General features: G+C 72.5%; 103 protein-coding genes, 3 tRNA genes and 1 rRNA gene (1 of these 107 running past the window's edge). 62 read left to right on the plus strand and 45 right to left on the minus strand.

Annotation, left to right across the window (positions count from 1 at the left end; all coding sequences use genetic code 11):
- The 5 genes from rrf to ACIPN7_RS18895 form a co-directional block, all read left to right on the plus strand.
- Positions 1-86 (plus strand): 5S ribosomal RNA (gene rrf, locus ACIPN7_RS18875); the annotation flags it as partial.
- 141 nt (positions 87-227) lie between these two features.
- Positions 228-524 carry an Asp-tRNA(Asn)/Glu-tRNA(Gln) amidotransferase subunit GatC gene (gene gatC, locus ACIPN7_RS18880; protein WP_020013625.1) on the plus strand — a complete coding sequence of 99 codons (297 nt, stop codon included), beginning with the start codon at positions 228-230 and terminating at the stop codon, positions 522-524.
- 1 nt (position 525) lies between these two features.
- Positions 526-2,067, plus strand: coding sequence for an Asp-tRNA(Asn)/Glu-tRNA(Gln) amidotransferase subunit GatA (gene gatA / locus ACIPN7_RS18885; RefSeq protein ID WP_400545573.1), 1,542 nt, complete (start codon positions 526-528; stop codon positions 2,065-2,067).
- Positions 2,064-3,584: an Asp-tRNA(Asn)/Glu-tRNA(Gln) amidotransferase subunit GatB gene (gene gatB / locus ACIPN7_RS18890; protein ID WP_400545576.1), complete on the plus strand. Its 1,521-nt coding sequence runs from the start codon at positions 2,064-2,066 to the stop codon at positions 3,582-3,584. The genes gatA and gatB overlap by 4 nt, the downstream gene beginning before the upstream one ends.
- A gap of 43 nt (positions 3,585-3,627) precedes the next feature.
- Entirely contained in the window at positions 3,628-4,212 is a 585-nt protein-coding gene (locus ACIPN7_RS18895; RefSeq protein ID WP_285107091.1) for a GNAT family N-acetyltransferase, read from the plus strand.
- Between the two features lie 56 nt (positions 4,213-4,268).
- On the opposite strand, the gene ACIPN7_RS18900 is transcribed toward ACIPN7_RS18895, so the two are convergent.
- Entirely contained in the window at positions 4,269-4,703 is a 435-nt protein-coding gene (locus tag ACIPN7_RS18900) for a CBS domain-containing protein (protein WP_400545579.1), read from the minus strand.
- Positions 4,704-4,909: 206 nt separating this feature from the next.
- Between ACIPN7_RS18900 and ilvD the strand changes: the two genes are divergently transcribed.
- The 5 genes from ilvD to ACIPN7_RS18925 all read left to right on the plus strand — a co-directional run bounded on the left by ilvD (position 4,910) and on the right by ACIPN7_RS18925 (position 10,296).
- Entirely contained in the window at positions 4,910-6,772 is a 1,863-nt protein-coding gene (ilvD, locus tag ACIPN7_RS18905; RefSeq protein ID WP_400545582.1) for a dihydroxy-acid dehydratase, read from the plus strand.
- Between the two features lie 161 nt (positions 6,773-6,933).
- A complete protein-coding gene (locus tag ACIPN7_RS18910; RefSeq protein WP_400545585.1) occupies positions 6,934-7,605 on the plus strand; it encodes a VOC family protein in 672 nt (223 codons plus the stop codon).
- 90 nt (positions 7,606-7,695) lie between these two features.
- The gene (locus ACIPN7_RS18915; RefSeq protein ID WP_400545588.1) at positions 7,696-8,514 is read left to right on the plus strand and encodes an ABC transporter permease; all 819 of its coding nucleotides are present in this window, start codon (positions 7,696-7,698) and stop codon (positions 8,512-8,514) included.
- Positions 8,507-9,334 (plus strand): ABC transporter permease, encoded by an 828-nt coding sequence (locus ACIPN7_RS18920; protein ID WP_400545591.1) that lies wholly within the window; start codon positions 8,507-8,509, stop codon positions 9,332-9,334. Before ACIPN7_RS18915 ends, ACIPN7_RS18920 begins: the two co-directional genes overlap by 8 nt.
- Positions 9,331-10,296, plus strand: a complete 966-nt coding sequence (locus ACIPN7_RS18925; RefSeq protein ID WP_400545594.1) for an ATP-binding cassette domain-containing protein — start codon at positions 9,331-9,333, stop codon at positions 10,294-10,296. The genes ACIPN7_RS18920 and ACIPN7_RS18925 overlap by 4 nt, the downstream gene beginning before the upstream one ends.
- A 51-nt stretch (positions 10,297-10,347) precedes the next feature.
- On the opposite strand, the gene ACIPN7_RS18930 is transcribed toward ACIPN7_RS18925, so the two are convergent.
- On the minus strand, positions 10,348-10,917 hold the full coding sequence (locus tag ACIPN7_RS18930; RefSeq protein ID WP_400545597.1) for a Uma2 family endonuclease: 570 nt from the start codon (positions 10,915-10,917) through the stop codon (positions 10,348-10,350).
- A gap of 125 nt (positions 10,918-11,042) precedes the next feature.
- Here ACIPN7_RS18930 and ACIPN7_RS18935 point away from each other — a divergent pair, with 125 nt between their 5' ends.
- From ACIPN7_RS18935 to ilvC, 10 genes are all read left to right on the plus strand, one after another.
- A complete protein-coding gene (locus tag ACIPN7_RS18935) occupies positions 11,043-12,206 on the plus strand; it encodes a 3-oxoacyl-ACP synthase III family protein (RefSeq protein ID WP_400545600.1) in 1,164 nt (387 codons plus the stop codon).
- Entirely contained in the window at positions 12,200-12,994 is a 795-nt protein-coding gene (locus ACIPN7_RS18940; RefSeq protein ID WP_400545603.1) for a glycosyltransferase, read from the plus strand. Before ACIPN7_RS18935 ends, ACIPN7_RS18940 begins: the two co-directional genes overlap by 7 nt.
- The gene (locus ACIPN7_RS18945) at positions 12,991-14,199 is read left to right on the plus strand and encodes a cytochrome P450 (RefSeq protein ID WP_400545606.1); all 1,209 of its coding nucleotides are present in this window, start codon (positions 12,991-12,993) and stop codon (positions 14,197-14,199) included. The genes ACIPN7_RS18940 and ACIPN7_RS18945 overlap by 4 nt, the downstream gene beginning before the upstream one ends.
- The gene (locus tag ACIPN7_RS18950; RefSeq protein ID WP_400545609.1) at positions 14,196-15,911 is read left to right on the plus strand and encodes a class I adenylate-forming enzyme family protein; all 1,716 of its coding nucleotides are present in this window, start codon (positions 14,196-14,198) and stop codon (positions 15,909-15,911) included. Before ACIPN7_RS18945 ends, ACIPN7_RS18950 begins: the two co-directional genes overlap by 4 nt.
- Complete coding sequence (locus tag ACIPN7_RS18955) at positions 15,908-16,882, plus strand: NAD-dependent epimerase/dehydratase family protein (RefSeq protein ID WP_400545612.1); 975 nt, start codon at positions 15,908-15,910, stop codon at positions 16,880-16,882. Before ACIPN7_RS18950 ends, ACIPN7_RS18955 begins: the two co-directional genes overlap by 4 nt.
- Before the next feature lie 43 nt (positions 16,883-16,925).
- Positions 16,926-19,343 (plus strand): ATP-binding cassette domain-containing protein, encoded by a 2,418-nt coding sequence (locus ACIPN7_RS18960; RefSeq protein ID WP_400545615.1) that lies wholly within the window; start codon positions 16,926-16,928, stop codon positions 19,341-19,343.
- The gene (locus ACIPN7_RS18965) at positions 19,340-20,104 is read left to right on the plus strand and encodes a hypothetical protein (protein ID WP_400545618.1); all 765 of its coding nucleotides are present in this window, start codon (positions 19,340-19,342) and stop codon (positions 20,102-20,104) included. The genes ACIPN7_RS18960 and ACIPN7_RS18965 overlap by 4 nt, the downstream gene beginning before the upstream one ends.
- Before the next feature lie 293 nt (positions 20,105-20,397).
- A complete protein-coding gene (locus ACIPN7_RS18970) occupies positions 20,398-22,275 on the plus strand; it encodes an acetolactate synthase large subunit (RefSeq protein ID WP_400545621.1) in 1,878 nt (625 codons plus the stop codon).
- A 5-nt stretch (positions 22,276-22,280) separates the two neighbouring features.
- Positions 22,281-22,805 (plus strand): acetolactate synthase small subunit, encoded by a 525-nt coding sequence (ilvN, locus tag ACIPN7_RS18975; protein ID WP_020013644.1) that lies wholly within the window; start codon positions 22,281-22,283, stop codon positions 22,803-22,805.
- A 56-nt stretch (positions 22,806-22,861) separates the two neighbouring features.
- On the plus strand, positions 22,862-23,890 hold the full coding sequence (gene ilvC, locus ACIPN7_RS18980; protein WP_285107123.1) for a ketol-acid reductoisomerase: 1,029 nt from the start codon (positions 22,862-22,864) through the stop codon (positions 23,888-23,890).
- Between the two features lie 123 nt (positions 23,891-24,013).
- Here the strand turns inward: ilvC and ACIPN7_RS18985 are convergent, their stop codons facing one another.
- From ACIPN7_RS18985 to ACIPN7_RS18995, 3 genes are all read right to left on the minus strand, one after another.
- Entirely contained in the window at positions 24,014-24,907 is an 894-nt protein-coding gene (locus tag ACIPN7_RS18985) for a glycine betaine ABC transporter substrate-binding protein (protein ID WP_400545626.1), read from the minus strand.
- Between the two features lie 76 nt (positions 24,908-24,983).
- The gene (locus ACIPN7_RS18990) at positions 24,984-25,925 is read right to left on the minus strand and encodes an ABC transporter permease (protein WP_400545629.1); all 942 of its coding nucleotides are present in this window, start codon (positions 25,923-25,925) and stop codon (positions 24,984-24,986) included.
- A complete protein-coding gene (locus tag ACIPN7_RS18995; protein ID WP_400545632.1) occupies positions 25,918-27,156 on the minus strand; it encodes a glycine betaine/L-proline ABC transporter ATP-binding protein in 1,239 nt (412 codons plus the stop codon). Before ACIPN7_RS18995 ends, ACIPN7_RS18990 begins: the two co-directional genes overlap by 8 nt.
- Before the next feature lie 186 nt (positions 27,157-27,342).
- Between ACIPN7_RS18995 and ACIPN7_RS19000 the strand changes: the two genes are divergently transcribed.
- Complete coding sequence (locus tag ACIPN7_RS19000; RefSeq protein ID WP_400545635.1) at positions 27,343-27,933, plus strand: ASCH domain-containing protein; 591 nt, start codon at positions 27,343-27,345, stop codon at positions 27,931-27,933.
- Positions 27,934-27,940: 7 nt separating this feature from the next.
- On the opposite strand, the gene ACIPN7_RS19005 is transcribed toward ACIPN7_RS19000, so the two are convergent.
- Positions 27,941-28,447: a pyridoxamine 5'-phosphate oxidase family protein gene (locus ACIPN7_RS19005; protein ID WP_400545637.1), complete on the minus strand. Its 507-nt coding sequence runs from the start codon at positions 28,445-28,447 to the stop codon at positions 27,941-27,943.
- 89 nt (positions 28,448-28,536) lie between these two features.
- Between ACIPN7_RS19005 and ACIPN7_RS19010 the strand changes: the two genes are divergently transcribed.
- The 4 genes from ACIPN7_RS19010 (at position 28,537) to ACIPN7_RS19025 (ending at position 31,959) form a co-directional block, all read left to right on the plus strand.
- Positions 28,537-28,935: a VOC family protein gene (locus tag ACIPN7_RS19010; protein ID WP_400545639.1), complete on the plus strand. Its 399-nt coding sequence runs from the start codon at positions 28,537-28,539 to the stop codon at positions 28,933-28,935.
- 57 nt (positions 28,936-28,992) lie between these two features.
- Positions 28,993-29,526: a pyridoxamine 5'-phosphate oxidase family protein gene (locus ACIPN7_RS19015; RefSeq protein WP_400545642.1), complete on the plus strand. Its 534-nt coding sequence runs from the start codon at positions 28,993-28,995 to the stop codon at positions 29,524-29,526.
- Positions 29,527-29,612: 86 nt separating this feature from the next.
- Positions 29,613-30,671, plus strand: a complete 1,059-nt coding sequence (locus ACIPN7_RS19020; protein ID WP_400545645.1) for a 3-isopropylmalate dehydrogenase — start codon at positions 29,613-29,615, stop codon at positions 30,669-30,671.
- Positions 30,672-30,828: 157 nt separating this feature from the next.
- Entirely contained in the window at positions 30,829-31,959 is a 1,131-nt protein-coding gene (locus ACIPN7_RS19025; protein ID WP_400545648.1) for a branched-chain amino acid aminotransferase, read from the plus strand.
- A 112-nt stretch (positions 31,960-32,071) separates the two neighbouring features.
- Here ACIPN7_RS19025 and ACIPN7_RS19030 read toward each other — a convergent pair whose 3' ends face one another.
- Positions 32,072-32,890, minus strand: a complete 819-nt coding sequence (locus ACIPN7_RS19030; protein WP_400545651.1) for a GAP family protein — start codon at positions 32,888-32,890, stop codon at positions 32,072-32,074.
- 108 nt (positions 32,891-32,998) lie between these two features.
- On the opposite strand from ACIPN7_RS19030, the gene ACIPN7_RS19035 reads away from it, so the two are divergent.
- Complete coding sequence (locus ACIPN7_RS19035) at positions 32,999-34,477, plus strand: sensor histidine kinase (RefSeq protein WP_400545654.1); 1,479 nt, start codon at positions 32,999-33,001, stop codon at positions 34,475-34,477.
- Positions 34,474-35,133 carry a response regulator gene (locus ACIPN7_RS19040; RefSeq protein WP_400545657.1) on the plus strand — a complete coding sequence of 220 codons (660 nt, stop codon included), beginning with the start codon at positions 34,474-34,476 and terminating at the stop codon, positions 35,131-35,133. The genes ACIPN7_RS19035 and ACIPN7_RS19040 overlap by 4 nt, the downstream gene beginning before the upstream one ends.
- Positions 35,134-35,190: 57 nt before the next feature.
- Here the strand turns inward: ACIPN7_RS19040 and ACIPN7_RS19045 are convergent, their stop codons facing one another.
- The 6 genes from ACIPN7_RS19045 to ACIPN7_RS19070 form a co-directional block, all read right to left on the minus strand.
- Positions 35,191-37,917 (minus strand): FtsX-like permease family protein, encoded by a 2,727-nt coding sequence (locus ACIPN7_RS19045; RefSeq protein WP_400545660.1) that lies wholly within the window; start codon positions 37,915-37,917, stop codon positions 35,191-35,193.
- On the minus strand, positions 37,914-38,651 hold the full coding sequence (locus ACIPN7_RS19050; RefSeq protein ID WP_400545663.1) for an ABC transporter ATP-binding protein: 738 nt from the start codon (positions 38,649-38,651) through the stop codon (positions 37,914-37,916). The genes ACIPN7_RS19045 and ACIPN7_RS19050 overlap by 4 nt, the downstream gene beginning before the upstream one ends.
- Positions 38,648-39,229, minus strand: a complete 582-nt coding sequence (locus tag ACIPN7_RS19055; protein WP_400545666.1) for a PadR family transcriptional regulator — start codon at positions 39,227-39,229, stop codon at positions 38,648-38,650. The genes ACIPN7_RS19050 and ACIPN7_RS19055 overlap by 4 nt, the downstream gene beginning before the upstream one ends.
- Positions 39,230-39,378: 149 nt before the next feature.
- On the minus strand, positions 39,379-39,963 hold the full coding sequence (locus ACIPN7_RS19060; protein ID WP_400545669.1) for a hypothetical protein: 585 nt from the start codon (positions 39,961-39,963) through the stop codon (positions 39,379-39,381).
- Positions 39,964-40,152: 189 nt separating this feature from the next.
- Positions 40,153-41,181 carry a sensor histidine kinase gene (locus ACIPN7_RS19065; protein ID WP_400545672.1) on the minus strand — a complete coding sequence of 343 codons (1,029 nt, stop codon included), beginning with the start codon at positions 41,179-41,181 and terminating at the stop codon, positions 40,153-40,155.
- 140 nt (positions 41,182-41,321) lie between these two features.
- A complete protein-coding gene (locus tag ACIPN7_RS19070) occupies positions 41,322-41,978 on the minus strand; it encodes a response regulator transcription factor (RefSeq protein ID WP_400545675.1) in 657 nt (218 codons plus the stop codon).
- 180 nt (positions 41,979-42,158) lie between these two features.
- Between ACIPN7_RS19070 and ACIPN7_RS19075 the strand changes: the two genes are divergently transcribed.
- The 4 genes from ACIPN7_RS19075 to ACIPN7_RS19090 are packed head-to-tail and all read left to right on the plus strand — an operon-like array spanning position 42,159 to position 45,750.
- Complete coding sequence (locus ACIPN7_RS19075; protein ID WP_400545678.1) at positions 42,159-42,719, plus strand: hypothetical protein; 561 nt, start codon at positions 42,159-42,161, stop codon at positions 42,717-42,719.
- Positions 42,719-43,813 carry a peptidoglycan-binding protein gene (locus ACIPN7_RS19080; protein WP_400545681.1) on the plus strand — a complete coding sequence of 365 codons (1,095 nt, stop codon included), beginning with the start codon at positions 42,719-42,721 and terminating at the stop codon, positions 43,811-43,813. The genes ACIPN7_RS19075 and ACIPN7_RS19080 overlap by 1 nt, the downstream gene beginning before the upstream one ends.
- Entirely contained in the window at positions 43,810-44,517 is a 708-nt protein-coding gene (locus tag ACIPN7_RS19085) for an ABC transporter ATP-binding protein (protein ID WP_400545684.1), read from the plus strand. Before ACIPN7_RS19080 ends, ACIPN7_RS19085 begins: the two co-directional genes overlap by 4 nt.
- A 9-nt stretch (positions 44,518-44,526) precedes the next feature.
- The gene (locus ACIPN7_RS19090; RefSeq protein WP_400546430.1) at positions 44,527-45,750 is read left to right on the plus strand and encodes an ABC transporter permease; all 1,224 of its coding nucleotides are present in this window, start codon (positions 44,527-44,529) and stop codon (positions 45,748-45,750) included.
- A 53-nt stretch (positions 45,751-45,803) separates the two neighbouring features.
- On the opposite strand, the gene ACIPN7_RS19095 is transcribed toward ACIPN7_RS19090, so the two are convergent.
- From ACIPN7_RS19095 to ACIPN7_RS19125, 7 genes are read right to left on the minus strand one after another with little or no spacing between them, the layout of a single operon-like run.
- Entirely contained in the window at positions 45,804-47,204 is a 1,401-nt protein-coding gene (locus tag ACIPN7_RS19095) for an alkaline phosphatase family protein (RefSeq protein ID WP_400545687.1), read from the minus strand.
- A complete protein-coding gene (gene eboE, locus ACIPN7_RS19100) occupies positions 47,201-48,421 on the minus strand; it encodes a metabolite traffic protein EboE (protein WP_400545690.1) in 1,221 nt (406 codons plus the stop codon). The genes ACIPN7_RS19095 and eboE overlap by 4 nt, the downstream gene beginning before the upstream one ends.
- A gap of 12 nt (positions 48,422-48,433) precedes the next feature.
- The gene (locus ACIPN7_RS19105; protein WP_400545693.1) at positions 48,434-49,318 is read right to left on the minus strand and encodes a TatD family hydrolase; all 885 of its coding nucleotides are present in this window, start codon (positions 49,316-49,318) and stop codon (positions 48,434-48,436) included.
- Positions 49,315-50,055 carry an EboA domain-containing protein gene (locus ACIPN7_RS19110; protein ID WP_400545696.1) on the minus strand — a complete coding sequence of 247 codons (741 nt, stop codon included), beginning with the start codon at positions 50,053-50,055 and terminating at the stop codon, positions 49,315-49,317. Before ACIPN7_RS19110 ends, ACIPN7_RS19105 begins: the two co-directional genes overlap by 4 nt.
- Positions 50,052-50,978: a sugar phosphate isomerase/epimerase family protein gene (locus ACIPN7_RS19115; RefSeq protein WP_400545699.1), complete on the minus strand. Its 927-nt coding sequence runs from the start codon at positions 50,976-50,978 to the stop codon at positions 50,052-50,054. The genes ACIPN7_RS19110 and ACIPN7_RS19115 overlap by 4 nt, the downstream gene beginning before the upstream one ends.
- Entirely contained in the window at positions 50,975-51,922 is a 948-nt protein-coding gene (locus ACIPN7_RS19120) for an SCO3242 family prenyltransferase (RefSeq protein WP_400545702.1), read from the minus strand. The genes ACIPN7_RS19115 and ACIPN7_RS19120 overlap by 4 nt, the downstream gene beginning before the upstream one ends.
- Positions 51,919-53,190 (minus strand): inositol-3-phosphate synthase, encoded by a 1,272-nt coding sequence (locus ACIPN7_RS19125; RefSeq protein ID WP_400545705.1) that lies wholly within the window; start codon positions 53,188-53,190, stop codon positions 51,919-51,921. The genes ACIPN7_RS19120 and ACIPN7_RS19125 overlap by 4 nt, the downstream gene beginning before the upstream one ends.
- A 408-nt stretch (positions 53,191-53,598) precedes the next feature.
- Here ACIPN7_RS19125 and cimA point away from each other — a divergent pair, with 408 nt between their 5' ends.
- Positions 53,599-55,230, plus strand: coding sequence for a citramalate synthase (gene cimA / locus ACIPN7_RS19130; protein ID WP_400545708.1), 1,632 nt, complete (start codon positions 53,599-53,601; stop codon positions 55,228-55,230).
- 90 nt (positions 55,231-55,320) lie between these two features.
- Here the strand turns inward: cimA and ACIPN7_RS19135 are convergent, their stop codons facing one another.
- Positions 55,321-56,238: a MurR/RpiR family transcriptional regulator gene (locus ACIPN7_RS19135; protein ID WP_285107166.1), complete on the minus strand. Its 918-nt coding sequence runs from the start codon at positions 56,236-56,238 to the stop codon at positions 55,321-55,323.
- Positions 56,239-56,347: 109 nt separating this feature from the next.
- Entirely contained in the window at positions 56,348-57,487 is a 1,140-nt protein-coding gene (locus ACIPN7_RS19140) for an N-acetylglucosamine kinase (protein ID WP_400545711.1), read from the minus strand.
- A 177-nt stretch (positions 57,488-57,664) separates the two neighbouring features.
- On the opposite strand from ACIPN7_RS19140, the gene ACIPN7_RS19145 reads away from it, so the two are divergent.
- The 6 genes from ACIPN7_RS19145 to murQ all read left to right on the plus strand — a co-directional run bounded on the left by ACIPN7_RS19145 (position 57,665) and on the right by murQ (position 64,972).
- Positions 57,665-58,726, plus strand: a complete 1,062-nt coding sequence (locus ACIPN7_RS19145) for a biotin/lipoate A/B protein ligase family protein (protein WP_400545714.1) — start codon at positions 57,665-57,667, stop codon at positions 58,724-58,726.
- A gap of 180 nt (positions 58,727-58,906) precedes the next feature.
- Positions 58,907-60,199, plus strand: coding sequence for a sugar ABC transporter substrate-binding protein (locus ACIPN7_RS19150; protein ID WP_400545716.1), 1,293 nt, complete (start codon positions 58,907-58,909; stop codon positions 60,197-60,199).
- Positions 60,200-60,214: 15 nt separating this feature from the next.
- Complete coding sequence (locus ACIPN7_RS19155) at positions 60,215-61,138, plus strand: carbohydrate ABC transporter permease (protein WP_400546433.1); 924 nt, start codon at positions 60,215-60,217, stop codon at positions 61,136-61,138.
- Entirely contained in the window at positions 61,135-62,034 is a 900-nt protein-coding gene (locus tag ACIPN7_RS19160) for a carbohydrate ABC transporter permease (protein ID WP_400545719.1), read from the plus strand. The genes ACIPN7_RS19155 and ACIPN7_RS19160 overlap by 4 nt, the downstream gene beginning before the upstream one ends.
- Entirely contained in the window at positions 62,031-64,016 is a 1,986-nt protein-coding gene (locus tag ACIPN7_RS19165) for a glycoside hydrolase family 3 N-terminal domain-containing protein (RefSeq protein WP_400545722.1), read from the plus strand. Before ACIPN7_RS19160 ends, ACIPN7_RS19165 begins: the two co-directional genes overlap by 4 nt.
- Positions 64,013-64,972, plus strand: a complete 960-nt coding sequence (gene murQ / locus ACIPN7_RS19170) for an N-acetylmuramic acid 6-phosphate etherase (RefSeq protein ID WP_400545725.1) — start codon at positions 64,013-64,015, stop codon at positions 64,970-64,972. The genes ACIPN7_RS19165 and murQ overlap by 4 nt, the downstream gene beginning before the upstream one ends.
- A gap of 15 nt (positions 64,973-64,987) precedes the next feature.
- Here murQ and ACIPN7_RS19175 read toward each other — a convergent pair whose 3' ends face one another.
- On the minus strand, positions 64,988-65,527 hold the full coding sequence (locus ACIPN7_RS19175; protein WP_400545728.1) for a GNAT family N-acetyltransferase: 540 nt from the start codon (positions 65,525-65,527) through the stop codon (positions 64,988-64,990).
- Positions 65,528-65,662: 135 nt separating this feature from the next.
- Complete coding sequence (locus ACIPN7_RS19180) at positions 65,663-66,463, minus strand: YggS family pyridoxal phosphate-dependent enzyme (RefSeq protein ID WP_400545731.1); 801 nt, start codon at positions 66,461-66,463, stop codon at positions 65,663-65,665.
- A gap of 163 nt (positions 66,464-66,626) precedes the next feature.
- Between ACIPN7_RS19180 and ACIPN7_RS19185 the strand changes: the two genes are divergently transcribed.
- Positions 66,627-67,040, plus strand: a complete 414-nt coding sequence (locus ACIPN7_RS19185) for a YccF domain-containing protein (RefSeq protein ID WP_400545734.1) — start codon at positions 66,627-66,629, stop codon at positions 67,038-67,040.
- Between the two features lie 37 nt (positions 67,041-67,077).
- On the opposite strand, the gene ybaK is transcribed toward ACIPN7_RS19185, so the two are convergent.
- Positions 67,078-67,584: a Cys-tRNA(Pro) deacylase gene (ybaK, locus tag ACIPN7_RS19190; RefSeq protein ID WP_400545737.1), complete on the minus strand. Its 507-nt coding sequence runs from the start codon at positions 67,582-67,584 to the stop codon at positions 67,078-67,080.
- A 127-nt stretch (positions 67,585-67,711) separates the two neighbouring features.
- Between ybaK and ACIPN7_RS19195 the strand changes: the two genes are divergently transcribed.
- Positions 67,712-68,464: a TSUP family transporter gene (locus ACIPN7_RS19195; RefSeq protein WP_400545740.1), complete on the plus strand. Its 753-nt coding sequence runs from the start codon at positions 67,712-67,714 to the stop codon at positions 68,462-68,464.
- A 4-nt stretch (positions 68,465-68,468) separates the two neighbouring features.
- Here the strand turns inward: ACIPN7_RS19195 and ACIPN7_RS19200 are convergent, their stop codons facing one another.
- Complete coding sequence (locus ACIPN7_RS19200; protein WP_400545743.1) at positions 68,469-69,569, minus strand: hypothetical protein; 1,101 nt, start codon at positions 69,567-69,569, stop codon at positions 68,469-68,471.
- Positions 69,570-69,959: 390 nt separating this feature from the next.
- Complete coding sequence (locus tag ACIPN7_RS19205; protein WP_400545746.1) at positions 69,960-72,791, minus strand: DEAD/DEAH box helicase; 2,832 nt, start codon at positions 72,789-72,791, stop codon at positions 69,960-69,962.
- Here ACIPN7_RS19205 and ACIPN7_RS19210 point away from each other — a divergent pair.
- Positions 72,790-74,667: a DUF222 domain-containing protein gene (locus ACIPN7_RS19210; RefSeq protein WP_400545749.1), complete on the plus strand. Its 1,878-nt coding sequence runs from the start codon at positions 72,790-72,792 to the stop codon at positions 74,665-74,667. The genes ACIPN7_RS19205 and ACIPN7_RS19210 overlap by 2 nt on opposite strands.
- A gap of 94 nt (positions 74,668-74,761) precedes the next feature.
- Here ACIPN7_RS19210 and ACIPN7_RS19215 read toward each other — a convergent pair whose 3' ends face one another.
- Positions 74,762-75,715, minus strand: a complete 954-nt coding sequence (locus ACIPN7_RS19215) for an EamA family transporter (protein WP_400545752.1) — start codon at positions 75,713-75,715, stop codon at positions 74,762-74,764.
- Between the two features lie 222 nt (positions 75,716-75,937).
- Between ACIPN7_RS19215 and ACIPN7_RS19220 the strand changes: the two genes are divergently transcribed.
- Complete coding sequence (locus tag ACIPN7_RS19220) at positions 75,938-76,486, plus strand: CGNR zinc finger domain-containing protein (protein WP_400545755.1); 549 nt, start codon at positions 75,938-75,940, stop codon at positions 76,484-76,486.
- Here the strand turns inward: ACIPN7_RS19220 and ACIPN7_RS19225 are convergent.
- Both ACIPN7_RS19225 and ACIPN7_RS19230 read right to left on the minus strand, forming a co-directional pair.
- Entirely contained in the window at positions 76,468-77,169 is a 702-nt protein-coding gene (locus tag ACIPN7_RS19225; protein WP_400545758.1) for an AAA family ATPase, read from the minus strand. The genes ACIPN7_RS19220 and ACIPN7_RS19225 overlap by 19 nt on opposite strands.
- Entirely contained in the window at positions 77,166-77,984 is an 819-nt protein-coding gene (locus ACIPN7_RS19230; protein ID WP_400545760.1) for a phosphotransferase, read from the minus strand. Before ACIPN7_RS19230 ends, ACIPN7_RS19225 begins: the two co-directional genes overlap by 4 nt.
- A gap of 190 nt (positions 77,985-78,174) precedes the next feature.
- Between ACIPN7_RS19230 and ACIPN7_RS19235 the strand changes: the two genes are divergently transcribed.
- The gene (locus tag ACIPN7_RS19235; RefSeq protein WP_400545763.1) at positions 78,175-79,464 is read left to right on the plus strand and encodes a DUF418 domain-containing protein; all 1,290 of its coding nucleotides are present in this window, start codon (positions 78,175-78,177) and stop codon (positions 79,462-79,464) included.
- On the opposite strand, the gene ACIPN7_RS19240 is transcribed toward ACIPN7_RS19235, so the two are convergent.
- The 4 genes from ACIPN7_RS19240 to ACIPN7_RS19255 all read right to left on the minus strand — a co-directional run bounded on the left by ACIPN7_RS19240 (position 79,443) and on the right by ACIPN7_RS19255 (position 83,229).
- Complete coding sequence (locus tag ACIPN7_RS19240) at positions 79,443-80,333, minus strand: phosphotransferase (protein WP_400545766.1); 891 nt, start codon at positions 80,331-80,333, stop codon at positions 79,443-79,445. The two genes, ACIPN7_RS19235 and ACIPN7_RS19240, sit on opposite strands and share 22 nt — an antisense overlap.
- A gap of 135 nt (positions 80,334-80,468) precedes the next feature.
- Entirely contained in the window at positions 80,469-81,095 is a 627-nt protein-coding gene (locus ACIPN7_RS19245) for a lytic polysaccharide monooxygenase auxiliary activity family 9 protein (protein ID WP_400545769.1), read from the minus strand.
- Positions 81,096-81,508: 413 nt separating this feature from the next.
- Positions 81,509-82,117, minus strand: coding sequence for a lytic polysaccharide monooxygenase auxiliary activity family 9 protein (locus tag ACIPN7_RS19250; RefSeq protein WP_400545772.1), 609 nt, complete (start codon positions 82,115-82,117; stop codon positions 81,509-81,511).
- A gap of 167 nt (positions 82,118-82,284) precedes the next feature.
- Positions 82,285-83,229 carry a 3-methyladenine DNA glycosylase gene (locus ACIPN7_RS19255; RefSeq protein ID WP_400545775.1) on the minus strand — a complete coding sequence of 315 codons (945 nt, stop codon included), beginning with the start codon at positions 83,227-83,229 and terminating at the stop codon, positions 82,285-82,287.
- Between the two features lie 81 nt (positions 83,230-83,310).
- Here ACIPN7_RS19255 and ACIPN7_RS19260 point away from each other — a divergent pair, with 81 nt between their 5' ends.
- Together ACIPN7_RS19260 and ACIPN7_RS19265 are read left to right on the plus strand one after the other, a co-directional pair.
- On the plus strand, positions 83,311-84,285 hold the full coding sequence (locus ACIPN7_RS19260; protein ID WP_400545778.1) for an aldo/keto reductase: 975 nt from the start codon (positions 83,311-83,313) through the stop codon (positions 84,283-84,285).
- 43 nt (positions 84,286-84,328) lie between these two features.
- Complete coding sequence (locus ACIPN7_RS19265) at positions 84,329-85,204, plus strand: PhzF family phenazine biosynthesis protein (protein WP_400545781.1); 876 nt, start codon at positions 84,329-84,331, stop codon at positions 85,202-85,204.
- Here the strand turns inward: ACIPN7_RS19265 and ACIPN7_RS19270 are convergent.
- Positions 85,173-86,561: a heparan-alpha-glucosaminide N-acetyltransferase domain-containing protein gene (locus ACIPN7_RS19270; protein WP_400545784.1), complete on the minus strand. Its 1,389-nt coding sequence runs from the start codon at positions 86,559-86,561 to the stop codon at positions 85,173-85,175. The genes ACIPN7_RS19265 and ACIPN7_RS19270 overlap by 32 nt on opposite strands.
- 382 nt (positions 86,562-86,943) lie before the next feature.
- Here ACIPN7_RS19270 and ACIPN7_RS19275 point away from each other — a divergent pair, with 382 nt between their 5' ends.
- Entirely contained in the window at positions 86,944-87,759 is an 816-nt protein-coding gene (locus ACIPN7_RS19275) for a class I SAM-dependent methyltransferase (protein WP_377219323.1), read from the plus strand.
- A gap of 3 nt (positions 87,760-87,762) precedes the next feature.
- Here the strand turns inward: ACIPN7_RS19275 and ACIPN7_RS19280 are convergent, their stop codons facing one another.
- A complete protein-coding gene (locus ACIPN7_RS19280) occupies positions 87,763-89,391 on the minus strand; it encodes a serine hydrolase domain-containing protein (protein ID WP_400545787.1) in 1,629 nt (542 codons plus the stop codon).
- A 172-nt stretch (positions 89,392-89,563) separates the two neighbouring features.
- Here ACIPN7_RS19280 and ACIPN7_RS19285 point away from each other — a divergent pair, with 172 nt between their 5' ends.
- From ACIPN7_RS19285 to ACIPN7_RS19330, 10 genes are all read left to right on the plus strand, one after another.
- Entirely contained in the window at positions 89,564-90,346 is a 783-nt protein-coding gene (locus ACIPN7_RS19285) for a fumarylacetoacetate hydrolase family protein (protein ID WP_400545790.1), read from the plus strand.
- Position 90,347: 1 nt separating this feature from the next.
- Positions 90,348-90,965 (plus strand): NUDIX domain-containing protein, encoded by a 618-nt coding sequence (locus ACIPN7_RS19290; RefSeq protein ID WP_400545793.1) that lies wholly within the window; start codon positions 90,348-90,350, stop codon positions 90,963-90,965.
- Positions 90,966-90,972: 7 nt separating this feature from the next.
- A complete protein-coding gene (locus tag ACIPN7_RS19295; protein ID WP_400545796.1) occupies positions 90,973-91,884 on the plus strand; it encodes a GNAT family N-acetyltransferase in 912 nt (303 codons plus the stop codon).
- Positions 91,885-91,941: 57 nt separating this feature from the next.
- Positions 91,942-92,394 carry a hypothetical protein gene (locus tag ACIPN7_RS19300; RefSeq protein ID WP_400545799.1) on the plus strand — a complete coding sequence of 151 codons (453 nt, stop codon included), beginning with the start codon at positions 91,942-91,944 and terminating at the stop codon, positions 92,392-92,394.
- Positions 92,391-93,863 (plus strand): glutamate--tRNA ligase, encoded by a 1,473-nt coding sequence (gltX, locus tag ACIPN7_RS19305; protein WP_400545802.1) that lies wholly within the window; start codon positions 92,391-92,393, stop codon positions 93,861-93,863. The genes ACIPN7_RS19300 and gltX overlap by 4 nt, the downstream gene beginning before the upstream one ends.
- Before the next feature lie 119 nt (positions 93,864-93,982).
- Positions 93,983-95,218 carry a lysostaphin resistance A-like protein gene (locus ACIPN7_RS19310; protein ID WP_400545805.1) on the plus strand — a complete coding sequence of 412 codons (1,236 nt, stop codon included), beginning with the start codon at positions 93,983-93,985 and terminating at the stop codon, positions 95,216-95,218.
- Positions 95,215-96,003 carry an HAD family hydrolase gene (locus ACIPN7_RS19315; protein ID WP_400545808.1) on the plus strand — a complete coding sequence of 263 codons (789 nt, stop codon included), beginning with the start codon at positions 95,215-95,217 and terminating at the stop codon, positions 96,001-96,003. Before ACIPN7_RS19310 ends, ACIPN7_RS19315 begins: the two co-directional genes overlap by 4 nt.
- A gap of 193 nt (positions 96,004-96,196) precedes the next feature.
- Positions 96,197-96,268: transfer RNA gene (locus ACIPN7_RS19320), tRNA-Gln, on the plus strand.
- An 89-nt stretch (positions 96,269-96,357) separates the two neighbouring features.
- A tRNA-Glu gene (locus ACIPN7_RS19325) sits at positions 96,358-96,430 on the plus strand.
- Between the two features lie 37 nt (positions 96,431-96,467).
- Positions 96,468-96,540, plus strand: a tRNA-Glu gene (locus tag ACIPN7_RS19330).
- 131 nt (positions 96,541-96,671) lie between these two features.
- On the opposite strand, the gene ACIPN7_RS19335 is transcribed toward ACIPN7_RS19330, so the two are convergent.
- The 3 genes from ACIPN7_RS19335 to ACIPN7_RS19345 all read right to left on the minus strand — a co-directional run bounded on the left by ACIPN7_RS19335 (position 96,672) and on the right by ACIPN7_RS19345 (position 98,961).
- Positions 96,672-97,784 (minus strand): PH domain-containing protein, encoded by a 1,113-nt coding sequence (locus ACIPN7_RS19335; protein ID WP_400545811.1) that lies wholly within the window; start codon positions 97,782-97,784, stop codon positions 96,672-96,674.
- Between the two features lie 57 nt (positions 97,785-97,841).
- On the minus strand, positions 97,842-98,012 hold the full coding sequence (locus ACIPN7_RS19340) for a hypothetical protein (RefSeq protein WP_020013705.1): 171 nt from the start codon (positions 98,010-98,012) through the stop codon (positions 97,842-97,844).
- A gap of 229 nt (positions 98,013-98,241) precedes the next feature.
- On the minus strand, positions 98,242-98,961 hold the full coding sequence (locus ACIPN7_RS19345) for an IclR family transcriptional regulator (RefSeq protein WP_026365378.1): 720 nt from the start codon (positions 98,959-98,961) through the stop codon (positions 98,242-98,244).
- A gap of 92 nt (positions 98,962-99,053) precedes the next feature.
- Here ACIPN7_RS19345 and leuC point away from each other — a divergent pair, with 92 nt between their 5' ends.
- Together leuC and leuD are read left to right on the plus strand one after the other, a co-directional pair.
- The gene (gene leuC / locus ACIPN7_RS19350) at positions 99,054-100,580 is read left to right on the plus strand and encodes a 3-isopropylmalate dehydratase large subunit (RefSeq protein ID WP_400545816.1); all 1,527 of its coding nucleotides are present in this window, start codon (positions 99,054-99,056) and stop codon (positions 100,578-100,580) included.
- Between the two features lie 14 nt (positions 100,581-100,594).
- Positions 100,595-101,230: a 3-isopropylmalate dehydratase small subunit gene (leuD, locus tag ACIPN7_RS19355; protein ID WP_377232467.1), complete on the plus strand. Its 636-nt coding sequence runs from the start codon at positions 100,595-100,597 to the stop codon at positions 101,228-101,230.
- Positions 101,231-101,275: 45 nt separating this feature from the next.
- On the opposite strand, the gene ACIPN7_RS19360 is transcribed toward leuD, so the two are convergent.
- Positions 101,276-103,384, minus strand: coding sequence for an acyltransferase family protein (locus ACIPN7_RS19360; RefSeq protein ID WP_400545819.1), 2,109 nt, complete (start codon positions 103,382-103,384; stop codon positions 101,276-101,278).
- 108 nt (positions 103,385-103,492) lie between these two features.
- Positions 103,493-104,377 carry an LLM class flavin-dependent oxidoreductase gene (locus ACIPN7_RS19365; protein WP_400545822.1) on the minus strand — a complete coding sequence of 295 codons (885 nt, stop codon included), beginning with the start codon at positions 104,375-104,377 and terminating at the stop codon, positions 103,493-103,495.
- Between the two features lie 136 nt (positions 104,378-104,513).
- Here ACIPN7_RS19365 and rnhA point away from each other — a divergent pair, with 136 nt between their 5' ends.
- The 3 genes from rnhA (at position 104,514) to ACIPN7_RS19380 (ending at position 107,727) form a co-directional block, all read left to right on the plus strand.
- Positions 104,514-104,969 (plus strand): ribonuclease HI, encoded by a 456-nt coding sequence (gene rnhA, locus ACIPN7_RS19370; RefSeq protein ID WP_377232260.1) that lies wholly within the window; start codon positions 104,514-104,516, stop codon positions 104,967-104,969.
- 88 nt (positions 104,970-105,057) lie between these two features.
- Positions 105,058-106,461: a dihydrolipoyl dehydrogenase gene (gene lpdA / locus ACIPN7_RS19375; protein ID WP_400545825.1), complete on the plus strand. Its 1,404-nt coding sequence runs from the start codon at positions 105,058-105,060 to the stop codon at positions 106,459-106,461.
- A gap of 312 nt (positions 106,462-106,773) precedes the next feature.
- Positions 106,774-107,727 (plus strand): phosphotransferase family protein, encoded by a 954-nt coding sequence (locus ACIPN7_RS19380; protein ID WP_400545828.1) that lies wholly within the window; start codon positions 106,774-106,776, stop codon positions 107,725-107,727.
- A gap of 78 nt (positions 107,728-107,805) precedes the next feature.
- Here the strand turns inward: ACIPN7_RS19380 and ACIPN7_RS19385 are convergent, their stop codons facing one another.
- The 3 genes from ACIPN7_RS19385 to ACIPN7_RS19395 form a co-directional block, all read right to left on the minus strand.
- Positions 107,806-110,040, minus strand: coding sequence for an alpha/beta hydrolase-fold protein (locus ACIPN7_RS19385; protein WP_400545831.1), 2,235 nt, complete (start codon positions 110,038-110,040; stop codon positions 107,806-107,808).
- Between the two features lie 195 nt (positions 110,041-110,235).
- Positions 110,236-110,379 (minus strand): hypothetical protein, encoded by a 144-nt coding sequence (locus ACIPN7_RS19390; RefSeq protein WP_400545834.1) that lies wholly within the window; start codon positions 110,377-110,379, stop codon positions 110,236-110,238.
- A 324-nt stretch (positions 110,380-110,703) separates the two neighbouring features.
- On the minus strand, positions 110,704-111,651 hold the full coding sequence (locus tag ACIPN7_RS19395) for an HNH endonuclease (RefSeq protein ID WP_400545837.1): 948 nt from the start codon (positions 111,649-111,651) through the stop codon (positions 110,704-110,706).
- A gap of 266 nt (positions 111,652-111,917) precedes the next feature.
- Between ACIPN7_RS19395 and ACIPN7_RS19400 the strand changes: the two genes are divergently transcribed.
- Positions 111,918-112,421: an HAD domain-containing protein gene (locus ACIPN7_RS19400; RefSeq protein ID WP_400545840.1), complete on the plus strand. Its 504-nt coding sequence runs from the start codon at positions 111,918-111,920 to the stop codon at positions 112,419-112,421.
- A gap of 229 nt (positions 112,422-112,650) precedes the next feature.
- Here ACIPN7_RS19400 and ACIPN7_RS19405 read toward each other — a convergent pair whose 3' ends face one another.
- Positions 112,651-113,225: the 3' portion of a hypothetical protein gene (locus ACIPN7_RS19405; RefSeq protein WP_400545843.1), read on the minus strand. 310 nt of this gene lie beyond the right edge of the window; 575 of the gene's 885 nt are visible here — the last part of the coding sequence; the start codon falls outside the window, past its right edge; the stop codon is at positions 112,651-112,653.

Genomic DNA, 113,225 nt, shown 5'->3' on the forward strand with positions numbered 1-113,225 from the left:
GTCCCATTCCGAACCCGGAAGCTTAGCCCCACAGCGCCGATGGTACTGCCCTGGTGACGGGGTGGGAGAGTAGGACGCCGCCGGACAACCATTCCTGGAAGGGGGTGGGAGCAGGGTCGCAACAGCGACCCGCTCCCACCCCCTTCCTGCATTTCCGGGGAAGATTTCACACGCGACGGGCGGGGATCCGGGCGAGCCGAGGCCGTCCGGCGACTAGACTGGCGGCCATGTCCACCATCTCCCGCGACGAGGTCGCGCGCGTGGCTGCGCTGGCACGGATCGATCTGCGACCGGACGAGGTCGACCGCCTTGCCGGTGAGCTCGACGTGATCGTCGAGTCCGTCGCTCGCATCAGCGAGGTCGCCACCGCAGACGTGCCCGCGACGAGCCACCCGCTCCCGCTGACGAACGTGTTCCGAGACGACGTGCCCGAGGCCCCTCTGCCGGTCGAGGACGTCCTGGCCGGAGCCCCGCAGCAGGAGAACGGCCGGTTCGCCGTCCCGCAGATCCTTGGCGAAGAGTGAGATGGGTACCAGCGACATGACGAACGACATCACCCGGCTCAGCGCGTCCGACCTCGCGTCCGCGCTGACCAGCAAGGACCTCACCAGCGTCGAGGCCACGCAGGCCCACCTGGACCGCATCGCCGCCGTCGACGGCGACCTGCACGCGTTCCTGCACGTCTCCTCCGCGGAGGCACTGGCCACGGCCGCCGAGATCGACGCGAAGCGCGCCGCCGGCGAGGAGCTGCACCCGCTCGCGGGCGTGCCCATCGCGGTCAAGGACGTCGTGGTGACCAAGGGGCTGCCCACCACCGCGGGGTCGAAGATCCTCGAGGGCTGGGTCCCGCCGTACGACGCGACCCTCGTGGAGCGCATCAAGGCCGCGGGCCTGCCGATCCTCGGCAAGACCAACATGGACGAGTTCGCCATGGGCTCCTCGACGGAGCACTCGGCGTTCGGCAACACGAAGAACCCCTGGGACCTCGACCGGATCCCCGGCGGGTCCGGCGGTGGCTCCGCCGCAGCGGTGGCCGGCTTCGAGGCCCCCCTGGCGATCGGCACCGACACCGGCGGTTCCATCCGCCAGCCCGGTGCCGTCACCGGCACCGTCGGCGTGAAGCCCACCTACGGTGGCGTCTCCCGCTACGGCCTGATCGCCATGGCGTCGTCGCTCGACCAGGCCGGCCCCGTGACCCGTACCGTGCTCGACGCCGCGCTGCTGCACGAGCTGATCGGCGGGTACGACCACCACGACTCGACGTCGATCAACGAGCCGGTCCCCGGCGTCGTCGCCGCTGCCCAGCAGGGTGCGAAGGGCGACCTGAAGGGTCTGCGCGTCGGCGTCGTCAAGGAGCTCGCGGGCGAGGGCTACCAGGCCGGCGTCTCCGCGCGGTTCGAGGAGTCGCTCGACCAGTTGCGCGCGCTCGGCGCCGAGATCGTCGAGGTCTCGTGCCCCAGCTTCACCCACGCACTCGACGCGTACTACCTGATCATGCCCGCCGAGGCGTCCAGCAACCTGGCCAAGTTCGACGGCATGCGATTCGGCCTGCGCGTCGAACCGGCCGAGGGCCCGGTCACCGCGGAGCGCGTCATGGGCGCCACGCGCGGCGCCGGCTTCGGCGACGAGGTCAAGCGCCGCGTGATCCTCGGCACGTACGCCCTGTCCGCGGGCTACTACGACGCCTACTACGGCAGCGCGCAGAAGGTCCGCACGCTGATCCAGCGCGACTTCGCGGCCGCGTTCGAGCAGGCCGACGTGCTGGTCTCGCCCACGGCGCCGACCACGGCGTTCAAGTTCGGCGAGAAGCTCGACGACCCCCTGGCGATGTACCTGAACGACGTCGCGACCATCCCGGCCAACCTTGCGGGCGTGCCCGGCATGTCGCTGCCCAACGGGCTGTCCGACGACGGTCTGCCGGTCGGTTTCCAGATCCTGGCCCCGGCCAAGGCGGACGACCGGCTGTACCGCGTGGGCGCCGCCCTCGAGGCAGCTCTCGAAAGCGCCTGGGGCGGCCCCCTCCTGAACAAGGCACCCGAACTCAAGACCACGGAGCTCGCCCGATGACCGCACCGTCGACCGCCACGGCCACCAGCCTGGTCGCCTACGAGGACGCCGTCCGCCGCTACGACCCGGTGCTGGGCATCGAGGTGCACGTGGAGCTCGGCACGCTGACCAAGATGTTCTGCGCGGCCGAGGTCGAGTACGGCGGCGAGCCCAACACCCAGGTGACCCCGGTCAGCCTCGGGCTCCCGGGCGCGCTGCCGGTGGTCAACGGCAAGGCCGTCGAGTACGCGATCCGCATCGGCCTCGCGCTCAACTGCAGCATCGCCGAGAGCTGCCGGTTCGCCCGCAAGAACTACTTCTACCCGGACGTGCCGAAGAACTTCCAGACGTCGCAGTACGACGAGCCGATCGCCTACGACGGCTGGATCGACGTCGAGCTGGAGGACGGCGCCGTGTTCCGCGTCGAGATCGAGCGCGCGCACATGGAGGAGGACGCCGGCAAGAACACCCACGTGGGTGGCTCGACCGGCCGCATCCAGGGTGCCGAGTACTCGCTGGTGGACTACAACCGCGCCGGCATCCCGCTCGTGGAGATCGTGACGCGGCCCATCGAGGGCGTCGGCGACCGGGCACCCGAGGTAGCCCGAGCCTACGTGCAGACGCTGCGCGACATCTTCCGCTCGCTGGGGGTCTCCGAGGCCCGCATGGAGCGGGGCAACGTCCGCGCGGACGTGAACCTGTCGCTGCGGGCGACGCCCGAGTCGCCCCTGGGCACGCGCACCGAGACCAAGAACGTGAACTCGTTCCGCTCGGTCGAGCGCGCCGTCCGCTACGAGGTGTCCCGCCAGGCGGGTGTGCTCGACGCCGGCCTGCCGGTGATCCAGGAGACGCGCCACTTCCACGAGGAGGACGGCACCACGTCGTCGGGCCGCGTGAAGTCGGACGCCGAGGACTACCGCTACTTCCCCGAGCCCGACCTGGTGCCCGTGGCACCGAGCCGCGAGTGGGTCGAGGAGATCCGGGCGACGCTCCCGGAGATGCCGGTCGCCCGCCGCCGTCGGCTCCAGACGGAGTGGGGGTACGCCGACGCCGAGATGCGCGACGTCGTCAACGCGGGCGCCATCGACCTCATCGAGGCGACGGTCGCCGCGGGCACGAACGCCGCGGGCGCCCGCAAGTGGTGGATGGGCGAGCTTGCCCGCCGGGCCAAGCAGGACGAGGTCTCGCTCGAGGACCTGTCCGTCACCCCGGCGCAGATCGCGCAGCTCCAGCAGCTCGTGGAGTCCGGCCGCATCAACGACAAGATCGCCCGCCAGGTGCTCGACGGCGTGCTCGCCGGCGAGGGCGACCCCGAGGCTGTCGTCGCGGCACGTGGCCTCGAGGTCGTATCGGACGACGGCGCCCTGCTCACCGCGATCGACGAGGCGCTGGCGGCTCAGCCCGACATCGTCGAGAAGGTCCGTGGTGGCAACCAGGGGCCGGTCGGCGCGATCATCGGCGCCGTCATGAAGGCGACCAAGGGCCAGGCCGACGCCAAGCGGGTGCGGGAGCTGGTGCTGGATCGGATCGGGCTGTGACGTCACGAGCCGCGGTGACGTCCCGGGCTGCGAGGCCGGGCCGGTGACCCGCGGACCCCACCTGCACGGCGACATGGTGCGGTTGCGGCCGATCGAGGCCCGCGACTCGGAGCGCCTGTGGGAGGCAGTCCAGGACCCGGAGGGCACCCGCCTGACGGGTACTACCGCCGTCTTCACGCGCGACCAGATCGACGAGTGGGCGCGCACCGTCAGCGACCGGCCCGGCCGGTACGACTGGGCGATCTGCCCGGCGGCGATGCGGGACGGCAAGCCGATCAGCGACGACATGATCGGCGAGATCGTGCTGAACGACCTCGACGAGACCGTCGGTTCGGCAAACCTGCGGCTCCAGCTCCTGCCGAACTACCGGGGGCGCGGGTACGGCCGCGAAGCCATCCAGGAGGTGCTGCACTTCGCGTTCGACGGCGTCGAGGACGCACCAGGCCCGCGACTGCACCGGGTGAGCCTGGACGTGCTCAGCATCAACCCGCGCGCCCAGACTCTCTACGAATCGCTCGGCTTCCGCGAGGAGGGCCGCCTGCGCGACATCTATCGTGACGGCGACACGTGGGCGGACGCCATCGTGATGAGCATCCTCGAGGACGAGTACCGGGCGCTGCACGACTGAGTCGCCCGGGGCCGGATTCCCGGACGGCGCCCCGGCGGCCCCTGACCGCTCGACGGTCAGGGGCCGCCGGTGATGTAGGCGGTGAGCTGGTCCCGCTCGGCCTGCACCTCGGCGATCCGGTGCTTGACCACGTCGCCGATGCTCACGATCCCCGTGAGCCGCGCGTCCACGAGCACGGGTACGTGCCGCACCCGGTGCTCGGTCATCACGGGCATGAGCTCGTCGAGCGTGGCGTCGGGGCCGCAGGTGTGCACGGCGACCGTCATGATCGCCTCGACGGTGCCGTCCAGGATCTCGTCCCCGTCGGAGTGCAGGCGGCGCACGACGTCGCGCTCGCTGACGATGCCGTCGACGGTGACGCCGTCGTCGGACACCACGACCGCGCCGATACGGTGCTCGGCGAGGACGGCGAGCAGCTCGCGCACGCTCCGGTCCTTGGCGATGGTGACCACGGAGCCGCCCTTGCGGCGCAGTGCCTCTGTCACGCGCATCGGGATACCTCCATCGAGTGCACGGCGGAGACCGCGTCGTTGCGGCCTCCTGACTACGACGGTACGGCACCGGGCGAAATTTCCCCAGGGGTGAGGGGGTCACCCTGTGGACGCCGCCTGCCGGTCCCGCCGGACCGGAGGTAGCGTGACGAGGCCGTTCGCCCGCATCGCGCACGGCCACCCAGCATCGAAGGAGCTGAACAGTCATGAGTCGTCCCCTGCGCTCCCGGACGTCCACCCACGGCCGCAACATGGCCGGAGCCCGCGCGCTCTGGCGCGCCACCGGCATGGGTTCCGAGGACTTCGGGAAGCCGATCATCGCGATCGCGAACTCGTACACGCAGTTCGTACCGGGGCACGTACACCTCAAGGACATGGGCGACCTCGTGGCCTCGGCGATCCGTGAGGCCGGCGGCGTCGCCAAGGAGTTCAACACCATCGCCGTCGACGACGGCATCGCGATGGGCCACGCCGGCATGCTCTACTCCCTGCCGAGCCGCGACCTGATCGCGGACTCCGTGGAGTACATGGTCCAGGCGCACACCGCGGACGCCCTCGTCTGCATCTCCAACTGCGACAAGATCACGCCGGGCATGCTCAACGCCGCGCTGCGGCTGAACATCCCGGTGATCTTCGTGTCGGGCGGCCCCATGGAGGCCGGCAAGGCAGTGGTGGCGAACGGCGTCGCGAAGACGCCGCTGAACCTGATCAACGCGATCAACTACTCGGCGGACGAGAACGTGGACGACGCCGCGCTCGGCCTGGTCGAGGAGAACGCGTGCCCCACGTGCGGCTCGTGCTCCGGCATGTTCACCGCGAACTCGATGAACTGCCTCACCGAGGCCCTGGGCCTGTCGCTGCCCGGCAACGGCTCGACGCTGGCGACGCACGCCGCCCGCAAGGAGCTGTTCCTGGAGGCCGGCCGCACCATCGTGGACCTGGCCCGCCGGTACTACGAGGACGAGGACGACTCCGCGGCGCCCCGCGGGATCGCCACCAAGGCGGCGTTCGCGAACGCGATGGCGCTCGACGTGGCCATGGGCGGTTCCACCAACACGGTGCTGCACGTCCTCGCCGCCGCCCAGGAGGCGGAGGTGGACTTCACGCTCGCCGACATCGAGGACATCAGCCGCCGGGTGCCGTGCCTGTCCAAGGTGGCGCCCAACCACCCGGACTACCACATGGAGGACGTGCACCGGGCGGGTGGCATCCCCGCCCTGCTGGGCGAGCTCGACCGCGGCGGCCTGCTGGACCACGACGTCACCTCGGTGCACACGCCCACGCTGCGCGCGTGGCTCGACGACTGGGACGTCCGCGGTGGCAAGGCCACCGACCGGGCGCTCGGCCTGTTCCACGCGGCCCCGGGCGGCGTGCGCACCACCAAGGCGTTCTCCACGAACAACCAGTGGGAGACGCTCGACACCGACGGCGCGGGCGGCTGCATCCGCGACATCGAGCACGCGTACACCGTCGAGGGCGGGCTGGCCGTGCTGCGCGGCAACCTCGCCGAGGACGGCGCCGTGTTCAAGACGGCGGGCGTCGACCCGGACGTCTTCCACTTCGTGGGCAAGGCGCTCGTCTGCGAGTCGCAGGACGAGGCCGTCGAGAAGATCCTGACCAAGCAGGTCGAGCCGGGCCACGTCGTCGTCGTGCGCTACGAGGGCCCGTCCGGCGGGCCGGGCATGCAGGAGATGCTCTACCCGACCTCGTACATCAAGGGCCGCGGGCTGGGCAAGGTCGTCGCGCTCATCACGGACGGCCGGTTCTCCGGCGGGTCCAGCGGCATCTCCGTGGGGCACGTCTCCCCGGAGGCCGCGGCGGGCGGCACCATCGGGCTGGTCGAGGACGGCGACGAGATCGAGATCGACGTCGACACCCGGATGATCCGGATCAACGTGCCGGACGAGGTGCTCGCCGAGCGGCGCGCCAAGATGGAGTCCTCCGAGCGGCCGTGGCAGCCCGTCGCCCGCGACCGGTACGTGTCGCCGGCGCTGCAGGCCTACGCGGCCCTGGCGACGTCGGCCGACCGCGGGGCCGTGCGCGACGTCTCGCGGCTGCGTCGCGGCTGACCGGAGGAGCGCGACGTGTCGTCCGACGGCGGGCCCGGGACCGGGTCCGTCGTCGGACGACGCACCGACGAGCGGTGACGTCCGGGGCCTGTCGGGTGTCGGAGTCTCGTGCCATGGTGGTGGGACCCGGACGACTGGACGTACGAGGGAAGGCGCGACCCATGAGCGACGCGATCACCGCTGCCGAGTTCACCGCGGCGGAAGGCACGGACGACTGGCGGGTGCTCCACGACGCTGCGCTCGCGCGCTTCACCACCGGTTCGTTCGCCACCGGGCTGGTGCTGGTCGCCCGCATCGGTGAGCTCGCCGAGTCCGCGAACCACCATCCCGACGTCGATCTGCGCTACGGGACGGTGACGGTGCGGACCTGGTCGCACGACATCGGCGGGCTGTCCGAGCGGGACCTCGCGCTGGCGCGGGCGATCTCGGCCGCGGCCCGCAACGTCGGCGTCGCGGCGGACGTGTCCGGGCTGCGCGAGGTGGCGATCGCGATCGACGCCGTGGTCGGGCCTGCCGTCCAGGCCTTCTGGCAGGCGGTGCTGGGTCACGAGGCGCAGCCGTACCGCGGTGGGAACACCGCGGCCGGCCGGCTCCTCGACGGGGAGGGACGCCAGCCGATGTTCTGGTTCCAGCAGACCGACGAGCACCGGGAGCAGCGCAACCGCATCCACGTGGACGTCTGGGTGCCGCACGACCTGGCCGAGGCGCGGGTGGCGGAGGCGGTCGCGGCCGGCGGGCGGCTCGTCACGGACAAGTACGCCCCGTCGTGGTGGGTGCTGGCCGACGCCGAGGGCAACGAGGCCTGCGTCTGCACCTGGCAGGGCGACTTCTGACGCGGTCCGCCGCGCGGGAGACAGGCCCGGGGCACACGCCCGGAAAAAGAGGATGAACTCGGGCCCAGGAACGGGTAGTGTCTCGCGCTTGTGCGCCCGCTCACCCCACCCGCCCGGAACCCGTACTGGCGGCTCCTCCTGGCGGGCTTCCGCGGGCAGTCGGCCTACCCGCTCGCGACCCTCGCGGGTCTGGTCGCGAACGCGACGTTCGGTGTGCTCAAGGGCTCGATCATGGGGGCCGCGGTCGAGAGCTCGGGCGGCGAGCTGGCCGGGTACACGGCGGGCAGCATGGCCGCGTTCGTCTGGCTGGGGCAGGGGCTGCTCGGGTCGGTGAACCTGTGGGGCGGCAGCGACCTGCAGACCCGCATCAAGTCCGGCGACGTCGCCGTCGACTTCCTGCGGCCCGTGAGCGTCCAGGCCTCCCACGTGCTGACGGACGTCGGCAAGGGGCTGTTCGGCCTGCTGCCGCGCGGGCTGCCGAGCGTGCTCATCGGGGTCGCGATCGGCGGCATGGTGCTGCCGTCCGACCCGAGCGCGTACGCGCTCGGCCTGATCAGCCTGCTGCTCGGCATCGCCGTCTCGCACGCCTGCGTCTATGCCGTGGCGACGTCGGGCTTCTGGCTCGTGGAGTCCCGCGGCGTCGCCGTGTTCTACATGTCGTTCTCCGGGCTGTTCGCCGGCCTCTACACGCCGATCTACCTCTTCCCGGACTGGTTGCTGACGCTCGCGCTGCTCACGCCGTTCCCGTCGATGATGCAGCTCCCGGTCGACGTGCTCTCCGGCCAGGTCACCGGGGCGGCGGCCTGGCAGCACCTCGGCGTGCAGGCGCTGTGGCTCGCGATCGTGCTCGCCGTCGGGCACCTGACCACGCGGGCCGGACGCCGCAGGCTGGAGGTGCAGGGTGGCTGAGGCGGAGGCGCAGCGCAAGGTGCGGGGCCTGCGCGCCTACCGGGCCGTCGTGGCCAGCCGCGCGCGCTCGCAGGCGAGCCACCGTGCGAGCTTTCGCATGGACCTCGTCGGCGCACTGCTCGTCGGCATCATCGAGTTCGGCGAGATCTGGGTGCTCTACTCGGCGACGGACCAGATCGGCGGGTTCACGCTCGCGCAGATCATGCTCGTGTTCGGCCTGTCCGACCTCGCCTTCTCCCTCGCCGACCTGGTGGCCGGGCACTGCGACAACCTGCCCCTGTACGTCCGGGCGGGCACGCTCGACGTGTTCTTCCTGCGCCCGCAGCCGGTGCTGGCCCAGCTCGTCACGAGCGACCTCAGCCTGCGCCGCATCGGGCGCTGCCTGGTGGGTGCGACGTCGCTCACGGTCGGCCTGGTGCTCAACGACATCGAGTGGAGCGCCGGCGCGGTCGGGCTGCTGGTCGTGGCGCTGGCCTCCGGGTTCGTCATCTTCACGGCGCAGTTCGTCACCGCGGCCGGGCTGCAGTTCTTCCTGGTCAACGGCGCCGAGATGACCAACGCGTTCGTGTACGGCGGCCGGTACGCGGCCACGCAGCCCACGAGCGTGTGGCCGCGCAGCCTGCTGGTGGTCTTCGGCGTCGTCTTCCCCGTGGCGTTCGCGGCCTTCCTGCCGGTCTCCACGCTGCTCGGCACGCCGGGCGTCGCGGGTCTGCCGGTCTGGCTGGGCTGGTGTGCGCCCGTCGCGGCGCTCTGGGCGGTCGTCGTCGCGGGGCTGTCCTGGCGCTGGGGCCTTCGTCACTACCGAGGAGCGGGCGGATGAACGTCATCGAGACCGAGGGCCTGACCCGGGTGTTCACCGGGCGGCCGGACCGGAAGAGCCGGCTGCGGCGCTCGCGGCACGTCGCCGTCGACGGCCTCGACCTCACCGTCGAGGCGGGCGAGTCCGTGGGCTACATCGGCGCGAACGGGGCCGGGAAGTCGACGACGATCAAGATGCTCGTCGGCATCCTGGTGCCCACCAGCGGCACCGTGACGACCATGGGGCTGCACCCCCTGAAGCAGCGGCGTGCGCTCGCCCGCCGGATCGGCGTGGTGTTCGGGCAGCGCTCGCAGCTCTGGTGGGACCTGCCGGTGCGGGAGTCGTTCTCGATCCTGTCCGCGATCCACTCCCTGTCCGCCGCCGACGAGCGCGCCCGGACCGCCGAGCTGGTCGACATGCTGGAGATGGGGGAGTTCCTGGCCACGCCCGTGCGGCAGCTCTCCCTGGGGCAGCGCATGCGGGCCGAGGTCGCGGCCGCGCTCCTGCACCGCCCGGACCTGGTGATCCTCGACGAGCCGACGATCGGCCTGGACGTGCTGTCCAAGCAGCGCCTGCGCGAGTTCCTCGTGGCGCAGCGGCGCGAGCACGGCACCACGCTCCTGCTCACGACGCACGACATGGGCGACGTCGAGCGGCTCTGCGACCGGATCCTGGTCGTGGACCACGGCCGCCTGGCGTTCGACGGCACGCTCGACGGGCTGGCGCGCACGGTCGGCGCGCGGCGGGAGCTGGTCGTCGACCTCGCGGTCGCGACCCCCGACCTCGCCGACGTGCCGGGCGCGGAGCATGTCCGCAGCGACTCGGACGGTCTGCGGCAGCGGCTCGCGTTCGATCCGCAGCGCACGACGGCGGCGCGGGTGCTCGCCGCGATCTCCGAGCGGGCCGAGGTGCTGGACCTGTCGATCGCCGAGCCCGACATCGAGGACGTGGTGCGCGAGATCTACCGCGCCACGCGGCGGTGAGCGGCCGGGTGTCGCCGGTCGGTCGGCGCGAGACTGCGTGCAGACTCCGGCTCAGCCGTACAGCGACTGGACGTCGAGCTCGATCGGGAACGGCAGGTCGACCTTGAGGGTCTCGCGGTAGATGCCGGTCGGCACGTAGGTCCTGGTGAGGTCGTCGAGCTCGTAGACATGGATCACGGTGACCGAGTCGACGTCCTCGACGCGCCAGAAGTGGCGGATGCCGGCCTCGGCGTACTTGTGGGGCTTGACGGCCTTGTCACGGTGCTCGGACTCGGGTGAGACCACCTCGATCGCCAGGACGATGTCCTTGGCCTCGTAGCACGTGGCGTCGCGGTCGATCGACACCGTCGACGCGACCACGTCGGGCTCGGGTCGGTTTCGTTCGTCCAGGCGGACGGTCATCTCGCTGTTGACCTCGATCTTGTCGGGCGCCTGAGCGGCGAGCCTGCGGTCAAGTGCGTTGATGACGCGGCGGTGCCAGTTGCGTTGTGGGGACATCATGAAGACGAGGGCTCCGTCGATCAGCTCGGTGTGGCGGGGAGCGTCCGGCAGATTGTCCAGGTCCTCGGCGAGCCAGCCCTCCGGGCGCGGCGGGCGCATCCAGTCGGGGAGCTGAGTCATGGGAACACGGTAACAACGGGCAGCCGTGGTGTCATGGCTCATCGCTGCTCCTGTCGATCGCATGCCTAGACGTTAATACGTCTAGCCCTCCTGGGTGCGAGATGGGTGCCGCTAACGTGTGCCGGGTGCTTCCCGAACCAGCCGCCGTGCTGAGCCCGGTTCCCGCCCGATCCGCCGAGCCCGCGCCGTCGACCCCGCGGTCGCCGCGGCCGGTGCCGCACCCCGTCGCCCGGATCGCCGACGTGGCGGTCCACCTGCCCGAACGCACCCGCGACGTGGCCGAGGCCGAGCGCGACCTGCACCGCAGGAACCCCAAGGTCGCGCCGCGCGTCCCGATGGTGTCGCGCCTGACCGGCGTGCGCCGGACCCACGTGGCCGACGCCGACCAGCAGGCCTCCGACCTCGCCGTCGCCGCCTCGCGTACCCTCCTGGACCGGGCGGGTCTGGGGCCGCAGGACGTGGACCTCCTGATCTTCGCCTCGGCCACCCAGGACATGATCGAGCCCGCCACCAGTCACATCACCGCGGCCAAGCTCGGTGTCCGGGCCCCGGTGATGGACGTCAAGAACGCCTGCAACTCCGTGCTCAACGGGATCGAGGTGGCCGAGGCCCTCATCGGGACCGGCAGGTACCGCCGGGTGCTGGTCGCGTCGGGCGAGATGCCGACGCGCGGCGTCCGGTGGGACGTGCCCGACCGGTCGACGTACGCCCTGTCCGCTGCCGGCTACACGATGTCCGACGCCGGGGCGGCGGTGCTCGTCGAGGCGACGGAGGCGCCGTCCGGCTTCGAGGACGAGCTGGCCGCAGAGCTCGCCGGCCTGGTCGAACCCGTGGTCCGGCCGTCCGGCATCCTCGGCTCGGCGTTCACCGCGGAGTCGCAGCACTGGGACGTGGGCATGCTGCCGGGCGGCGGCACGTTCAACCCGCGCGACCCCGAGCGCAGCTACTTCGAGATCGACGGGTCACGCCTGCGCGAGGCGTTCCTCGCCCTCGGGCCGGGCCCGGTCGACGAGGCGCTGGAGCGGGCCGGCGTGACGATGGACGACGTCGCGCTCGTCGCGGTGCACCAGGTCGCGGTCGGTTACCTCGCGGACGTGCACGCGGCGCTCGGTGTGCCGGCCGACCGCACGATCGTCACCGTGGCCGACCACGGCAACCTGGCCTCGGCGACCCTGCCGCTGCAGCTCGTGACGGCGCTCGATTCCGGCCGCCTGCACCGGGGCGACGTGGTGCTGCTCCTCGGGCTCGCGGGCGGGATCAGCATGGGGGCGATGGTGGTCCGGTGGTGACGCCCCGGTCGGATGGTTCGGACGGCAGAGCCCGCCTCGCCGTCGTCGTGCCCGCGTTGAACGAGGCGCACGAGCACGGGATCCTGCGTACCCTCGCGGCGCTGCACGCGCAGGAGGACGACGACTTCGACCTGGTCGTGGTGGACAACGGGTCCACCGACGGCACGCCGGACGTGGTGCGCAAGGCGATCGCGGAGTGGGGGCGGCTGCGCTGGCGGGTCGTCACGGAGTCCGAGAAGGGGACCGGGGCCGCGGCGGACACCGGGATGCGGACCGCCATCGCCCTCGGGGCGGAGCTGCTGGCCCGGACCGACGCCGACTGCCTGCCGCCGCCCGGCTGGACGCGGGCGGTGCGCCAGGCGTTCGCGTCGGGCGACGAGCTGGTCGCCGGGCGGCTGCTGCCGCGCACCGACGACCTGCCGGTCTCGCGGGTCCAGCAGGGCGTGCTGTCGTTCGCGCTGTGGGCGTCCAGCACGTTCGGCAAGATCCGCCCGGGCAACCGGGACGACGGGTACCTGGGGCCGTACGTGATGACGCCCGGCTGCAACATGGCGATCACGGCGTCCCTGTACGAGCGCGCCGGCGGGTTCCCGCGCACCCGGATCGAGGACGTGCACGAGGACCGCGCGCTGGTCAACGCCGTGCGCCGGCTGACCACCCGGTACGCGGAGCACCGCGAGGTGTGGGTGCGCGCCTCGACGCGCCGCGTGCACGCGTGGGGCCTGGTGCGCACGCTCGGCTGGTACGCCGACCATCGCTACCGGCCCGAGGTCGTGGACATCCGATGACGGCCGCCGCGCCCGAGGCGCTCTGGGAGGAGCGGGTGCAGCGGGCCGCGCACCCGCTCGCCTACCCGGCGCTCCGGTCCGCGCGGCACCGGCCCGTGGTGCGCGTCCCGCGCGTCGGCGTGGTGGTGAGCGACGCCGCGATCGCGCGTGAGGTGCTGCTCGACCTGGACCACTTCTCGAAGCTGGGCCCCGGGGCGCCGTCGGACCTGTGGACGCCGGTGCTCGGGCCGTCCGTGCTGCTCAACATGGAGGGCGCGGAGCACGCCGCGCTGCGGCGCGCGCTGGGGCCGCTGTTCGCGCCCCGGGCGGTGCGGGAGCTGGTGGCGGGGGGCGGATTCCCGGACGACGGCGGCGTGCTGCCGGACCTGACGCGGCGGCTGGCCGCGGGGGAGACGATCGACCTCGCCGCCGCCGTGACGGCGCAGGCCGGCGCGGTGATCTGCGGGATGGTGGGGCTGCCGCCGACGGACGACGCCGTGCGCTCCGCGATGTCCGCCGCCCGGACGATCACCGGGATGGTGCGGCTGCACCGGCACGGCCTCACGCGGTCCCAGGTCACGCGGGCGCGGGCGGTGCTGGAGCGGCTGACGGCGCCCGCCCGCGCCGCCTACGACGACGGCGACCCGGCGACGGTCCCCGGGCGGATGCGCGACCTGGGGCTGTCCGAGCGCGAGGCGATGGGCGCCGTCGGGGCGTTCGTGCTCACCGGCACGGAGACCGTCCAGTCGTTCGTGCCGCGGCTCGTCGCGATCGCCCACGACACCGGGTGGACCGGGCGGCTGCTGACCGGCGACGCCCCGACGCGGCGGCGCGCCGTCGAGGAGGGGCTCCGCGTCACGGTGCCGACGCCGGCGATGCTGCGCGCGGTGCGGGCCGACGCGGCGGTGGGCGAGGTGCCGGTCGCCGCCGGGGAGCGCGTGGTGATCGCCACGGTCAACTGCTGCCGGGCCGCCGGCGGCTTCGATCCTGGCCGGCCGGTCGACCCCGCCGTGCGGCACCTGTGGTTCGGCGCCGGGCCGCACTTCTGCCTCGGCATGCCGCTCGCGATCGCCCAGGTGGACGCCGTCCTGGACGCGCTCGCCGCCGCGTCGACCGACGGCCGGGTGCCCGTCGTGGGCCGGCGCCGGGCCGCACGCGGCGTGCTGGTCCCGGCGTACCGGTCGCTGGAGCTCCGGCTGGGACCGGACGCGGAGGAGACGAGATGACCCACTTCCTGGAGCGCCTGCCGGCCCTGGCGCGGGACACGCCCGACGCCGTGGCGCTGCGCTGGTTCGGGGGCCGTGGTGGCGCTCGCGTGCGCGAGGAGGTCACGTTCCGCGACCTCGCCGAGCGCGTCGGGCGGACGGCGTCCGGCCTGCGGGCGCAGGGCTTGCGGCCCGGTGACCGGGTGCTGTTCAGCGTCCGGCCCCGGCCCGAGGGCGTGGTCCTGTGCCTCGCGATCCTGCGCGCGGGCGGCTCCGTCGTCTTCGTGGACCCGGGTTCGACGCCGGAGCTGTTCGCCGCCCGGATCGCGGCCGCGGGGCCGCGGTGGGCCGCGACGGAGGCGCTGCTGTACGCGGCGTCGTCGGGGCCGCTGCGCGGGATCGCGCGCTCGCGCGGGCTGCTGCTCCCGGACTACGGCCGGCTGCCCGTGCGGCACCTGTACACGGGGCGGTGGCTGCCGGGGGTGCCGCGTGGGGCGCGGCGGGCGGCGGGGGTACGGGGACCGGTGCGAGAGCTGGAGACGACTCCGGGGTCGGAGCCGACGCCGGTGCCGGACCGGGCGCCGCGGCCCGGGTGGGTCGCGGACGATCCCGAGGCGCTGGTCGTCTTCACGTCCGGGACCACCGCCGAGCCCAAGGCCGTGGTGCACACCGCGGGCACGCTTGGCGGCATGCTGGGTCTGTTCGCCCAGGTGGGCGGGTTGCGGGCCGGTCAGCGAGCGCATACCGACCAGATGTTCCTGGGGCTCCCGGCGATGCTCGCGGGCGGCACGTGGGAGATCCCGGCGAGCACGCCCAAGGGCGACCCGGAGGCGTTCGCGCGGGGCGTCGCGGGCGCAGACTCGTCGTTCCTGGTGCCCGCCGACGTGACGGCGCTGCTCGACGTCCTGGAGGCACGCGGGGTCGACGGCGGCGCGGTGCCCGCCGTCGGCCCCGCGGTGCTGGCGGTCGGCGCGGCCCCGGTCACCGCCGCGCTCCTCGAGCGCGGCCGCCGGGTGCTGCCGGGCACGCGCTGGATCGCCGTGTACGGGGCCACCGAGATCCTGCCCGCCGCGATGACCGAGGCCGACGAGAAGATCGCGGCCGCCGGGGGTGCGCGGGGCGACCTCGTCGGCCGTCCGCTGAACGGGATCGGCGTGCGGATCGACACCGCCGTCGTCGGCCTGGACGACACCCGTGGTCCGTCCGGCGACGGGCCGGCGGTGGGCGAGCTGGTGCTGACCGGGCCGTCGCTGATGGCGGGCTACCTGTCCGACCTCGACGCCGGCAAGCCGCGGACGGCCGAGCACCGCACCGGCGACCTCGCCTACCGGGATGCCGACGGCCGGATCGTGCTGGTCGGCCGCAACCGGGACATGATCATCCGCGGCACGGTGAACATCTACCCGGGCCTGTTCGAGCCCCGGCTGCGGGACCTGCCAGGGGTGGCCGACGCCGTTCTGGTCGGCGTCCCGATGCCGGACGGCGACGAGCGGGTGGTCCTCGTGGTGACGCCCGAGGGTGCGGTGCCCGGCGTGGGCACGCCGCGGGTCCGGGCGGGTACCGAGCTGGCCCGGGCCGTCGCCGACCAGGTCGGGCGGGTCCTGGACCATGGTGCGCTGCCCGACCTGGTGGTCGAGGCGTCGCACGTGCCGCTCGCGGGCCGGTCCCGGAAACCGGACCGTCACGCCCTGGTCGACCTGGTTTCACCTCTCGCGGGTACAGTGCGCGCATGAGGGTGGCTGTGACCGGTTCGTCTGGGTTTGTTGGCGGGGCTGTGGTGCGGGACCTCGCGGCGCACGGGCACGAGGTGATCGCGTTCTCGCGTCGCGTCCCGCGCGTACCCGCCGAGCTGCTCGACAAGGTCGCCCACCAGTTCTGGGACCTGCGCGACGGTCCGCTGGCGAAGGAGGACCGGCCCGAGGACGTCGACGTCGTGGTGCACTGCGGCGCCTCCGTCGGGGACGGCGGCAGCCACGCCCGGGCCTGGGTGGTCAACGTCGAGGGCACCCGCGCGGTGCGGGAGACGTTCCCCGGCGCTCGGTTCGTCCACCTCTCGTCGGGCAGCGTGTACGACCCCCGGACGCCGAGCGTCGCGGCCACCGAGGCGGAGGCGCCCGCCCGCGGGTACGTGAATCCCTACGGCTCCACGAAGGCCGCCGCCGAGCGGTACCTTGCGGCGGACGCCGCACGTGAGGACCGCGGACCCGTCGTCGTGCTGCGGCCGCACGCGGTCTACGGGCCGGGCGACACCACGCTGCTGCCGCGGCTGGAGTCCGCGGCGATCGGCGCCTGGCTGCCGCTGCCGGGTGGCGGCAAGGTACGGCAGCACCTCACGCACGTCGACACGCTGGCCCGCACGGTGCGGGCCGCCCTGGACGTGGACGTCGAGCCCGAGATCGCCGCGGGGCGGCCGCTCGTGGCCAACGTCGCCGACGCGAGCCCGGTCGACCTCGACGAGACGGTCGAGCTGCTGATGTTCGCCCGGTTCCGGCCGGTCGAGGTGGTGGGGATCCCGCTGCGGCTGGCGCACGCCCTGGCTTGGGTGGGGGAGCGGCTGGCTCGGTGGACGGGTCGCGAGCCGCGCCTGTCGCGGTACGCCATCAGCCACCTCGCGATGGAGCGTACCTACGACCTCACGGTGCTGCGGGAACGCCTCGGCGTGGACCCGGCGCCGACGTCGCTGCACGGCGCCATGAGCTGGTAGCCCCTGCGTCCGAGTGCTGTCCGGAATGCCCTACCCTGTGCGGGTGATTCCAGGGAGCGACGTCGCGATCGAGACGCTCGGGCTGCGCAAGGCGTACCGCTCGGTGCGCGGCCGCGCCGTGGGCGTCGACGGGCTCGACCTGCGCGTACCGGCCGGCGGCGTGCATGCGCTCCTCGGGCTCGCGGGCTCGGGCAAGACCACCACGCTGCGCCTGCTCACCGGCCTCGCCCACGCGGACGGGGGCGCCATGAAGGTCTTCGGCACCCACGTCCCGGACGGCCTGCCCGACCTCGCCGGCCGCATCGGCGCCGTCGTCGGAGACCCCGGGTTCCACGGGCGGCTGAGCGGACGCCGCAACCTCGCCCTCCTCGCGAGCGCGGCCGGCGTGCCGCGCGCCCGCGTGGACGAGGTGCTCACCCGTGTGGTCCTCGCCGACCGCGCCAAGGCTGCCTACGCCACCTACTCGCCCGACGAGGAACGCCGGCTGGCGCTCGCGGCGGCGCTGCTGCGCGACCCCGACCTCGTCGTCGTCGACGACCCGAGCGCCGGGCTCGACGCCGTCGGCACGCGCGAGATCCGCCAGGCCCTGCGCCGGCTGGCCGACCAGGGCAAGACCGTGCTGATCGCGACCGGCGTGCTCACCGAGGCGCAGCAGATCTCGGACACGGTCACGGTGCTCGACGGCGGCCGCAGCCTCGCGCAGGGGAGCACCGCCGAGCTCCTGGGCGACGCCCGGGTCAGCGTCCGCGTGGGCGTCGACGAGCCGGGCAAGGCCGCCACGGCCCTGCGGGCCGCGGGATTCAAGGTCCGGGCCGACGGCGACACGCTCCACGTCGACGACGTCGCCGAGCCCGCCGAGATCTCGCGGGCACTCGCCAAGCAGAAGCTCTTCGCGGGCGAGCTGGTGCCGCAGCGGGAGGACCTGGCCGCCGTCGTCGGACGGCTGCGCCCCGTGGTGCCGCCGGCCCCTGTGCCGCCGAGCCGCGCCGAGGAACGGGCGGCGCGCAAGGCGGCCGAACGGAAGGCGGCGGAGCGGAAGAAGGCCGCCGACCAGCGCAAGGCGGACAAGGAGGCAGCCGCGAAGCAGGCGGCGGCGGAGGCGAGCGCGAGCGAGGAGGCCGCGGCGAAGCAGGCGGCGATCGACGCGCGGGCCGCGGCCAAGGAGGCCGCGCACGCGGAGCGAGCGGCCGCGAAGGAGAACCGGAGGTCGGCGGGACGGTCCGCCGGGCCGGGGGCGAACGGTGCCGGTGATCCGGGTGCGGGCGAGCGGGACGGCGCGGTGCAGGCGGTCGCGCAGGTGAGTGCCTCGACGTCGGGCGGCTCGGCGTCGGTCTCGGCACAGGCGGGCGCCTCGAAGACCGGCGCCTCGAAGACGAAAGCTCCCAGGCTGAGTGCCTCGAAGCCCGGTGTGTCGAAGCCCGCTGCGTCGAAGGCGGCCGGCTCGAAGGCAGCCGGCCCGGAGGTCGCCGTCCCGAAGCCGTCCAGTTCTCGGCCTGCTGCGTCGAAGCCGGCCGCTCCGGAGCCTCCCGCGCCGAAGCCGTCTGCTCCGAAGTCCTCCACCGCCAAGTCCTCCACCGCCAAGTCCTCCACCGCCAAGTCCTCCGCCACGCCAGGGACGGCCGCGGCCACCGGCGAGGCGCCGGCCGACGCCGACGCGCCGCACAAGCAGTCGAGGTTCGCCGAGCGGCGGGCGGAGTTCGACGCCAAGGTCGCCGAGAAGCAGGCGGCGGCCGAGGCGCGGATCGCGGAGCGCCAGGCGGCCGCCGACGCGAAGGCCGCGGAGAGGCAGGCGGCGGCGGAGGCCAGGGCGGCCGCGAAGCAGGACAAGGCCGATGCCAGGCAGGACAAGGCGGACGCGCGGCAGGCCAGGATCGACGACCGGGCCGCGCAGAAGCAGGCGGAGCTCGACGCCAAGGAGGCCGCGGCGCGGCAGAAGGTGGCCGAGAAGGCCGCGGCGGAGCAGGCACGCGCCGACGCGAAGCAGGCCGCCCTCGATGCCAAGCAGGTCGCCCTCGACGAGAAGGCCGCCCGGAAGCAGGAGGCCGCCGACGCCAGGACGGCCCGGCTCGCGAACCGCAAGGAGGGCGCCAAGGCGCTCCTGGGCCGGCGCGCGGCGGAAACGTCGGGCGGCCGGGACGGAGACCTTGAGCTTGACGACCGGGAGGCGGAGGATCGAGAACCGGACGACCTCGAGCTGAAGCGGCTCGAGGCGGAGGGGCTGGAGCTCGACGACCTCGAGCCGGACGACCTCGAACCGGACGCGGCCGCACCGGACGCCGCCGAGCCGGCTGAACCCGAACCGGACGACACCGAACCGGGCGGTTCCGAGACCGACGACCCCGGCCCGGACGACATCGCCGCACAGGAGCCGGGCCCGCGCACCGACGCGGGGACGGGGCGGCCCCGCCCCGGGCAGCAGGGATCAGGCCGGAACAAGAAGCGCTCGAAGGGAAGGCGATGATGGGCCTGCTGTGGGCCGAGCTGCGCAGGTTCGCCGTGCGGCCGGCGATCCGGTGGATCGCCGTGGCGATGCTCGCGCACGTGGCGCTCGCGGTCGCGGTGACGGCGTTCGAGCCGGAGGCGTTCACTCTCGCGGCGATGCTCGACCAGGGGCAGATCTCGTTCTACGCGATGACGTCGGTGTTCCTCGCCTACGTGGCGGGCGTGCTGCTGGTGACCGGGTCCGCGGCGCAGGGCGGGACGCGTGCGCTGCTGACCGTCGAGCCCCGCCGGGGCCGCGTCTACTGGAGCAAGCTGGCGGCGGCCGGGCTGGCCGTGGTGCCCGGCATCGCGGCGGCCTGCGCGCTGCTGGGGTTCGGCATGTACTGGGCGCACGCGCAGACCGGGGTGCTGGGCGGCCCGCCGTCCGACCTGGTGGAGGCGCTGACGTGGAGCGGTGTCCGCGTGGTCGCTCTCGCGGTGTCCGCGGCAGTCGGCGGCGCGGCGCTCGGGGTGCTCGTGCGGCGCTGGTGGGTGGCGGTCGGGCTCGCGGCGGTGTGGTTCGTGGCCGAGGAGCAGGTGGCGCTGAGCGCGTCGTCCGCCGTCCGGGACTGGCTGCCGTTCACCAACGCGGACTCGTGGGTCCGCGGTACGCGGACCGTGCTCGCCGGCGACGGGTTCCTGGCGGTCCCGTACGTGCACAGCGGGCTCCTGCTGTTCGGCATCACGGTGGTGCTGGCCGTGCTCGGCTCGGTGGTCTTCCGGCACCGGGACGTACGCTGAGCACGACGGGCCGGATCCGCGGGAGGCCCGGGATACCGCGGGCCGGCCGGCACCGTGTCTCGGATCGTGGGACCTTTGGCCCGCTGAGTGACACCGGCGACTTTTCGGCGTAACGTGCGTGACGTGCAGACGATCATTCTTGTAGTACTTCCTGAGCGCGCGGCCTAAGCCCCAGCACAGGCATCGTCCGCGCGCTCACCCTGGCAGTCCTTTCACCAAAGGACCCGGGGTTTTTTTGTTGTCACTAACGCTCGCTTTCGCCCCAGGACGGGGCGCGACGGCAGGAGAACCGCATGACCGGCACACCGACACCCGCACAGATCGCCGCGCGCGCCGAGGCGCGTGACCAGGTGCGCACCGAGCTTCGGTCCCGCGTAGGCGGCAAGGCCGAGCTCGAGAACGCCGCACCGCGCGTCGGGCCGGAGGAGGTGACGGGCGCGCAGTCGATCGTCCGCTCGCTCGAGGAGGTCGGGGCGGAGGTGGTCTTCGGCATTCCCGGCGGCGCGATCCTGCCCACCTACGACCCGCTCATGGACTCCGCCAAGCTCCGGCACATCCTCGTGCGGCACGAGCAGGGCGGTGGTCACGCGGCGTCCGGCTACGCCCACGCGACGGGCCGCGTCGGCGTCACCATGGCGACGTCGGGCCCCGGCGCCACCAACCTGGTGACGCCCATCGCGGACGCCAACATGGACTCGATCCCGCTCGTGGCGATCACCGGCCAGGTGGGCGCCTCCGCGATCGGGACCGACGCGTTCCAGGAGGCGGACATCGTCGGCATCACGATGCCGATCACCAAGCACTCCTACCTGGTCACGGACCCTGCCGAGATCCCGCGCACCATCGCGGAGGCGTTCCACATCGCCTCCACCGGGCGGCCGGGGCCGGTGCTCGTGGACATCGCGAAGTCGGCGATGCAGTCGCGCACCACGTTCTCGTGGCCGCAGGAGCTGAACCTGCCGGGCTACCACCCCGTGACCAAGCCGCACTCGAAGCAGATCCGCGAGGCCGCGAAGCTGCTGGCCACGGCCCGCCGGCCGGTCCTGTACGTCGGCGGCGGCGTGATCCGCGCCGGTGCCGCGGACCTGCTGCGCCAGCTCGTGGACCTGTCCGGCGCGCCCGTGGTGACGACGCTGATGGCCCGCGGCGCCGTGCCGGACAGTCACCCGCAGCACCTGGGCATGCCCGGCATGCACGGCACAGTGCCCGCCGTCGCGGCGCTGCAGAAGGCGGACCTCGTGTTCGCTCTCGGCGCCCGGTTCGACGACCGCGTGACCGGCAAGCTGTCGAGCTTCGCCCCGCTGGCCGCGATCATCCACGCGGACATCGACCCCGCCGAGATCGGCAAGAACCGCGAGGCGGACGTCCCGATCGTGGGCGACCTCCGCGAGGTCATCGGCGACCTGCTGCCCGAGCTGGCCAAGGAGCACGAGGCGCACGGCAAGCCCGACGTCGAGGGCTGGTGGCGTCAGCTCGACGAGTGGCGCCGCACCTACCCCCGCGGCTACTCCCAGCCGGAGGACGGCCACCTGTCGCCGCAGCACGTGATCCAGCGCCTGGGCGAGCTGACCGGGCCGGACGCGATCTACGTCGCGGGCGTGGGCCAGCACCAGATGTGGGCCGCGCAGTTCATCAGCTACGAGCGGCCCAACACCTGGATCAACTCCGGCGGCCTCGGGACGATGGGCTACTCCATCCCGGCCGCGATGGGCGCCAAGGTCGGCCAGCCGGACCGGACGGTCTGGGCCGTGGACGGCGACGGCTGCTTCCAGATGACCAACCAGGAGCTGGCCACCTGCACGATCAATGACATCCCCATCAAGGTGGCGCTGATCAACAACAGCTCGCTGGGCATGGTGCGGCAGTGGCAGACGCTCTTCTACGAGTCGCGCTACTCCAACACCGACCTGCACACCGGCCACGGCACCATGCGCGTGCCCGACTTCGTCAAGCTCGCCGACGCGTACGGCTGCGAGGGCATCCGCGTGGAGCACGCCTCCGACGTCGACGCCGCGATCAAGCGGGCCAACGAGATCGACGACCGGCCCGTGGTCGTGGACTTCACCGTCTCGCGGGACGCGATGGTGTGGCCCATGGTCGCCGCCGGTGTGAGCAACGACGACATCCAGTACGCACGCGGCATCTCGCCGGCGTGGGAGCGAGAGGACTGACCCCCATGTCGAGGCACACCCTGTCCGTGCTCGTGGAGAACAAGCCCGGCGTGCTCACGCGCGTCGCCGGCCTGTTCGCCCGTCGCGCGTTCAACATCCACTCCCTGGCCGTCGGCCCCACGGAGCACGAGGAGATCTCGCGCATCACCGTGGTGGTCGACGTCGAGGAACACCCCCTGGAACAGGTCACGAAGCAGCTCAACAAGCTCATCCACGTGATCAAGATCGTCGAGCTCGAACCCGAGTCGTCGGTGCACCGCGAGCTGCTGCTCGTCAAGGTGCGGGCCGACGCCGCCACCCGAACCGGGGTGCTGGAAGTCGTCGAGATGTTCCGGGCGCGCGTGGTCGACGTCGTGCCGGACTCCGTGGTCATCGAGGCCACGGGACCGGCGGCGAAGCTCGACTCGCTCCTCGCGGCGCTGGAACCGTACGGCGTCCGTGAGATCGTCAAGTCCGGCACACTGGCCATCGGCCGGGGCGCCCGGTCCATCACCGACCGCGCGTTCGAGCGCGCGGTCCGGTCCGCCTGAGCGCGGCCCACCCGATACTTTTCTTTCACCGAGCAATCAACTGAGGAGCAAGAACCGTGGCTGAGCTGTTCTACGACGACGACGCTGACCTGTCGATCATCCAGCAGAAGAAGGTTGCTGTGGTCGGTTACGGCAGCCAGGGCCACGCGCACGCCCTGAACCTGCGTGACTCCGGGGTGCAGGTGACCGTCGGCCTGCGTGAGGGTTCCGCCTCCCGGGCCAAGGCCGAGAACGAGGGCCTTGCTGTCGCGACCGTGCCGGACGCCGTGCGCGACGCCGACGTGGTCGTCATCCTCGCCCCCGACCAGGTGCAGCGGCACCTGTATGCCGAGGACATCGCGCCGAACCTCAAGGAGGGTGCCGCGCTCGTCTTCGGGCACGGCTTCAACATCCGTTACGGCTACATCAAGCCCGAGGCCGGTCACGACGTGCTCATGGTCGCTCCCAAGGGCCCGGGCCACATCGTGCGCCGCGAGTTCGCGGACGGTCGTGGCGTGCCCGTGATCGTCGCGGTGGAGCAGGACGCGTCCGGTTCCGCCTGGGGCCTGGCCCTGTCGTACGCCAAGGGCATCGGCGGCCTGCGCGCCGGCGGTATCAAGACGACGTTCACCGAGGAGACCGAGACCGACCTGTTCGGTGAGCAGGCCGTGCTGTGCGGCGGCGCCTCGCAGCTGGTCCAGTACGGGTTCGAGACGCTGACCGAGGCCGGATACCAGCCGGAGGTCGCGTACTTCGAGGTGCTGCACGAGCTGAAGCTGATCGTCGACCTCATGGTCGAGGGTGGCATCGCCAAGCAGCGCTGGTCCGTCTCGGACACCGCTGAGTACGGCGACTACGTCTCCGGTCCGCGTGTCATCGACCCGCGGGTCAAGGAGAACATGAAGGCCGTTCTCTCCGACATCCAGGACGGCACCTTCGCCGCGCGCTTCATCGCGGACCAGGACGCGGGCGCCCCCGAGTTCAAGGAGCTGCGCGCCAAGGGCGAGCAGCACCCGATCGAGGCCACGGGCCGCGAGCTGCGCAAGATGTTCTCGTGGATCAAGCCGGCCGACTCGGACTACGTCGAGGGTTCGGCCGCTCGCTGATCCGGTAGCCCCACGCCGGGCAGCTGCGCGCCGAGCGCACAGCCCGCGAGACAGAGCGGCGCCCCACCCTCCGCACGGAGGGTGGGGCGCCGCTCTTGTCACTCGTCGGACGGCGGTCGGGCGTCAGCCCTTGAGGGAGTCGACCCAGTCCGGGTTGTCCGCGAGCCAGGCCTCGACGCCGGCAGCCGGGTCGCCCTCGTGCTCGTTGACGACCTGGTCCTCCAGGCTGCCGTACTGCTCGTCGTCCAGCTTGGCCTTGCCCATCATCTCGGCGACCTCCGGGAACTCCTCGGCGAACCCGAGGGTCGCGATCTCGTGGAGGCCCTCCGCCTCGCCGAGCGCGCCCTTGGGGTCCTCGAGATCACGCACCGGGAAGGTGTTGTTGGCCCAGAAGGGGCGCCACAGCGTGACGACGATGTCCTCCTGCGCCTGGACAGCCTCGTCGAGGGCGTTCAGCATGGCCGGCGTCGACGACGTCTGCAGCTCCCAGCCGTCCTCGTCCAGGCCGTACTGCGGGATGACCTGCTCCTGCGTGGCCTTGGTCAGGCCCGCGCCCGCCTCGATGCCGACGATCTTGCCGTCGTAGTCGGCGCTCTTGCCCACGAGGTCCTCGATCGACTCCAGCTCGGAGTACTCGGGGACGGCCATCGTCAGCTTGGCGCCGTCGTAGTAGGTGCCGAGGTCCTCGAGGTCGTCGCCGTACTCGTCCATGTAGGCGGCGTGGGTGACCTCGGGCCACGCGGACGGGAAGACGTCGATGTCGCCTTCGGCGAGCCCGGTGTACAGCGGCGCGGCGTCGTTGATCTCCGTGATCTCGACCGTGTACCCGTCCTCCTCGAGGATGTTCTTCCACAGATAGGCGGTGCTCAGACCGTCCGTCCACGAGGGGATGATGCCGAGGGTGATGGTCTGGTCGCCGCTGCCGCCGTCCTCGCTCGAGCCGCATGCCGTGAGGCTGAGGCCCAGGCCGAGGGCCACTGCGGCCGCTCCGATCCGCTTGCCGGTCGTGCCGATCATCGGTGTCCTTCCGTTTCGTATCACTGGGGTTCGTTATGTATGGGTGAGGGGTACTACGTCTTTGAGGGGGGAGGCGTCAGGCCGCGCGTGCCGCGCCGGCGGCCGGGGCGCCGGCCGCCGGGGTCCGGGTGAACCGGTCGCGCAGCTCGCGCAGGCGGCCGTGGCCCGGACGGCGGGAGCCGATCGACGCCGTCAGGCGGTCCAGGAAGATCGCCAGGATCACCACGGAGATGCCGGCGTCGAAGCCGCGGGCGAGGTTGAGGGTCGAGATCGCGCCGACCACCTCGTTGCCCAGGCCGCCGCCGCCGACCAGGCCGGCGATCACGGCCATCGACAGCGCCAGCATGATCACCTGGTTGACGCCGGCCATGACGGTCGGCAGGGCCAGCGGGAGCTGGATGTCCTTGAGGATCTGCCGCGGACCCGCGCCGAAGGCCTGCCCGGCCTCGACGACCTCGCCGTCGACCTGGCGGATGCCGAGCTCGGTGAGCCGGACGGCAGGGGGCAGGGCGAAGATCACCGTGGCGACCAGGGCGCCGGCCACGCCGATGCTGAACAGCTTGAGCACGGGCAGCAGCCAGACCATGCCGGGCATGGTCTGCATGAAGTCCATGACGGGCTTCGCGATGCGGCTGACGACGGGCGAGCGGGCCGCGAGGATGCCCAGCGGGATGCCGAGGACCAGGGCGACGACGGTGGCCACCACCACGAGGGCGAGGGTCTCGACGGCGGGTTCCCACATGTCCATCCCGATGATCAGGACCAGGCCCACCAGGGTTCCGACGCCGAGCTTCCAGTTGCGCAGGAGCCAGCCGAGCAGCGCCAGGATGATCGCCAGGACCAGCGGGTCCAGGGCCAGGAGGGGGTCGGCGATCCCGTTGATGGCGCCGGTGATCAGGTCACCGATCACGTCGAAGAGCGCGTCGAAGGTCTGCTTGAACCAGGTGAACCCGGTCTCCAGCCAGGTGCCGACCGGGATGGACGGCACGATCGTCAGGGGGGCGGCGCTCTCAGGCACGGGCGGCCTCCTTGGTCTCGTCGTCGGCCGTCACGGGAGCGTCCGCGACGTCGGTCTCTGCGTGCGCGGCGAGCGCCGAGAGCAGCGTGATGCGCGGGACGACGCCGACGAGCCGTCCGGCGTCGTCGACCACGGCGATGGCCGGGGTCTCGGCCGCAGGGCCGAACAGGTCGGCGAGCGAGGTGTCGGGGGAGACGGCGGCGACGTCCGGCACGGGCCGCAGGAGGCCGGTGAGGTCCTTCTGCTCCAGGTGCCGGCCCACCTCGTCCTCGGTGACGTACCCCTTCAGGGTGCGGTCGCGTCCCGTGACGAACATCGCCGGGATCTGGTGCTCGCGCATCAGCTTGTGCGCGGCGCGCGGCCCCTGCTCCGCGCCGAGGACGGCGGCCGGCGGCTCCATGACGGACGACGCCGTCAGGACGCGGGTGCGGTCGACGTCGGCGACGAACTGCGCGACGTAGTCGTTGGCCGGGTCGGTGAGGATCTCCTCGGCGGTCCCGACCTGGACGATCCGCCCGTTGCGCATCATGGCGATCCGGTCGCCGATGCGCATGGCCTCGTTGAGGTCGTGGGTGATGAAGAGGATGGTCTTGCCGAGCTTCTGCTGCAGCTCGATGAGCTGGTCCTGCATGTCCCGCCGGATCAGGGGGTCGAGCGCGCTGAACGCCTCGTCCATGAGCAGGATGTCGGTGTCCGCGGCGAGCGCGCGGGCCAGGCCGACACGCTGCTGCATGCCGCCGGACAGCTCGCTGGGCAGGTGGTCGTCCCAGCCGGTCAGCCCGCACAGCTCCAGGGCCTCGTGGGCGCGGGCGCGGCGCTCCTCCTTGCCGACCCCCTGGGTCTCGAGGCCGTAGGCGGCGTTGTCGATGACCGTGCGGTGCGGGAACAGCGCGAAGTGCTGGAACACCATGCTGATCCGTTCGCGCCGCAGGCGGCGCAGGTCCTTGCCGGTCGCGGCGGTGATGTTCTCGCCGTAGAGCTCCACGTGACCGGACGTCGGTGGGTGGAGCCCGTTGATCATGCGGATCAGCGTCGACTTGCCGGACCCGGACAGGCCCATGACGACGAAGATCTCGCCCTCTTCCACGGTGAACGACGCGTCGATGACCGCCGGCGTCAGCCCCGCTCGTCTCAGCTCGTCGGTGTCCGCCCCGGCCTCGAGACGCCTGACGCCCTCGCGGCCTTTGCGACCGAACACCTTGTACAGATGGTTTGCCTCGATTGCTGGCACAAAGCCCCTTCTCTTGGCGCGAAAATTCTGGAAAAAGTACGTCAGAACGACGTGAACCGTCGTTTACCAGACCATGAGCGGTCGCAGGTATGCAAATTGGGTAAGGGTTCGTTATCGGATCGTTCAGTTTTTGTCATGTGTCGGAAGGGCCTCGTCGGGCACCTGCCGTTAGGGCAGGATGTCCCCGTGACCCACGACGTGAACCCGCAGGCCGCGGACGACGACGAGCCGACCTTCGACCCCTCGACCTTCGACCCCGAGTCGGTGCCCGTGGAGGACCAGGAGCTCGCCGCCGAGGTCCTCGACTTCTGGGCGGCCACCCGGCAGTACGCGGGCATGGCGAAGGCGAGCATCGTCGTCGGCCACACCGTGAGCGAGACCGTGCCGCCGCAGGCGTGGTCGTTCGGCGACGAGCCGGAGCTCGCGCAGACGCTTCTCGCGGCGGTCCTGGCGGGGGACAAGACGGCGACGTCGTCGGCCCTGTGGGACTACGACGACGAGGGCGTGCCGCTGCCCGTCGTCGGCGAACTCTCGATCCTGCTGGACGGCGAGCGTCACCCGCGCGCGCTGATCCGCACCACGGGCGTGGAGACCACCACGTTCGACGAGGTCGACGACGACTTCGCGGCCGCGGAGGGCGAGGACGACCGCACGCTGGAGTCGTGGCGGGCGGGTCACGAGGCGTACTTCCGCCGGACGCTGGGCGAGGGGCGGGAGTTCGCGGAGGACATGCCGATCGTGTGCGAGCGGTTCGAGCTGCTGTACCCGAAGCCCTGAGCGGCGGTCAGGCGTCCACGGTCAGCCGGCGGTCGATGCCGGTCCCGCGCTCCGGGTCGCTCCCGCGCACGTGGATCTCGGTGCTCGTGACCGTGGCGCGGTAGAGGCGCAGCCCGGCGTCGCCGCTGAGCTCGTCGACGCCGAAGGCCCGCACGCCGCTGCGCACCGACGAGAAGACGGCGGTCACGGCGGCGGGGAGCTCGGCGTCGGGCACCTGGGCTGCCGTGGCGCCGAGGTAGACGGCGGCGGTGTCGGGGCCCGGGTCTGCCTGGGAGTTGAAGATGACGATCTCGACGCGGGGCCGTGCGGCGACGTTGCGCGAGTGCTGCGCGTCGGGCGACGAGATCCAGTAGAGGTCGCGGTGGTCGGCGTGGTTGTAGAAGACGGGCGAGACGCGCGGTGTGCCGTCCGGCTGGGCCGTGCCGAGGACCATGAAGTGGTTGTCGTCGATGACGCGGTGCGCGATGTCGATGGGCTCCATGGCTGTTGGACGGGCCGCGGGCGGGAAAGTCATCGCGGGCGAACCCGTTCTCGACGGCGTCGGCGGAGTGTCAGTGGCTCGTCCTACGGTGTGGGCACAGGTCCTGACGAGAGGTGAGAGCGATGGCGCTGCGCTGGTACTCGACCGTGGTGGAGTCCACGGACCACAAGAAGCTGGCCCGCTGGTGGGCCGAGGCCCTGGGCTGGGAGGTCATCTTCGAGCTCGACTCCGAGTCGGTGCTCGTGCCGCCGTGGGCGCTCGAGCTGTCCGACAAGCTCGACTTCCACCAGGTGCCGCCGGGCATGGTGTTCGTCCCCGTCGAGCACCCGAAGACCGGGAAGAACCGCCTGCACTGGGACTTCGCGCCGCACACGAGCGACGACCGGGACGCCGAGATCGCGCGGCTGGTCGAGCTGGGCGCGACGGTGATCGACGTCGGGCAGCCGGCCGACGCGACCTGGACCGTCCTGGCGGACCCGGACGGCAACGAGTTCTGCGTGCTGTCGGCCAGGGACCAGTAGCTCGCGGGGCCGATGAGTTCGGGGTCCGGGCGCCGTCGGCCTTGTATGAGCACACACGTGAAGACCAAGAACCTCGCCGACCTCTACCAGCTCCAGTCGCTGGAGTGGGAGGCCGTCGCCGGGGCGCTCGCCGACGTCGGCGACCAGGCGCCGGGCGGGCAGGGGCCCGACCGCCACTCGCACTGGCTCACCACGGTCAATGCCGACGGCAGCCCGCACACCACCGGCGTCGGGGCGTTCTGGGACGACGGCAGGTTCTTCGTCGTGTCCGGGCGCGGCGTGCGCAAGGGCCGGAACATGGAGCGCGAGCCGCGGTGCACCATCGCCGTCGCGACGGACGACTACGACGTCGTGGTGGAGGGCGTGGCCGACCTCGTGACCGACCCCGCCGAGGTCGCGCGCATCGCGAAGATCGCGGCCGACGGTGGCTGGCCGGCGGAGCCGGACGAGTCCGGCACGGCGCTCACCGCCCCGTACAGCGCGCCGTCGGCCGGGCCCGCGCCGTGGCACGTGTACCGCGTGACGCCCACCAAGGCGAACGCCCTGTGGCTGCGTGGGCAGGGTGGGGCGACGGCCTTCGAGTTCGACTGAGCCGCGCCCGCCGCTCAGCCTCGTGTCTTCGTCCAAACCGTGAGACCCGCGTCTCAGCGGGGTGACGGCACGCGTAGGCTCCGGACATGGCACAGGTGGCTACTACAGACGGCATCAACCTCGCGGTGGTCGCGGGTGACGGCATCGGTACCGAGGTCGTGGAGCAAGGTCTCTCCGTCCTCGAGGCGGCACTGGCGCCGTCGGGTACCAAGCTTTCCACCACCGAGTTCGACCTCGGTGCGCGGCGCTGGCACGCGACGGGCGAGACCCTCACCGACGAGGACCTCGAGCGGATCAAGGGGCAGGACGCGATCCTGCTGGGCGCGATCGGCGACCCGTCGGTCCCGAGCGGCGTGCTGGAGCGCGGGCTGCTGCTCAAGCTCCGTTTCGCCCTGGACCACTACGTGAACCTGCGCCCGACCAAGCTCTACGAGGGCGTCTCCAGCCCGCTCGCCGACCCGGGCGAGATCGACTTCGTCGTGGTCCGCGAGGGCACCGAGGGCCCGTACGTCGGCAACGGCGGCGCGCTGCGTGTCGGCACGCCGCACGAGATCGCCACCGAGGTCAGCGTGAACACCGCGTTCGGGGTCGAGCGCGTGGTCCGGGACGCGTTCGCCCGCGCCGCCGCCCGCCCGCGCAAGCACCTCACGCTGGTGCACAAGCACAACGTGCTGGTGCACGCCGGCCACCTGTGGCGCCGTACGGTCGAGGCCGTGAACGCCGAGTTCCCCGACGTCACCACCGACTACGCGCACGTGGATGCCGCCACCATCTACCTCACGACGAACCCGAGCCGGTTCGACGTGATCGTCACGGACAACCTCTTCGGCGACATCCTCACCGACCAGGCCGCCGCGATCTCGGGCGGCATCGGGCTGGCCGCCTCGGCCAACATCAACCCGGACCGCACCGCGCCGTCGATGTTCGAGCCGGTGCACGGTTCCGCGCCCGACATCGCCGGCCAGGGCAAGGCCGACCCCACCGCGACGATCCTGTCCGTCGCCCTGCTGCTCGACCACCTGGGTTTCGCGGCCGAGTCCGCGCGCGTCCAGGACGCCGTAGCCGCCGACCTCGCGTCGCGCGGCGACGTAGTACGCACGACCGACCAGGTAGGCCGCGACATCGCGGCCCGCGTGATCGGGTAGCACGCTTCACGAAGGCGGCGCCCGGGTCTCGCAGACCGACCCCTGGGCGCCGCTCTCGTATGTCGGGAGCCGTCCGGGCAGACGTCCGGCTCGGATCGCTCCGCCGCCTTGCCGGGCGTGGAAGACTGACAGCAGCATTCCGGTGAAAGGCATCGACATGACAACTACGACGGACCCCATCCTCCCGACCAGGCTCGAAGACCTGGTGGCGCTCTTCGACGTGCGGCCCACCGACGCGCCGACGCCGGAGGAGGAGCGCGTCGAGGCGCTCCGCGCCCCGAAGTTCGGGACCAAGTTCTCCGACCACATGGCGCGCATCTCGTGGAGCAGCGCCGACGGCTGGAAGGACCGGCGGATCGAGCAGTACGGTCCGCTGCAGCTCGACCCCGCCACGGCGGTGCTGCACTACGCGCAGGAGATCTTCGAGGGGCTCAAGGCCTACAAGCACGCCGACGGCTCGGTCTGGACGTTCCGCCCCGACCAGAACGCCGCGCGCTTCGCCCGGTCGGCGCACCGCCTCGCCCTGCCTGCCCTGAGCGTGGACGACTTCATCGGGTCTCTGGCCGCGCTGGTCCGCACCGACATCGACTGGGTGCCCGGCGGCGAGGACTCGTCCCTCTACCTGCGGCCCTTCATGTACGCGTCGGAGGCGTTCCTCGGCGTGCGCCCGTCGCTCGAGGTCGAGTACCTGGTGATCGCCTCGCCCGTGGGTCCGTACTTCGCGGGCGGCGTGCGGCCCGTGTCGATCTACGTGTCCCAGGAGTACCACCGGGCCGGGCCGCCCGGAGGCACCGGCGACGCGAAGTTCGGCGGCAACTACGCCGCCAGCCTGCTGCCGCAGCTCGAGGCGCAGAAGGAGGGCTTCGACCAGGTGTGCTTCCTGGACGCCGCAACCAACACCTACCTCGAAGAGCTCGGCGGCATGAACGTCTTCCTCGTGATGGACGACGGCACACTGCACACCCCCGAGCTCGGCTCGATCCTGGAAGGGATCACGCGCAGCTCGGTGCTCCAGCTCGCGGCCGACCGCGGCTACGACGTGGTGGAGCGGCGTATCCCGCTCGCCGAGGTCGTGGCCGGGCTCGAGTCCGGTGCGGTCAAGGAGTTCTTCGCCTGCGGCACCGCGGCCGTGGTCACGCCCGTGGGGCGCCTCGCGGGCTCGACGTTCGACCACGAGGTCAACGGGGGCGAGCCGGGCGAGCTCACCATGTCGATCCGCCAGGAGCTCACCGACATCCAGTACGGCCGTGCCGAGGACCGGCACGGCTGGATGCGCCGGCTGGCCTGACCCGCTCTCTCGCCGAAGTAGAACCGCAGCAAAGTAGAACCGCAGCGCGAACTCCCTGGTCAGCAGGGCTCTCGTTGCGGTTCTACTTTGCTGCGGTTCTACTTCGGCCGGGTCAGCCCCAGAGGCGGCCGATCGCGTCGCGGGCCACGAGGAACCCGACGATGCCGACGACCCACGCCGTGGTGCTCGCCGCGTGCCGCGTCAGCCAGCCGTCCAGGCGGCCGAGCGGCCGCTCCACCAGCCGCGCGGCGAACACCCGCGCGGCGGTAAGCACGAGGGCCGGCAGGATCATGACCAGGCAGTACCCGAGGACCCAGAGACCCGACGCCGGCCACGCCGGACCCTGCGTCCCGATCAGGCCCAGCGCGGCCAGGTAGGGCAGCATCGTCGCGACCTCGACGAGCCCCGCCCCGACGGCCAGCCCGGCCAGGGCCGTCCTGCTGCCGGACTCGCTCCCGAGCACCCGTTCGCGCCACCGGCTCAGCCTGCCCGGGCGTGCCACCGGCTCGGCCGGTCCGTCCGTCGTCCCGGCCGCCGTGCCGGGCTGCGCTGCGGCGCCTGCCGGCGCGGCTGTGCCCGTCAAGGCGGGCGCGGGCTTGCGGCCCCCGACCGGCTCCAGCTTGAAGCTCCACGCGAACAGGCCGACGCCGACCAGGAGCTGCGCGATCAGGAACGGGCGCGCGCTCGACAGGGAGGCGAGCGTGTCGCTCAGCGCGCCGGCCCCGACCAAGATCGCCAGGCCCACCAGGGCGTAGAAGCCCGCGATCGAGCCGAGGTAGACGATCATCCGCCCCACGCGTACCCGGCCGGGCGACATGAGCAGCCACACGGGGATGAGCAGGGTGCCGAAGCTCGTCGAGTCGATGAGCGCGAGCACGGCCAGCGCGCCGATCAGCGCCGCACCCGTGAGCTCGCCCGAGATGAGGTCCATGCCGGCCAGCCTGGTGCCTGCCGCGCACGAGCACATCCGCCGAACCGCCGAGACCCGATACATCCTTCGGATGACCCCTCGCGTATTGCATCGTGCTGAGATGGACGCATGTCCCGCCTGTCCGAGCTGATCGCGCCCGTCGTCAAGGTCGTCACGGCCGAGGACCGGCGCGGTGACATGATCACGGCGGCCGGAATCCTCGTGACCGCGCTCGCGCTCGACGCGCTCGGCCTGATCCGGACGTCCTGGAGCGGCCTGCCGGACGTGCCGTCCTGGTGGTTCGCGATCCCGGCCGCGATCGGCTGCACCGCGCTGATCTGGCGGCGGGTCCACCCGCTGGCGGTGCTCGGCGTCGCCACCGTCGCGTTCGTCGTCGACGTGGTGCTCGGCGGCAGCGTCGGCCTCATCGTCGTCCTCTGGGAGGCGCTGTACGCCGTCCACCTGCACGGCAGCCGGGTCGCGCGGCGGGTCAGCATCGTCGGGGTCGCGGTGCTCACCGCGGCGCTGATGGTCGTCATCGCCGTCGTCACGGGCGGGCTCCGGCCGACGGTCCTCGTCGGGCTCCAGGCCCTCACCCTGCTGGTCATGCCGATGTGGTGGGGCACCAACGTGCGGCAGGGCCGCGAGCTCACCGCCGCCGCCCGCGAACGGGAACGGCTCGAACGCGAACGCGGCGCCGCGCTGCTCCGCCTCGCCGAGTCGGCACGTCACGACGCCGTCCGCGCCGAGCGCGCGACCGTCGCCCGCGACCTGCACGACGTCGTCGCCTCGCACCTCTCCGCCATCGCCATCACCTCCGGCGGGGCGCTCGCGGGCGCCGCCGAGCCGGAGCGGGACCGGGCCGCGCTGCGCAGCATCCGCGCGGAGAGCCTCGCCTCGCTGCAGGACATGCAGGCGATGATCCGCGTGCTGCGGACCGACACGGAGCCGCGCGGCGCGCGGCCGGACGGTGCCGGGCCGGACGGTGCAGGGCCGGACGGTGCAGGGCAGGGTGCCGCAGGGCAGGCCGGCGCCGGGCGCCGGGCCCCCGGTGAGAGCGGGGGCACGGACGACGCGGGCGGTGCGGGGCGCGGCACCGACCTCGTGGCGGCGTCGCGTGCCGCCCAGCTCGCCCCGGTGATCGAGCAGGCGCGGCTCGCCGGTCTGGACCTGGCCGTGTCCGACCCGGACGGCGTCCTGACGGGCGCGACGGCCGTGCCCGCCGCGGTGGACCATGCGGTGTACCGGGTGGTCCGGGAGGCGCTGACGAACGTCCACAAGCACGGCGGCGCCCGAGCCGACCTGAGCTTCGCCGCCGACGGTCCGCTCGAGATCGAGGTGCACGACGTGGGGGCGGTCCACGCCCGGGCGGCCCGCCCCCGGGCGGACGTCGGCGAGGGCACCGGGATCGGGCTGGTCTCGATGCGGGAGCGCGTCGAGTCCCTCGGCGGAGCGTTCTGGGCGGGGCCGGGGGACGCCGGGGCGCCGTCGGCCCGGCCCCGGTCCGAGCCGACGGGCTGGCTGGTCCGCGCCGTCCTGCCCCTGCCCGACCGGGCCGGCGCGGGCGTGGTCACCCCGCAGAGCCCGGCGCCGGGCGTCACCGCATGATCCGCGTCCTGCTCGCCGACGACCACGCGGCGATCCGCGCGGGTCTGCGCATGCTGCTCGCCACGGCCGGCGACATCGAGGTGGTCGGCGAGGCGGGCGACGGCGCGGTCGCGGTCACCAACGCCCGCGCCCTGCGCCCCGACGTGGTGCTGATGGACGTCCGCATGCCCGGCACCGACGGCGTGACGGCGACCCGGCAGATCGTCGACGAGGGGCTGTCCGAGGTGCTCGTGCTCACGACCTTCGACCTCGACGAGTACGTGTTCGGCGCGCTGCGCGCCGGGGCGGCCGGCTTCCTCCTGAAGACCGCGGAGGCGTCCGCCCTGGTGGACGCGGTTCGGCACGTCGCCGCCGGCGACGGCGTCGTGGCGCCGGAGGTGACCCGGCGGCTCATCGCGGAGCTGTCCGCGCCGGCCCGCAACGGCGTCGGCCACCGGGGTGGGACCGGGCTCGCGGCCCTGCCCGCCGACCTGACGCCGCGGGAGCGCGACGTGCTGGCGGGGCTGGGCTCCGGGCTGTCGAACGCCGAGCTCGCCGCCGAGCTGACCATCAGCGAGGCAACCGCCAAGACCCATGTGTCGCGCGTGCTCGCCAAGCTCGGCGTGACGTCCCGCGTCCAGGCGGCGATCGCGGCCCGCGACGCGGGCTTGGCGTGAGGTGGCGCCCCTGACCGGCGGGGACGCCACCCCGGCACCCGGGAGCAGGACGCTCGGCTAGCCGAGCCGTCGGGTCAGCAGGCGGCGTGGCCGCGCGGCCAGCCAGGCCGACGCGATCGCGAGGACCGGCAGCGTCACCGCCAGCCCGAGGAGCCACGGCCACGGGAACTCGACGGCCCAGGCCCCCGTGATCGGCGAGGCCACCCACGGCCGCTGGAGCTGGACGAGCGCCGCACCGAGCACTGCGCCCGCGCCGAGTCCGAGCATGGTGCCGACCGCGGAGATCGCCCCCGCGTGCGCCGCGACGATCACGCGGCGCGTCCGGGGCGCTGCCCCGACCGCGTCGAGCGTCGCCAGGTCCGGCCGGGACTCCACGGCGGCCAGCCCGGCCGCGAGCCAGGTGACGAGCAGCGCCACGAGCGCTGCCACCAGGGCGATGACCGGAGCACCGATCGCGTCGGGCGCGGGCTCGTAGCCGAGCTCGGTCCGGGCCGAGAGAAGTGTCCGGCTGTCCGCGGTCGATCCGGCACCGTCCGCGATCGGATCGACTCCCGGCGGTATCGCGATGTCGCCGAGCCGGTGCGACAGCGCCTGCGTCTGCGCCGCGGTGGGAACGGTGTCCGTCTCGACGACGAACCGTCCCACGCGTTGCTCGCCGGCCAGGGTGTCGAGCAGCTCCGGCGGCACGACGGGGAGATTCGGGACGGCCTCGGTCCCGTCGCCGACCTCCGTGGCGGGAACGCGGACGGTGCGCTCCCTGGGGGTCGCGGATGCTGCGTCCTCACCGGTCAGGTCGTACGTCTGGATCCTCAACCGGGCGGTTCCGTCAGCATCCGTGCTGCCATGAGACACGACTGCCCTGCCGTCGCGGAGGGCCGCCACTGCCGTGTCCGCCGCAGCTCCGGTCAGGCCGAGCAGCGGCACGAGGCCGCCGTCGTCCACCACGGGCGCCGCGAGCCCACCGGCGATGCCGGGCCACCATCCCTCGGCTCCGGTGGTGACCACGACCGCCGTCGGCCTCCCCTCGGACGTCTCCGTGAGAACGGGGACCGGAGTGACCGTGGTGACGTCCGGGAGCACGTCCCGGACCGCCGCCTCGATCTCCGGACGGAGCTCGTCGAGGTCCAGCGCGGTGTTCGCGTGGACGATGGTGGTGCCCGGCGTCGAGGCCGGTAGGTACGTGCGTTCCTGGTACCGCGCCTCGGACGTCACGAAGACGAGCCCCGCGGTCGCGCCGGCGACGGCGACGAGCACGGCGGCGACGGCGGGCGACGTCCGCTGCCGGTGCCTGGCGGCGTCCCGGAGGGCGAAGCGGGCGGGCAGGGGGAGCCTGCCCGACAGCCGGGCGAGACCGGCGACGATGCCCCCGGTGGTCAGGACGAGCCCGATCTCGGCGACGACGACGCACCAGGCAAGGAGCACGCCGCCGTCGCCGGCGGTCGCGGCGGCGACGGCGCCGGTCAGCCCGCCTCCGGCGAGGACCACCCCGAGCGCGACGGCCCAGCCCTTGACCCGGTGCTGGCCGCGGCGCCCGGTCAGGGTGGCGACGACGTCGAGCCGGGCCGCGGCCCGTGCCGGCAGCCACGCCGCCGCGACGGCCACGACCGCGCCGAGGAGCACCATGGCGCCGACCCGGGGCCAGGGCACGACCAGGGCCGTGAACTCGAAGTACCGGAGCGGAACGGCGGCGAGGGCGACCCCGGCGAGGGACGCGACCACCGATGCGCCGAGCCCGATGACGATCGCGGGGATCATGGCGAGCGCACGGAGCGTTCGGGGCGAGGCGCCCTGCGCGGCGGCGACCGCGAGCGAGCGTTCCTGCCGCCTCGCGCTGACGGCGAAGGCCGGGCCGACGATCAGGATCCCCTCGAGCAGGGCGATGATCGTGACGGCCCCGCCGAGGGCGACCTCGTTCGCGTCCAGGGTGTCGTAGGGGTGGCCGAACGTCTCGGCCTCCGGCGGTGGAAGGTCGGTCAGCACCTCCTGGCTGATCACTGCGACGCCGTGCTCGTTGAGCCGTAGCACGTCGTCCCAGGTCACCGGGGTAGGACCGGAGACGAACCAGTCGACCTCCCCCGAGCCGGCGACGTTCACCAGCGAGGGCGACACGTCGTCGGGCGCCGTGTGCACCACCGCGCCGGAGTTCTTGGGCAGGTGCCTGCCGAGCAGCCCGGAGACCGTCAACGTCTCGGTGCTGCCGCCGACCCGGGTCTCGACCACGACGGTGTCACCGACGTCGACGCCGATCTGCTCGGCGACCTCACGCGAGACCGCGATCTCACCGGGTCCGGGGGCCACGCCCGCGCGGAGCTTGAAGGCCGCCGTGACGTCGGCATCGCGCAGATCGGTCTGCGCCAACCTGCTGGTGAGCTGCGGCCCGAGCCCGTGCAGCACCACGGGGGTGGTCTCGACGGGGACGAGGCGGTCGCCCGGGGGGAGTGCCGCGGTCAGCACCTTCTCGTGCTCGGCACGGGTCGGCGGCTCGCCGGGTTCCGTGTCGAGGCCCCCGGTGGCATTCGTCGCGTCGAAGGTCTGCAGCACGCGCCCGCCGCCCAGGTAGTCGAGGGAGGCCTGCAGGTCGGGTCCTAGTGACTCGTCGCGGACGGTCTCCGGGCTGTCCTTGCTCGACTCCAGGGCGGTGAACGCCGTGGTCCCCGCCAGGACCGGCACCGCGACCATCACGGCCACCAGCGCGGTTCGCCCGAGATGCCGGCGAGCGTCGCGCCGGGCAAGGCGCAGCCCGATCCGCCAGCGGGCGACCGAGCGCCTCAGCGTCCCGCTCATGCCTCCCACTCCATCAGGTCGGCGGGCTCGCCCAGCGGATCGACGACGCGGCCCCCGGCGTCCGTGCCGGTGACCACACCGTCACGGAGGTGGATCGTGCGGTCCGCCCACGCCGCGTAGCGCGCGTCGTGGGTGACCAGCAGGCCTGCCGCGCCGGAGTCGACCCGGTCGCGCAGCAGGCGGAGCACGGCCTCACCGGTGACGGAGTCGAGCGCGCCGGTCGGCTCGTCCGCGAGGACCAGCCGACGGGGGCCCACCAGGGCCCGCGCGATCGCGACCCGCTGCTGCTGGCCGCCGGAGAGGTCCTCCGGGAACCGCCCTTGCGCGCCGTCGAGCCCGACGGCCTCGAGCGCAGCCAGGGCGCTCGTCCGTGCCGTGCGTACGGCGACGCCGTCCAGCTCCAGCGGCAGCGCCACGTTCTCCAGGGCGGTCAGCGCGGGGATCAGGTTCAGGTCCTGGAACACGTAGCCGACGTCGCGCCGCCGCACCTCGGCGCGACGTCGCGCGTTCATCGTGGTGACGTCGCGTCCGGCGACGAGCACCCGGCCCGACGTCGCAGAGTCGAGACCTCCCGCCACGTTGAGCAGGGTTGACTTGCCTGATCCTGACGGGCCCATCACGGCGACGAGCTCGCCCTGGCGGACCGCGAGGTCGACGCCGCCGAGCGCGTGGACCTGCGTCGGTCCGCGTCCGTGGACGCGCGTCACGTCCGTCAGCTCCAGCACCACGGTCATCGTGAGTTCCTCTTCGGTCGTTCGGTCTGGGGTGTGGTGGCGACCGTCGCCTCGACGTGGTCCAGCCAGCGCGTCTCCGCCTCGATGGCGAAGACCTGGGCATCCAGGACCAGGGCACGTGCCCGGTCGGCCAGGGGATCCACGGTGCGTTTCGCCTGGGTCAGCGCGCGGAGTGCGCGCATGGTCTCGGACCGCTGCTCGCGGACGACGGCGGCGACGTCGATCCCGGGAACGGTCACGGCCAGCGCGATCTTGATCGCCAGCTCGTCACGCTCCGCCTTGCCGCGGTGCACGGGCGTCGTCCACCAGCTCACGGCGGTCTCGCGGCCCGACTCCGTGAGGTGGAAGCGCTCGGCCGGGCGGTGGGAGGCGGGGACCGCCGGTGGATCGGCGTCCGACGTCTGATCGTCGACCGTCTCGACAAGACCGTCACGATGCAGCCGGTTGAGCGTGGTGTACGACTGGCCGATGTTGAGCGGCCAGGAGCCGCCGGTGCGGCGCTCGAACTCCTGGCGGAGCTGGTAGCCGTTCATCGGCTGTTCGCTGAGCAGGGCGAGGAAGCCCTGACGGACGGACACGACGGCCTCCAATAGTTACCGGGTAAGTATCTGTGCGAGCCAATACTTACCCAGTAAGCATTGCCGCGTCAACGGAGGGGCGGCAATCAGCCCGGGCATGCGTCGGGCCCCCGGATCCGTCGAGCGATCCGGGGGCCTGAAGAGGTGCGTCAGCCGGCCGTGCGCTGCACCACCGTGCGGCTCAGGGTCCCCGTGAGCAGGGAGTAGACCGCGGAGCCGATGATGATCCAGACGACCGCGGAGAGCACGGCCGGAACGATGTCGCCCAGGTCGGCGAACGGCACGGCGGCGAGGATCACGGTCGCGAGTGCGATCACCCAGCCGAAGAACGACCTGGGTCGTGGCGTGCTGAGCACGAACAGGTAGAGCACGATGGCCGCCAACAGGGCGAAGACCGCGCCCGCCAGGGCCCATGCCGCCATGTCCGAGCCGGTGCCGAACAGGTCGGCCGTCGGCTGGATCTCGAGGTTCAGCACCTCTTCGAGGATGAAGTCGGCGGCGAGCCCGATGAGGGCGGCGACGAGGACCGTCGCCAGCGCTCCGGCCCAGTACCGGCCCACTTCCAGACCCAGGCGCGGGCTCCCGGAGCCCGACGTGACCGGCTGGACGAGCGGCTCGTCGGGGGCGTGCCCGACCGGCTGGGTGGGCGTTCCCGGGGTCTGCGCCGGCGGCGGATAGGCAGGCGGCGGCTGCTCCCCGTAGGCGGGGTCGTAGGGGCGGTTCGGGTCGCTCATCGCGTACCTCCCGGTTGTGGGCCCTATGTCCACTCCACCACGGATCGGGCGGGATCGCACGGCGCGCGGCCAAGGGATCGGGGTCACGATCGCGGACCTTCCCGTCCGTGTCGGGTGACCCGTCCTGCGGTGGGCCTGGTCGCGGCGTCGGCTCGGCTCGAGAAGCCGCTGCTCTGGTGAGCTGGAGGTTTATTGTCCGGGGGGCGGGAGGGTTACGGTGACCCGGAGGCCGCCTCCGGGGTGGGGCGAGGCTGTTGCCTCGCCGCCGTGGGCTCTCGCCACAGCCCTGACGATGGAGAGGCCCAGCCCTGCGCCTCTCGAGGCTGTGGCGAGGCGTTCGGTGCCGAGCCGGCGGAACGGCTCGAACAGTCCCGGCACTTCGAAGGGCGGGACCACCGGGCCGGAGTTCACGACCTCCAGGACCGCCCGGCCGTCCTCGTCCGTGCTGGTCGTGACCCGCACCCAGCCGTCCTCGGCGACGTTGTAAGAGACCGCGTTCTCCACCAGGTTCTGTACCAGGCGCTCCAGCAGTACTGGCTCGCCTTGCGTCGCTGCCTCCTCGCACGTGGCTGTCACGGAGGTTCCGGCGGCCGGGGTCTGCGTGACCACGTGTTCCGCGATGTCTGCCATGTCGACGTACGAGCGTTCGGCCAGCTCACGATCCGAGCGCATGAGCAGGAGCAGGCCGTTGATGAGGCGTTCGTGGCGCGCGTTGACCTCCAGGAGGGTCTCACCGAGTTGGCGTACCTCAGGGGATGCGCCATGACGGTGCACGGCTACTTCGAGGAGCGCCCGCGTCACCGTCAACGGGGTGCGCAGCTCGTGGGAGGCGTTCGAGATGAACGAGCGCTGGCCGTCGAAGGAATGGTCCAGGCGCTTCAGCATCCGGTTGAACGTCTCGGCGAGCTCCCGCAGCTCGTCCCGGGGTCCTGCGACGCTGATGCGCTCGTGCAGACCCCGATCGGCGGCTGGGGACTCGGCGATGCGCGCGGCCGTGTCGGTGATCCGCTGGAGCGGACGCAGCATCCGCCCGGCGATGAGCCATCCCAGGGCGATCGTGCCGAGGCTGACCAGCATCAGCGCCAGCGAGCCCTGGGTGCCGATCGCTCCGAGCGCGTCCTCCCAGACCTCACCCGTGACGAGGGCCTGGAAGTTCTCCGAGGTCGCGGTGTCCCCCGGATCCGGCAGCTGGACGGCGTCGTTCGCCTGCTCGCCCATGACCGTCGTCCCTCCCTCATCTGGCATGCTCCGGGCGACAAGGCTGTAGGTGAGAGCCAGCAGCAAGACGCCGCCGAGGAGGAACAAGCCGCCGTAGACGAGGGTCAGACGGGCCCGGAGCGTCAAACTCACAGGGGATCTCATTTGAGGTGGTACCCCACTCCGGGTTCGGTCAGGACCACCGGCGGCTCGCCGAGCTTGCGCCTGAGCTTGAGGATCGTCATGCGCACCGCCTGCGTGAACGGGTCGGTGTGCTCGTCCCAGGCCTTTTCGAGGAGCTTCTCGGCGGATACGGGCGCGCCGTCGGCGTGGAGCAGCTCGGTCAGGACCGCAAACTCCTTGCGCGACAGCGGAACGAAGCGGCCGTCGCGGAACACCTGGTGGAGGTGGGTGTCGAGGGTGATCCCGGCGCGTTCGAGGATCGGCGGCGTCGCAGGCCCTGTCCGGCGGCCCAGCGCGGCGACGCGCGCGGCCAGTTCCCGGAACGCGAAGGGCTTGGGCAGGTAGTCGTCGGCGCCGAGGGAGAGCCCGGAGACCCGGTCGTCGATCTCGGAGGCGGCCGTCAACATGAGTACCCGCGTCTCGCCGTTCGCGGCGTTGATCGCACGGCACACCTGATCGCCGTGGACTACCGGCAGGTCCCGGTCGAGGACCACCAGGTCGTAGTTGTTGACGCCCACGCGTTCGAGCGCCCCGCCGCCGTCCAGCGCGATGTCGACCGCATGCGACTCTCCGCGCAGCCACTCGGCGACGGCATCGGCCAACAACGGTTCATCTTCGACCACCAGGATTCGCATGACTCCGATCATCGCCTGCGCGACGTTGCCGCGGCATTGCCGTTCCCGCGTTCGAGGTACCGGACGGGTGGGCCGCATTGCCGGAGCATTGCCGTTTCGGCTTACGGCCGGGCAATGCCTCGGCGACTGTACTGGGTCCGCAGCCGGGATCTCCCCGGTCGCGTTGAGAGGACGACAGCAATGCGGCGATACAAGATCGCACTCCTGCTAGGCATGCTCGCCTTGTCGGCAACGGCCTGCGGTGCCGAACCCGACGACGGGGGAGTCGCCAGCGCGAACGGCGAAGTCACCGAGTCCACGACCGAGGAAAGCCAGGCCCTCGACGGCTTCGAGGAAGCCCTCGCCTATTCGGAGTGCATGCGAGAGAACGGCATCACCGACTTCCCCGACCCCGAGAAGCAGGGTGAGGGCGGCATCAGCATAGGTCTCCCTGAAGGTCTGGACCCCGAGTCCGAGGAGTTCAAGACCGCTTCCGACGCCTGCGTGGACCTCCAGCCCGGCCCCGACGAGAACACGACGATGGACCCCGAGACCCACGAGGAGCTGGTGGAGTACGCCGAGTGCATGAGGACGAACGGCATCACGGAGTACCCCGACCCCGAGCCGGGCGGCGGCATGGTCATAGGCCCCGACATGGGTTTTGACACGCAGAGCGATGAGTTCCAGGCCGCCGAGGACACCTGCGAGGACATACGGCCCGAGAGCGGCGGCGACCCCGAGGACGAGAGCGAGAACGAGTGATGAGTCGCAGGCCCCGCAAGGGTGGCCGCACAGGCAAGGCCGTCGCAATCACCGCGGTTGTCATCGCCGCTGCCGGCGCCGCGGCCGCCGCGTTCGGCTTCGGCCCCCGCACCCTCTTCGACCAGGTCACGGCCGAGGCCACCGCCGAGACCTCGGCGACTGCCGAGGTCGTCCAGCAGACCCTCACCGAGACCGTCGAATCCACCGGCGATCTCGGCTACGGCGACGTGCTCGGACTCGACTGCTTCGTGAGCGGCACCTACACCGCGCTGCCGGCGGCCGGGGACGAGATCGGCCGTGGCGACGAGATCTTCGCCGTCGACGACCAGTCCGTAGTCCTCCTCTACGGGAGCCTGCCCGCCTACCGGTCCCTCACGCCCGGGGCCGAAGGTACCGACGTGAAGCAGTTCGAGAACAACCTCTCCAGGCTCGGCTACGACGGCTTCACCATCGACGACGGGTACACCGAGATGACCGCCGAAGCGGTCAGGGAGTGGCAGGAGGACCTCGGTCTCGACGAGACGGGCACGGTCGATCTGGGCCAGGTCGTCTACGCCCCCGGGATGATCCGCATCGACAGTGTCGGCGTGGAGCTCGGCGACGCCGCCGGGCCCGGCGGACCCCTGCTCGGCTACACGGGACTGGACAAGGTCGTGACCGTCGAGGTCGACCTCGACGACCAGGAGCTGGTCACTGTTGGCGGTGCAGTCGAGGTGGTCCTCCCCGATGGGACCGAGGCGACGGGCACCGTCACCGACTCCGAGACGATCATCCGTGAGGAGACCAGCCAGAGCGGGGAAGCCGAACAGGTCACCTATCTCGATGTGACGATCGAGGCCGACGACCCCGCGGTCTTCGACGGCCTCGACCAGGCCGCAGTGGACATCGGGTTCGCCGGCGACTCCGTCGAGGACGTCCTCACGGTGCCCGTCGAGGCGCTGCTGGGCCTGTCCGAAGGCGGATACGGCCTGGAGATCGTCACCGGTGACAACAGCGAGATCATCAGTGTCGACACCGGCATGTTCGCCGACGGCTCGGTCGAGGTGAGCGGCGAGGGCCTTGAGGAAGGTCAGTCCGTGGTGGTGCCCTCATGAGTTTCCTCGCGGGAGCCGCCGCCGGATCCGAACCGTCGCAAGGGCTCGGGCCGGTGGTCGAGCTCGACCAGGTCAGCAAGACCTACCCCGGCGGGGTCCGGGCGCTCCGCGAGGTGAGCCTGAAGATCGAGGCGGGCGAGATGTGCGCGATCGTAGGGCCCTCCGGATCAGGCAAGTCCACGATGCTCCACCTCATCGGGACGCTCGACAGACCCAGTTCGGGCACGGTGCGCATCGACGGGTTCGACGCCGCGAACCTGCGCGACAAGCAGCTGTCGGCGCTGCGGGCCACCCGGATCGGGTTCGTGTTCCAGCAGTTCCACCTCGCCGTGGGCCAGCAGGTCCTCGACAACGTCGCCGACGGTCTGCTCTACACCGGCAGGCGCGGCCCAGAACGGCGGGCGCTCGCGGCCACCGCTCTGGCGAGGGTCGGGCTGGACCACCGGCTCGACCATCTGCCGCACGAGCTGTCGGGCGGTGAGCGGCAGCGGGTCGCGATCGCGCGGGCCGTCGTGGGCGAACCGGCCGTGCTGCTCGCGGACGAGCCGACCGGGAACCTCGACTCGGTGGCCGGAGCCGGGGTGATGGCGCTCCTGCACGAGCTGAACAAGGCCGGGACCACGGTCGTGGTCATCACGCACGACCACCAGATCGCCGACTCCCTGCCCCGGCGGGTCTCGATGCGCGACGGAGAGGTGGTCTGAGTGGGGACGATGCGGCAGCAGCCCGCCCCGCATCCGGCCAGGTCGTTGCGGGCGGCGCGGATGGCTCCGGCGGACGTGTTCCGGGTAGGCGTCACCGGCCTGCGAACCCGACCTCTGCGGGCCTGGTTGTCGGCCCTGGGGATCGCCATCGGCATCGCGGCGATGATCGCGGTCGTGGGGATCTCCTCGTCGAGTCGGGCCGAGCTCGACCGGACCCTCGAAGCCCTGGGTACCAACCTGCTTCGCGTCGAGCCGGGCGCGTCGATGCTGAGCGGCGAGATGGGTGTCCTGCCCTATGAGGCGGTCGACATGATCGGCCGGATCGAACCGGTCTACGACGTCGCCGCGGTCGGAACGGTGCCGGACCTCAGCGTGTACCGGTCCGACCGGATCTCGCAGGGCCAGAGCGGCGGCATGAGTGTCGCGGCGGCCGAACTGGGCCTGCTGGAGACGGTCGGCGCCCGACTGTCCGACGGCGTCTGGCTCAACGAGGCGACCGCGCGGTACCCGGCGGTGGTGCTGGGGTCGAGTGCCGCAGACCAGATGGGCATCACCGGTGTCGGCGTCGACGTGTACATCGGTGGCCGATGGTTCACCGTCGTCGGCATCCTTGAACCGGTGGCGCTCGCCCCGGACCTGGAGCTGACAGCGCTCGTCGGCTGGGAGGCCGCCGCGACCTACCTCGAGTTCGACGGCCACGCGACGACGGTCTACACGCGGTCTGAAGAGGACTACGTGGAGGACGTGGCTGCGGTACTTGCGGCCACGGCCGACCCGTCGGCACCCGACGAGGTGTCGGTGTCGAGGCCCTCCGACGCCCTCGAGGCGCAGCAGGCCGTGGACACGGCGTTCACCGGGATGCTCCTCGGACTCGGCGCGGTCGCCCTGCTCGTCGGCGGGGTCGGGGTCGCCAACACGATGGTGATCTCGGTCCTGGAGCGGCGCGGCGAGATCGGGCTCCGCAGATCCCTCGGAGCCACGCGCGGCCAGGTCCGGACTCAGTTCCTCGCCGAGTCTCTGCTGCTCAGCGCCCTCGGTGGACTCGGCGGCGTCCTGCTGGGGACCGCGGTGACCGCCGTGTACGCGTCTTCGCAGGGATGGCCCTCGACGGTGCCTTACTGGGCGAGCGTCGGCGGAGTCGGCGCGACCCTGTTCATCGGTGCGATCGCCGGGCTCTACCCGGCGATCCGGGCCTCGCGGCTCTCGCCGACCGAGGCGCTGGCTTCCCGGTAGGGGTGAGGAGACGGCGCCCGTCCGGGAACCCTGGGCGGGCGCCGTCCTGTGCCCTAGCGCACCCCCTGCAGGTCCAGCACCAGGCCCTTCACCGCCGACGCCGGCACCTGGCCCGCGTCGTCCTCGACCCAGCCGGAGACCGAGGCCGGGACCTGGCCGTCCGAGCACAGCACCAGCGGCGTGTCCTCGGCCGAGTCGGGCAGCCGGCCGTGCGTGCCGCGCACGTACGAGGCGTCGAGCGGCGTCGTGCCCATCGCGTACCGCAGGCCCAGCTTCTTGCGCACCAGGTTGAGGCCGGCCTTGGCCTTGGCGAGCGGGTCGGCCGGGTCGAAGAACAGCTCGGCGGGGTCGTAGCCCGGCTTGCGGTGGATGTCGACGCCGCGCGCGTACTCGGGCGCGCGGTCGTCGTCGAGCCAGAAGTAGTAGGTGAACCAGGCGCCGGGCTCGGCCACGACCACCAGCTCGCCCGCCCGCTCGTGGTCCAGGCCGTACTTGGCCTGCGCCTCGCGGTCGAGCACCTCGTCGACACCGGGCAGCTCGCGCAGCAGGCTCGCGACCCGGTCCAGGTCGGCGGCGTCGTCCACGTAGACGTGCGCCACCTGGTGGTCCGCGACGGCGAACGCGCGCGACGTCCACGGGTCGAGCTGCTCCCGGCCGTCCTGCACGTAGACCTCCAGGAGGCCCTCGCGGCGCAGCACCCGGTTGATGTCCACCGGCCGGTTGGCCGGCGAGATGCCGTACTCCGACACGGCGACGACGGTGACACCGGCGGCCTCGGCGTCGTCCAGCAGCGGCGCGAGGGCGGCGTCCAGCTCGGCCGCGGCGCGGTCCGCCTCGGGCGAGCGCGGCCCGAACCGCTGCAGGTCGTAGTCGAGGTGCGGCAGGTACGCCGTCGTCAGGTGCGACGTCCTGGTCCGCAGCAGGTGCCGGGTCACGTCGACGATCCACTTCGTCGAGGCGATCGACGCCGTGGGGCCCCAGTACTGGAACAGCGGGAAGTCGCCGAACCGGCCCACCAGCTCGTCGTGCAGCTCCGCGGGCCGCACGTACCCGTCGGCGGACTTGCGGCCGTCGGCGTGGTAGATCGGGCGCGGGGTGACCGTGACGTCCGTGGTCATGCCCATCGCGTACCACCAGCACACGTTGTCGGCGCGGTAGCCGGCGTCGTGGCGGCGGCCCGCCTCCCAGAGCTTCTCGCCGGCGACCAGCTTGTTGTGCTGCCGCCACAGGTACACGTCGCCCAGCTCGCGGAAGTACCAGCCGTTGCCGACGATCCCGTGCTCCGCCGGCATCAGCCCCGTGAGCATCGTCGACTGCACGCTGCAGGTCACCGCGGGCAGCACGGTGGCCAGCTCGGACTGCCAGCCGGACGTCGCGAGCCGGCGCAGCCGCGGCATGTGGGCCAGGGCGCGGGCGGTCAGCCCGACGACGTCGAGCAGCAGGACGGGCTTCATGCGTCCACTCCTTCGGTAGCGGGGGCGGTGGTGGTGGTGGTGGCGGTGGCGGGCGCCGCGAGCAGGTGCTCGCCGGCCCAGCGGAGCTCGGCCGCGATGCCGGCGACGAGCTCGTCCGCGCCGTCGGGCAGGGTGTCGGGCGGCAGCACCGACCAGGTGTACGTCTCGACGTCGAGGTGCGCGTCGGCGCCGTGCGGCACCTCACGCACCGCCGCGACGGCCTTGCGCAGCACGTCGGTGGTCGCGACCAGCGGCGCCGCGGGCTCATGGTGCAGCGGCACGTGGAAGTGCACGCGCCACGGCCCGTCGCCCGGCAGGCCGGGCCGCCGCTGCTCGTGCCCGAGCGCCACGGGCAGGTCGTCGGACGCGAGCACGTCGCCCGACGGCGTCAGCTCGCGCACCTGGTGCAGGTAGCGCTGCTCCACGAACCGTCCGACGGCGTCCCGCGCGCCGGGCGCGGACGGGTCGGCGACCTCCAGCGCGGCCGAGGCCTGCACCTTGACCACCCGGAGGCCGGCGTCCGTGATCCGGCGGACGGCGCCCGCGGGGTCTGCGAAGGAGACCGCCAGGTGGCACGTGTCCAGGCACACCCCGACGTGCTCGGGGTCGATGCGCCGGTCGTCCGGGTGCTCGGTGCCGGTGCGCGGGGCGAGCCACGCGACGACGTCCTCCACCGTGTCGAGCACGCACCCCGGCTCCGGCTCGACGGCGATCCGCACGGTGCGGCCGGTGCGCCGCCGCAGCGCGCGCAGCTCGGCGGACAGGGTGGCGAAGGCGCGGGTGGCCTCGTCGTCGTCGGCGCGGGTCCAGGGCGCCCGCCAGGCCAACGGCAGGGTCGAGATCGACCCGTCGACGCCGTCGGGCAGCAGGTCGGCCAGCACCCGGGCGCAGGCGAGCACGTAGTCCAGCCGGGCTCGCTCGGCCCAGGTGGGGGAGTACACCGCGAGCTTGACCACCTCGCGGTGGAACCCGCCGTAGGGGAAGGCGTTGAGGGTGTGCACCTGGAGCCGGTGCTCGGCGAGCGCGGCGCGCAGGCGGTCGCGGTCCGCGGCGGACGTGTCCAGGCGGTGCGCGAGCTCGGCGGGCAGCCACAGGCCCACGCCGAGCGTGTCGAGGCCGGCGGCCTCGCGCACCGGTCCGGCGTACCGGGCGAGCTGGTCGAGCACGCCGTCGAGGTCCTCGGCGGGGTGCACGTTGGTGCAGTAGGAGAGCAGCATCCGGGTATCCCTTCAGGCCCGCGCGCCGCGCAGCACGGACGATCCCTCGAACTCGACGCCGGGCGTCGGCGGCTCGCCCGCGCTGAACCCCGGGACGGGGTCGAGCACGAGGTTGCCCGACTGCTCGTAGAAGGCGACCGGGTTGCGCCACAGCACCTGGTCGACGTCGTCCTCCGAGAAGCCGGCGGCCAGCATCGCCTCGCCGGTCCGGACGGTCTTGAGCGGGTCGGAGCGGCCCCAGTCCGCGGCGGAGTTCACGATCATCCGCTCGGTCCCGTACTCCTGGAGCAGCGCGACCATGCGGTGCTCGTCCATCTTGGTGTCGGGGTAGATCGAGAACCCGGCCCACGCGCCGGCGTCGCGCACGAGGGCCACGTTGGTCTCGTTGAGGTGGTCCACCAGTACCCGTTCGGGCGCCAGCCCGGACTCGCGCACCACGTCGAGCGTGCGGTGCGTGCCGGCGAGCTTGTCGCGGTGCGGCGTGTGCACCAGGACGGGCAGCTCCGCCTCCTCGGCCATCGCGAGCTGGGCGGCGAACACCTCGTCCTCCTCGGGCGTCATCGAGTCGTAGCCGACCTCGCCCACGGCGACGACGCCGTCCTTGAGCAGGTAGCGGGGGATCTCGGCGAGCACCTCGCGGCAGCGGGGGTCGTTCGCCTCCTTGGGGTTGAGCGCGATCGTCGCGTGGTGCCGGACGCCGAACTGGGCGGCCCGGAACCGTTCCCAGCCCAGCAGGGAGTCGAAGTAGTCGGTGAACGAGCCCACGCTGGTGCGGGGCTGCCCCAGCCAGAACGCGGGTTCGACGACGGCGCGCACGCCCGCGACGTACAGGGCCTCGTAGTCGTCGGTGGTGCGGCTCGTCATGTGGATGTGCGGGTCGAGGATGCGCAACGTCACTCCTTCGTGCTGCTGAGCCGGGTGTCCGTGGGCTGGTCGTGCGTGGGTCCTGGTTCCGTGAGCCGGTCCAGGTCGGCCGGCACGGTCCGCCCGGCCGCCCGGCGTTCCGCCGCGAAGTCGCGGGCCATGCGGGCCAGCTCGTCGTCGGCCCGCCGGTCCAGGCCGCTCGCGGCCTCCAGGCTCACGCCCTGGAAGACGAGCTTCAGGATCGCGTGCCGCCAGGTGTGCTGGTCCAGGTACCGCGCCCCGAACGGGCCGACGGCGGCCGCGACCAGGCTGGGGTCGTTCGCCCGCAGCGCGTCGGCGGCCAGGTCGAGACCGGCGGTCACGAGCGGGCCGGGCTCGCCGCCAGGGCCGAGGTCGCCCAGGGTCGTGAGCGCATCCAGCCCCCGCAGCACGCCGCGCCGTTCGGCGCCGTCGCCCTGCCGGTACAGGAGCACCAGGCGGTCGGCGCAGTCCCGGTCGGCGTCCGCGGCCACGGCCGTGCCGACGCCCATGCCGACACCCACGGCGTCGGCCAGCGCGACGACGAGCGCGGCGCGCGCGGCGTCGTCCACCGTCCCGTGCACGACGCCGCCCGGGTCGGTGTCCGGACGCAGCGGGGCGCGCCCCACCTTCCGGGCAGCGAACGCGAACGCGCGGGTCACGCTGTCGGGATCACGTGCGACCCCGGCGAGCGCCTCGCTGAGCCAGGTGGCGCCGGGCGTGCCCGCGGGTATGTCTGTGGTGGCAGTCATGACAGAACCCCTTCGCTGCTGGTCGTGTCGGTGCTGGTCGTGTCGGTGCGGATGCGGTCGCGGGCACCGGTGACGTCCGCCCACGCCCGCATCAGGGCGGCCCGGCTGTCGCGGGCGAGCCGGGGCGCGTCGTGGGAGTGCCGCGGCAGCTCGACGGCGGCGACCCCCGTGTAGCCGATGTCGGCGAGCGTCGCGAGCACGAGCGGCAGGTCGAGGTCGCCCTGCCCGAACGGACGGTGCTCGTGGTGCGTGGCCGGCATGTCGTCGAGCTGCACGTTGCTCAGGTACGGCGCGGCGGCGCGCAGCGCGCCCTCGACGCCGTCCGGCTCGACCACCAGGCAGTGCCCGACGTCGACGGTGATCCCCAGCTCGGGCGGCGTCCCCAGGTCGCCCAGGAGCCGCAGCGCGTCGCCGACCGTCTCGACGAGCATCCCGGGCTCGGGTTCGAGCGAGAGCCGCACCCCGCGCTCCCCGGCGTACTCGACCAGGGCGCCGACGCGCTCGCGGAGGCGGGCCCAGCCGTCGGCGGCGCTCGCGTCGTCCGGCAGGATGCCGGAGAAGAACGAGACGCACCGGGCGTCGACGTCCGCCGCGATCTCGACCGCGCGCTCCAGGTACCGCATCCGCAGGGCGGCGTCCCGGTCCACGAGCGTAGGCCGGTGCTTGTGCAGCGGGTCGAGCAGGTACCGGGTGCCGGTCTCCACGACCGCCGCGGCCCCGGTGCCCCCGCGCATCCGCCGCAGGTGGGCGCGCAGGGTCCGGACGTCGTCGCCGGCCAGCGACGCGAACGGGTCGAGGTGCGGAAAGCCGAGCGTGACCGCGACGGCGTCGTAGCCCACGTCGTCGAGCACGTCGAGGGCCACCCCCAGGGGATGGTCGCCGAAGCCGTTGGTGCCGTAGCCCAGCAGGAACGGGGGTCTCACGTGATGCTCACCCCGGCGCGGCCGCGTGCGCGGCCCAGCAGGCGCAGCCCCTGCCCGACGGCGGCGACGCCGGCCAGCAGCGCCACCGTGCCCAGGCTCCCCGAGCGGGCCGCCCAGGCGGCCTGCAGCGGGACCATCGCCTGGATCCCGGCCCGGGTGGCGGTCCGCGCGTTGGCGGCCGTGGGCCGCGCGGCCGCGCGCACCTGCCCGGGCAGGGCGGCCGCGGCGTAGGCGGTCGCGGCGGCGACGGTGGTCCAGCGGGCGGCCGGCCGCCTTGCTGTGGCGGCGGCCGGGGCCGCGGCGGCGGCGACGGCGCCTGCGACCGTCCCGGCGGCGACAGCCCCGGCGACCTGCGGCGTCGTGCCGTGCACCTCGCCGCGCGAGAGCACGGTGACGCCCAGCGTGTGCGCGGTCAGCCCCGCGGCGGCCGGGAGCGCCGACCGCAGGCGCCCGGGTGTGGCGCCGAGCAGCACGTCGAGCCCGCGGCACGCCGCCATGACGAACGGCCCGGCCGGGCGGTCCTTGGCGACCAGGTCGTAGGTCCAGACGCAGGCGGCCAGCGGGAGAGCGACGCCGAGCGCGCGCCGTCCGCCCGCGAGGCCCGCGGCGGCCACGCCGCCCGCGGTGAGCGCCCCGCCGATCGCGAGCGCGGCCCGCGGCGACACCCGGCCGGACGGGATGGGGCGTTCTGGCCGCTCGACGGCGTCGACGTGCCGGTCGGCGTAGTCGTTCAGCGCCATGCCGCCCAGGTACAGGCAGGCGGAGGCGACGGGCAGCAGGAGGTGGCGGGCGCGCAGCGGCGTCGGCGCTCCGGCCCCGCCGCCCGTGCGCGCGGCCGCCAGCCCGGCCAGCGTGTCGCCCACGACGCTCAGGGCTGCGGGCGCCCGGACCAGCTCGGCGACGTCGGCGAGGCCGGGCGGCCCCGCCGTCGGCCGGGGCCTCATCGTCCGGCCCGGGCCGAGGCGTCGCGCACCCAGTCCTCGACGATGCGGGCCTGGTCGGCGGCGTCGTGCACGTCGGAGCCCCACGGGTCCTTGAAGAAGAAGCCCAGCTCCGGGACGGGCCCGCTGATCCCGGCGGCGTGCGCGAGCGCGAGCAGCCGGGCCAGGTCGAGCACGAGCGGCGCGGCGAGCATCGAGTCGTGCGCGCTCCACGTGGTCTGCAGCGTGAGCCGCGACCCGAGGAAGCCCTCGACGTGCACGTGGTCCCAGGCGACCTTGGTGTCGCCCAGGTCGGGCACGTTGTCGATGTGCAGGGGAGTGGTGTCGCTGCCGGTCAGCGCGGTCAGCCCGCGGTTCTTGCTGGCGAGCTTGCTGCGCACGGCGTCGGGGTCGGCGAGGGTGGCGCCGTCGCCGCCGCCCAGCAGGTTGGTGCCGGCCCACGAGAGCACCTTCAGCCCGCGGGCGGCGAACGCGGGCGCCAGCACGGTGCGCAGCCACGTCTGACCGGTCTTGCCGTCCTGCCCGGCCACGGGGATGCCGCGCTCCCGGGCGAGCCGGGTCAGCGCGGGCAGGCCCATGCCCGCCGACGGCGTGAAGGCGGCGTAGGCGGCTCCGGCAAGGATCGCCGCGTACGCCGAGACGGAGGACGCGGGGAGCACCGCACGTGCCGGGTCGGCCAGGGCCGTGAGCAGGGCGTCGACGTCGTCGTGCTCGGGCGCCGCGTCGACGGGCGGCTCGGTGGAGGACAGGTCGATCACGACGACCCGCGCCAGGTCGTGCCGCTCCTGGAACGCCGTGATGTCGGCGGCCAGTCGCTCGGCCACCGCCTGCTGGGACAGGCCCGCGCCCACGGCCGTGCCCGTGCCCGTGCCCGGGCCCGGGTGCGCCGCGTGCGGGTCGTACCCGGGGCGCACCTCGGCGTCCGCCCGCTCCAGGGCGTCGTGCGTGGCGGCGAACAGCCGCGGACCGATCATGCCGGTCTCGACGAGGCACTCCGCGCGCTTGGTCATGGTGACCGAGGAGATGTCGTGCCCGCCGACCACCAGGTCGGCGAACGCGACCAGGCCTGCCGAGGCGAAGGGTTCCCGCGCGGTGACACAGCCCGTCGGCGGGGCCTGCCCCTCGGCGATGGCCGCGAGGCCTACCGTGGCCGTACTGGCCACAGAGCCGCGGGCCCCGACGAACCAGATACCGGTCCGCTCGGAGGCGTGGTGGCGTGCAGAGGCGTGGTGCATCATCGCTCCCCAGTCCGACGACGTCGTCGCGAGCACGCTAGTCCCACTTATGGCGATTGGCAAACAAAAGTTCCGAGATCGTCGGGAGAAGAGAGATTTCCGACAAGGCCGTAGTTACCGGGCCGGCCGCCACGGGTGTCACGTGCCTGGCCGCCGACACCGCTGCCGACCCGCTCCTGACTCGTTCCTGACCCCGCTCCTGACCCCCGCTTCTGGACAGCACTTCCGCGTGCCGCCGCGCTGTGGCACTATGACCCGCATGACTGAGTGCCTCACCCCGAGCTCCACCCTGCGACAGGTGATCATCATTTCGTAGCGCGTCCGGCGACACCCCACCGGACGCGCAGACCTTCCACACCCGGAGGGTCTTTTTTTGTTGGTCCGACGACCTGGCTCCGAGCCCGGCCGCCGGACACATCGCCAGACACATCGTTGGGAGCATCGATGACCACCGCCTCGTTCCAGGTGTACGACACGACGCTGCGTGACGGCGCGCAGCAGGAGGGCATGAACCTCTCCGTCTCCGACAAGCTCGCGATCGCGGCGCTGCTCGACGAGCTCGGCGTGGGCTACATCGAGGGCGGCTGGCCGGGGGCGGTACCCAAGGACACCGACTTCTTCGCCCGTGCCGCCACCGAGCTCACCCTGAAGAACGCGGTGCTCGCGGCCTTCGGCGCCACCCGCCGGGCCGGCGTCCGCGCGGGCGACGACCCGCAGGTACGCGCCCTGCTCGACGCGAGCACCCCCGTGGTCACGCTCGTGGCCAAGTCGGACGTGCGGCACGTCGAGCGCGCCCTCAGGACCACCCGCGCGGAGAACCTCGCCATGATCGCCGACACCGTCTCCTTCCTCGTCGCCGAGGGGCGCCGGGTGGTGCTGGACGCCGAGCACTTCTTCGACGGCTACCGGTACGACGCGCAGTACGCGACCAGCGCCGTCCACACCGCGTTCGAGGCCGGCGCCGAGGTGGTCACCCTGTGCGACACCAACGGCGGCATGCTGCCCACCTGGGTGGGCGAGATCGTCGGCGAGCTGCGGGCCGGCACCGCCGTCGGGCCGGACCAGCGGTTCGGCGTCCACGCGCACAACGACACCGGCTGCGCCGTGGCCAACTCGCTCGCCGCCGTCGAGGCGGGGGCCACCCACGTGCAGGGCACGGTCAACGGGTACGGCGAGCGCACCGGCAACGCCGACCTGGTCACGGTCGTGGCCAACCTGGAGCTCAAGCGCGACATGTCCCTGCTGGCGGACGGCGGCCTGCGGGAGGCCGCCCGGATCTCGCACGCCATCAGCGAGCTCACGAACATCTCGCCGTTCGCCCGGCAGCCCTACGTGGGGGCGAGCGCGTTCGCCCACAAGGGCGGCCTGCACGCCAGCGCCATCCGGGTGGACCCGGACATGTACCAGCACACCGACCCGACGCTGGTGGGCAACGACATGCGCATGCTCGTGTCCGACATGGCGGGCCGCGCCTCGATCGAGCTCAAGGGCCGCGAGCTGGGCTTCGACCTGGCCGGCCAGGGCGAGCTGCTCTCCCGGGTCACGAACCGCGTGAAGGACGACGAGGCCGCGGGCTACACCTTCGAGGCGGCCGACGCCTCGTTCGAGCTGCTGCTGCTGTCCGAGCTGGGGCAGCGGCCCGACTTCTTCACCGTCGAGTCGTGGCGGACCATCGTGGAGACCGTTCCCGCGGGCGCCGCCCCGCCGTCGGTCCACGCCCCCGACGCCGCCGCGGTGGCCGAGGCGACCGTCAAGATCCGGGCGGGCGGCGAGCGGATCGTGACGACGGGGGAGGGCAACGGCCCGGTCAACGCGCTGGACCAGGCGCTGCGCACCGCGCTGTCCCGGGTCTACCCGGAGCTCGCGCGGTTCGAGCTCATCGACTTCAAGGTGCGCATCCTCGACACCGAGCTCGGCACCGACGCGATCACGCGGGTGCTGATCGACACCAGCGACGGCGAGCGGTCCTGGTCGACGGTCGGCGTGGGCCCCAACGTGGTCGAGGCCGCGTGGGAGGCAGTGACGGAGGCTTACGTCTACGGCCTGCTCAAGTCGGACGTGGAGCCGCGTCCCTGACGCCACAACGTTGAGTGCGGGGCATCTGTGGGACCAACGGCTGTTGGCTCACGGATGCCCCGCACTCGACGAGGTCTGGGGGGGGAGGGGTCAGGCGACCGGGGCGGCGGGGGCCGCCGAGCGGTCCACCTTGGTGGTCCCGAAGTCGAGGCGCTGGTCGCGCACCGCGTCGTACGTCGCCTTGATGGCGATGGACGAGCGGTCGTAGGTGCGCTGGGCGACGCGGACGAACAGGTAGTCCACGACCGTGAGCTGCGCGATGCGGCTCGACATGGCGCCCACCCGGAACTGCGTCTCGCGGGCGGTGGTCGCCAGCACGACGTCGGACACGAGGCCGATCGGCGCGTCGGGGAAGTTCGTGATCGCCGCCGTGAGGGCGCCGCGCTTGCGCGCGATCTCCAGGGCCTGGTTGGTCTCGCGCGTCTGGCCGGAGTGCGAGACCGCCACGGCCACGTTGCCCGGCTCGAGCAGCGCCGACGAGGCGAGCTGCTGGTGCGGGTCGGGGGAGCTGAACACGAAGACGCCGATGCGCTGCAGCTTCATCGCGAGGTCGGCCGCGGCGAGGTTGGACGATCCGACGCCGTAGACGTCGACCCGCTTGGCCTCGGAGATCGCCACCGCGACGCGTTCGATCGCGTCCGTGTCGATCATGCGGGCGGTCTCCTCGATGGTGCGCGCCTCGTGGAACGCGATCTTGGAGACGACGGCCTCGATGTCGTCGGTCTGGTTGATCTCGCCCTCGGCGATGCCGGACCGCTCCATCTCGACCTCGCGGCGGCTGGTCGCCTGCGCCAGGTCGATCCGGAACTCGGGGTAGCCGGCGTAGCCGACGGCGCGGCAGAACCGCACCACGGTGGCCTGTGACGTGTCCGCGTGCCCGGCGAGCTCGGTGATGGTCGAGGCGACGACGGTGTTCGGGTCGTCGAGGACCGTCTGCGCGACTCTCGCCTCCGCTGGCCGCAGCGTCGGCAGTGCGCGCCTGAGTCGGACGAGGACGTCACCTGTCATGTCGCATCTCCCGGGATGGTGTGGTGAGGCTGGGTCGAGAACATACACCCGTACCGGGGACCCGGGCACAGCACGTCAGTGAAGGACCATGCGGGTGAACTGCCGTCGCTCACTGAAGCTCGTCGCCAGGCAGGTCGGTCGCCGAGAGCTGAGCGGTGAGGAGGTCGGTGCCGCCCACGTCCTCAGGGGTGTCACGGCTGGTGTGGTGGCCGTCGACGCGGATGGTGAGCCACGGCCGGAACCCCGTCACGGAGTGGGGTGCCTCGCGCAGCCGGCGAGCCAGGTGGAGTGCGCCGTCCAGCGGGGAGCCTCCGCTCGGTACGAGCGAGACGTCGGGGCGGTCCTCCGAGAGGTGCTTGGTGAGCGACACCGTGAGCGGCGACTCCTCCTGGACCAGGCGACCGGTCGTGGAGGCCAGCGGCGGGATGTCGCGGCCCAGGGCGCTCGCCAGCGTGTCGGCGAGGTGCCGCCCGGCCTCCTCGAGGATCCGGATCGACGTGGCGTCACCCTCCGCCGCGGCGATCATCACCTCGGGTGCCATCGACGCGAGCTGCTTGGCGCGCTCCGCGTTCTTGTAGAACTGGTTGGGCCAGCTCTCGATGAGGCCGAACTTGGCGACGGCCGCCTCGAGCAGGCGCTTCGACGCACCACGGCTCGCGCCGTCGTGGTACCGGCCCGCGGCGCGGAGCGCCTCGCCGCCGACCCAGACGCCCGCGCCCAGGTCGCCGAGCAGGTGTCCCCAGCCGTCCGCGCGGCGCCAGCGGTTCACGCCGTCGTAGCCGAACGCCACGGCGCCCGTGCCGACCGACAGCACGGCTCCGGCGCGCCCGCGCAGGGCGCCGAGGTGTGCGGTGAGTGCGTCACCCGCCACGGCGGTGCGGTTGGTCCGCAGCTCGCGGGCGAGGATGTCGTGGATCTCGAGCGGCTTCTCGACCAGCGAGGTCAGGCCGGTGATGCCGACCGCCGCGGACGAGACGGGAGCGGTGCTGCCGTCGCTCATGCCGTGGTGGCCCATGCGGGCGGCCCACGCGTTGAACGACTGGCACAGGGAGGCGACGACCGCCGAGGCGTCGCTGCCGTGATGGTTGACCTTGACGGCGCGGCCGCTGAGGCTGATGCGCTCGGGGTTCACGGAGTTGCCGAACTCTGCGACCAGGCGCGAGCCACTGCCGCCTACGTCGAGAGCGACGACCCAGGCGTCAAAGCCCTCGACCGCCACTCCATCAAATCCCTGTGAGTGTTCCGACACCAGGTCATTCTGACACGAAACCAGGGCAAGGTTGTCTAAAGAGAAGAGGAAATTCTGGTCTGTTCTGACGCCTCTTCTCGCCAAATATCGGACGTGCCCGACGTCGGACCTCACCTTCCGTACCCAAGGCTCGCTCCGACGTCGGACACCACAGGCACCGTCGCCTACTGTGAACACGTGCGAGGAGAGTTCAAGGTTCCACTCGGAAAGCTGGTTCGTGTCGAGACCGAGGTGGACGGGGCGGCCGGTCCGCCGGGCCGGCTGACCGGCACCAGGGTGAGCGGGGACTTCTTCCTCGAGCCCGACGAGGCGCTGGAGGCCATGGGAGCTGCGCTCGACGGGATGCCCGCCGACGCGTCGAAGGCGCAGCTCGCCGAGGCGGTGCGCGGCGCCCTGGACGGCGCCACCGCCGTGGGCTTCGACGCGGACGCCGTGGCGGTCGCGGCCCGCCGCGCGCTCGGTCACGCGACGGCCTGGGAGGACCACGAGTTCCAGGTGATCCGCACCCCCGCGGTCTCACCCCTGCTGAACGTCGCGCTCGACCAGGTGCTCACCGAGGAGCTGGGTGCCGGGCGCCGCGGGCCGACCCTGCGGTTCTGGGAGTGGGACGAGTCCGCGGTGATCATCGGATCGTTCCAGTCGTTGCGCAACGAGGTGGACTCCGAGGGCGCCGCGCGGCACGGAGCCCGCGTGATCAGGCGGATCTCCGGGGGCGGCGCCATGTTCATGGAGCCTGGCAACACCATCTCCTACTCCCTGTACGTGCCGGGCTCGCTCGTCGACGGGCTGAGCTTCGAACGGTCCTACGCGTTCCTCGACGACTGGGTGATCGGCGCCCTGCACGGCCTCGGCATCGACGCCGCGTACGTGCCGCTCAACGACATCGCCTCGCCCGCCGGCAAGATCGCCGGTGCCGCCCAGAAGCGGCTCGCCGGCGGCGCCGTGCTGCACCACGCGACCATGGCCTACGACATGGACGCCGACAAGATGACGGACGTGCTGCGCATCGGGCGCGAGAAGCTCAGCGACAAGGGCACCCGCAGCGCCAACAAGCGCGTGGACCCGCTGCGCTCGCAGACGGGGCTCGGCCGCGCCCAGGTGATCGACGCGCTCGAGGCGTCGTTCCGCGAGCGGTACGCCGCCGTGCCGGGCGAGATCACGCCGGACGAGTGGGCGCTCGCGCGGGCTCTGGTCGAGTCGAAGTTCGGCACTCCGGAATGGACCGCGCGCGTGCCTTAGTCGCGGGTGAAAGGGGGCGTGCCAAGATGGGCAATCACGGTTTGGTAACACCCCTAGCATGCACTTCACCCGGTCAGTAATCTCCACGCAATGCCGCGTATTGGGAAGTTCATTTCTCAGAAATATCACTTGGCTACTCTCGCGGCGCCCGGCGCAGGACCAGCGGAAGGAAGCCGAAGGATGACTCGAGCGATGCGACGGCCCGTGGCGGCAGCCACCGGAGCACTGCTTCTCGCGGCCACGACGGCCGCCTGCGGCGGAGGCAGCGGGGGCGACAGCGAGGGCGACGGCACCCTCAGCGTGTGGATCATGCAGGGCACCAACCCCGGCGCGGAGGACTTCTTCGCCGACGTCTCGACCGCGTTCGAGGAGGAGACCGGCGCGACGCTCGACGTCGAGTTCGTCGAGTGGGCCGACGCCCACGACCGGTTCGTCACCTCCATCGCCGGCGGGACCACCCCCGACGTCGCCGAGACCGGCACCACCTGGACCCCCGAGTTCGCCGACGCCGGCGCGCTCGCGCCGCTGGACGAGTACGTGGACGCTGCCGGGGTCACCGACGACCTCGTCGAGGGCCTGGTCGACGCGGGCACCTACGACGGGCAGCTCTACGGCATGCCCTGGTACGCCGGCGTGCGCTCGCTGGTCTACAACACGGAGCTGTTCGAGCAGGCCGGCGTCGAGCCGCCCACCACGTGGGCCGAGATCGAGGACGCCGCGGCGGCGCTCAAGAAGGAGTTCCCCGACAAGATCGCCGTCGCCGTGCCCGGCGACGCGGAGTTCACGGTCTACCCGTGGGTGTGGGGCGCCGGCGGCGAGGTCGCCACGCTCGACGGCGACACCTGGACCTCGGGCCTCGACAGCCCCGAGGCGCAGGAGGGCATCGGGTTCTGGACCGGGCTGGCCACCGAGGGCGGGTACTCGTCGGCCGGCGCCACCACGTGGCGCGAGACCGACGTGCTCGACTCGTTCGCCGCGGGCGACGTCGGCATGGCCGTCATGGGCTCGTGGACGCCGGGCGCGATCGTCGAGGCCAACGCGGACATGGAGGGCAAGTTCGCCGCCGTGCCGATCCCGGGCCAGGACGGCGGCATCGCGCCGTCGGTCCTGGGCGGCTCGCACCTGAGCGTCTTCGAGACGGCCGACGACAAGGACCTGGCCTGGACGTTCGTCGAGATGATGACCACCGGCGAGTTCGCGCAGCAGTGGGCCGAGCAGTCCGGGTACTTCCCCGGCCAGGTGTCGCTGCTCGACGAGACGCTGGAGAGCACCGACCCGCTGGTCGCGCCGTTCGCCGAGCAGTTCGTGGACGGCGGCGCCTCCGTGCCGGCCGCGCCCACCTACGGTGCGGTGCAGGCCAAGGCCACCACGAGCACGATGATGCAGTCGATCCTCTCCGGGGACGCGGACGTCGCCGAGGCGAGCAAGGCCGCCGCCGAGGAGATGACCGGCCTGCTGAACGGTTCCGAGTGACCCTTGGCTGACTCCCTGGCGACAGCCACCGTTCCGCGCCTGGGCAGGGCCAGGGCCGCCGTCGTGCGGCCCTGGCTGCTGCTCGCCCCCGCCCTGGCCGTCCTGGCGGTGCTGCTGCTGTGGCCCCTGGTGCGGGTGTTCCTCTTCTCGCTGCAGGACTACGGCCTGCGGGAGATCACCACGGGCGAGCCGAACTGGATCGGCCTGGAGAACTTCCGGGAGATCCTGGCGACGCCCGAGCTGTGGACGGTGGTGCTGCCCAACACCGTCGGGTTCGCCGTGCTGTCCGTGGCGGGCACCGTCGCGTTCGGCACGGCCGTCGCGGTGCTGCTCGCCTCCCTGGGCACCTTCTGGCGCACCGTCACCTCCAGCGCGATCATGGCGGCCTGGGCCATGCCCGCCGTCACCGGCACGTACGTGTGGGTGTGGATCTTCGACGCCGACCGCGGGGTCTTCAACGACGTCCTGATGAGCCTCGGCCTGCTGGACGACCCGACCAACTGGTTCACCAACCGGTGGACCTTCTACGCGATCGTGCTGCTCAACGTGATCCACCACGGCTTCCCGTTCGTCGCGGTGACCGTGCTCGCGGGGCTGCTCGGGGTGCCGAAGGAGATGCTGGAGGCCGCCGAGATGGACGGCGCCGGGTCGTTCCGCCGGTTCTTCTCGATCGTCGTGCCGCAGCTGCGGCAGGTGTTCGCCGTCGTGATCATCCTGTCGACCATCTGGGACTTCAAGGTGTTCGCGCAGGTCTACCTGATGCCCGGCGGCGCCGGGTCCAACCGGTCGGTGCTCAACCTGGGCGTGTGGTCGTACGTCGAGTCGTTCGGGCAGAACCGCTACGGCTTCGGCTCGGCGATCGCGGTGCTCCTGACGGTCCTGCTGCTCGTCATCACCGCGGTCTACGTGCGCACCGTCCTGGCGGAGGAGGAACGATGACCACCACCCGTCAGGCCCCGGCGCCCGGCGGTGCACTCGCCCGGCCGGCCCGCCGCCCGCTGCGCCGCACCGCGCGCCGGTCGCCCCTGCGGCAGCTCGGCAAGGGCGTGCTCGTCGGTCTGCTGCTCGTGTTCACGCTGTTCCCCGTCTACTGGATGCTGAACAGCTCGCTCGACGCGCAGGCCGGGCACACCAGCAGCCTCTGGCCCGCCGAGCCCACGCTCGACCACTACGTGTTCGTGCTGACGGAGGGCGGGTTCGGCACGTTCCTGCGCAACTCGCTGCTCGTCGCGCTCGGCACCGTCCTCATCTCGTCGGCGCTCGCGCTGCTGGCGTCCGTCGCGGTGGCCCGCTTCCGGTTCCGGATGCGCACCCAGATCCTGATGCTGGTGCTCATCGTGCAGATGGTGCCGCTCGAGGCGCTCGTCATCCCGCTCTTCGTGCAGGTCCGCGACCTCCAGCTCCTGGAGACCCTGACTGGCCTGATCGTGGTCTACGTCGCCCTCGCCCTGCCGTTCGGGATCTGGATGCTGCGCGGGTTCGTCGCCGCGGTCCCGGTCGAGCTGGAGGAGGCCGCCTACCTCGACGGCGCGAGCTGGGGCCGCATGTTCTGGTCGGTCCTGCTGCCGCTGGTGGCGCCAGGCCTGGTCGCCACCAGCATCTTCGGCTTCATCACGGCATGGAACGAGTTCATCTTCGCGATGACGATGCTGGGCGGGGCGACCGAGAACTACACGGTCGCGATCGGGCTGCGCTCGTTCTTCGGCGTCCACTCCAATGACTGGGGCGCCATCATGGCCGCCTCCACCATCATCACCGTGCCCGTGATGGTCTTCTTCATCCTGGTCCAGCGCCGGCTCGCCTCGGGCCTGACGGCGGGGGCCGTGAAGGAATGACCGACACGCCCGAGGCCGATCGGACGCGGCGCGCCGTCAACGGCGTGCTCCTGCCGGGGTTCGAGAACGCGGCCGGGCCCGACGGCGCCGGCGTGCCCGCCTGGCTGGCCGATGCCGCCCGCGCCGGCCTGGCGGGCGTCGTCTACTTCGCGCGCAACACCCCCGACGTCGCCACCGCCGCCGCGCTGTCCGCGGCGCTGCACGCGATCTCGCCCGAGCTGGTCATCGCCGTCGACGAGGAGGGCGGCGACGTGTCACGGCTGGAGGCCACCCGTGGTTCGTCCCTGCCCGGGGCGGCGGCGCTCGGCGTGCTGCCGGGCGGCGCGATCTCGCTCGACGCGGGCCGCGCGCTGGGCCGCGTGCTCGCCGCGACCGGCATCGACCTGCTGCTGGGCCCCGTGCTCGACGTCGTCTCCGAGCCCGACAACCCCGTGATCGGCGTCCGGGCCTTCGGCACCACGCCCGACGACGTCGCCCGGCACGGCATCGCGTTCGCCCGCGGCGTGCGCAGCGCGGGCGTCGGCGTGTGCGGCAAGCACTTCCCCGGCCACGGCGCCACGACCGTGGACTCCCACGTGGGCCTGCCGGTCGTCGACGAGCCGCTCGACGTCGTCCGGGCGCGCGACCTCGTCCCGTTCGCGCGGGCCCTGTGCCCCGAGGGGCGGCTCGGGGCGGAGCCGTCCGGGCTCGACGCCTCGCGGCTCGACGTGTCGCGCCGCGACCAGTCCCGGCTCGACGTGTCGCGCCGCGACCAGTCCCGGCTCGACGCGTCGCGCCGCGACCAGTCCCGGCTCGACGCCGTCATGACCGCGCACGCGCTGTTCCCTGCCGTCGGACCGGCGCCCGCGTCGATCGAGCCGCAGGCGACGCGCCTGCTGCGCGAGCTCGGTCACGACGGGCCGGTCGTCACCGACGCGCTCGACATGGGCGCGCTGCGCGGGCTCACCGGCTCGGTCGGCGAGGCCGCCGTCCGCGCCGTCGAGGCCGGCGCGGACCTGCTCTGCCTCGGCCTCGACCCCGCCCTGTACACCGAGTCGTACGACGCCCTGAGCGAGGCCGTCGCTTCCGGGCGCGTGAGCGTCGAGCGGCTCGAGGACTCCGGGGCGCGGACGCGCGCGCTCGTGGCCGCCGTCCACGACCGGCGGGCCGCCGTGGGCGCGGTGACCGACGTCGACGCCGCGCAGCGGGCGCTCGCGGACCTGACCGAGCTGGGCGCCGGCATCGCGGACGCCGTCGTGCGGGTGCGGGGCGCGCACCTGGTGCCGCTCGCGCCGGACGCCCGGCCGGACGTCGTGGACCTGCGCGTGCGGCTGGACCATGCGGCCGGCCGCAAGGCCCGGCACGTCCAGACGGCGATCGCCGACGTCTGGCCGGGGGCGAGGCAGTGGCCGCCGGAGAACGCGCCCGGGGTCCCGCCCGCAGGTTCGCCCGACGCGCTGCCCGGAACCCTGTCCGGGACCCTGTCCGGAACCCTGTCCGGAACCCTGTCCGGAACGCTGCCCGGAACTCTGCCCGGAACTCTGCCCGAGGCCCTGTCGAAGGGGCTCGGACTGGACGATGATGGACTTGGAGTGCTTATTGCCCGATTCACCCGGTACGGTGTGTCGGCGGATCTCGACAGAATCGGTACCGAACGTGGCGCAGAATTTCCTGAAGGCGCTCCGCGCCAGGCCGAACCGCTCGTCGTGATCACCCGTGAACCCGTCCCGGGTTCGGCCGAACGGGGCCGGCTGGAGCGGCTCTGGGTGGTGCGCCCGGACCTGGTGGTGGTGCACACGGGACTTCCCGGGCCGGTCGACGACTGGTTCGGGACGCTGAGCGGTGGTGGCCCGGCGGTCGTGGTGGCGTGCGGGACAGGTCGGGCGAACGCGGCAGCGGCCGTCCTGCGCCTGCGGGGCGTGGGGCCGCGGAACGAGATCGAGCAGTACGAGCACGAAGTCCAAGAGCACAGCGCAAGCAGAACGAAGGGGGCTCGCCGATGATCGCGGAGGCGGGATTCGAACGGCACGCACAGTCGGCGCCGCGCCCGGTCTCACCCACCGAGGAGCGCAACCCGCGCACCCGTGACATCGACGTGGTCTCCACGGCGGACATGGTGCGCATGATCACCGACGAGGACGCCGCCGTCATCGCCGCGGTACGCGCGGCGCACCCGCGCATCGTGGAGGCGATCGACCTGGCGGTGGACGGCATCCGCGCCGGCGGCCGGGTGCACTACGTCGGGTCGGGCACGTCGGGCCGGATGGGCCTGCTGGACGCCGCGGAGCTCCTGCCCACGTACGGCGTGGGCGAGGAGATGTTCGTGCCGCACCTGGCGGGCGGCCTGGGCGCGTTCAAGAAGGCGGCCGAGGGTGCGGAGGACGACGTCGAGGCCGGCGCCGCGCTCGTGTCCGACGTCGGACCGGCGGACGTCGTGTTCGGCATCGCCGCCAGCGGCAACACCCCGTACGTCGGGGGAGCGCTCGACCTGGGCCGCGCCCGCGGGGCACGGACCGTGCTGCTCGCGTCGAACCCGTTCGCCGCCCTGGCGCCGAAGGCCGACGTGCCGATCCTGGTGAACACCGGGCCGGAGGCCATCACGGGCTCCACCCGCATGAAGGCGGGCACCGCCCAGAAGATGGTGCTGAACACGTTCTCGACGGCGGTCATGGTGCGGCTCGGGAAGACCTACTCGAACCTCATGGTCGAGGTGCTCGCGACCAACGCCAAGCTGCGCAAGCGCCTGGTGCGGCTGCTCACGCAGGCCACGGACCTGGAGTCCGACGTGTGCGCGAACGCGCTCGCGGCGACCGACGGCGACCTGCGGGCCGCCCTCGTGATGCTCGTGGCGGGCGTGGACCGGTCGGCCGCCCTGGCGGCGCTGGCCGTCGAGCCGGGGCGGTTCAGCGGGCCATCGGTGCGCGAGGCGCTGGCCCGGCTGGGGATCGAGCCGGTGTAGCCCGGGCCGCCGGGCTCAGGCGGCGACGGCGCGGCGCGGACCGGCGGAGCGGACGTCGGCCGCGAGCTTGGCGACCAGCACGTCGCCGCCCTTGGTGAGCTGCTGCCCGCGCTCGGAGAACCCGAGGCGGCCGTGGAAGCGCATCGACCCGGGGTTCGGCGGGTTCAGGTTGACCTCGCAGGTGACGACGTCGTGGCCGGCGGTCCGGGCGGCGTCGAACACGGCGTCGTAGAAGAGCTGGCCGATCCCGCGGCCGCGGGCGCCCTCGCCCACCACGATGCGGTCGACGTACAGGTGGTCCAGGCCGCGCTCCTCGAACCAGGCGTAGTTCTCGCCCGCCCAGTCCTCGCCGCCCTCGAGCGCCACGACGAAGCCGAGCGGCTCCGCGGGCGCCTGCGGGTCGACGGCGACCAGGGCGAGCGACGACGCGTCGAGCAGCTCGGTCATGTCGTCGGCCGGGGTGTCCGGGACGGCGGGGATCGAGGCGTTGTTCAGACTCACCAGATGAGAGATGTCGGCGTCGGTGGCGGGTCGCAGCACGGTGACGGTGGACATGGCTCTATCACTCCAAGGAGTCGGCGGGGAGTCGGTGGGGAACCCGAAAACGTTAGCCGCCGGGCCGGTGGCGCGTCTGTGACCTGGGTCAAAGAGTGGTAGCGGTCACGGCTGCGGGCCGGGTGCCGGGGCCGCTCAGGGTGCCGGTCGGAGGGCCGGTCGCGGGCCGAAGACCGCCGTTCCCACCCGCACGATCGTCGCGCCCTCCGCGATCGCGAGCTCCAGGTCGCCGGTCATACCCATCGACAGCTCCGTCGCGGAGCCCGTCCCCGGCGCCCCCGACGCGAGCACCTCGTCGCGGATCGCACGCAGCCGGGCGAACCCCGCGCGGACCGCCTGCTCCGACGATCCCTCCAGGCGCGCCCCGATGGTCATGAACCCGGTCAGGCGCAGGCCCGGCAGGGCGGCGGCGGCGGTGGCGAGCACTCCGGCGTCGTCGGGGCCGACGCCGGACTTGCTGTCCTCGCCGGTCACGTTGACCTGCACCATCACGTCCAGGGCGGTGCCGCCGGTGCGGCCGTCGCGCACACAGCGGTCCGAGATCGCGCGCGCCAGATCGAGCGAGTCGAGCGTCTCCAGGCCGGTGGCGGTGGCCAGCACCTGGTTGATCTTGTTGCGCTGCAGGTGGCCGATCATGTGCACCTGGAGCGTGCCGTCCGCCACCCGGTCGGCCACGGCGGGCGCCTTCGCGACGAGCTCCTGCACCCGGTTCTCGCCGATCAGGTCGACGCCCGCGGCCAGCGCCTCGAGCACGGCGTCCGCCGTCTGCGTCTTGGTTGCGACCAGCAGCCGCACCTCGTCCGGGCCGCGCCCGGCGGCGTCCGCGGCCGCGGCGATCCGGCCCCGGACGGTCGCGAGCCGGTCGGCGACCGTGCCGGGTGCGCTCGGGGGCGGCGTCGCCGGGGGCTGGGTGGTGGGCTGGGGCTGGTCGGGCACGGTGCGAGTCTATTTCGGGGTGCCGGGGCAGGCGGACGTCGGCAGACTGGACGGGAGCCTGCGTGCGGGCCCGGCGGAGTCCCGGATCGTTCCGGGACGCTCAGGGTCGGATCAGGGAGGTGCCTGGTTCCGTGACCTGCTGCTCTACGGAAGGATGAGTCCCATGAGAACGCTGCTGAACATCATCTGGGTCATCTTCGCGGGGTTCGGGCTGTGGCTCGGGTACATGCTCGCGGGGGTCATCTGCTGCCTGCTCATCGTCACCATCCCGTTCGGCGTCGCGTCCTTCCGCATCGCGGGATACGCCCTGTGGCCGTTCGGGCGCGAGGTCGTCGAGAGCCCGCGCTCCGGCATCTTCTCGCTGATCGGCAACGTCATCTGGGTGATCGTCGCCGGCTGGTGGCTCGCGCTGGGGCACGTCATCACCGCGATCCCGCTGGTGATCTCCATCATCGGCATCCCGATGGCCTGGGCCAACCTCAAGCTCATCCCGGTCTCGCTGATGCCGCTCGGCAAGCAGATCGTCCCGAGCGACGCGCTGCTGCCGACCTACCGCAAGCAGGTCGCCGCGGCCTGAGCCTCAGGCTCTGCTCGTCGGCGACCGAGCCTGCGGCTCAGTCGCGGGCGATCGGGGCCGTCGTCCCGTTCGTGAGCGTCAGCAGGTCGGCCGGCGCGAGGCCGACGTCGAGCCCGCGCCGGCCGCCGGACACGTAGACGACGTCGAACGCCTCGGCGGACTCGTCCAGCACCGTGGTGTGCCGCGTCTTCTGCCCCAGCGGCGAGATGCCGCCCACCACGTACCCGGTGGCCCGCTCGGCCGCAGCAGGATCGGCCATCGCGGCCTTCTTGCCGCCGGCCGCGCGGGCCAGCGCCTTGAGGTCCAGCTTGCGGTCCACGGGCACGATGCCCACCACGAGCTTCCCGTCGACGTCGGCCAGCAGGGTCTTGAACACCTGCGGCGCGTCGACACCGATCGCCTCCGCGGCCTCCATGCCGTAGCTGAGCTCGCTCGACGGGTCGTGCTCGTAGGGGTGCAGCGTGTGCGGCACGCCCGACTTCTCCAGCGTCACGACGGCGGGCGTCCCGTGGCTGGCGCGGGCGGACTTCGAGTTCTTGGCCACGACGTGATTGTGCCGTGCGGGCCGGGCGCCGGCGCACGGTTTTGCGGTACGGACGCCGCCGTCGGCCCGGGCCCCGGCCCCAATCCCGTGGAGTCCGGTCGGAAACTACGTGGCTAGCGTAGGGGGCGTGCTCGCCCTCCTCGTCCTCGCCATCCTCGTCGGGGGCTCCCTGCAACGCGTGGCGGGAATGGGCTTCGGGCTCGTCGCCGGGCCGTTCATCGTGCTGCTCATCGGCCCGATCGAGGGCGTCCTGTTCGTCAACCTCGTGGGCGCGGTGATGGCGTTGCTCGTGCTCGGGCGCACCATCCGCCGCGTGAACTGGCGGCGCTACGGCTGGCTGGTGAGCGCCTCGGTCGCGATGAGCGTGCCGGCGGCCCTGGTCATCCGGGACGCGAGCGCGTCCGCCCTGGAGATCGGCGTGGGCTCCGTCGTCGTGGTCGCCATGACACTCGCGCTGGTCACCTCCCGCCTGCGCGGCGCGGAGCGGCCCTTCGCGCCGGAGGCTCGGCTGCCGCTCCTGGTGACGGGCGCGGCGGCGGGGTTCGGCAGCGTCGCCGCCGGGATCGGCGGCCCGCCCATCGCCGTCTACTCCGTGCTCGACCGCTGGGACCCGCGCGACTTCGCGGCCACCGCGCAGCCGATCTTCCTCACCAACGCGATCGCCGCCATGACGGCGAAGCTCCTCTTCGCCGACGCCACGTTCCCCGCCTTCGCGGTCTGGGAGTGGGTGACGATCGGCGTTGCGCTCCTGGCCTCCGTCGGGCTGGGCGAGCTGCTCGTGGGGCGGATCTCGGCGAGCGCCACGCGCAAGGTGCTCGTGACGCTCGCCTACGTCGGCGGGTTCGCGACCCTCGGCCGCGGCCTGCTGGACCTGTTCTGAGGGGTCAGTGGAGCGACATGACCGGTTCGCCCGTCGGGGTCAGCCGTGCCGTGCCGAGGTTTCCGACCGTGCAGCTCCCGCTGCGCGGGTTGCCGGCGTTCCAGACCTGGCGCAGGCAGTTGCGCATCGCGAGCTGCCCCCAGTAGCTGGGGTGCAGCGACTCCTGGACGTAGTACGGCGAGTCGCCGATCGTGCTGACGGTCCGGATCTGGTTGACCCACTCGGTCCGGTCGACCGCGCCGGGCGACTGCCAGCTCGGCAGGCCCACCTCCTCGTAGAGGCCGACGCCGGTCTCGCACAGCCGTTTGCCGTCGAACGCGTGCGTCATGTCGAGGGTGCGGACGTTCGGCAGGCCGACGTCGGAGGCGGCGCCCAGCAGCGCGCCGTTGATGGTGGGCAGGGCCGTGGAGTTGGCCCAGTCGGCGTCCTGGTTCCACAGGCCGCAGCCGCCCGTGGACTGGCGGGTGTACCCGGACTCCGAGTAGCGGATCCCGGAGCCGTTCGGCACGGGTGACGGGTAGGTCTGGACCACGAGGGTCCACTGGCCGGTGCTGTACCCGGCGTTGCTCATCGCGGTCGCGACGTTGCGGAGGGCACCCGCTACCCGGGCCCGGATCGTGGCGACGTTCGAGGCGGTGAAGTTGGCCGTGACCGAGCTGTCGTCGTGGCAGTAGTTCTTCCACCAGCTCGGCGAGGTGAGGAAGTTGACGACGCAGCTCTGGACGACGCTCGCGAACTGGAAGTCGTTCCCGCCGATCGAGACGACGACCATCCGGACGTTCCTGGTGGTCGCGGCCTCCTGGAGCATGCGGGCCTGGCCCTTGCCCGCAGAACCCTCGTAGAAGTCGATGCCCGGCTTGAAGTAGGTGCCGGTCGAGGTGGCGGTCGTGGCTCCGCTGCAGGCGAGGTTGAGGCCGTTCACGCCGCCGCCGATGTGGGCCTCGGCGGAGGAGGCGCGGTGGCACCGTGCGATGGTCTCGCCCGTGCCGCCGGCGTTGTCGAAGTAGGCGGTCGGTCCGAGGGCGTCGGCGCGGTCGGAGTCGCTGTTGGAGGCGCCCGCCCAGCGGCCCGCCTCGCCGGAGATGTAGGAGTCGCCGAGGGTCACGACCCACGGGGTGCCGACGCCGGGGCCGTCGGCGGGCAGGGGAGCGGCGGGGGGGGGGGGGGGGGCCGCCGCGGCGCCGCCCGGGGGGGGGGGGGGGGGGGGGGGGGGGGGGGGGGGGGGGGGGGGCGCCCCCCCCCACGGCCGCGCCCGCGACCGTGGCGGTGGCGAGGCAGGTCGAGACGAGCAGGGCGAGGGTTCGCCGGGCGTGCGGGTGTCGGTAGCGGCGGCCGGAGCGGTCGGGAGAGGGCAGGTGCGTCGTCATTGGCACTCCTGTGTCCAGGCAGTGCCGGTGCGGCACTGCTGACCGGATCTTCAATACCGGAGTTTATGCCACGCCCTCACTCAGGTAAATAGACGGCAAATCGCCCGGGAAATCTTCCCGCGGGCCCGCTAGACCTGGCCGACGGCGACCACCGTCAGCACGACCTCGCCGGCCTCGTCGCTCGCCGCCAGGTCGACCCGCGCGGTGATGGCCCAGTCGCGGTTGCGGTCGGCGTCGTCGAGCACCTGCCGCACCCACCAGGTGCCGGGCTCGACGCGGCCGGTCTCGCCGTCCTGCCCGCCGGTGCCGGTGCTGCCACCGGTGCCGGTGCTGCCGCCCGGCAGCTCGGCGCCCGGCTCCAGGATGGTCAGGAGCGCGGCCGAGCGGGCCTCCGGGCCGATGCCGACGGCGTCGTCGCCCTGCTCCTCGAACAGCGGGTCCAGGGCGTCGCCCCACGCGTCGGCGTCCCAGCCCTGGTCCAGCGCGGCCAGTGCAGAGTACGCCTCGCGGGCGACGAGCTCGACACGGCGGAACATCGCGTTGCGGACCAGGCGCCGGAACGCGCGCGGATTGCCGGTGACGGGGCGCACGGGCGCCTCGGCCCCGGCGTCGGCGAGCTCGCCGTCCGTCACGAGGTCGGCGTCGTCGTCCACAGGGTTGGCCAAGCGCTCCCACTCGTCGAGCAACGAGGAGTCCACGCCGCGCACGAGCTCGCCGAGCCACTCGATGATCTCCCGCACCTCCTCGGTGCGATGCTCGTCGGGGACCACCTGGCGCACGGCCCGGAAGGCGTCGGCCAGGTAGCGCAGGACCACGCCCTCGGTGCGCTCCAGCCCGTACACGCTCACGATCTCGGCGAACGTCATGGCCTTCTCGACCATGTCGCGCACCACCGACTTGGGCGACAGCTCGGCGTCCGCGACCCACGGGTTGGTGCGGCGGTAGGTCTGGAACGCGGGCTCCAGGAGGTCGGCCAGCGGCTTGGGCCACGTGACCTCCTCCAGCAGCTCCATGCGCTCCTCGTACTCCAGCCCCTCGGCCTTCATCGCGGCGACGGCCTCGCCGCGTGCCCGGTTCTGCTGGCCCATGAGCACCTGGCGCGGGTCGTCCAGGGTGGCCTCGATGACGGAGACGACGTCGAGCGCGTGCGTCGGGCTCTCGACGTCGAGCAGGTCCATGGCCGCCAGCGCGAACGGGGACAGCGGCTGGTTCAGCGCGAAGTCGCGGGGGAGGTCCACCATGAGGCGGGCGGACGGCCGCAGGCCGCCGTCGCCGTCCGGTACCCGGACCTTCTCCACGACGCCCGCGAGCCGCAGCGACCGGTAGATGCGGAACGCCTGCCGCACGTGCTCGGCCTGCTGCGTCTCGGAGTCGTGGTTGGCGGTCAGGAGGTGGCGCATGGCGTCGACGGGGTCGGTCGTGGAGCCGGTCGCCCCGGTGTGGCCGTGCCCGGTGCCGTGCCCGGTGCCGTGGCTGGAGCCGCGTGCCAGCACGTTGAGCACCATCGCGTGGTTCACGCGGAACTGGGAGACCAGGGGCTCGGGATCGGCGTCCCGCAGGCGCTCGAAGGTGGCGTCGGTCCAGTTCACGCTGCCCGACGGCGCCTTCTTGCGGACGATCTTCTTGAGCTTCTTCGGGTCGTCGCCGGCCTTGGCCAGGATCTTCCGGTTCTCGATGACGTGCTCGGGTGCCATGACGAGCACCTCGCCCACGGTGTCGTACCCGGCACGGCCCGCGCGGCCTGCGATCTGGTGGAACTCGCGCGCGCTGAGGTGGCGCATGCGCTCGCCGTCGAACTTGACGAGGCTGGTCAGGAGCACGGTGCGGATGGGCACGTTGATGCCGACGCCGAGGGTGTCGGTGCCGCACACGACCTTGAGCAGGCCCTTCTGCGTCAGGCGCTCCACGAGGCGGCGGTACTTGGGCAGCATGCCCGCGTGGTGCACGCCCACGCCGTGCCGCAGGAACTTGCTGAGGATCTTGCCGAACCCGGTGCCGAACCGGAAGGCGCCCATCTCCGCGATGATCGCCTCCTTCTCGGACTTGCTGGAGACGTTCATCGACAGCAGGGACTGCGCCCGGTCGACGGCGTCCTTCTGCGTGAAGTGCACGACGTACACCGGGGCGCGGTGCGTGGTCACCAGCTCCTGGATCACCTCGGTGAGCGGCTCCACCACGTAGGAGAAGGTGAGCGGCACGGGACGCTCGGCGCCCGCGACCTCGGCGACGGGCCGCCCGGTGCGCTCCTCGAGGTCCTCGCGCAGCCGGGTGGTGTCGCCGAGCGTGGCGCTCATCAGGATGAACTGGGTGTTCGTGAGCTCCAGCAGCGGCACCTGCCAGGCCCAGCCGCGCTGCGGGTCGCCGTAGTAGTGGAACTCGTCCATGACGACCTGCGCGATGGCGTCGTCGTCCGCGGCCGTGTCGGTCTCGTCCGCGGCGTCGCCCCGGCGCAGCGCGAGGTTCGCGAGGATCTCGGCGGTGCAGCAGATGATCGGGGCGTCCGGGTTGACGGCGGAGTCGCCCGTCATCATGCCGACGTTCTTCGAGCCGAACGCGGCCACGAGGTCGAAGAACTTCTCGCTGACCAGCGCCTTGAGCGGAGCCGTGTAGTACGTGCGGCCGCCGCGCCCGGAGCGGTGGGCCGCCAGGGCGGCGAACTGCGCGCCCATGGCGACCATCGACTTGCCGGATCCCGTGGGCGTCGCGAGGACCACGTGGGACCCCGTCATGACCTCCAGGAGGGCCTCCTCCTGGTGCGGGTAGAGCGCGCGCCCGCCCGCCGCGGCCCACTCGCCGAAGCTCTCGAACAGGACGTCCGGGTCAGGGTCCTTGCCCGTGGGTGCGGGCAGGTACGGGATCAGGGTCCCCGCGGGCTTCGGAGCGCCCGACGACGAGGCGGGCCGGTCGGTGGCGGAGGGGGCGGTCGAGGTTGTCGACGTTGTCGAGGAGGGCGCGGTCATGGTGCTGCCCATTCTTGCAGGCGGTTCCTGCAGGTGGGTGAAGTGCGCGGTGGTGGTCGGCTCGGTGCGGCGAGAGACCGTCTCGCCGTCGTTGCACCAAGGGAGTGCGACCACAGGCGGCCTTTTCGAGGTGTTGTGCACAGATCTCATCCCTGGCCGGTTCGTGGCACGGTTGTTCTATACGGTGGTGGTGTTCAATCTGGTTCTTGGTTCTTGGTTCTCGGTATGCGGCAGGACGAGGGGGGTGACGGCCGTGGTGGGCGAGATGGTGCAGTCGGTGTGTAGCGGGGCAGGTCCCTCGCGTGAGGTGGCGGACGTCGTCGCCGACCTGGAGCGGATCGTGGACGAGCTGATTGACGTGGGAGGCCCGGAGGCTCTGGACACGCAGGAACGGTTCGGCGTCGGCGTGGGTGCTGTCGCGGACGGGCTGACCGTGCTTTCGCCGGCGCTGCGCAAGGCGCTTCACCGCCTCGACGTCCTGCGCGTGTCGTGGCTGCCCCGGATCGAGGCGCACGGCCTGTGGGCGGCCGACGGCTCGCGCACCTTCCCGGCCTGGTTGTCGCGGAGGGAGGGCGTGCGGTTCGGGACGGCGAGCCGGGACGTGAAGGCCGGACGTCGGCTCGCGGCCCACCTGCCGGCGACGCTCGCCGGGGCCCTCGCGGGCAGGGTGGGGCCCGAGCAGCTGCGCGCGATGATCGACAAGGCCCCGACCTCGGACCTGCGCGCGGAGGCGCTCGCGACAGAGGTACTGGTGGATCCCGACGTGACGGAGCTCGAGGTGATCGGGGGTGCCGATCCTGGCGGCGGTGACGGCGACGGCGACAGCGGCGGTGACAGCGGCGGCGACAGCGATGGTGGCAGCGAGACGGCCGGAGGCAGGCCGGAGGGCACGCTGATGACGCGGGAGGAACTGCTCCTGACCCACGTCGAGCTCAACACGCCGGACGGTTTCCGGCGCATCGTCGACCGGTTCGCCGATCAGGCGGATCCCGACGCCGACGAGCGGGGATACCGGATCGCCAAGGAGCGCGAGCATCTCGAGCTGGCCAAGACGCTGGACGGCTTCCACATCAAGGGGTTCCTCACCGACGAGCACGGTCACGCCCTGAGCGCGGCGCTCGGATCCGTGATGGGCAAGCCGGCGCCGGGCGACGAACGCACGGCGACCCAGCGTCGTGCTCAGGCGCTCGCGGACCTCGCGCGTACCGCGCTCGACAACGGCCGTACCGGCTCGGGGGCCGCCGTACGGCCGCAAATCAGCGTGCTCGTGTCCCTCGGCGAGATGGAACGGCTGGTTGCTCGGGTGGCCGATGGTGCTGCCGCGGGCGCCGAGGTGCGCGGCGTGCCGGCCGGCACGGGAGACGCCGGGTCCGTGCGGTCAGGAAGGGCCTTCGACTCGGTGCCGCCGACCCTGACCGGGGACGGGCGCGACAGCGTCATCCCGAGGAGCCTGTTCCGGCGGCTGGCGTGCGACAGCGCCATCACGCGCGTGGTGTTCGGTTCGGACGGCGCGGTGCTCGACGTCGGTCGAGCACACCGCACGGTGACCGGCCAGATGCGCAGAGCGGTGATCGCCCGGGACCGGCAGTGCGTCTATCCGTCGTGCGATCAGCCGCCGTCGCGGTGCGAGGTTCATCACGCCGTCCGGCACTGGGCCGACGGTGGCGAGACGTCCGTCGCCAACGGCGCTCTGCTCTGCTACCACCACCACGACCTGGTCGACACGACCGGCGTCACCATGCGTTGGCGAGAGGGCGTCGGAGGGTGGGCCTTCGTGGACCGGCACGGCCGGGCGATCGCCGATCCCGGCGCACCAGCCGGGTCCGATACGCGGCTCGGGGCGGGCGTGCCACCGGACCGGGCGGCGCGACCATGACGCGCCTGGGCTGTGTGTCGCACGGGGGTGGACCCGTCAGGTCGGGGCTCGTCGGGTCGGTGTTGTCTGTTCACGGGTTCACGGGTTCACGGGTTCACGGGCTCACGGGCTCACGGGTTCGTGGGTTCACGGGTTCGGTGTTCGTGGGCCTGGCGTCGACGCGCTTCTCGCCGGCCTGCACCGCGATCACGCCGGCGAGGATCAGCACGCCGCCGACGAGCTGGATCGGCTGCGGCAGCTCGCCGAGCAGCAGCCAGGCGAAGCCGATGGCGGAGACGACCTCGAAGAGCCCGACGAAGGACGACAGCCGGGGGCCCAGGAGCCGGCCCGCGGCGATCCCGGCGACGTAGGCGAACGCGGCCGTGATCACGCCGAGGCCGAGCAGCGGCAGCCACCACGGTACCGCCGTGCCCGCGTAGACCGGAGAGGCGGTGCTGTACTCCAGCGGCATGAGCCCGGTCGCGCCGAGCAGACCCAGCGCCACGGTCGCGGTCGTGAGGCCGCCGGCCGCCAGGGCGAGCGGCGGCAGGCCGGTGTCGACGTTCGCGTTGATGACGAAGTACGTCGAGACGCCGAGCATCGCGACCAGGGCCCACGCGATGCCGACCGGGTCGACGGCCGTGGCGCCCGGGGCCCCCGAGACCAGGTTCAGTACGAGCACCAGTCCGACGGCGGCGAGCAGTGTGCCGCCGATCGTCGCCCGCGTCGGGCGCTGACCGTGCCGGAGCCAGAACCAGAGCACCACGGCGGCCGGCGCCGTGTACTCGATGAGCAGGGCCGGCCCGACGGGCATGTGCTGCACCGCCGAGAAGTAGGCGAACTGGCAGCCCGCGACCGACACCGCGCCGTAGACCGCGATGAGCCCGAGGTTGCGGCGGACCGGCTCCCAGTCGCCGCGCAGCGACACGATGCCGAGCGGCAGCACCACCAGGGTGGCGATCGCCACGCGGACCAGGACCATCGCGCCCGGGCTCCAGCCCGTGTCCAGGAGTCCGCTGGCGAACACCCCGGACAGGCTGAACGCCACTGCCGAGGCGCCGGCGAACACCAGGCCCAGGACGAGGTGACGCGACGGTCCGGACCGGTTGCCGCGGGACCCACGGGACCCACGGGACCCACTGGACCCGCGGGACCCACTGGACCCGCGTGGCGCCGGTCCGTCGAGGCTTGGCCCGTCGAGGCTCGGCCCGCCGGGGACCGGCCCGTCGATGTCAGGTGTCACAGCGCCCATGGGTCCTGACGCTACGGGCGGAGCAAGTAATGTGTCAACGTGGTTTTCACTCATGACACCGAGGAGTCGCTCCAGGCCGCCGTCGTGCTCGTGAACGCGGGCGAGCCGCCGGTGACGATCGAGACCGTGGCGGACCTCGACGCGTTCTTCGCCGGGCAGGGCTATACAGGGCGGCACGACGGCACACAGGCCGAGCTGGAGGAGGTGCTGGCGCTGCAGCCGCGGCTGCGCGAGCTGCTCACGGCCGACCGCGACGCGGCCGTCGCACTGGTGAACGACATGCTGTCCGCCGCCGGGGCGGTACCGCAGCTCGTGCGGCACCCGCCGGCCGACTGGCACATCCACGCCGTGCCGAGCGACGCGCCGCTCGCCACGCGCATCCTGGTCGAGACGGCGATGGCGATGATCGACGTGATCCGGGACGACGAGCTCTCCCGCCTTGCGGTGTGCGCCGACAGCGACTGCGCGGGGATCGTCCTGGACCTGTCCCGCAACCGGTCGCGACGCTACTGCTCCACAACCTGCAGCAACCGCAACGCCCAGGCCGCCCACCGGGCCCGGCGTGCGGATCAGGCGTCGGCGGTGTAGTCGACGGCGTAGCGCGAGCGGCCCGAGGCCATGGCCGCGACGATCGCGTCGGCGACCCCGGCGACGTCGTCCGGCAGGTCGGTCAGCACGGCGCCGGGCGGGGCGCCCGTGCTGTCGGTGACCGCGCTGTTGGTGACCGCACTGTCGGCGCCTGTGCTGTCGGTGACCGTCGCGCCGGGGCGCGGCGTCGTCGCCCGGACGAAGTCGTCGTGCATGTGCCGGGCGGCGTCGAGGTCCGTGAAGCCGTGGCCGGTGCGCGTCTCGACCCGCTTCAGGCAGACCTCCACGGGTGGCAGCAGCACCACGTAGTCGATCACCGCGACGCCGGCGAGCCGCGCGAACGTGGGCAGGAACCACGGCCCGATCACGCCGTCATAGACCACGGCCATGCCACCGGCGGCGAAACCGCCCGCGGCGGCGGCCGCCGCGCGGACCGTCGTGTCGTTCTGCGCGTGCGACTCCGGGAGCCAGGGCGGGATCATCCCGCGCCGCAGGAAGCGGAAGAACGCGTCACCCTCCACGAGCACGCTCGGTTCCCAGCGGTCGGCCAGGGCCTCGGACACCGTGGACTTGCCGGAGCCGGGCGGCCCGGTCACGACGAGCAGGCCCGGGGCGGTGGTTCCCGCGTCGGTGCCGGTGCCGGCGGCGGCGTCGGTGCCGGTCCCGCGGCCGGTCCCGCTCATCCGAGGTCCCACAGGAGGCGGTACCAGGCGACCCGGTCCGGGTCCTCGTCGATCCCGTACGCCTCGTAGACCAGGTGGTCGTACCCGGGGCCGTAGTTCCACCCCAGGCTGTAGGTCGCGACGGCGAGGTCGGCCCACCGGTCGGCGACGCCGAGCCCGCCGAGGTCCACGTGCCCGGCCCACGTGCCGTCGTCGGCGAGCAGGGTGTTGGGCGCACAGGCGTCACCGTGGCAGACGACGACCCGGTCGTGCTCGGGCGCGTCCGTCAGGCGTGCCCGCGCCTCGGCCGACCACCCGTCGGCGGCGTGGCCCCGGGCTGCCCGGTCCTCGGCGATCGCCATCCGGTCCTCGATGCTCCAGGTCCACGGGCACTCGTCGACGGGAAGCACGTCGTGCAGCGCGCGGAGCCCGGCCCCGATGGCCCGGGCCGCGGTCTCCGGCTCGGCCAGCCAGCGCGGGTCGACGGCGGAGCGGGCGGGCATCGCGTCCGTGACCAGCCACTTCGCCTCTCCGTCGGAGCCGACGTCGAGGACGTGCGGCACCGGCGTCCAGGTCTCGGCCCAGCGCATCCGGGCGGCCTCGTTCGTCAGGTCGACCCGTTCGGTCGTGGCCCGGTCCGAGAAGGGCATCCACTTGACGTAGTAGGCGAACCGGGGCGCCGGGTCTGTCACGGGGTGCGTCGTGGGCTGGAGCGAGGGGTCGATCCGGAAGGTCAGGCCGCCCAGCTCGTTGCGCCAGGCCGGTGTGACGGTTCCGTCACCGGCCAGCTCGCGCACGACGTCGGGCACCGAGACCGCTTCGGCGGGGATCGTCATGGGCCAAGGGTGGCAGACGGGGGGGGCCCGGTGACCACGAGGTGAATTCCGGTGGCGGCGACGAGGTGCGCGACCGCCTCCTCGGGACCTGTCTCCTCGGGACCTGTCTCCTCCGAACGATGTACACGGCCGTGCAGAGATCGGCCGGATGGCCGACGCCGTGGCGCCCGGGCCGCGACAGGCTCGGTCCGTGCCCGCCAACCAGCCGTCGAGCACGGCCACACCCACGATCCCGTCCGTCGCGTCCGCCCCGCCCGTCGCGCCCGTCGCGTCCGCCCCGACGGGCGCGACCGGCCGGATCCTCGCGCTCGACGTCCTGCGCGGGATCGCGATCCTTGGCACCCTCGCGAGCAACATCTGGCTGTTCAGCACCCCGGGCGGGCCGGCGGCGTGGCTCTCCGACGGCTTCGCCACCGACGATCCGGTGCGGACCGTGCTGCAGGCGCTGTCCAACGGCAAGTTCCTCGCGCTGCTCACCCTGCTCTTCGGGGTGGGGCTCGAGCTGCAGTACCGCTCCATGGTGCGGCGAGGCCTGCCGTGGCCCGGCCGGTACGTGCTCCGGGCCGCGATCCTGTTCGTCGAGGGCCTGCTGCACTACGTGTTGGTCTTCGAGTTCGACGTGCTCATGGGGTACGCGATCGCGTCGCTGCTCGCCGCCCATCTGGTCGGGCGCAGCGACCGCGTGGTGCGGGTCTGGGGCGGCGTGGTGGCCGGCGTCTACGTCGCGGCGATCGTCGCGCTCACCGCGCTCCTGGTCGGCACCTCGGACGCTCAGGCCGGGGACGCTCAGGCCGGGGGCGGGCAGGGCGGGGGCGGGCAGGGCGGGGATGGGCAGGGCGGGCAGGGCGCGACGGCCGCCGCGGGCGACGGCGCCGCGAGCCTGTCGACGGCGAGCTGGCTGGACCAGGTGGTGGTCCGGCTCACGCACATGGACGTGTTCCGGATCGAGCTGCTCCTCATCGTGCCGTCAGCCACGGTGCTGTTCCTCGTGGGTTCACGGCTCGTCCGTGCCGGGATGTTCTCGATGACGGCGGAGGGGGCGCGGCTGCGTCGTCGGCTCGCGTGGATCGGGCTGGGGGCCGGGGTCCCGCTGAACGCGCTGACGACGTGGGCCGGGCCGGGCTGGGTCCTCGTGGACCGGTACCTGGTCCCGCCGCTGGTGGCGCTCGGGATCCTCGCGCTGGGCACCACGCTCGTCGCCCGCCTGCGGCCGGGAAGCTCACTGAGCCTGCCGCGGCGCGGCGTCGAGGCGGTCGGACGGACGGCGCTGTCCTGCTACGTGCTGCAGAACGTGCTCGCCTCGGTGATCTGTTTCGACTGGGGTCTCGGTCTCGCCGGGGGCGACCCGTGGCAGGTGGTCCTGATCTGGGCCGCGATCTCGCTGACGCTTATGGTGGCGGCGCCCCTGTGGCTGCGCAGGTGGCCCCGCGGCCCGATCGAGCTGGTGATGCATCGCGTCTACGACGCGGGCCACAGGTGACGTCGCGGGCCGGGCTGCTGCCCGACGTGGCGCACCCGGAGCGCCTCCTCGGCGTCCCAGAGGGCGCGGTAGTAGCGGGTGCGTTCGAGGTCGGGCGCGACGCCGTAGGCGGCCAGGACCAGCGGCTCCAGTCCTGGGCCGTAGCGGCGGGTGACGCTGCGCGTGGTCACCGCGATGTCGGACCAGCGGTCGGCGACGCCCAGGTCGCCGACGTCGACGTGGGCCGCGAACCGGCCGGCGCGGTCGAGCAGCGTGTTCGGCACCGTCGCGTCACCGTGGCACACGACCAACCGGTCCACCGGCGGCGGGCTGCCCAGCGTCGTCGTGATCGACCCGCGGGTCGCCGCGCCGGTCGTGGTCGTGAGGGTGGCGACGCGCAGCTCCGCCGTACGGACGAACGGGCAGGTGTCGGTGGGGAGCGCGTCGTGGAACCGGCGCAGGCCCAGGCCGACGGCGATCGCCGAACGCTTCGCGAGGGCGCGCCAGCGGGGTTCGATGGCGGACGTCGCGAGCGTGCCGCCCACCTCGACGGTCTCGGTCAGCAGCCAGGACCCGCGCGGGTCGCGTCCCACAGCGAGCACGCGGGGCACCGCCGTGAACGATCCGGCCCAGGTCAGGCGGTCCGCCTCGGCGAACGGGTCGGGACAGGCCGAGGAACGGGGGACCCACTTGAGGTACGCGCTCCGCCCGGCGGTGCCCGACGCCAGGCCAGTTGCCCGCCGGTCCTCGAGCCGGGCGGTGAAACCGCCGTACTCGTTGCGCCACACGGGAACGACCGTCACGTCCGGCCGCAGTCGTCCGGCCAGGTCATGCATGACGGGCGGTACTTCGACGGGTGTCGGACCGATGCCGACCACTGTGCTCGACACGAGCACCATCCTCCCATAGAGCGGGTGAAAAATGGCGCCCGGTTTGTGATGCCGTCGGGTACTGGGTGACACGACGGGGCCGGGTGTCCGGCGCGCTGATCGGCGTCGGGCACCCGGCCCCGGGTGGTCCGTGGGTCAGACGGCGGTCAGCGCCCCGCGCGTGCCGAGGGCGGCCGGCGTCTGGGCGTCCGCACCGGCGTCAGCCGCCGCGGCGCCGGTCACGGTGACGTCGACGCACTGGTAGAACGCGTTCACGGTGTCCGCGATGTTCCAGCGGGCCAGGATGGTGTGGTCACCGGCCGGCAGGCCGCTCAGCGTGTGTTCGACGGTCGCGCCGGGCTGGGCGCCGCCGTCGTCCACGGTCTTGAAGAGCTGGCCGTCCACGAAGTACTCCCAGGTGGACGTGGAGTGCCGGGCCGTGATCTGCCAGCGGAACGTGGTGTCGCCGCCGATGGTGGTGCGCGGCCAGGGCAGCGAGTCGTCGTCGACCACGGTGAAGCCGCTGCCGCCCGAGCACTGCGTGGAGCCCTTCGGCGCCTCGACGCTCTGCGGCTCGTACTGGAGACCGCCGCAGCCGAAGCTCACGGTGCCGGACGCGCAGTGGTCCGCGCGGCTCGGCGGGCTGGTGATCCAGCCGTGGGCCTGCGCCTGCGGCAGCAGCGCGCCCGGGGCGGCGGTGAGGAAGGCCGCCGCGAGTCCCAGGGCGGCGAGCGCGGAGAGCAGGAGTCGGGTCTGTGGGCTGGCGGTTCGTGCACGGTTCACGGTGATGCCTTCCGTCGTGCGAGCGGGTGAAATTTCCTGGGTAGGCATCGAACCTAGGAAATGGTCGCTTTGCTGACAATGAGGGTGAATTCGTACGCGGTTCCCCGTATTTTCGGCCGTGGGCGCGCGAGCGGGTCGTCACGCACGAGATCAGGACCGGCCACCTGACTCGCCGCACCTCGCTCACCGAGTCAGAGCGCCAGTCCGACCGAGCGACTGACTCGCCGCACTCCGCGCGGCGAGTCAGTCGCTCGGTCGCCGGTCGCGGAACAGGCGAACGGCCGGCCTCCTGACGTGGGGAGACCGGCCGTTCCGGCCGTCGTTTCCGGCCGTCGTTTCCAGCCGTCGTTCCAGCCGTCGTTCCAGCCGTCGTTCCAGCCGTCGTCCCCTGGCGGCCGTTTCCTGGTGGGTGGTCAGATCTGGGCGGCCAGCAGCCGCCCGTCGACCGCCGTCTGGCCGGCGCTCGGGCTGCCACCCCCGATGTTGACGTCCATGCAGGCGTAGAACGCCATGGCGGTGTCGTACACGTTCCAGCGGGCGAGGATCGTGTGGTTGCCGCTCGGCAGGCCCGTGAGGGTGTGCGTGACCGTCGCGGGCGGTGTGGCCCCGTTGTCGTTCACCGTCTTGAAGAGCTGGCCGTCCACGAAGTACTCCCAGCTCGCCGTCCGGTGGAAGGCCGTCAGCGTCCATCGGAAGGTGTGCGTGCTGCTGATGCTCGTGCGGGGCCAGGCCAGGGAGCTGTTGTCCAGCGTGGTGAAGCGGCTGCCGCCCGAGCAGAGCATCGACCCCTTCGGCGCCTCCACGCTCTGCGGCTCCCATTCGACGCCGTTGCAGGACCAGCTCACGGTCCGCTTGGCGCAGTGGTCCTGCCGGCTCGGCGGTGAGACGACCCAGCCGTGGGCCTCGGCCCTGGGGGTCAGGGCGTTCGGTGTGGCGACCAGCGCCGTCAGGGTCAGGGCCAGGACGGCGAGGACGCCGAGCAGGGCTCTGACGACGGGTGTCTGCGGTGCGGTGACTCTCATGGGGCTCACCTCGTGTTCTGTCGGTGGGAACTGCGAAGTTGGGAGTTGCCTGGGGTGCTCCTGAGTGCTGGGGTGCGACAGGCACGACGCTAGAAAGGGGGAGGGCCCGCCGACAAGTAGGGCAACTACGTACGCGTGCGGGGCCGAAAAGCGCGGATCGGTGCCGGTTACGGCGTGTCGAGCGCCGTGTCGAGCACTATGTCGAGCACCACGTCGCAGGCCTCGAGCAGTCGCTCCCGGAGCGCGCCGGACCGGTGTGCGAAGTCGCGCTGCCGCCGTACGTACTCGGCCTTGCCGTCGGGCGTCTCGATCCGGACGGCCGCGACGCCGTACTCGGAGACGTCGTACGGGGAGGCCGCCATGTCGGTCCAGCGGATGTCACGGGCCAGCTCGAACGCGTCGAGCAGCAGGTCGCCGGGGACCGCCGGCCCGAGCTTGAGGCACCACTTGTAGAGGTCCATGTTGGCGTGCAGGCAGCCGGGCTGCTCCATGCCGACCTGGGCGGCGCGCGTCGGCCGGAGCTGGTTGCGCGACGTCGCCTCCGGCGTGAAGAACCGGAACGCGTCGAAGTGCGAGCAGCGCACGGGGTTGGCCTCGACCACGGCGTCGGTGCCCTCGTGCCCGAGCCGGAGCGGCAGCGGGTGCCGCTGGTCGCGGCCCGCCTCACGGTCGCGGTAGACCATGGCCCACTCGTGCAGCCCGAAGCAGCCGAACGTGCCGGGCCGCGACGCCGTCGCCGTCAGCAGCTCGCGGACGTACCGCACGGTGTCGCCGCGGTCGGCGAGGAACGCGTCGCGGTCGAGCGTGACGGCACCGTCCGGCTGGGACGTCCGGTGCCACCGCCACGCGGTGCGGTCCTCCGGGTCGGGCGCGTCCCCGCCGTCGGGCAGATGGAGGGCGACGCCCGCACCCGGGTGCCAGCGCCGCAGGTGCGCGACGCGCGTGGGGTAGTACGTGAACAGGAAGTCCTCGATCGCGTGCTTGCGCCCGGCCGCGCGGGCGGCGCGCCAGACCGCGGTGAGCGCGTCGGCGCGCTCGGCGTGGGCGGCGGCGAGGGGCAGCCACTCCTCGGGGAGCAGCGCCGCGGTCGGCCTGCCGAGGACTGTGGTCACCGGTCCAGGGTACGGCGGCCGCGGCACTCGCCCGGCACCGCGCGGCCTCGCCCGGCGCCGCCCGGCGCATAGGGTGCGACCATGTCCGACCTCCCTCTGCGCCGCCTCGGGCGCTCCGGCCTGTCCGTTCCCGTCGTCGGCCTGGGGTGCAACAACCTCGGCCGCCCCGGCACCGTCACCGAGACCGCGGAGGGGGCCACAGCCCTGGTCGACGCCGCGGTCGATGCGGGCGTGACCTTCTTCGACACCGCGGACGCCTACGGAGCCCGGCCCGGCCTGTCCGAGGAGCTCCTCGGCGCCGCGCTCAAGGGACGCCGCGACGACGTGCTGATCGCCACGAAGTTCGGGCTCGACATGCACGGCGCCAACGGCCAGGACTTCGGGGCGCGCGGGTCGCGCCGGTACATCGTGCGGGCGGCCGAGGCGTCGCTGCGCCGGCTCGGCACGGACTGGATCGACCTCTACCAGCTCCACGCGCCCGACCCGGCGACCCCGATCGACGAGACGCTCGCCGCGCTGGACGACCTGGTGCGCTCGGGCAAGGTCCGCTACGTGGGCCACTCGAACCTCCGCGGCTGGCAGGTGGCCGACGCCGAGCACGTGGCCCGCGCGCTCGGCGGGGGCACGGGCGGCACCCGGTTCGTCTCCGCGCAGAACAAGTACTCGCTGCTGGCCCGCGGCCTGGAGCGGGAGGTGCTGCCCGCCGCGCGGGAGTACGGGATCGGCGTGCTGCCGTACCACCCGCTCGAGAACGGCCTGCTCACGGGCAAGTACGCGGGCGGCGCCCGGCCCGACGGCTCGCGCCTGGTCACGACCAAGCCCCAGCTCCTGGAGACCGCGCCGTGGGCGGCCCTGGACCGGTTCGCCGTCTTCTGCCGGGAGCGGGACGTGACGGAGACCGTCGTCGCCTTCTCCTGGCTGCTGACCCGGCCCGAGGTGTCGTCGGTGATCGCCGGCGCCACCCGGCCCGAGCAGGTGCGCGGCAACGCCCAGGCCTGGACGTGGACCCCGACGGCCGACGACCTCGCCGAGCTGGACGAGATCTTCCCGGCCTGATCACGTGGCTCGCTCGGCGGCGCCGGCTGGGTAGCGTGGTGGCATGAGTCATCCGTTCCGCCAGGTCAACGTCTTCTCCGCCACCCCGACGGGCGGCAACCCCGTCGCCGTCGTGCACGGGGCCGACGGCCTCACCGACGAGCAGCTCGCCGCCTTCGCCCGCTGGACGAACCTCTCGGAGACCACGTTCCTGCTCGACCCGACCGAGGCCGGGCAGGCCGCCGGCGCCGACTACCGCGTGCGGATCTGGACGCCGGGCGGCGAGCTGCCGTTCGCCGGGCACCCGACGCTCGGCACCGCGCACGCCTGGCTGGAGGCGGGCGGCGTGCCCCGCGGGCAGGACGTGGTCCAGGAGTGCGGCGTGGGCCTGGTGCGCGTGCGGCGCGAGGAGACGGGCGCGGGGCAGCGCCTCGCCTTCGCCGGTCCGCCCCTGTCCCGTTCGGGCGCCGTCGACGACGCCGACGTCGCGCAGATCGCGCGCTCGCTGCGTCTGGAGGTGTCCGACGTCGTCCGCTCGGCGTGGGTCGACAACGGTCCGGGCTGGGTCGCGGTCCAGCTCCGCGACGCCGACGTCGTGCTCGGCCTGGAGCCGGACCTCGTGGCGATGGGCGACCTCAAGCTGGGCGTGGTCGGCGAGTACCCGAGCGGGCGCAGGACCGGGAACGGCGCCGACGCGCCCGCGGTCGAGGTGCGTGCGTTCGTCCCGTCCATCGGCGTGGGCGAGGACCCGGTGACCGGCAGCCTCAACGCCGGTCTCGGACAGTGGCTCGCCGGCGACGTGCTGCCGTCGTCGTACGTCGCGTCGCAGGGGACGGCGCTCGGGCGGGCGGGCCGCGTCCACGTCGAGAAGCTGCCCGACGGCGAGGTGTGGGTCGGTGGCGACTCGTTCACGACGATCGTCGGTCAGGTGGTGTTCTGAGGGCGGAGCCGGACGCCGGGTCCGGCACGGCGCCCTCCGCCTGGTCGGGGGCGCGTTCCGGCGACGGGAACGCCTGACGCGCGACCCACCCGAACAACCGCTCCAGCGGGCCACGCCCGAACAGCGCCCGCCACAGCGTGGCCCCGGCCAGGGCGCCGAGCACCATCACGGCGAGCGGCCCGTTGGTCGGCGAGGTGAGCAGGTCGACGCCGGAGCGGGTCCACCACCAGAGGACGAAGATCTGCACGGAGTAGACCGTCAGCGCCAGGGCCCCGACGGCGGCCAGCGGGGCGGTCACCACGAGCACCACCCGCCGCGCGAGCTGCCGGGCACCGGCACCCGCACCCGCACCGGCACCGTCCGTGTCGCCGCGAACCCCGACGAGCAGGCACAGCCCGAGCACGCCGAGCGCGAACCCGCCGGACCCCAGTGCCTCGAACATCGTGTCGTCGTGCGGCCCTTCCAGGTACAGGCCCGCCAGGGGCGGCCAGGGGTCCGACCAGGCGGGCGGCGTCGCGAGGAGCTCGGACCGGGTCATGGCGAACAACCTGTCGATGGCCTCGATGCCCCCGGCGTCGGCCACCAGGACGGCCGAGGCGACCGAGCAGAGGGCGGCGAGCCCGAACCCGCCGGCGACCAGGCCCAGGCGCAGCGTCGGCGACCGCAGGTCGCAGCGCCCCACCGCCAGCCCGGCGAGCACGTACGCCATCCAGACCAGGGCGGGGTAGTGGCCCGTCAGGAGGAAGTCGGTGGCGGCGCCGCTACCGTCGTGCGGCGCTCGCAGCCCGGCCCGGGCCAGAGCCTCCGGCCCGTAGTACACGAGGAACGGACCCACCACCGCGACGAGCACCGCGATCGAGGCCAGACGCGCCGGGGGCAGGCGCAGGAACGGCAGCGCCAGCACGAAGTACGCGGCGTAGAACCCGAGGATGAGCAGCACGCGCCCCCCGAGCAGGTCGAGCACCGCGACGAGGGCCAGCAGCAGCACGGCGCGCACGAGGATCCGGCCGCGCGCCGTGCGCATCGCCTCGCCGGTGAACGGCCTGGACCCGCCCGTGAACAGGGCCAGCGACAGCCCGGCGACCGTCGCGAAGAGGATCGACGACCGCCCGTGCGCCAGGCCCAGCCAGCCCTCGAACGTATCGATGTCGTCCGAGGTGACGCCCACGTGCGCCGTGAACATACCGAGCACGGCGATGCCCCGGGCGATATCGGCGCCGGGCACCCGGCCGGGGCCGCCGAGCAGGTTGCGGCCCATCCGGTCCAGGGCGCCGCGGACGGCGCCGCGGGGGTCCGTGGACGGTCTGTCGGACGGTCTGTCGGACGGCCTGTCGGACGGCTGCGCAAGCGTGGACATGCGCGCATCCTTCCGCGTCGCCGGGCGCCGCGCGCGTGGCCACGCCGGGTGATCGACTGGACAACCGTCCCGAAGGATGAGAACGCGGATGTGCAGCGTGCCGCGGCGCACATACAGTGCGGCCATGACCGGCAGCGCCAACGAGCACGACTCGGCCCGCATCGACCCGTCCGTCCCCACGCCCGGCCACGAGCTCGGCAACCGGTTCGGCGGCAGGTTCAGCGACCCCGCGAACGAGGGCGGCGGCGGCCCCGCCCGGGACCGGACGACGCCCGCGGGCACCGACCCCATCGACGCGGTCGACGCCCCCAGCAGCCTCACGAGCCTGACCCGCGGCGCGGGGAGCGCGGAGAGCCCCGACAGCCCGGGGGCGGGGACCGACCTGACCAAGGAGTCCGAGTCCTACACGCACGGGCACCACGAGTCCGTGCTGCGCTCGCACCGGCGCCGGACGGCGGCGAACTCCGCCGCGTTCCTGCTGCCCCACCTGCTCTCGGACATGACGCTGCTCGACGTCGGCTGCGGCCCCGGCACCGTCACCGTCGACTTCGCCGAGCGGCTCACGCAGGGCAGCGTCGTGGGCGTCGACGCCTCTGACGACGTGCTGGAGTCGGCCCGCGGCCTCGCCGACGCGCACGGCACCAAGAACATCACCTTCGAGCACGCCAACGCCTACGAGCTGCCCTTCGAGGACGACTCGTTCGACGTCGTCTTCGCCCACCAGCTCCTGCAGCACCTGTCCGACCCGGTCGCGGCCCTGCGCGAGATGAAGCGCGTGGCCAAGCCGGGCGGGTTCGTCGCGGTGCGCGACGCCGACTACGAGGCCATGACCTGGTACCCGGAGTCCGCCGAGCTCACCGAGTGGAACATGCTGTACCACGAGGTCACGCACACCTACGGCTTCGAGCCCGACGCCGGGCGCCGCCTCGCCTCCTGGGTGCGCGACGCCGGGTTCGACCCCGCCACCATCGAGCCCGGGGCGAGCGTCTGGTGCTACGCCACCCCCGATGACCGCACCTGGTGGGGCGGGCTGTGGGCCGAGCGCTGCACCGAGTCCAACTTCGCCGTGCAGGCCAAGGACTCGGCGCTTGCGGACGACGTGGCCCTCGAACAGCTCGCCCAGGGCTGGCGCGAGTGGGCCGCGGCGCCGGACGGCTGGTTCGCGGTGCTCAACGGCGAGGTCCTGGCGCGCGCCTGACCCCTATGCCTGCGTGGGCCGGGCCGGAGCGCTCCCGAGCCGGACGAGGCGCGCGGCGAGCCCGCCGCCCGCCCCCAGCACGAGCGCCAGGCCCAGCAGCACGACGGCCGGGTACAGCCACAGCACGACGCGGTAGGCGGCCACGGGTTCGGACAGGCCCATGAGCGTGGCCCCGAGCCACGGGAGCGCCGCGCCGAGGAGCGTGACCAGCGCGAGCGGCACCAGGCGCAGCACGGTGGCGCGCCGGGAGCCGGCCGCGCGCCGCTCCGCCCACCGGCGCGAGCGGACGACGACGAGCACCCCGGCCAGCAGGGCGAGCGCGGCGAGGCCCACGACGACGGCGTTGAACGGGTCGAACGGGTTGGTCATCGGCAGGGGCGTGCCGCCGTCGACCGCCACGACGGCGTCGTGCGTCAGCGCCATGGGGTCCCCGGCGGCGTTGGCGAGCACCACGGCGCCGGTCCCGGTCCGCGGGGAGAGCTCGATCCCGGACGCGAAGGTGGCCAGCGTGCCGCCGTGCCCGACCAGCGGCGCGTCGTCGTCGCCGGCCGTGGTGCCGTGCCAGCCGTACCCGTACTCCGTATCGCTCGCCGGCACGTCGTGGAACGCGCGGAACGTCTCCGCGCGCAGCAGCCGCTCACCCGTCGCGGACGCGCCGTCGCCCACCTGGAACCGCAGCCAGGCCGTCATGTCCCGCGCGGTCGAGACGATGCCGCCGCTCCCGGCGCAGGCCAGCGGGAGCTCCGGCACGGCGACCCGTGCGGGGCCCAGCAGGGAGAAGCCCCGGTCGAGGCCGGCCGGCTCGGTGTCGCACCGCTCGGTCACGGTCGTGGAGGTCAGGCCGAGCGGCTCGAAGACGTTCCGTTCCAGGTACTCGTCGAAGTCGACGGCGTCGCCGGGCTCGCCTGGTGCGCCCGAGCCGGCGGCCGTGCGCTCGACGAGGCGCGCCAGCACCGCGTAGCCCGCGTTGCTGTACATCGTGGTGGTCCCCGGAGCGGCGGCCAGCTTCTCGGGCGCCAGCCGGCCGACGGTCTCCGCGGGCGCCGACGCCGGGTCGGCGGCGTACTCCAGTCCCGTCGCGGCCAGGCCGGACCGGTGCGTCAGGAGGTGCTCGACCGTGATCGAGCGGTACCGGTCGTCGGCCAGCCGGAACTCGGGGAGCAGCCCGGCGACCGGGTCGTCGAGCTCGAACCGCCCGGCGTCCACCTGCTGCAGCACCGCCAGCGCCGTGAACGCCTTGCTCATGGAGCCGATGCGCATCGGCGTGTCCTCGCCGACCGGCGCACCGCTGCCCGTCGTCCCGTGCACCCGCACGCGCACGGCGCCGTCGGCCAGCGTCACCTGGACCAGGCCGGGGGTGCGGTGCACCCGCAGGTACTCGGCCAGGTACCGGTCGACGGCGGCGTCGACAGCGGCGTCGGCGTCGGCGTCGTCCGTCCCTGCCGTGACGACGTCCTCCCGAAACGGAGCGGCCGTTCCCTTTGCGGACGCCGGGACGGCCGGTGCCGCCGTCGACGGCGCTGCCCCTGCTGCTGCCCCCGCCGCCGGGGCGAACGCGATCACCGCCGCCGTCAGGAGCGCGACGCCCCGTGCCGCGCGGAGGCGCCGCGCCCCGATCCGGTCGTTCGTCATCCGAGCTCCTCGTCACCGCGCCCGGCGCCGTGCGCGGCCGGGTCGTCCCGCGCGTCACGCTATGGACCCGGGCGGGTCCCGGGCATCGGGGATGACCTGGGCCGCGGCCCTGAACCGCCCCTGACCCACCCCTGACGGAGGCCCACGGCGTCGCGCGGCTTACGCTGAGCCCGTGCGTATCGCGAGATTTACCACCGGAGACGACCCCCGCTTCGCCCTCGTGCAGCAGGAGGGCGACAAGACCTTCCTCGCCGTGCTGGGCGGCGACCCCCTCTACATGCCGGCCATGCCGACCGGCGAGCGCATCGAGCTGGGTGACGGCGTCCGGCTGCTCGCCCCGGTGATCCCGCGCTCCAAGATCGTGTGCGTGGGCAAGAACTACGCCGACCACGCCAAGGAGATGGGCGGCGACGTCCCGACCACGCCGCTGCTGTTCTTCAAGCCGAACACCGCCGTGGTCGGCCCGGACGACCCGATCGTGCTGCCGGACTTCACGCAGGAGGTCTCCTACGAGGCCGAGCTGGCCGTGGTGATCTCCAAGGTCTGCAAGGACGTCACCCCGGAGAACGCGGCGTCGTACATCCTCGGGTACACCGTCGCGAACGACGTCACCGCGCGCGACGCCCAGCGCACCGACGGGCAGTGGGCCCGTGCCAAGGGCTTCGACACCTCGTGCCCGCTCGGGCCGTGGATCGACACCGACCTGAACCCGGAGGACGTCGCCGTGCGCTCGCGCGTCAACGGGGAACCGCGCCAGGACGGCCGCACCCGCGACATGGTGTTCGACGTGCCGTTCCTCGTCTCGTACATCTCCGAGGCCATGACCCTGCTGCCGGGCGACGTGATCCTGACCGGCACCCCCGCCGGCGTGGGCCGGATCGACCAGGGCGACCGCGTCGAGGTCGAGGTCGAGGGCGTGGGCGTCCTGGCCAACCCGGTGCTGCGGCGCCGCTGAGGTGAGCCGCGAGACTCAGCCGGGAACAGATCCGGGAACACAGCCGGGGACACAGCCCGGCACGTCGCTGCACGCCGACGCCCTGGCGACCCTGCGCTCCTGGTCGGGTCCGACGCCGGAGCAGGAACGCCTCCGGGCGCGGTACGTGGTGCACCTCGAGGCGCACGACGACGGGGTGTTCCGGGCGTCCGTGCCGGACCACCTCACGGCGTCGACCCTGGTGCTGTCGCACGACGGCGCGCGGGCGCTCCTCACCCTGCACGCCAAGGCGCGGCGCTGGTTCCAGCTCGGCGGGCACCTGGAGGCCGGGGACGTGTCGCTGGCCGACGCCGCCGCCCGGGAGGCGCGCGAGGAGTCCGGGATCGCGGGGCTCGTGCTCGACGCCGTCCCGGTGCACCTCGACGAGCACGTCGTGCCGTTCTGCCGGCCGGGCACCGGCGACCCGGCCCGGCCGGTGCACCACCTGGACGTGCGGTTCGTCGCCGTCGCGGCACCCGGCGCGGAGACGGCGGTCTCGGACGAGTCGCTGGACCTGCGCTGGTGGTCCGTCGACGAGCTGCCGGAGCCCGAGCTGACCGAGCTGGTGATGCTGGCCCGCGCCAGGACCCGTGGAGCATGATCGACCCATGATCATCAGGCGCTCCACGGCCCAGGTCCGGCCCGGTCTGCTCGACGAGTTCCGCACGTTCATCGAGGCGGGCACCGCCGGGTTCGCGGCGCTCGACGGCTTCGTGAGCGACGAGATCGTCGTCCGCCGGGGGAGCGCGACCCTGGATGCCGCGACACCGGACGGCCCGACACCGGACGCCCCGGCCCCGGCCCCGGACGCCCCGGCCGCCCCGGCCCCGGACACGCTGACCTACGTGAGCCGCTGGCGCGACGCCGCGGCGCTCGCGGCGTACGCCGGGCCGGGGTGGCGCACCGAACCCGTCGTGCTGCCCGACGAGGACCGGTTCCTCCTCGGGCCGCTGCGCGTGCGGCACGTCGAGCTCCGGCACGCCGGGCCGGCGGACGCCCCGGCGATCGCCGCCGTCTGGCACGCCGCCTGGGGCGACGGCCACCATGACCTCGTGCCGCCGGCGCTGGAGGCGGCCCGCACCCGGGAGTCGTTCGGCCCCCGCGCCACGGCCCGGGTCCCGCGGACGACGGTGGCGGTGGCCCTCGACACGGCTCCGGACGCCGACACCGCCCCGGACGCCGACGCCGCGCCGGGCGCCGGCGCGGCGGACGGCGCACCGGGGCAGGACGTCGTCGCCGGATTCGTGACGGTCACGGGCGAGGAGGTGGAGCAGCTTTTCGTCGCGGCGGCCCACCGGGGCTCCGGGATCGCGTCCGACCTGCTGTCCGCGGGGGAGACCCGGATCGCGGCCGCCGGGCATGCCGAGGCGTGGCTCGCCGTCGTGACCGGCAACACGAGGGCGCGCCGGTTCTACGAGCGCGCCGGCTGGTCGGACGGCGGCCCGCTGGACTACCGGGCGGAGACGGCCGAGGGGCCCGTGCCCGTGGCGACGCGGCGGTACGTCAAGCGCCTGGGCTAGCCGGCCCAGCGCCGACATTCGTGGTCACCGCGGTGCCCGGCACGCATCATGGTCCCCGTGGAGACCGCACGACGATTCCTGGCACTGACCCCTGTGGCGTTCGGCATCACCGCGGTGGTGCTCGTGTACCTCCAGACGAGCGGCGACATCGCGTGGGACGGCGTCGTGTTCGGCCTCGTGAGCGCGGTCGTGGTGACGGCGGGCGCGCTCGGGTCGATCGCCGCCGCGGCCGCCCTGCTCCGGCTGCTGGAGGTCCGCAACGACTGGGCATCGTTGGCTGTGGGCCTCGTCCTGGCCACGGTCGTCCTGGCGGTCGCGTACTTCGTCGTCGCCTCCACCCTGCCGGAGGGGGACGAGGGATGGTCGCTGCTCTACGTCCTGGGACCCGCCTTCGCGTCCATCCCGGTGTGGCCCGGCTTCGCGGTCGCGCTCCTGATCCGTGGCTGGCGGGGCCGGGCGGCCCGGCAGGCGCCGCCGTCGGGCCCCGCAGCGCCTAGGCTTGGCCCGTGACTTCCGTGACCGACACCCCGACCCAGCCCGCGCCCGACGGCGCGGCCGTGCGCGTCCGCTTCGCGCCGTCCCCGACCGGCATGTTCCACGTGGGCGGCGCTCGTTCCGCGCTGTTCAACTGGGCCGTGGCGAAGCAGCAGGGCGGCACCTTCGTGCTGCGCATCGAGGACACCGACGCCTCGCGGAACCAGCCCGAGTGGGTGGACGGCATCCTGTCGGCCATGGAGGCGCTGGGCATCCGCAAGGAGGACCCGGCCTTCGAGGGCCCGTACTTCCAGTCCGAGAACGCGGGCATCCAGAAGGACGCCGCCCGGCGACTGTTCGCCGAGGGCAAGGCGTACTACTGCGACTGCACGCGTGACGCCCTGATCGCGCGCACCGGCAACCAGCAGACCGGCTACGACGGCTTCTGCCGCGACCGCGGGCTGGAGTACGCCGAGGGCCGCGCGCTGCGCTTCCGCACGCCCGACGAGGGGGAGACGCAGGTCGTCGACCTGATCCGCGGCAACCCGACGTTCCCGAACGCGAACCTCGAGGACTTCGTCATCGCGCGCGGCAACGGCTCGCCGGTGTTCCTGCTGGCCAACGTGGTGGACGACATCGACGAGCACATCACGCTCGTCATGCGCGCCGAGGAGCACCTGCCCAACACGCCCAAGCAGCAGCTGCTCTGGGAGGCCCTGGGACAGACGCCGCCGCAGTGGGCGCACATGCCGGTGATCGTCAACGAGAAGCGGCAGAAGCTCTCCAAGCGCCGGGACAAGGTGGCCCTGGAGGACTACCTCGCGGAGGGCATCCTGCCCGACGCGATGGTCAACTACCTGATGCTGCTGGGCTGGGCGCCGGGCAACGACGAGGAGATCCTCCCGTTCGACGAGCTGGTGCGCCGGTTCCGCGTCGAGGACATCAACTCGTCGTCCGCGTTCTTCGACGTCAAGAAGCTCACCGCCTTCAACGGCGAGTACATCCGGGCCCTGAGCGTCGAGGACTTCGCCGCGGCCTGCGCGCCGTGGCTGCAGGCCCCGGCCGCGCCGTGGACGCCGGAGCAGTTCGACCAGGGCGTGTTCGACGCCGTCGCGCCGCTCGCGCACTCCCGTGTGGCCCTGCTGTCCGAGATCACGGCCAACGTCGACTTCCTGTTCCTGGACGCCCCGATCCTCGACGAGGACTCCTGGAACAAGGCCATGAAGGCCGGCGCCGCCGAGCTCCTCGCCGACGTGCGGGTGGCCCTGTCCGACGTGGCCTGGGAGGCCGAGGCGCTCAAGGACGTCGTCACCGTCGTGGGCGAGAAGCACGGGATGAAGCTCGGCAAGGCGCAGGCCCCGGTCCGGGTCGCCGTGACGGGACGCCGCATCGGCCTGCCGCTCTTCGAGTCGCTCGACGTGCTCGGCAAGGAGCGTACGCTCGCGCGGGTCGACGCCGCGCTGGCTCGCCTCGCCGAGACGGCGTCGGCGAACGTGGCGTCCTAGCACCCGGACGTACAGGACCGGACGCACAGGGCCCGGACGACCGGGCCCTGGACGACGGGGCCCCGCACGACGGGGCCCTCGGCGCCTCGACCGGGGCGTTCTGGACTAACGTGGCAGACGTGACCGACGCCATGACTCCTGACGCCGTGCCGCCCACGACCGATCAGCCCGCAGCGCCCCCGAGCCCGACCGCACCACAGCCGACGCCGCAGTCCTCGTTGCCGGGGGCTGCGGCGCCGTCGTCCCCGGCGGTGCGCCCGCCGGCGGCGGCTCCGGCTGGGGCGGTGCCGGCTGGAGCAGCGCCGTCGTGGACCTGGGCCCCGGCGGCGCCGCAGGTGCTGCCGTCCGGGCCGCGGGAGTACCCGCAGGCCCTCCGGGGCCCGCGGCACCGCTGGTGGCGCCCTCTGCTCGGGCTGGCCGCGGTCGCCGTCGGCGTGGTCGTGATCTTCGGGGCGATGCTGCTGTACGCCCTCGTGTGGGTGGTCGCGCAGGCGCTGGGCACCCAGCTTCCCGACCCGAGCACCGTCACCGACGCCTGGTTCGTGTCGCCGGCCGGCCTGCTCGTGACGAACCTCGGCCTCGCGCTCGGCATCCCGCTCGCGCTCCTCGCGACCTGGGCGCAGGCCCGGCGCGGCGGCCTGGTCTCCTCCGTGCTGGGGCGGGTGCGCTGGCGCCTGCTGCTCGGCGGGCTCGGGATGTCGCTGCTGCTCCTGGTGCCGCTCACGATCGGCACGAGCGTCCTGCTGGCCCAGCTCGGCGGCGCGCCCGACGCCGGCGCCGGACCGGGTGCCGACGAGGCGGGCCTGTGGCCGCTCACCCCGGCGTCCGGCTGGCTGACGCTCGCGCTCGTGATCCTGCTGACCACCCCGCTGCAGGCGGCCGGCGAGGAGTACTTCTTCCGCGGCTGGCTGACGCAGTGGATCGGCAGCATGCTGCGCCGTCGGTGGGTCGCCGTGCTCCTGCCCGCCGTGGTCTCGGCGCTGCTGTTCGCGCTGGCGCACGGCGCGCAGAGCCCGTGGCTGTTCGCCGACCGGCTGGTGTTCGGCCTGGTCGCGAGCCTGCTGGTGTGGCGCACCGGTGGGCTGGAGGTCGCCGTCGCGCTGCACGCGGCGAACAACCTGGTGGCGTTCGGCCTCGCGATCGCCTACGACGGGCTCCAGGACTCGCTGCTGATCACCGAGGTGGCGCCGTCCGAGGGGGCGGTGAGCATCGGTGTCACGCTCGTCACGACCGTGGTCCTGCTCTGGTGGGCACGGCGCCGCAGGCCGACGCTGGTGGTGACGGATCCGGTGCCGGTGGTGAGTCCGGTGACGGGGCTGGTCGAGTACGAACGGGTCAAGGGAGAGACGGTATGACGATCGCGGGAATCCTGTTCGACGTCGACGACACCCTCGTCGACACCAAGGGCGCCTTCGCGCGGGCGCTCGAGGCGGTGCGGGCGGAGCACCTGCCGCACGTCCCGGCCGAGCGCGACCCGGAGATCCTGTCGCACTGGCGTACCGACCCGGGCGGCTTCTACAGCCGGTACACGCGGGGCGAGATGGACCACGTGACGCAGCGCCGGCACCGGGCGGCGCTGCTGCACGAGACGTTCGGCGCCGCGCCGGTCACGGAGACGTCCTTCGAGGCGTGGGACGCGCTGTTCTGGGGCACGTTCGAGCGGTCGTGGACCGCGCACGACGACGCCCGCGCCGCCCTCGACGCCGCTGTGGCGGCGGGCCTCCGCGTGGGTGTGGTGACGAACGCCGCCACGGAGCTCCAGGAACGCAAGCTGAAGGTCGCCGGGCTGGGCGACCTGCCCGTGCTCGTCGGGGTCGACACCCTGGGCTTCGGCAAGCCGGACCCCCGCGTGTTCGCGGAGGGCGCCCGCAAGCTGGGCATCGAGCCGTCCCGGGCCGCCTACGTGGGCGACGAGCCCACGGTGGACGCGCTGGCGGCCCACGAGGCGGGCCTCACGGGCGTCTGGCTGGACCGGGCGGGCCACCGCCGGGGTCCGGACTACGGCGGCCACGCGGGGCCCGGCGCGGGGCTGCAGGGCGACCCGCAGGACCCGGAGGCCTTGCGCGCGGCGGGCGTCGTGGTGCTCGAGACGCTCGCGGAGCTCCCGGCCGCACTGGGCTACGGGACCGGCCTCGGCTGACGCCCGGACGTAGCCGAGAACGGTGCCGAGAACGGCGCCGAGAACGCTCTCGGCCGCCCCGATCTGACCCGGGTGACGGACGGCACCCTCATTCCGTTTTGCCCACCGTCCGAGGTCAGGTAATGTTCTCCAGCGGTAGGGCCCCCACGGAATACCTGTCGGAGACAGGTGTATCCAGGCGGTCATACCCCCATGGGGTATGGTGTAATTGGCAGCACGAGTGGTTCTGGTCCACTTAGTCTAGGTTCGAGTCCTGGTACCCCAGCGCAGAGCACTGCGCATCCCACGCTGACGCAGGTCAGTCGTAGGGTGCGCTACCGTTCTCACGGTGCCGGTTCATACCGGTAGTTCAAGGCCCCCATCGTCTAGCGGCCTAGGACGCCGCCCTCTCACGGCGGTAACGCGGGTTCAAATCCCGCTGGGGGTACGCAGTCCATCGGCTTCGGTCGGCGGACGAGTTCAAGGCCCCCATCGTCTAGCGGCCTAGGACGCCGCCCTCTCACGGCGGTAACGCGGGTTCAAATCCCGCTGGGGGTACAGATAAAGGCCCGGTCCACGAGGACCGGGCCTTTTGCATGGGGGAAGAGGCGTCGAACGTAGGGTTCGTCGCTCTCCGGGCCGTCTTGGGCCGACGAAGCCTACGTTCGCCGGCCGGCCGGCCGGCCGCGTCAGCGGATCTTCGGGTCCTTGCCGCCCTCGATGAACGGGCTGGGCAGGGCGTCCGAACCGTCGGTCGCGGAGGTCGGCCCGCCGGGCACGTGGTCGCCGCCCTTGCCGTCGCTGGTCCGGCCCGGCAGCCTCCCGCTGCCCGACGCCGCCGCCACCGCGGCTGTGCCGTTCGCCGGCGGCCTCCCGGTGCGCGCGGACCCGCCGCTGCCCGGGCCGGCGGCGCCCGCGCCGTCGTGCACCACGCTGCCGGAGTCCTGGCTGCCGGAGCCCGAGCTGCCGGAGTCCTGGCTGCCGGAGCCCGAGCTGCCGGAGCCCACGCTGCCGGAGCCCGCACCACCGGGGAGCGGGCTCCCGGCCGCCCCGCTGTTCGACCGGACACCACTCGGCGCGACGCCGTCGGAACCAGCACCCGAGGTCCCACCGCCCGGGCTCGCCAGGTCCCGCAGCGCCGGGACGTCGATGCGCTGCGTCGGCGGGTTGCTGCGCCGGCCGATCCGCGGCATGAGCGCGGGCGGTGCGGCGGGCGGGGGCGTCTCGACCGGCGGTACCGCCTGCGGGCGGAAGTCGGGGCCGGTCTGGGCGGCGGCCTCGGCGTCGGCGGCGTCCGGGTGGAAGAGCGTCGCGATGATGAGGCGGTACCGCGAGTCGGGGCGCGGGATCCACGTGACGCGGTCGAACGCCTGGTCCTGGCCCGCGGTCTCGAAGACGAAGGTGCCGAAGCCCAGCACCTGGCCCAGCGGGGTGCGCTCGTACCCGAGGTCGGTCACCTTCTCGGACGGCATCATCGCCACGCGGTGCACCAGGAGCCCGGTGAGCAGGATCAGCCGGCGGTCGGTCATCACGAACCACTCGGCCCGCCAGTCCAGCCACTTGTAGAGCAGCCGCAGGCCGAGCACCAGGAACGGCAGCCACACCCAGGCGAGCCCGTCGCGGACGTCCGGGTCCACCGCGACGAGGATCGCCAGCCCCAGGACGAATGCACCGGTCGTCGTGAGGATCGGCTCCCAGAGCCTGGCCCAGTGCCGCCGTGTGGCGATGACCACCTTCTCGTCCGCGAGGATGTACCGCTGCAGGGCGCGATGACGGATCACGAAGTCCGCTGCTGCGCTCATTCGGGTCTCCCCGGGGTGCGTTCGGAATGGTCCTCTGCCGCCGCCGACCCTACGTCGTCAGCGGCCGATCGACCCGGTGAAGAGCTCCTCGAAGAAGGTGCCGATGTTCGCGATGGCACCCCAGATGACGTCCCAGAGGGCGAGCACGACGTCGGCGGATCGCTCGGGGTCGTTGATGACCGAGTAGAGCAGGAAGATCACCACGACCCAGATGATGATGAGTCTCACCTTTGGCGGCATCAGATTCCTCCGACGTTGGTGCGCGCGCACCGGGTGTGCACACGTCGCGGACGAGACTACTGACACCACCCGGACCTGGGGAATCACCACGCCCGGCGTGGCGGACCAACGCTCACCGACCGCTCACATCGACCGCACACCTCGTGCGCACCAGCTGCGGCCGCGGAAGCCCGTCGGGGTGTGCGGCGGGCGCCGTCCGGCAGACGGCGCCCGCGCGTCACTCGCCGGACCGGTGCAGCACCTCGGTGAGCTTGTTCGCCGCGGCGACGACGGCGGCCGAGTGCAGCCGGCCGGGCTGCCGCGAGAGCCGCTCCACGGGCCCGGACACGCTGACGGCCGCCACGACACGGCCCGAGGGGCCGCGCACGGGCGCCGAGACCGACGCCACACCGAGCTCACGTTCTGAGACCGACTGCGCCCACCCCCGGCGTCGGACACCGGAGAGGATCGTGGCCGTGAAGGTGGCGTCGCGCAGGCCGCGGTGCAGGCGGTCCGGCTCCTCCCAGGCGAGCAGGACGTGCGCCGCGGAGCCCGCGCTCATGCTGAGCGTGGCGCCCACGGGGATCGAGTCGCGCAGGCCGACCGGGCGCTCGGCGGCGGCGACGCACACGCGGTGGTCACCCTGCCGGCGGTAGAGCTGCGCGCTCTCGCCCGTGTGGTCGCGCAGCGCGATGAGCACCGGGTTCGCTGCCGCCAGCAGGCGGTCCTCACCGGCGGCCGTGGCCAGCTCGTTGAGGCGCGGGCCCAGCACGAACCGTCCCTGCATGTCCCGTGCCACCAGGCGGTGATGCTCCAGAGCCACCGCCAGGCGGTGCGCCGTCGGGCGAGCCAGGCCGGTGGAGGAGACGAGCTGCGCCAGGGTGGCCGGGCCGGCCTCGAGTGCCCCGAGGACGGACGCCGCCTTGTCCAAGACGCCGACTCCGCTAGTATCGTCCATACCGCGATATTGCCGTCTCGGAACGTGAGATTGCAAGTCGAGGCCCAAAGTTGTTTCTGACAGAGGTAGTTTTGACAGGGAGGCGAACCGCAATGGCCGGCACGCTGGCGGAGAAGGTCTGGGAAGCGCACCTCGTGCGTCGAGGCGAGGACGGCTCGCCTGATCTTCTCTACATCGACCTGCACCTGGTCCACGAGGTCACGAGCCCGCAGGCGTTCGAGGGTCTGCGCCTTGCCGGACGGCAGGTGCGGCGACCCGACCTCACGATCGCGACCGAGGACCACAACACCCCCACGCTCGACATCGACCGGCCGATCGCCGACGCGACGAGCCGCACGCAGATCGAGACGCTGCGCGCCAACGCCAAGGAGTTCGGCGTCCGGCTGCACAGCCTCGGCGACGCGGACCAGGGCATCGTCCACCAGGTGGGACCGCAGCTGGGGCTGACCATGCCCGGCCTCACCGTCGTGTGCGGCGACTCGCACACCTCGACGCACGGCGCGTTCGGCGCGCTCGCGTTCGGCATCGGCACGTCCGAGGTGGAGCACGTGCTCGCCACCCAGACGCTGCCGCTCGCGCCGTTCAAGACCATGGCGATCACGGTCAACGGCGCGCTGCCCGCCGGCGCGACGTCCAAGGACATCATCCTGGCGATCATCGCCAAGATCGGCACCGGCGGTGGCCAGGGCTACGTGCTCGAGTACCGCGGCGAGGCCATCCGGTCGCTGTCGATGGAAGCCCGCATGACCGTCTGCAACATGTCGATCGAGGCGGGCGCGCGCGCCGGCATGATCGCGCCGGACGAGACCACGTTCGAGTACCTCAAGGGCCGCCCGCACGCGCCCGAGGGCGAGGACTGGGACGCCGCCGTCGAGTACTGGCGGACCCTGCGGTCCGACGACGACGCGCAGTTCGACGCCGAGGTCGTGCTCGAGGCGGCCGACCTGGAGCCGTTCGTCACCTGGGGCACCAACCCGGGCCAGGGCCTGCCGCTGTCGGCGTCCGTGCCCGTCCCGGCGGACATCGCCGACGAGGACGAGCGCCTCGCGGCCGAGCGGGCCCTGGAGTACATGGGCCTCCAGGCCGGCACGCCGCTGCGCGACGTGAGCGTCGACACGGTGTTCATCGGCTCGTGCACCAACGGCCGCATCGAGGACCTGCGGTCCGTCGCGAAGGTCGTCAAGGGCCGGAGCAAGGCCGAGTCCGTCCGCGTCCTGGTGGTCCCGTCGTCGGCGCGTGTGCGTCTGCAGGCGGAGGCCGAGGGCCTCGACGTGATCTTCAAGGAGTTCGGCGCCGAGTGGCGCAACGCCGGGTGCTCGATGTGTCTGGGCATGAACCCGGACCAGCTCGCGCCGGGGGAGCGGTCAGCCTCGACGTCGAACCGCAACTTCGAGGGGCGGCAGGGCAAGGGTGGGCGCACCCACCTGGTGTCGCCGCTGGTGGCCGCCGCGACGGCGATCCGGGGCACGCTCTCCAGCGTGGGCGACCTGGACCTGTCGTACGACATCGACATCACCACGTTCGACGGCACGCCGCTCGACGGCGTGGGCGCCTCCCCGCTGGGCGAGTCCGTCGTCGACCTGCCCGTTCCCGTAGCGATCCAGCCCGCGCTGCGCTGAGAGGACCACTGACCATGGAGAAGTTCACCACCCACACCGGCGTCGGCGTGCCGCTGCGGCGCAGCAACGTCGACACCGACCAGATCATCCCCGCCGTGTACCTCAAGCGGGTCACGCGCACCGGGTTCGAGGACGCGCTGTTCGCGGCGTGGCGGGGCGACCCGTCGTTCGTGCTGAACCAGGAGGCGTACTCCGCGGGGTCCGTGCTCGTGGCCGGCCCGGACTTCGGTACCGGCTCGTCGCGCGAGCACGCCGTCTGGGCGCTGAAGGACTACGGCTTCCGGGTCGTGCTGTCCTCTCGGTTCGCCGACATCTTCCGCGGCAACTCGGGCAAGCAGGGCCTGGTCGCGGGCATCGTCTCGCCCGAGGACATCGAGATCCTGTGGAAGATCCTGGAGACCAAGCCGGGCACCGAGGTGACCGTCGACCTGGCGGCCAAGACCGCCACGGCCGACGACGTCACGGTGCCGTTCCAGATCGACGACTACACGCGGTGGCGGCTCATGGAGGGGCTCGACGACATCGGGCTCACCCTGCAGGAGGCCGACAAGATCACGGCGTTCGAGCAGACCCGGGCGTCGTGGCGCCCGAAGACGCTGCCGGCCCGGCACCTGCCGTCGGTCGAGATCGAGGCGGCCCGCCCGGTCTGACGTCCGGCGTCCGTACCTGACGTCTCGCTCGCGCCCCTGCCGCGGTCAGTCTCCTGACCGCAGCAGGGGCGCGAGCGCGTTCGCGACGTAAGGCGCCAGGGTGCCGGCGAAGGTGTCCGAGAGGTGGTTGTCGTCGCGGTAGACCGTGACGCCGCCGATCACCGGGAAGCACTCGCGGGCGTCGCAGTACACGTCGGTGAGGTCGAGGAGTGTGACGTCGCTCCGGCCGAGCCGCTCCACGGCGCTCCGCTGCGGGTCGAACGGGCCCGTCGCGTCAGCCCGCGGGGTGCGGCAGTCCGTGGTGAGGTCGACGTCGGGGGCCGTCAGGCAGTCGATCACCGTCGGGTCGGGCTTGGGCACGTCGGCGACGGCCACCACGGGCAGCCCCTGGTCGGCGAGCCCGCCCCACAGCGAGACCAGCCCGTCCTCGGCGAAGGCCTCCGGCGTCGTGCCGGCGGGCGGCACCCAGTCGACGCCGCTCAGCTGCGACGTGACGACCAGGTCGTAGCCGCCGTCGACGAGCACCTGCTGGGCGCGGTCGACCCACTCGACGCACGCCGCGGTCAGCACCTCGTCCTGGACCCGCATGACGTCGGAGAAGGGGCAGCCTGCCTTGATGTAGATGTCCAGCGCCCAGCCGTTGGCCTCGGCGGCCTCCACGAAGGCGCTCGAGTAGTGCGCGGCGTGCGAGTCGCCGACGAGCGCGATCCGGACGTCGCTCCCACGGTCGCCGCGCTCGCACGCGACGGGATCCACGTCCTCCCGGCTGGTCCCGGGGCACTTGTCCGAGCCCTCCGAGAAGGGCGCCGGCATGTCGTCGCCGGCCACCTCGGGCGCGGGGACGGCCGTGCCCACCAGGTCGGGATTGGTGCAGGGCTCGCCGTGAGGCGGGCGCGCGGCGGCGCCGAAGCACTCGGCGGTGGTGGCCTGTTCGGCGGCCGCGAGCTCGGTGCGCACGTGCTCCCGTGCGGCATGCACCCCGAGCAGCGCGGCGCCCACGACGACGGCACCCACGACCGCGGCGGTGACGAAGGTGACCCGCGGCCGGAACCGGTGCCGGTGGGCGAGCACCGGCTTCTCGATCCACAGCCGGGTCCCCCACGCCAGCAGGAGCGTGACCGCCAGGATCGCCACCTTGTCGAGGGTGCGCAGGTCGTGCCCCGTGGCGTAGGGGACCAGGACGACCAGGGGCCAGTGCCACAGGTAGACGGCGTAGGACACGTCGCCCAGGAACTGCACGGGGGGAAGGCCGGCGAGCCGGCTGGTGAACCGGTCGGAGGCCTGCGCCCAGATCACCAGGACGGTGCCGAGCACGGGCACGGCCGCCCACACGCCGGGGAACGGCGTCGCCCCGGTGAACAGGACGGCGGAGACCCCTATCAGGGCCAGACCGACCCAGGATGCCGCGCTCGACCAGCGGCCGGTGCGGGCCGGCACGAAGGCGAGCAGCGCACCCGCGCCGAACTCCCAGGCCCGGGTCGGGGTGATGAAGTACGCGTAGGCCTGGTCGGCGCCGGTCCAGACCACCGAGGTCACCAGCGAGGCGACCACCACCACGACGAGCGCCCCGGCCACCACGGGGCGCCAGGACGCCCGCCGGCCCGCCCGGTCCAGGCCCTGGGACCCGGAGCCGGTGTGGGCGGTGCGACGGAGTCGGCGTCCGACGAGCAGGCAGAGCGCGATGAGCAGCGGCCAGACCAGGTAGAACTGCTCCTCGGCGGAGAGCGACCAGTAGTGCTGGACCGGCGAGGCCATGTTCTCGGCGGCCAGGTAGTCCACGGCGTCGGCGGCCAGCACCCAGTTCTCCGCGTGCAGGCCGGACGCCGCGATCTCGCGGAACCACTGCTCCCAGTGCTGCACCGGTGCGAGCGCCCGGACTCCCGCGGCGGTCACCGCGAGCACGAGCAGCGAGGCGGGCAGGAGCCGCAGGATGCGGCGGGACCAGAACTCGGTCACCGAGAACCGGCCCGCGTCGACGTCCCGCACGATGTGCGAGGTGATCAGGAAGCCCGAGATCACGAAGAACACGTCGACGCCCACGTACCCGCCCGTGAGCCGGTTGGGCCACAGGTGGAACAGGACGACCGCCAGGACGGCTACCGCCCGCAGGGCCTGGATGTCTGCCCGCAGGGCGGTTCGGCGGTGGTCCGTCACTCATCTCTCCGTCCGCGTGGGATGCCTCCCCACCCCGGATCACGACCTGGATTGTGAATACCAGGGTGAAACAGCGGGTGAAAAGCGCGCGGACGGAGATGCTACCTGCTATACGGTCGGCGGTCCCTGGCGCACCTTCTCCAGGAGCGACTCCGCAGAGTCCTTCGCGGGGTCCCACCAGGACTCGATCCACCACGTGACCCCGGCGTCGGCCATGGCGCGGGCCTGCTCGGCCGCCTGGGCGGGGTCGCCGGACAGCTTGCCCTGCAGGACGACGTCGAACGGGCGGTCGGTGCCTGTGCCGCCGTCCGTGCCGTCCGGGCTCGTCGGCTCGGGCCGGTTCGCCGTGAGCCACTCGACCAGACCGGCGATGTCGTCGGTCGTCAGGTCGTCCGCAGTGCCGCGCAGCTGCGGGACGATCCCGTCCCAGCGCAGGGCGCGTCGCAGGTTCTTGGTGGGCGGTCGCTCGGCGTCCCAGACGCCGACCGGCCACACCGGGATGCGGCCGTTCACCGGGGGCTCGGGGAAGCGGAACGGTCCCGTGGTGATCTGCTCGCCGGAGACCTCGAACTCCTCGCCCGACCACGACTTCTCCAGCCACGCCAGGGTCTCGTCGAGCAGGGCCGCGCGGTCCTTCAGCTCCGTGGCCTGGCCCGGGACGGACGTGAAGCCCCGGTCGTCGGTCACGCCGACGCCGACGGGCAGCACCAGGCGTCCGCCGGAGAGCCGATCCACGGTGAGCGCCCGCTGCGCGAGCTCCCACGGCCGGTGCCGGGGCACGGCGAACACCATCGCGCCGAGCGTGATGCGTTCGGTCACGGCCGCCGCGGCCGCCAGGACGGCGAACGGGTCGTAGACCGGCATGGCCCACTCGCCGCTGAGGTTGATGGCGTCCCAGGTGAAGAAGCCGTCCCAGCCGTGCTCCTCGATCTCGCGCGCGAGATCCACGTGCTGGCCGATGGTGCCGAAGCTGCTGATGAATCCGAACTTCATCTGTCCTCCTGATGCGTCGTCGTACCGGGGCCGACTCACACGCTATGCCGGACCACTGACACTCGGCCCGGCGCCCGCTGCGGGACGGTGGCGGCGACGGCGTGCGCCGTCCGCGCCGCCGGTTAGGGTGAGCCCCGTGACCAGCACGAGCGCGACGCGGCCGACCGCGGAGATCTGGACCGACGGAGCCTGCAAGGGCAACCCGGGCCTGGGCGGATGGGGTGCGCTGCTGCGTTCCGGCACGCACGAGAAGGAGCTGTTCGGCGGGGACCCGGTCACCACGAACAACCGGATGGAGCTCACCGCCGTGGTCGAGGCGCTCAAGGCGCTCAAGGGCCCCACCGTCGTCACGCTGCACGTCGACTCGCAGTACGTGATGAACGGCATGAAGACGTGGATCCACGGCTGGAAGCGCAACGGCTGGCGGACGGCGAGCAAGCAGCCCGTCAAGAACGTGGACCTCTGGCAGGCGCTCGACGCGGAGGTCGCCAAGCACGAGGTGAGCTGGGTCTGGGTCAAGGGTCACGCCGGAGACCCGGGCAACGAGCGCGCCGACGCGCTGGCGAACAAGGGCGTCGACAGCGTGCGCTGACGCACGACCGGGCACGTCGGGCGCCACGTCCGGCCAACGAGACAGAAGTCACGTCACCACGATTCGCGCGCACCAATACCCTTGAGTCATGGCTTCCCACTACGACGTCGTACTCCTCGGTGCGGGCCCCGGCGGCTACGTCGCCGCCATCCGCGCTGCCCAGCTCGGCAAGTCCGTTGCGATCATCGAGGAGAAGTACTGGGGTGGTGTCTGCCTCAACGTGGGCTGCATCCCCTCCAAGGCTCTGCTCCGCAACGCCGAGCTGGCCCACATCTTCACTCACCAGCAGGACTTCTTCGGCATGTCCGGAGACGTCGCGTTCGACTTCGGGAAGGCCTGGGACCGTTCACGCACGGTCGCGGACGGCCGCGTCAAGGGCGTCCACTTCCTGATGAAGAAGAACAAGATCACCGAGCTCGACGGCCGCGGCACGTTCCGCGACGCGAACACCATCGAGGTGGCCCTCAACAAGGGCGGCACCGAGACCGTGACCTTTGACAACGCGATCATCGCGACCGGCTCCGAGGTGCGCCTGCTGCCCGGCGTCGAGCTGTCCGAGAACGTGGTCACCTACGAGAAGCAGATCCTCACGCGCGACCTGCCCAAGTCGATCGCCATCGTCGGTGCCGGCGCGATCGGCATGGAGTTCGCCTACGTCCTGAAGAACTACGGCGTGGACGTCACGATCATCGAGTTCCTCGACCGTGCGCTGCCGAACGAGGACGCGGACGTCTCCAAGGAGATCGCCAAGCAGTACAAGAAGCTCGGGATCAAGGTCCTGACCTCGACGGCCGTGCAGACCGTGAAGGACGAGGGCTCGTCCGTCACCGTCTCCTTCAAGGGCGTCAAGGACGACAAGCCGGGCGAGCTCGTGGTCGACAAGGTGCTCATGGCCGTCGGCTTCGCGCCGAACGTCAAGGGCATCGGCCTGGAGAGCGCCGGCGTGCAGCTCACCGACCGCGGCGCGATCGGCATCGACGACTACATGCGCACCAACGTGCCGCACATCTACGCGATCGGTGACGTCACCGCGAAGCTCATGCTGGCGCACGTGGCCGAGGCGCAGGGCGTCGTCGCCGCCGAGACCATCGCCGGGGCCGAGACCCAGACCCTGGGCGACTACCGCATGATGCCGCGCGCGACGTTCTGCTCGCCGCAGATCGCGTCGTTCGGCCTCACCGAGCAGCAGGCCAAGGACGAGGGCTACGACGTGAAGGTCGCCTCGTTCCCGTTCATGGCCAACGGCAAGGCGCACGGCCTGGGCGACCCGACCGGCTTCGTGAAGCTGGTCGCCGACGCCAAGTACAACGAGATCCTCGGCGCCCACATGATCGGCCCGGACGTCTCGGAGCTGCTGCCGGAGCTCACGCTCGCGCAGAAGTGGGACCTCACGGCCGACGAGATGGCGCGCAACGTGCACACCCACCCGACGCTGTCGGAGGCGCTGCAGGAGTCGATCCACGGCATCGCCGGGCACATGATCAATTTCTGAGACCGGTCTCCCGGTTTCTCGGGAGTCGAACCTGGTCAGAGGCCCGGATCCGCGGAATTCCGCGGATCCGGGCCTCTTTGCGTCCTGGGGTGTCGTGGACACCTATGGACGTGAGGAGCCCCGAATTGCCCCCGAAGGGGCATGCAGGGGGCACGCCGACACGACCAGGAGGAACCGACGATGGGCCCGACGGCGACGGTACGGCCGCAGAAGCGAGAGGCATAGGACAGGCTGCGCAAGCTGCCCTCGAAGCGCTGGCAGGACCGCCGAAAAGCATTGCGGGGGCGGCGGTCCCGATGCTGGGGTGGCACGGTGACCGACCACGACGACACGACGGCCGTCCGACCGCTGACCCTGGCCTGGGTGAGCCGGCATCTGGAGGCCGGCGAACGAGTCGTCACGGCGGAGGCGCTGCGCGGCGGCATCACCGCCGAGATGCGGCGGCTGACCATTCGAACGCTGGACGGGGACACCCGAGACCTGGTGCTGCGGACCTTCGTCGGTGTCGAGCAGGCCGAGGAGTGGCTGGACAGGGAGGCGGGTGCCCTGACGCTGTTGCCGGGCACGGGTGTGCCGGCGCCCGAGCTGGTGGCGGCCGACCCGACGGCAGCGCAGTGCGAGTACCCGTCGCTCCTCATGACGCACCTGGCGGGCAGGACGGTCCTCGACGACGACGGACTTGCGGCGCGCGTTTCGCTGCTGGCCCGTCAGCTCGTGGCGATCCACGAGCTGGAGCCCGCCGAACGGCCACGGGAGTACGTGACGCTGACGACCGCCGACACGGTCGTGATTCCCTGGGGTGCCGACGCGGCGGGATGGGCGGCGGCGATCGACGTGATCCGCGGGCCTGTGCCGGGCTATGAGGGGCGGTTCCTGCACCGGGACTTCCAGCCGGGCAACGTGTTGTTCGACGGGCCGCCCTCCGGGCCGGCGGGGGTACGGATCGCCGGCGTCGTCGACTGGGCGGGCGCCTCCTGGGGGCCGACGGATCTGGACGTGGCGCACTGCTGCGCCAACCTGGCGCTGCTGCACGGTCCGGAGTGGGGACCGCGGTTCGCCAAGGCGTACGAGGAGGCCGGCGGGGTGCTCGCCGCGGACGCGAGCGTCCGGTTGTACTGGATGGTGCGGGATGCGCTGGCGGCCTCGGAAGAGGTGGGGTTGCTCGCGCGTACATGGCGGGAGGGCGGCAGGGGAGACCTGACCGCGCGACTCGTGGAGGAGCGGCTCGACGCCTATGTCGTTGCCCTGATGGATACGTTGGCCTGAGGCTCTCAGCCGGTTCATTCGCGCGGTGCGGCCGACGGGTGGACCCGCCGACCGCACCATGCTTGGCGACCCGCGCCGTTATGCGTCGGCGCCCTCCGTGAACAGCCGGGGGAGGAAGTCGATGAGCGACTTCTGCCACACGTCCCAGCTGTGCGGACCCGGGACGATGGGTGCGAACTCGTGGTTCACCCCGCGGCTCTCCATGCCGGCGATCAGCTGCAACGTCGCACCGTAGGTGAAGTCCTGCACGTCACCCGAGTAGACGCGCAGCAGCTTCGTACCCTCGTTGATGGCCTCGACGTCGGCGGTGGCCGGCGGCGCACCGAACGCCGACATGGCGCCGATGTAGCCGAACTCGCCCGGGTGTGCCCAGAGCGTGCTGAGCGTGTGGCCCGAGCCCATCGAGAGGCCCGCCAGAGCGCGCTGGTCACCCTGGGAGCTGATGTTGAACTGTTCCTCGGCGGCAGGCACGATGCGCGTCGTGATCTCCGTGGGGAAGTCCACGCCGTTTCCGTTGGCCATGACGACCACCATCGGCACGATGTTGCCGCGCAGGTAGTGGTTGTCGAGGATGCGCTGGACGTACCCCACCTCGACCCAGTCGGTCCACGTCTGCCCGCCACCGTGCTGCAGGTAGAAGACCGGGTACTCGTCGGCACGCTCAGCGTCATAGTCCGGGGGCGTCCACACGTACGCCGAGCGCTGCTCGCCGCCGCCTGCGGTGCTCGTGTAGCTCATGACGCTGACCTCGCCGCGCGCGTCGGCCGGAACCTGCGCGGTGTACTGACCACGGATCGTGTCGCCCTCGGCGGTGAAGGTGCTCCACGTCGGCTCCGACGACACCTTCGTGGGGTTGCCTGCGTCCTTGTGGTCGACGCCGTCGACCACGAACTTGTAGTAGTAGGAGCCACCTTCGAGGGCCAGCGAGAGCCGCCACGAACCGTCGGCCTGCTGGACCATGTGGGTGCGCGGCCAGCTTCCGGCGGGACCGAAGTTGCCCCAGACGGTGATGTTGTTCGCCTCGGCGAACTCGGGGCCGAGCTCGAAGGTGACGACGCTGTTCTCGTCGATCCACGGCGTCGGGGTCGTGCCCGCCGCCGGCAGCTCGTGCTTCACGAACGGCAGGTGACCCTCGCTCGGGCCTTCGTCGTCGACCTCCTGGAAGATCCGCCCGGCGAAGTCGTGCAGGTTCTTCCGCCACGTGTCCCAGGTGCCGCCCGTCTCCGGGTCCGACCCGTCCGACTGGAGCTGCACGCCCGACTTCGTCAGCCTGTCGGCCAGCGCGACCGTGTCGTTGTACGCAGGGTCGGTGACGTTGCCCGCGTACAGGCGGACGACGTCGGTCGAGTCGTTGATCTGCTTGGCCTTGCCCCGCGAGATCGCGTTGTCGTAACCGCCCGAGAAGGAGCCCACGTTGGCGAAGTCCCGGGGCTTGGCGACCACGGCGCTCAGGGCCAGGTCGCCACCACGGCCGATCCCGGCGATCGCGCGACCCGATCCCCTGTCGGAGACGTTGAACGCACGCTCGACGGCGGGCAGCAGCTCCTTCGTCACACCGGCGGGTCCCGGTGTGTCGGCGTCGCCCATGACGACCACCATCGGCTCGGCGTCGCCGTCGAGCGTGAGGTTGTCCATGATCTGGCCGAGCCGGCCCAGCTCCACCCACTCGCGGTAGCTCTGCCCCTCGTCCTGCAGCAGGTACAGCACCGGGTACTGCTCCGCGCGATCCGCGTCGTAGCCCGGGGGCGTCCACACGAGCGCTTCCTTCTCGCGGTTGGGTCCCTTGCCGTACCCGAGCGTCTCGAGCTCGCCACCGCCGGCCACGTCGTCGAGCCACTCCGCACCCGGCCCGGGAACGAACATGGTGCTGTAGGTGGGCTTCGACGTCACCTCCTGGGGCGCGTCGGGGTTGCGGAACGCGACCGCGTCCTGGTTCGCAGCGGGGCGCGCGGCGTACTGGTAGTAGTACAGGCCGGGCTCGAGGGGTCCGAGCGTGGCGGTCAGGTTCGACCCGCTGGCCCCCATGTTGAGGTCGGTCCACGCCTTGCCCGGGCCGAAGTTCCCCTGCACCGCGACGGGGCCGTCCCCGATGCCGGTCGCCTCGGTCACCGCGGCGCGGGGCACCGTGAAGCGGTAGACGTCCGAGATCGGGTTGTTCGGCACCTCGCTCACCCACGGGTCAGCGCTGACCGCTTGCGCGGCGGCGGACGGCGCGGCGAGCAACGCCCCCGCCACCACCGCGGTCGCGGCCGCACCCGCGAGCGTCTGTTGTCCTCGTCGGATCGGGCGGCCGGGCCTTGCCTGAGATCTCATCGCCATTGATTTGCCTCTCGTTCAGACATCGATTTCGTGGAACACGAGGACCGGCGCGACGCCGTGCCTCGCGCATGACAGGCGACCGTGTGGGTACCTCTGTCACGTTGGTATCGGCTCCGGGACGATGTTCTGCCGCGGCCGACTCGGGGGACTTGGGTTGCTGGCACAAGTTCTGCCGGCAACCCAGATTGCCTATCCGTTGTGCCAGCAGCCGACGTTGAAGGTGATCTGGTCCGCCGCCTCGACGAGGCTTGCCGCCGCCTCGACGAGGCTTGCCGCCGCCTCGTCGGTCAGCTTGCCGGCGCTCCGAACGGCGGTGCGGAACCTTCGAGCCATCTGCGTGCTCCCTTGCACGAGTGCGATCCGGTCGGCTGGACTTTAACGTTAAATAAGACCCGCGACAAGACCTGCTCGTCACTAGAAGCGCCCGGGGCCTGCCTGGTGAAGGCCTGCGGTCCGCACCGTTGACACCCTCGTGCCAGGCGCCGAACTCCTCCGGGGCGAGCGTGACGAAGCTCCGGTGGTCCTCAAGCGTGGTCAGCGGAGTCGCGCTCAGCCCGACGACATGACGCTAACGGCGAAAGCTCGGTCAAGGATGCTCGCCGGGCACAGCGGATCTGCCGACGAGCGCCCAGGTCTCTCGCAGTGGCGATGATGAGGTCAGGAGCGATCGAGCAGGGACAGTTCGCGGTGTTCGCGCCAGTGATTGTCGAGCCACTTGACCTGGTCGGTTCGGAGTTGGGTCGTGAGGGGTTGGTCGTGGAGTCCGGCGTACTGGGGGTATTCGGCCAGGTCGGAAGCGACGTCGATCCGGAGGCTCGTGGGGTCTACCGAGAGCAGGCCGTCGTCGAAGAGCCGATGGATGTCCCTGCGTAGCATCAACCCACCGTGCTCGAAGTGCTCCCCGAGCTGGGCGTAGCTGTACAGGTGTCCTGCTTCAAGAACGCGCGGGGGCGCGGCGCCGGTAAAGGCGCAGTTGCTTCCCTGGCTGGCGAGGATGTGTTCCCTGAACTTCCGCTGTCCTCGGCGGACACGAACGATCGAGTGCTCGAAGCCGTGGACGAGTTCGATGTGCGGGTCGGTCGTCGTCGGCCACGACAGGTCTGGCACGCGCGCGAGCAATCGGTCGAGTGCCCGGTGGGCGTTCTTGTTCGCCAGCGCCTGTTGAAAGGCGGGCCACTCGATCTCCCGGACGGAGTTGAAGCTGCCGCTCTTGAGGATGAACGGCCGGATCTCGCCCTCGTCGAGGAGGCCGTCCAGCGCCGTCCACGCGGCGTCGTAGCGGGCGGCGTACATCGTCACGTCGACCTTCTCAAGGTGCGGCGTGTCGAACTCCGACCTGCATGTGGTGTTCGAGCACCGGAACCGTGGCTTGGCCTTCGACGGCGGATTCGGGCGAGTCTTTCCGCATCTAGGGCACCGCTGCATTGTCTTGGTGCCGGGAGCTTCCTCGATCTGCTCGATCACCGAGATCCCGAGGAGTCTTTCACCGTCCCACAGCGCGATCGGGTCGCCCACCCGCAGGCGCTTGTGGTTCTGGACCTTGCTGTCGTACAGGTACTCGATGCCGAGCTGGTCGTCGTAGACCGACCCGCCGTCGGTGGTCATCAGCAACCAAGCGCGCCGGGGGCCAGGAGCGTCCATGCGCACAGCTTTGCACGAGCTGACTCGTCGTGACCGTCAGGTGGGTTCGGGATCGGGGAGTCACCCGGGACTGCTGCACCTGCTGGTGTGCGGCGCGTACGCCCTGGTCAGGGGGCGCACACCCATCCTCCTGGGCTGTAAGTGTCCTTGCGCATCGTGCGCCTCCCACGGTCTGGAAGGCAGACGCGCGCCGGGTGCCCACCGCGTGCGCAGGCCGCTATCGTGCGGGCGTGACTGTTGCCCGCCCGCTGCTGTTCCTCGACGTCGACGGGACCCTGTTGCCGTTCGGCGGACCAGGGATGCTGCCTCAGCCTCGCGACGGTAAGCCGGAGGACCCCAACGCGCCGCGCCCGGAGCTCGACCTCATCGATCCGGCCCTCGGTCCGCTGCTGCTGAGCCTGGGCTGCGATGCGGTGTGGGCGACGGCGTGGATGGGGGACGCGAACGAGGTGATCGCGCCGCGGGTCGGGCTTCCGGTGCTTCCGGTCGCGGACCTGCCGCCCTATGGCGAGCACGGCCCGAACAGTCTGGGGTGGAAGACGCGCGCCTTGGTGCGGGTCGCGGCGGGCAGGCCGTTCGTGTGGGTCGACGACGTCATCACGGAGATGGACCGCTGGTTCGTCGAGGTGGAGCATCCTGGGCCTGCGCTGCTGTTCCAGGTCGAGTCGTCTGTCGGGCTGACTGCAGACGGCGTCGCTGAGATCGCGACATGGCTGCTCGGGCGGGAGTCGTGACGGGTCGCGCTACGCCGCCGACCGGATCGAATGTCCCGACGGCTCCGCGGATCTTCGTGGTTCGCCGAACCTGCGCGAGGTGTCGGGTGCGGCTGGACCAGACGTGGTCAGACGCGGCGTGCACAGGTGGGCGACGGGCTCAGCTCCATGGGACCGGTCGGTGTCGGTGCCGACCACGCTGGCACAGCGAGAACGTGCCCATCGCCACCAGAAAGAACCGCGTCCGCGGTCAGTCGAACTCCGTGAACCGTTCCAGGAGAACGTCGTCGGTGTCAGCCTCGACCGCGACCCAGAGCTCCAGCGCTGGGATCGCGGACCCTCCGCCGTCGTCGTCCTGCGCGACCCACGGCCTGCCCACCGAGGGGTTCTCGCTCGTGCCGTCCGGGTCGGGTGTGTAGCGCCAGCGAGCGTCGCGGTGGATCCGTGCGACCTCGCCCAGGTACCAGATCGCGCCCTGCACGAGGTCGTCCTCGATCTGGGCGTCCAGGGCCTCCGCGGACGGGATCCGCAACCGGATCACCTGCGCGAGCGGAACCAGTGACGCCGGGCTGAAGTCGAGCTCCTGGGCCCGCCCGGTGTCCGCGGCCCATGCGTCGAACTGTTCCCGGCGCGTCGTGATCCAGCGAGTGAGCCAGGGGTCGGGCCGGTCGTCCTCCGCGCGGGTCGGCAGCGCGGGCAGGTCGGAGCGGCGAGGTTCCCAGCCGTCGTCGGTGGCACGGCGCCGGGCCGCCTCCGCCATGACGCGTTCGTGCTCGGTCGCCCAGACGGTGCCGGTGCGGTGGGTGACGGCGTCGAGGACGAGAG

The organism is Promicromonospora sp. NPDC090134 (genome assembly GCF_044746965.1).
Lineage (GTDB): Bacteria > Actinomycetota > Actinomycetes > Actinomycetales > Cellulomonadaceae > Promicromonospora.

Coding starts and splice junctions, on each gene's coding strand:
- gatC (WP_020013625.1), top strand. CDS start 228: ATGTCCACCATCTCCCGCGACGAGGTCGCGCGCGTGGCTGCGCTGGCA.
- gatA (WP_400545573.1), top strand. CDS start 526: ATGGGTACCAGCGACATGACGAACGACATCACCCGGCTCAGCGCGTCC.
- gatB (WP_400545576.1), top strand. CDS start 2,064: ATGACCGCACCGTCGACCGCCACGGCCACCAGCCTGGTCGCCTACGAG.
- ACIPN7_RS18900 (WP_400545579.1), bottom strand. CDS start 4,703: ATGCGCGTGACAGAGGCACTGCGCCGCAAGGGCGGCTCCGTGGTCACC.
- ilvD (WP_400545582.1), top strand. CDS start 4,910: ATGAGTCGTCCCCTGCGCTCCCGGACGTCCACCCACGGCCGCAACATG.
- ACIPN7_RS18910 (WP_400545585.1), top strand. CDS start 6,934: ATGAGCGACGCGATCACCGCTGCCGAGTTCACCGCGGCGGAAGGCACG.
- ACIPN7_RS18925 (WP_400545594.1), top strand. CDS start 9,331: ATGAACGTCATCGAGACCGAGGGCCTGACCCGGGTGTTCACCGGGCGG.
- ACIPN7_RS18930 (WP_400545597.1), bottom strand. CDS start 10,917: ATGACTCAGCTCCCCGACTGGATGCGCCCGCCGCGCCCGGAGGGCTGG.
- ACIPN7_RS18945 (WP_400545606.1), top strand. CDS start 12,991: ATGACGGCCGCCGCGCCCGAGGCGCTCTGGGAGGAGCGGGTGCAGCGG.
- ACIPN7_RS18950 (WP_400545609.1), top strand. CDS start 14,196: ATGACCCACTTCCTGGAGCGCCTGCCGGCCCTGGCGCGGGACACGCCC.
- ACIPN7_RS18955 (WP_400545612.1), top strand. CDS start 15,908: ATGAGGGTGGCTGTGACCGGTTCGTCTGGGTTTGTTGGCGGGGCTGTG.
- ACIPN7_RS18965 (WP_400545618.1), top strand. CDS start 19,340: ATGATGGGCCTGCTGTGGGCCGAGCTGCGCAGGTTCGCCGTGCGGCCG.
- ACIPN7_RS18970 (WP_400545621.1), top strand. CDS start 20,398: ATGACCGGCACACCGACACCCGCACAGATCGCCGCGCGCGCCGAGGCG.
- ilvN (WP_020013644.1), top strand. CDS start 22,281: ATGTCGAGGCACACCCTGTCCGTGCTCGTGGAGAACAAGCCCGGCGTG.
- ACIPN7_RS18985 (WP_400545626.1), bottom strand. CDS start 24,907: ATGATCGGCACGACCGGCAAGCGGATCGGAGCGGCCGCAGTGGCCCTC.
- ACIPN7_RS19005 (WP_400545637.1), bottom strand. CDS start 28,447: ATGACTTTCCCGCCCGCGGCCCGTCCAACAGCCATGGAGCCCATCGAC.
- ACIPN7_RS19010 (WP_400545639.1), top strand. CDS start 28,537: ATGGCGCTGCGCTGGTACTCGACCGTGGTGGAGTCCACGGACCACAAG.
- ACIPN7_RS19020 (WP_400545645.1), top strand. CDS start 29,613: ATGGCACAGGTGGCTACTACAGACGGCATCAACCTCGCGGTGGTCGCG.
- ACIPN7_RS19025 (WP_400545648.1), top strand. CDS start 30,829: ATGACAACTACGACGGACCCCATCCTCCCGACCAGGCTCGAAGACCTG.
- ACIPN7_RS19030 (WP_400545651.1), bottom strand. CDS start 32,890: ATGGACCTCATCTCGGGCGAGCTCACGGGTGCGGCGCTGATCGGCGCG.
- ACIPN7_RS19035 (WP_400545654.1), top strand. CDS start 32,999: ATGTCCCGCCTGTCCGAGCTGATCGCGCCCGTCGTCAAGGTCGTCACG.
- ACIPN7_RS19040 (WP_400545657.1), top strand. CDS start 34,474: ATGATCCGCGTCCTGCTCGCCGACGACCACGCGGCGATCCGCGCGGGT.
- ACIPN7_RS19045 (WP_400545660.1), bottom strand. CDS start 37,917: ATGAGCGGGACGCTGAGGCGCTCGGTCGCCCGCTGGCGGATCGGGCTG.
- ACIPN7_RS19050 (WP_400545663.1), bottom strand. CDS start 38,651: ATGACCGTGGTGCTGGAGCTGACGGACGTGACGCGCGTCCACGGACGC.
- ACIPN7_RS19060 (WP_400545669.1), bottom strand. CDS start 39,963: ATGAGCGACCCGAACCGCCCCTACGACCCCGCCTACGGGGAGCAGCCG.
- ACIPN7_RS19065 (WP_400545672.1), bottom strand. CDS start 41,181: ATGGGCGAGCAGGCGAACGACGCCGTCCAGCTGCCGGATCCGGGGGAC.
- ACIPN7_RS19070 (WP_400545675.1), bottom strand. CDS start 41,978: ATGCGAATCCTGGTGGTCGAAGATGAACCGTTGTTGGCCGATGCCGTC.
- ACIPN7_RS19075 (WP_400545678.1), top strand. CDS start 42,159: ATGCGGCGATACAAGATCGCACTCCTGCTAGGCATGCTCGCCTTGTCG.
- ACIPN7_RS19080 (WP_400545681.1), top strand. CDS start 42,719: ATGAGTCGCAGGCCCCGCAAGGGTGGCCGCACAGGCAAGGCCGTCGCA.
- ACIPN7_RS19085 (WP_400545684.1), top strand. CDS start 43,810: ATGAGTTTCCTCGCGGGAGCCGCCGCCGGATCCGAACCGTCGCAAGGG.
- ACIPN7_RS19090 (WP_400546430.1), top strand. CDS start 44,527: ATGCGGCAGCAGCCCGCCCCGCATCCGGCCAGGTCGTTGCGGGCGGCG.
- ACIPN7_RS19095 (WP_400545687.1), bottom strand. CDS start 47,204: ATGAAGCCCGTCCTGCTGCTCGACGTCGTCGGGCTGACCGCCCGCGCC.
- eboE (WP_400545690.1), bottom strand. CDS start 48,421: ATGCTGCTCTCCTACTGCACCAACGTGCACCCCGCCGAGGACCTCGAC.
- ACIPN7_RS19110 (WP_400545696.1), bottom strand. CDS start 50,055: ATGACTGCCACCACAGACATACCCGCGGGCACGCCCGGCGCCACCTGG.
- ACIPN7_RS19120 (WP_400545702.1), bottom strand. CDS start 51,922: ATGAGGCCCCGGCCGACGGCGGGGCCGCCCGGCCTCGCCGACGTCGCC.
- cimA (WP_400545708.1), top strand. CDS start 53,599: ATGACCACCGCCTCGTTCCAGGTGTACGACACGACGCTGCGTGACGGC.
- ACIPN7_RS19135 (WP_285107166.1), bottom strand. CDS start 56,238: ATGACAGGTGACGTCCTCGTCCGACTCAGGCGCGCACTGCCGACGCTG.
- ACIPN7_RS19150 (WP_400545716.1), top strand. CDS start 58,907: ATGACTCGAGCGATGCGACGGCCCGTGGCGGCAGCCACCGGAGCACTG.
- ACIPN7_RS19160 (WP_400545719.1), top strand. CDS start 61,135: ATGACCACCACCCGTCAGGCCCCGGCGCCCGGCGGTGCACTCGCCCGG.
- ACIPN7_RS19165 (WP_400545722.1), top strand. CDS start 62,031: ATGACCGACACGCCCGAGGCCGATCGGACGCGGCGCGCCGTCAACGGC.
- murQ (WP_400545725.1), top strand. CDS start 64,013: ATGATCGCGGAGGCGGGATTCGAACGGCACGCACAGTCGGCGCCGCGC.
- ACIPN7_RS19175 (WP_400545728.1), bottom strand. CDS start 65,527: ATGTCCACCGTCACCGTGCTGCGACCCGCCACCGACGCCGACATCTCT.
- ACIPN7_RS19185 (WP_400545734.1), top strand. CDS start 66,627: ATGAGAACGCTGCTGAACATCATCTGGGTCATCTTCGCGGGGTTCGGG.
- ACIPN7_RS19210 (WP_400545749.1), top strand. CDS start 72,790: ATGGTGCTGCCCATTCTTGCAGGCGGTTCCTGCAGGTGGGTGAAGTGC.
- ACIPN7_RS19205 (WP_400545746.1), bottom strand. CDS start 72,791: ATGACCGCGCCCTCCTCGACAACGTCGACAACCTCGACCGCCCCCTCC.
- ACIPN7_RS19225 (WP_400545758.1), bottom strand. CDS start 77,169: ATGAGCGGGACCGGCCGCGGGACCGGCACCGACGCCGCCGCCGGCACC.
- ACIPN7_RS19230 (WP_400545760.1), bottom strand. CDS start 77,984: ATGACGATCCCCGCCGAAGCGGTCTCGGTGCCCGACGTCGTGCGCGAG.
- ACIPN7_RS19250 (WP_400545772.1), bottom strand. CDS start 82,117: ATGAGAGTCACCGCACCGCAGACACCCGTCGTCAGAGCCCTGCTCGGC.
- ACIPN7_RS19260 (WP_400545778.1), top strand. CDS start 83,311: ATGTCCGACCTCCCTCTGCGCCGCCTCGGGCGCTCCGGCCTGTCCGTT.
- ACIPN7_RS19265 (WP_400545781.1), top strand. CDS start 84,329: ATGAGTCATCCGTTCCGCCAGGTCAACGTCTTCTCCGCCACCCCGACG.
- ACIPN7_RS19270 (WP_400545784.1), bottom strand. CDS start 86,561: ATGTCCACGCTTGCGCAGCCGTCCGACAGGCCGTCCGACAGACCGTCC.
- ACIPN7_RS19280 (WP_400545787.1), bottom strand. CDS start 89,391: ATGACGAACGACCGGATCGGGGCGCGGCGCCTCCGCGCGGCACGGGGC.
- ACIPN7_RS19295 (WP_400545796.1), top strand. CDS start 90,973: ATGATCATCAGGCGCTCCACGGCCCAGGTCCGGCCCGGTCTGCTCGAC.
- ACIPN7_RS19315 (WP_400545808.1), top strand. CDS start 95,215: ATGACGATCGCGGGAATCCTGTTCGACGTCGACGACACCCTCGTCGAC.
- ACIPN7_RS19335 (WP_400545811.1), bottom strand. CDS start 97,784: ATGAGCGCAGCAGCGGACTTCGTGATCCGTCATCGCGCCCTGCAGCGG.
- ACIPN7_RS19345 (WP_026365378.1), bottom strand. CDS start 98,961: ATGGACGATACTAGCGGAGTCGGCGTCTTGGACAAGGCGGCGTCCGTC.
- leuC (WP_400545816.1), top strand. CDS start 99,054: ATGGCCGGCACGCTGGCGGAGAAGGTCTGGGAAGCGCACCTCGTGCGT.
- leuD (WP_377232467.1), top strand. CDS start 100,595: ATGGAGAAGTTCACCACCCACACCGGCGTCGGCGTGCCGCTGCGGCGC.
- ACIPN7_RS19365 (WP_400545822.1), bottom strand. CDS start 104,377: ATGAAGTTCGGATTCATCAGCAGCTTCGGCACCATCGGCCAGCACGTG.
- lpdA (WP_400545825.1), top strand. CDS start 105,058: ATGGCTTCCCACTACGACGTCGTACTCCTCGGTGCGGGCCCCGGCGGC.
- ACIPN7_RS19385 (WP_400545831.1), bottom strand. CDS start 110,040: ATGAGATCTCAGGCAAGGCCCGGCCGCCCGATCCGACGAGGACAACAG.
- ACIPN7_RS19390 (WP_400545834.1), bottom strand. CDS start 110,379: ATGGCTCGAAGGTTCCGCACCGCCGTTCGGAGCGCCGGCAAGCTGACC.
- ACIPN7_RS19395 (WP_400545837.1), bottom strand. CDS start 111,651: ATGACCACCGACGGCGGGTCGGTCTACGACGACCAGCTCGGCATCGAG.